109 protein-coding genes, 1 tRNA gene and 1 pseudogene (2 of these 111 only partly in view) are annotated in these 115,343 nt (G+C 43.2%); 72 read left to right on the top strand and 39 right to left on the bottom strand.

Going from position 1 to position 115,343, the window contains the following annotated elements; all coding sequences use genetic code 11:
* From GTK07_RS03585 to GTK07_RS03570, 4 genes are all read left to right on the top strand, one after another.
* Positions 1 to 258, top strand: the final stretch of a protein-coding gene (locus tag GTK07_RS03585; protein WP_163633062.1) for a site-specific integrase. Its footprint begins 963 nt before the window's first position; 258 of the gene's 1,221 nt are visible here — the last part of the coding sequence; the start codon falls outside the window, past its left edge; it ends in the stop codon at positions 256 to 258.
* 312 nt (positions 259 to 570) lie between these two features.
* Positions 571 to 1,167: a hypothetical protein gene (locus tag GTK07_RS03580; protein ID WP_163633060.1), complete on the top strand. Its 597-nt coding sequence runs from the start codon at positions 571 to 573 to the stop codon at positions 1,165 to 1,167.
* A 246-nt stretch (positions 1,168 to 1,413) separates the two neighbouring features.
* Positions 1,414 to 2,169, top strand: a complete 756-nt coding sequence (locus GTK07_RS03575) for a DUF805 domain-containing protein (protein WP_163633058.1) — start codon at positions 1,414 to 1,416, stop codon at positions 2,167 to 2,169.
* Entirely contained in the window at positions 2,166 to 4,844 is a 2,679-nt protein-coding gene (locus GTK07_RS03570; protein WP_163633056.1) for a hypothetical protein, read from the top strand. Before GTK07_RS03575 ends, GTK07_RS03570 begins: the two co-directional genes overlap by 4 nt.
* Positions 4,845 to 4,951: 107 nt before the next feature.
* Here GTK07_RS03570 and GTK07_RS03565 read toward each other — a convergent pair whose 3' ends face one another.
* Positions 4,952 to 5,167 (bottom strand): helix-turn-helix domain-containing protein, encoded by a 216-nt coding sequence (locus GTK07_RS03565; protein ID WP_163633054.1) that lies wholly within the window; start codon positions 5,165 to 5,167, stop codon positions 4,952 to 4,954.
* 126 nt (positions 5,168 to 5,293) lie between these two features.
* Here GTK07_RS03565 and GTK07_RS03560 point away from each other — a divergent pair, with 126 nt between their 5' ends.
* The 10 genes from GTK07_RS03560 (at position 5,294) to GTK07_RS03515 (ending at position 14,928) form a co-directional block, all read left to right on the top strand.
* A complete protein-coding gene (locus GTK07_RS03560; RefSeq protein ID WP_203583709.1) occupies positions 5,294 to 6,511 on the top strand; it encodes a hypothetical protein in 1,218 nt (405 codons plus the stop codon).
* A gap of 10 nt (positions 6,512 to 6,521) precedes the next feature.
* Positions 6,522 to 6,866 (top strand): hypothetical protein, encoded by a 345-nt coding sequence (locus tag GTK07_RS03555; protein ID WP_163633050.1) that lies wholly within the window; start codon positions 6,522 to 6,524, stop codon positions 6,864 to 6,866.
* Positions 6,867 to 6,895: 29 nt separating this feature from the next.
* Positions 6,896 to 7,243 (top strand): hypothetical protein, encoded by a 348-nt coding sequence (locus GTK07_RS03550; protein WP_163633048.1) that lies wholly within the window; start codon positions 6,896 to 6,898, stop codon positions 7,241 to 7,243.
* Between the two features lie 31 nt (positions 7,244 to 7,274).
* On the top strand, positions 7,275 to 7,622 hold the full coding sequence (locus GTK07_RS03545; RefSeq protein WP_163633046.1) for a hypothetical protein: 348 nt from the start codon (positions 7,275 to 7,277) through the stop codon (positions 7,620 to 7,622).
* Between the two features lie 758 nt (positions 7,623 to 8,380).
* Positions 8,381 to 9,286: a TIR domain-containing protein gene (locus GTK07_RS03540; protein WP_163633044.1), complete on the top strand. Its 906-nt coding sequence runs from the start codon at positions 8,381 to 8,383 to the stop codon at positions 9,284 to 9,286.
* A gap of 3 nt (positions 9,287 to 9,289) precedes the next feature.
* Complete coding sequence (locus GTK07_RS03535) at positions 9,290 to 9,823, top strand: restriction endonuclease (RefSeq protein ID WP_163633042.1); 534 nt, start codon at positions 9,290 to 9,292, stop codon at positions 9,821 to 9,823.
* 165 nt (positions 9,824 to 9,988) lie between these two features.
* Positions 9,989 to 10,582, top strand: a complete 594-nt coding sequence (locus tag GTK07_RS03530) for a hypothetical protein (RefSeq protein WP_163633040.1) — start codon at positions 9,989 to 9,991, stop codon at positions 10,580 to 10,582.
* The gene (locus GTK07_RS03525; protein WP_163633038.1) at positions 10,579 to 11,325 is read left to right on the top strand and encodes a class I SAM-dependent DNA methyltransferase; all 747 of its coding nucleotides are present in this window, start codon (positions 10,579 to 10,581) and stop codon (positions 11,323 to 11,325) included. Before GTK07_RS03530 ends, GTK07_RS03525 begins: the two co-directional genes overlap by 4 nt.
* Positions 11,326 to 12,044: 719 nt before the next feature.
* Positions 12,045 to 13,430, top strand: coding sequence for a toll/interleukin-1 receptor domain-containing protein (locus tag GTK07_RS03520; protein WP_163633036.1), 1,386 nt, complete (start codon positions 12,045 to 12,047; stop codon positions 13,428 to 13,430).
* Positions 13,423 to 14,928 carry an argonaute/piwi family protein gene (locus GTK07_RS03515; RefSeq protein WP_163633034.1) on the top strand — a complete coding sequence of 502 codons (1,506 nt, stop codon included), beginning with the start codon at positions 13,423 to 13,425 and terminating at the stop codon, positions 14,926 to 14,928. The genes GTK07_RS03520 and GTK07_RS03515 overlap by 8 nt, the downstream gene beginning before the upstream one ends.
* Here the strand turns inward: GTK07_RS03515 and GTK07_RS03510 are convergent.
* Complete coding sequence (locus GTK07_RS03510; RefSeq protein WP_163633032.1) at positions 14,925 to 15,473, bottom strand: hypothetical protein; 549 nt, start codon at positions 15,471 to 15,473, stop codon at positions 14,925 to 14,927. The genes GTK07_RS03515 and GTK07_RS03510 overlap by 4 nt on opposite strands.
* Positions 15,474 to 16,010: 537 nt before the next feature.
* Between GTK07_RS03510 and tmk the strand changes: the two genes are divergently transcribed.
* The 3 genes from tmk (at position 16,011) to GTK07_RS03495 (ending at position 19,812) form a co-directional block, all read left to right on the top strand.
* Positions 16,011 to 17,285 carry a dTMP kinase gene (gene tmk, locus GTK07_RS03505; protein WP_163633030.1) on the top strand — a complete coding sequence of 425 codons (1,275 nt, stop codon included), beginning with the start codon at positions 16,011 to 16,013 and terminating at the stop codon, positions 17,283 to 17,285.
* A gap of 110 nt (positions 17,286 to 17,395) precedes the next feature.
* Positions 17,396 to 17,710, top strand: a complete 315-nt coding sequence (locus tag GTK07_RS03500) for a hypothetical protein (protein WP_163633028.1) — start codon at positions 17,396 to 17,398, stop codon at positions 17,708 to 17,710.
* Positions 17,711 to 18,486: 776 nt separating this feature from the next.
* Positions 18,487 to 19,812: a tyrosine-type recombinase/integrase gene (locus GTK07_RS03495; protein ID WP_163633026.1), complete on the top strand. Its 1,326-nt coding sequence runs from the start codon at positions 18,487 to 18,489 to the stop codon at positions 19,810 to 19,812.
* 24 nt (positions 19,813 to 19,836) lie between these two features.
* Here GTK07_RS03495 and GTK07_RS03490 read toward each other — a convergent pair whose 3' ends face one another.
* The 3 genes from GTK07_RS03490 to GTK07_RS03480 form a co-directional block, all read right to left on the bottom strand.
* Positions 19,837 to 20,505, bottom strand: a complete 669-nt coding sequence (locus GTK07_RS03490) for a nucleotidyl transferase AbiEii/AbiGii toxin family protein (protein ID WP_235932415.1) — start codon at positions 20,503 to 20,505, stop codon at positions 19,837 to 19,839.
* A complete protein-coding gene (locus tag GTK07_RS03485) occupies positions 20,502 to 20,747 on the bottom strand; it encodes a DUF6922 domain-containing protein (protein WP_072880741.1) in 246 nt (81 codons plus the stop codon). Before GTK07_RS03485 ends, GTK07_RS03490 begins: the two co-directional genes overlap by 4 nt.
* A gap of 268 nt (positions 20,748 to 21,015) precedes the next feature.
* Complete coding sequence (locus tag GTK07_RS03480) at positions 21,016 to 21,177, bottom strand: hypothetical protein (protein ID WP_163633024.1); 162 nt, start codon at positions 21,175 to 21,177, stop codon at positions 21,016 to 21,018.
* A gap of 226 nt (positions 21,178 to 21,403) precedes the next feature.
* Between GTK07_RS03480 and GTK07_RS03475 the strand changes: the two genes are divergently transcribed.
* On the top strand, positions 21,404 to 21,634 hold the full coding sequence (locus GTK07_RS03475; RefSeq protein WP_072880737.1) for a helix-turn-helix domain-containing protein: 231 nt from the start codon (positions 21,404 to 21,406) through the stop codon (positions 21,632 to 21,634).
* Positions 21,635 to 21,770: 136 nt separating this feature from the next.
* Here the strand turns inward: GTK07_RS03475 and GTK07_RS03470 are convergent, their stop codons facing one another.
* The 5 genes from GTK07_RS03470 to GTK07_RS03450 form a co-directional block, all read right to left on the bottom strand.
* Positions 21,771 to 21,977 carry a GDCCVxC domain-containing (seleno)protein gene (locus tag GTK07_RS03470; protein ID WP_072880735.1) on the bottom strand — a complete coding sequence of 69 codons (207 nt, stop codon included), beginning with the start codon at positions 21,975 to 21,977 and terminating at the stop codon, positions 21,771 to 21,773.
* Position 21,978: 1 nt separating this feature from the next.
* Positions 21,979 to 22,566 carry a mercuric transport protein MerTP gene (merTP, locus tag GTK07_RS03465; RefSeq protein WP_163633022.1) on the bottom strand — a complete coding sequence of 196 codons (588 nt, stop codon included), beginning with the start codon at positions 22,564 to 22,566 and terminating at the stop codon, positions 21,979 to 21,981.
* Positions 22,567 to 22,667: 101 nt separating this feature from the next.
* Entirely contained in the window at positions 22,668 to 22,877 is a 210-nt protein-coding gene (locus tag GTK07_RS03460; RefSeq protein ID WP_072880731.1) for a hypothetical protein, read from the bottom strand.
* Between the two features lie 42 nt (positions 22,878 to 22,919).
* Positions 22,920 to 23,306, bottom strand: a complete 387-nt coding sequence (locus tag GTK07_RS03455) for a metal-sensing transcriptional repressor (protein WP_072880729.1) — start codon at positions 23,304 to 23,306, stop codon at positions 22,920 to 22,922.
* A complete protein-coding gene (locus GTK07_RS03450) occupies positions 23,303 to 23,677 on the bottom strand; it encodes an ArsR/SmtB family transcription factor (RefSeq protein WP_163633020.1) in 375 nt (124 codons plus the stop codon). Before GTK07_RS03450 ends, GTK07_RS03455 begins: the two co-directional genes overlap by 4 nt.
* Positions 23,678 to 23,796: 119 nt before the next feature.
* Between GTK07_RS03450 and GTK07_RS03445 the strand changes: the two genes are divergently transcribed.
* The 9 genes from GTK07_RS03445 (at position 23,797) to GTK07_RS03405 (ending at position 35,562) form a co-directional block, all read left to right on the top strand.
* Positions 23,797 to 24,477, top strand: a complete 681-nt coding sequence (locus GTK07_RS03445; RefSeq protein ID WP_072880725.1) for a response regulator transcription factor — start codon at positions 23,797 to 23,799, stop codon at positions 24,475 to 24,477.
* The gene (locus GTK07_RS03440) at positions 24,474 to 25,739 is read left to right on the top strand and encodes a sensor histidine kinase (RefSeq protein WP_072880722.1); all 1,266 of its coding nucleotides are present in this window, start codon (positions 24,474 to 24,476) and stop codon (positions 25,737 to 25,739) included. The genes GTK07_RS03445 and GTK07_RS03440 overlap by 4 nt, the downstream gene beginning before the upstream one ends.
* 117 nt (positions 25,740 to 25,856) lie before the next feature.
* A complete protein-coding gene (locus tag GTK07_RS03435) occupies positions 25,857 to 27,233 on the top strand; it encodes a TolC family protein (RefSeq protein WP_163633018.1) in 1,377 nt (458 codons plus the stop codon).
* On the top strand, positions 27,230 to 30,373 hold the full coding sequence (locus GTK07_RS03430; protein WP_163633016.1) for an efflux RND transporter permease subunit: 3,144 nt from the start codon (positions 27,230 to 27,232) through the stop codon (positions 30,371 to 30,373). The genes GTK07_RS03435 and GTK07_RS03430 overlap by 4 nt, the downstream gene beginning before the upstream one ends.
* Before the next feature lie 12 nt (positions 30,374 to 30,385).
* Positions 30,386 to 31,471, top strand: a complete 1,086-nt coding sequence (locus tag GTK07_RS03425) for an efflux RND transporter periplasmic adaptor subunit (protein WP_072880716.1) — start codon at positions 30,386 to 30,388, stop codon at positions 31,469 to 31,471.
* Positions 31,468 to 32,193 (top strand): superoxide dismutase, encoded by a 726-nt coding sequence (locus GTK07_RS03420; RefSeq protein WP_072880714.1) that lies wholly within the window; start codon positions 31,468 to 31,470, stop codon positions 32,191 to 32,193. Before GTK07_RS03425 ends, GTK07_RS03420 begins: the two co-directional genes overlap by 4 nt.
* 25 nt (positions 32,194 to 32,218) lie before the next feature.
* The gene (locus tag GTK07_RS03415) at positions 32,219 to 34,372 is read left to right on the top strand and encodes a DUF5916 domain-containing protein (protein ID WP_072880712.1); all 2,154 of its coding nucleotides are present in this window, start codon (positions 32,219 to 32,221) and stop codon (positions 34,370 to 34,372) included.
* 406 nt (positions 34,373 to 34,778) lie between these two features.
* The gene (locus GTK07_RS03410; protein WP_072880708.1) at positions 34,779 to 35,183 is read left to right on the top strand and encodes a hypothetical protein; all 405 of its coding nucleotides are present in this window, start codon (positions 34,779 to 34,781) and stop codon (positions 35,181 to 35,183) included.
* Positions 35,184 to 35,229: 46 nt separating this feature from the next.
* Positions 35,230 to 35,562, top strand: coding sequence for a YegP family protein (locus GTK07_RS03405; protein ID WP_072880706.1), 333 nt, complete (start codon positions 35,230 to 35,232; stop codon positions 35,560 to 35,562).
* Between the two features lie 269 nt (positions 35,563 to 35,831).
* Here GTK07_RS03405 and GTK07_RS03400 read toward each other — a convergent pair whose 3' ends face one another.
* Both GTK07_RS03400 and GTK07_RS03395 read right to left on the bottom strand, forming a co-directional pair.
* Entirely contained in the window at positions 35,832 to 36,635 is an 804-nt protein-coding gene (locus tag GTK07_RS03400) for a nucleotidyl transferase AbiEii/AbiGii toxin family protein (RefSeq protein WP_072880704.1), read from the bottom strand.
* A complete protein-coding gene (locus GTK07_RS03395) occupies positions 36,635 to 36,955 on the bottom strand; it encodes a DUF6922 domain-containing protein (RefSeq protein WP_072880702.1) in 321 nt (106 codons plus the stop codon). Before GTK07_RS03395 ends, GTK07_RS03400 begins: the two co-directional genes overlap by 1 nt.
* A 768-nt stretch (positions 36,956 to 37,723) precedes the next feature.
* On the opposite strand from GTK07_RS03395, the gene GTK07_RS03390 reads away from it, so the two are divergent.
* Positions 37,724 to 38,065, top strand: a complete 342-nt coding sequence (locus tag GTK07_RS03390) for a plasmid mobilization protein (protein ID WP_163633014.1) — start codon at positions 37,724 to 37,726, stop codon at positions 38,063 to 38,065.
* On the top strand, positions 38,062 to 39,105 hold the full coding sequence (locus GTK07_RS03385; RefSeq protein ID WP_163633012.1) for a relaxase/mobilization nuclease domain-containing protein: 1,044 nt from the start codon (positions 38,062 to 38,064) through the stop codon (positions 39,103 to 39,105). Before GTK07_RS03390 ends, GTK07_RS03385 begins: the two co-directional genes overlap by 4 nt.
* Positions 39,106 to 39,159: 54 nt before the next feature.
* Here the strand turns inward: GTK07_RS03385 and GTK07_RS03380 are convergent, their stop codons facing one another.
* The 5 genes from GTK07_RS03380 to rseP all read right to left on the bottom strand — a co-directional run bounded on the left by GTK07_RS03380 (position 39,160) and on the right by rseP (position 41,739).
* Complete coding sequence (locus GTK07_RS03380) at positions 39,160 to 39,507, bottom strand: hypothetical protein (protein WP_072880696.1); 348 nt, start codon at positions 39,505 to 39,507, stop codon at positions 39,160 to 39,162.
* Between the two features lie 30 nt (positions 39,508 to 39,537).
* Positions 39,538 to 39,789, bottom strand: a complete 252-nt coding sequence (locus tag GTK07_RS03375; RefSeq protein ID WP_072880694.1) for a hypothetical protein — start codon at positions 39,787 to 39,789, stop codon at positions 39,538 to 39,540.
* 2 nt (positions 39,790 to 39,791) lie between these two features.
* The gene (locus tag GTK07_RS03370; RefSeq protein WP_072880692.1) at positions 39,792 to 40,061 is read right to left on the bottom strand and encodes a helix-turn-helix domain-containing protein; all 270 of its coding nucleotides are present in this window, start codon (positions 40,059 to 40,061) and stop codon (positions 39,792 to 39,794) included.
* A 181-nt stretch (positions 40,062 to 40,242) separates the two neighbouring features.
* Positions 40,243 to 40,316 (bottom strand) — tRNA-Asn (locus tag GTK07_RS03365).
* A gap of 67 nt (positions 40,317 to 40,383) precedes the next feature.
* Entirely contained in the window at positions 40,384 to 41,739 is a 1,356-nt protein-coding gene (gene rseP, locus GTK07_RS03360) for an RIP metalloprotease RseP (RefSeq protein ID WP_163633010.1), read from the bottom strand.
* A gap of 150 nt (positions 41,740 to 41,889) precedes the next feature.
* On the opposite strand from rseP, the gene GTK07_RS03355 reads away from it, so the two are divergent.
* The 10 genes from GTK07_RS03355 to GTK07_RS03315 all read left to right on the top strand — a co-directional run bounded on the left by GTK07_RS03355 (position 41,890) and on the right by GTK07_RS03315 (position 49,345).
* A complete protein-coding gene (locus GTK07_RS03355) occupies positions 41,890 to 42,564 on the top strand; it encodes an SCO family protein (protein ID WP_163633008.1) in 675 nt (224 codons plus the stop codon).
* 82 nt (positions 42,565 to 42,646) lie between these two features.
* The gene (locus tag GTK07_RS03350) at positions 42,647 to 42,892 is read left to right on the top strand and encodes a FeoA family protein (RefSeq protein WP_163633486.1); all 246 of its coding nucleotides are present in this window, start codon (positions 42,647 to 42,649) and stop codon (positions 42,890 to 42,892) included.
* Positions 42,889 to 45,105: a ferrous iron transport protein B gene (gene feoB, locus GTK07_RS03345; protein WP_163633006.1), complete on the top strand. Its 2,217-nt coding sequence runs from the start codon at positions 42,889 to 42,891 to the stop codon at positions 45,103 to 45,105. Before GTK07_RS03350 ends, feoB (GTK07_RS03345) begins: the two co-directional genes overlap by 4 nt.
* On the top strand, positions 45,106 to 45,255 hold the full coding sequence (locus GTK07_RS19160; RefSeq protein WP_203583708.1) for a FeoB-associated Cys-rich membrane protein: 150 nt from the start codon (positions 45,106 to 45,108) through the stop codon (positions 45,253 to 45,255).
* Between the two features lie 67 nt (positions 45,256 to 45,322).
* Positions 45,323 to 45,718: a Plug domain-containing protein gene (locus GTK07_RS03340; protein ID WP_163633004.1), complete on the top strand. Its 396-nt coding sequence runs from the start codon at positions 45,323 to 45,325 to the stop codon at positions 45,716 to 45,718.
* A 139-nt stretch (positions 45,719 to 45,857) separates the two neighbouring features.
* A complete protein-coding gene (locus GTK07_RS03335; protein WP_163633002.1) occupies positions 45,858 to 46,382 on the top strand; it encodes an RNA polymerase sigma factor in 525 nt (174 codons plus the stop codon).
* A gap of 2 nt (positions 46,383 to 46,384) precedes the next feature.
* Positions 46,385 to 47,176 carry a HEAT repeat domain-containing protein gene (locus tag GTK07_RS03330; RefSeq protein WP_163633484.1) on the top strand — a complete coding sequence of 264 codons (792 nt, stop codon included), beginning with the start codon at positions 46,385 to 46,387 and terminating at the stop codon, positions 47,174 to 47,176.
* A 19-nt stretch (positions 47,177 to 47,195) separates the two neighbouring features.
* Entirely contained in the window at positions 47,196 to 47,948 is a 753-nt protein-coding gene (locus GTK07_RS03325; protein ID WP_163633000.1) for a DUF4097 family beta strand repeat-containing protein, read from the top strand.
* A 31-nt stretch (positions 47,949 to 47,979) separates the two neighbouring features.
* On the top strand, positions 47,980 to 48,690 hold the full coding sequence (locus GTK07_RS03320; protein ID WP_163632998.1) for a DUF4097 family beta strand repeat-containing protein: 711 nt from the start codon (positions 47,980 to 47,982) through the stop codon (positions 48,688 to 48,690).
* Positions 48,691 to 48,769: 79 nt separating this feature from the next.
* The gene (locus GTK07_RS03315; protein ID WP_163632996.1) at positions 48,770 to 49,345 is read left to right on the top strand and encodes a hypothetical protein; all 576 of its coding nucleotides are present in this window, start codon (positions 48,770 to 48,772) and stop codon (positions 49,343 to 49,345) included.
* A 139-nt stretch (positions 49,346 to 49,484) separates the two neighbouring features.
* Here GTK07_RS03315 and GTK07_RS03310 read toward each other — a convergent pair whose 3' ends face one another.
* Genes GTK07_RS03310 through GTK07_RS03300 form a run of 3 tightly spaced genes read right to left on the bottom strand, consistent with a single transcriptional unit; the run spans position 49,485 to position 50,739 of the window.
* Positions 49,485 to 49,877, bottom strand: coding sequence for a DUF423 domain-containing protein (locus GTK07_RS03310; protein WP_163632994.1), 393 nt, complete (start codon positions 49,875 to 49,877; stop codon positions 49,485 to 49,487).
* A 10-nt stretch (positions 49,878 to 49,887) separates the two neighbouring features.
* The gene (locus tag GTK07_RS03305; RefSeq protein ID WP_163632992.1) at positions 49,888 to 50,298 is read right to left on the bottom strand and encodes a DUF2141 domain-containing protein; all 411 of its coding nucleotides are present in this window, start codon (positions 50,296 to 50,298) and stop codon (positions 49,888 to 49,890) included.
* Positions 50,299 to 50,739 carry a hypothetical protein gene (locus tag GTK07_RS03300; RefSeq protein WP_163632990.1) on the bottom strand — a complete coding sequence of 147 codons (441 nt, stop codon included), beginning with the start codon at positions 50,737 to 50,739 and terminating at the stop codon, positions 50,299 to 50,301.
* A 57-nt stretch (positions 50,740 to 50,796) separates the two neighbouring features.
* Here GTK07_RS03300 and GTK07_RS03295 point away from each other — a divergent pair, with 57 nt between their 5' ends.
* The 7 genes from GTK07_RS03295 (at position 50,797) to GTK07_RS03265 (ending at position 63,198) form a co-directional block, all read left to right on the top strand.
* Complete coding sequence (locus GTK07_RS03295; RefSeq protein WP_235932414.1) at positions 50,797 to 51,594, top strand: SDR family NAD(P)-dependent oxidoreductase; 798 nt, start codon at positions 50,797 to 50,799, stop codon at positions 51,592 to 51,594.
* Positions 51,595 to 51,601: 7 nt separating this feature from the next.
* Positions 51,602 to 52,078, top strand: coding sequence for a hypothetical protein (locus GTK07_RS03290; RefSeq protein ID WP_163632989.1), 477 nt, complete (start codon positions 51,602 to 51,604; stop codon positions 52,076 to 52,078).
* Between the two features lie 133 nt (positions 52,079 to 52,211).
* Positions 52,212 to 55,328, top strand: a complete 3,117-nt coding sequence (locus tag GTK07_RS03285; RefSeq protein WP_203583707.1) for a WD40/YVTN/BNR-like repeat-containing protein — start codon at positions 52,212 to 52,214, stop codon at positions 55,326 to 55,328.
* A 72-nt stretch (positions 55,329 to 55,400) separates the two neighbouring features.
* A complete protein-coding gene (locus tag GTK07_RS03280) occupies positions 55,401 to 57,149 on the top strand; it encodes a glycoside hydrolase family 13 protein (protein WP_163632985.1) in 1,749 nt (582 codons plus the stop codon).
* A gap of 86 nt (positions 57,150 to 57,235) precedes the next feature.
* On the top strand, positions 57,236 to 57,634 hold the full coding sequence (locus tag GTK07_RS03275; protein ID WP_163632983.1) for a hypothetical protein: 399 nt from the start codon (positions 57,236 to 57,238) through the stop codon (positions 57,632 to 57,634).
* A 78-nt stretch (positions 57,635 to 57,712) separates the two neighbouring features.
* Complete coding sequence (locus GTK07_RS03270) at positions 57,713 to 62,062, top strand: CusA/CzcA family heavy metal efflux RND transporter (RefSeq protein WP_163632981.1); 4,350 nt, start codon at positions 57,713 to 57,715, stop codon at positions 62,060 to 62,062.
* 2 nt (positions 62,063 to 62,064) lie between these two features.
* Complete coding sequence (locus GTK07_RS03265; protein ID WP_163632978.1) at positions 62,065 to 63,198, top strand: efflux RND transporter periplasmic adaptor subunit; 1,134 nt, start codon at positions 62,065 to 62,067, stop codon at positions 63,196 to 63,198.
* A 4-nt stretch (positions 63,199 to 63,202) separates the two neighbouring features.
* On the opposite strand, the pseudogene feoB (GTK07_RS19460) reads toward GTK07_RS03265, so the two are convergent.
* The 3 genes and pseudogenes from feoB (GTK07_RS19460) to GTK07_RS03250 form a co-directional block, all read right to left on the bottom strand.
* Positions 63,203 to 65,421: pseudogene (gene feoB, locus GTK07_RS19460) on the bottom strand (ferrous iron transport protein B).
* The gene (locus tag GTK07_RS03255; protein ID WP_163632976.1) at positions 65,405 to 66,448 is read right to left on the bottom strand and encodes a metal-dependent transcriptional regulator; all 1,044 of its coding nucleotides are present in this window, start codon (positions 66,446 to 66,448) and stop codon (positions 65,405 to 65,407) included. The pseudogene feoB (GTK07_RS19460) and the gene GTK07_RS03255 overlap by 17 nt, the downstream one beginning before the upstream one ends.
* Positions 66,449 to 66,473: 25 nt before the next feature.
* A complete protein-coding gene (locus GTK07_RS03250) occupies positions 66,474 to 67,121 on the bottom strand; it encodes a metal-dependent transcriptional regulator (protein WP_163632974.1) in 648 nt (215 codons plus the stop codon).
* Between the two features lie 141 nt (positions 67,122 to 67,262).
* Between GTK07_RS03250 and GTK07_RS03245 the strand changes: the two genes are divergently transcribed.
* From GTK07_RS03245 to GTK07_RS03225, 5 genes are all read left to right on the top strand, one after another.
* Positions 67,263 to 69,473, top strand: coding sequence for a TonB-dependent receptor (locus GTK07_RS03245; protein WP_163633480.1), 2,211 nt, complete (start codon positions 67,263 to 67,265; stop codon positions 69,471 to 69,473).
* Between the two features lie 50 nt (positions 69,474 to 69,523).
* On the top strand, positions 69,524 to 70,018 hold the full coding sequence (locus GTK07_RS03240; RefSeq protein ID WP_163632972.1) for a DinB family protein: 495 nt from the start codon (positions 69,524 to 69,526) through the stop codon (positions 70,016 to 70,018).
* A gap of 222 nt (positions 70,019 to 70,240) precedes the next feature.
* Positions 70,241 to 71,107, top strand: coding sequence for an inositol oxygenase family protein (locus GTK07_RS03235; RefSeq protein ID WP_203583706.1), 867 nt, complete (start codon positions 70,241 to 70,243; stop codon positions 71,105 to 71,107).
* Positions 71,108 to 71,110: 3 nt separating this feature from the next.
* Positions 71,111 to 72,715, top strand: a complete 1,605-nt coding sequence (locus GTK07_RS03230; protein ID WP_163632970.1) for a solute:sodium symporter family transporter — start codon at positions 71,111 to 71,113, stop codon at positions 72,713 to 72,715.
* 49 nt (positions 72,716 to 72,764) lie between these two features.
* Entirely contained in the window at positions 72,765 to 73,907 is a 1,143-nt protein-coding gene (locus GTK07_RS03225) for a lycopene cyclase family protein (protein ID WP_163632968.1), read from the top strand.
* On the opposite strand, the gene GTK07_RS03220 is transcribed toward GTK07_RS03225, so the two are convergent.
* A complete protein-coding gene (locus GTK07_RS03220) occupies positions 73,904 to 74,887 on the bottom strand; it encodes a polyprenyl synthetase family protein (protein WP_163632966.1) in 984 nt (327 codons plus the stop codon). The two genes, GTK07_RS03225 and GTK07_RS03220, sit on opposite strands and share 4 nt — an antisense overlap.
* A 177-nt stretch (positions 74,888 to 75,064) precedes the next feature.
* Here GTK07_RS03220 and GTK07_RS03215 point away from each other — a divergent pair, with 177 nt between their 5' ends.
* The 7 genes from GTK07_RS03215 (at position 75,065) to GTK07_RS03185 (ending at position 82,933) form a co-directional block, all read left to right on the top strand.
* Complete coding sequence (locus GTK07_RS03215) at positions 75,065 to 75,613, top strand: RNA polymerase sigma factor (protein WP_163632964.1); 549 nt, start codon at positions 75,065 to 75,067, stop codon at positions 75,611 to 75,613.
* Positions 75,603 to 76,025 (top strand): hypothetical protein, encoded by a 423-nt coding sequence (locus GTK07_RS03210; protein WP_163632962.1) that lies wholly within the window; start codon positions 75,603 to 75,605, stop codon positions 76,023 to 76,025. The genes GTK07_RS03215 and GTK07_RS03210 overlap by 11 nt, the downstream gene beginning before the upstream one ends.
* Positions 76,012 to 76,155, top strand: coding sequence for a hypothetical protein (locus GTK07_RS03205; RefSeq protein ID WP_163632960.1), 144 nt, complete (start codon positions 76,012 to 76,014; stop codon positions 76,153 to 76,155). Before GTK07_RS03210 ends, GTK07_RS03205 begins: the two co-directional genes overlap by 14 nt.
* Positions 76,156 to 76,245: 90 nt before the next feature.
* Positions 76,246 to 76,851, top strand: coding sequence for a TetR/AcrR family transcriptional regulator (locus GTK07_RS03200; protein WP_163632958.1), 606 nt, complete (start codon positions 76,246 to 76,248; stop codon positions 76,849 to 76,851).
* On the top strand, positions 76,851 to 78,182 hold the full coding sequence (locus GTK07_RS03195) for a TolC family protein (protein WP_163632956.1): 1,332 nt from the start codon (positions 76,851 to 76,853) through the stop codon (positions 78,180 to 78,182). The genes GTK07_RS03200 and GTK07_RS03195 overlap by 1 nt, the downstream gene beginning before the upstream one ends.
* 23 nt (positions 78,183 to 78,205) lie before the next feature.
* On the top strand, positions 78,206 to 79,381 hold the full coding sequence (locus GTK07_RS03190) for an efflux RND transporter periplasmic adaptor subunit (protein WP_163632954.1): 1,176 nt from the start codon (positions 78,206 to 78,208) through the stop codon (positions 79,379 to 79,381).
* A gap of 45 nt (positions 79,382 to 79,426) precedes the next feature.
* A complete protein-coding gene (locus tag GTK07_RS03185; protein ID WP_163632952.1) occupies positions 79,427 to 82,933 on the top strand; it encodes an efflux RND transporter permease subunit in 3,507 nt (1,168 codons plus the stop codon).
* Between the two features lie 73 nt (positions 82,934 to 83,006).
* Here the strand turns inward: GTK07_RS03185 and GTK07_RS03180 are convergent, their stop codons facing one another.
* Positions 83,007 to 83,357, bottom strand: coding sequence for a toxin-antitoxin system YwqK family antitoxin (locus GTK07_RS03180; protein ID WP_163632950.1), 351 nt, complete (start codon positions 83,355 to 83,357; stop codon positions 83,007 to 83,009).
* A 376-nt stretch (positions 83,358 to 83,733) separates the two neighbouring features.
* Here GTK07_RS03180 and aspS point away from each other — a divergent pair, with 376 nt between their 5' ends.
* The 4 genes from aspS (at position 83,734) to GTK07_RS03160 (ending at position 87,861) form a co-directional block, all read left to right on the top strand.
* The gene (aspS, locus tag GTK07_RS03175) at positions 83,734 to 85,488 is read left to right on the top strand and encodes an aspartate--tRNA ligase (protein ID WP_163632948.1); all 1,755 of its coding nucleotides are present in this window, start codon (positions 83,734 to 83,736) and stop codon (positions 85,486 to 85,488) included.
* A 45-nt stretch (positions 85,489 to 85,533) separates the two neighbouring features.
* A complete protein-coding gene (locus tag GTK07_RS03170; protein WP_163632946.1) occupies positions 85,534 to 87,324 on the top strand; it encodes a chloride channel protein in 1,791 nt (596 codons plus the stop codon).
* Positions 87,321 to 87,584: a hypothetical protein gene (locus tag GTK07_RS03165; protein ID WP_163632944.1), complete on the top strand. Its 264-nt coding sequence runs from the start codon at positions 87,321 to 87,323 to the stop codon at positions 87,582 to 87,584. The genes GTK07_RS03170 and GTK07_RS03165 overlap by 4 nt, the downstream gene beginning before the upstream one ends.
* 82 nt (positions 87,585 to 87,666) lie before the next feature.
* On the top strand, positions 87,667 to 87,861 hold the full coding sequence (locus GTK07_RS03160; RefSeq protein WP_163632942.1) for a cold-shock protein: 195 nt from the start codon (positions 87,667 to 87,669) through the stop codon (positions 87,859 to 87,861).
* Between the two features lie 54 nt (positions 87,862 to 87,915).
* Here GTK07_RS03160 and GTK07_RS03155 read toward each other — a convergent pair whose 3' ends face one another.
* Positions 87,916 to 88,365, bottom strand: coding sequence for a nucleoside deaminase (locus GTK07_RS03155; protein WP_163632941.1), 450 nt, complete (start codon positions 88,363 to 88,365; stop codon positions 87,916 to 87,918).
* Between the two features lie 53 nt (positions 88,366 to 88,418).
* On the opposite strand from GTK07_RS03155, the gene dxs reads away from it, so the two are divergent.
* Both dxs and GTK07_RS03145 read left to right on the top strand, forming a co-directional pair.
* Entirely contained in the window at positions 88,419 to 90,221 is a 1,803-nt protein-coding gene (dxs, locus tag GTK07_RS03150; protein WP_163632938.1) for a 1-deoxy-D-xylulose-5-phosphate synthase, read from the top strand.
* Entirely contained in the window at positions 90,218 to 91,276 is a 1,059-nt protein-coding gene (locus tag GTK07_RS03145; RefSeq protein WP_163632936.1) for a DUF3078 domain-containing protein, read from the top strand. The genes dxs and GTK07_RS03145 overlap by 4 nt, the downstream gene beginning before the upstream one ends.
* Here the strand turns inward: GTK07_RS03145 and dgt are convergent.
* Complete coding sequence (gene dgt / locus GTK07_RS03140; RefSeq protein WP_163632934.1) at positions 91,273 to 92,631, bottom strand: dGTP triphosphohydrolase; 1,359 nt, start codon at positions 92,629 to 92,631, stop codon at positions 91,273 to 91,275. The two genes, GTK07_RS03145 and dgt, sit on opposite strands and share 4 nt — an antisense overlap.
* Before the next feature lie 148 nt (positions 92,632 to 92,779).
* Here dgt and GTK07_RS03135 point away from each other — a divergent pair, with 148 nt between their 5' ends.
* From GTK07_RS03135 to GTK07_RS03125, 3 genes are read left to right on the top strand one after another with little or no spacing between them, the layout of a single operon-like run.
* Positions 92,780 to 95,053 (top strand): inorganic phosphate transporter, encoded by a 2,274-nt coding sequence (locus tag GTK07_RS03135; protein WP_163632932.1) that lies wholly within the window; start codon positions 92,780 to 92,782, stop codon positions 95,051 to 95,053.
* A gap of 32 nt (positions 95,054 to 95,085) precedes the next feature.
* Positions 95,086 to 95,805, top strand: a complete 720-nt coding sequence (locus GTK07_RS03130) for a DUF6503 family protein (RefSeq protein WP_163632930.1) — start codon at positions 95,086 to 95,088, stop codon at positions 95,803 to 95,805.
* Positions 95,802 to 96,911: a glycoside hydrolase family 130 protein gene (locus GTK07_RS03125; RefSeq protein WP_163632928.1), complete on the top strand. Its 1,110-nt coding sequence runs from the start codon at positions 95,802 to 95,804 to the stop codon at positions 96,909 to 96,911. Before GTK07_RS03130 ends, GTK07_RS03125 begins: the two co-directional genes overlap by 4 nt.
* A gap of 3 nt (positions 96,912 to 96,914) precedes the next feature.
* On the opposite strand, the gene nadD is transcribed toward GTK07_RS03125, so the two are convergent.
* The 6 genes from nadD to GTK07_RS03095 all read right to left on the bottom strand — a co-directional run bounded on the left by nadD (position 96,915) and on the right by GTK07_RS03095 (position 101,586).
* On the bottom strand, positions 96,915 to 97,499 hold the full coding sequence (gene nadD / locus GTK07_RS03120) for a nicotinate (nicotinamide) nucleotide adenylyltransferase (RefSeq protein ID WP_163632926.1): 585 nt from the start codon (positions 97,497 to 97,499) through the stop codon (positions 96,915 to 96,917).
* Between the two features lie 3 nt (positions 97,500 to 97,502).
* Positions 97,503 to 98,102 carry a guanylate kinase gene (gmk, locus tag GTK07_RS03115; RefSeq protein WP_163632924.1) on the bottom strand — a complete coding sequence of 200 codons (600 nt, stop codon included), beginning with the start codon at positions 98,100 to 98,102 and terminating at the stop codon, positions 97,503 to 97,505.
* The gene (locus GTK07_RS03110; RefSeq protein ID WP_163632921.1) at positions 98,099 to 98,956 is read right to left on the bottom strand and encodes a YicC/YloC family endoribonuclease; all 858 of its coding nucleotides are present in this window, start codon (positions 98,954 to 98,956) and stop codon (positions 98,099 to 98,101) included. The genes gmk and GTK07_RS03110 overlap by 4 nt, the downstream gene beginning before the upstream one ends.
* Before the next feature lie 86 nt (positions 98,957 to 99,042).
* Positions 99,043 to 99,753, bottom strand: a complete 711-nt coding sequence (locus tag GTK07_RS03105; RefSeq protein ID WP_235932432.1) for a 3-keto-disaccharide hydrolase — start codon at positions 99,751 to 99,753, stop codon at positions 99,043 to 99,045.
* A gap of 43 nt (positions 99,754 to 99,796) precedes the next feature.
* Positions 99,797 to 100,537: a 3-keto-disaccharide hydrolase gene (locus GTK07_RS03100; RefSeq protein WP_163632918.1), complete on the bottom strand. Its 741-nt coding sequence runs from the start codon at positions 100,535 to 100,537 to the stop codon at positions 99,797 to 99,799.
* Positions 100,534 to 101,586, bottom strand: coding sequence for a sugar phosphate isomerase/epimerase family protein (locus tag GTK07_RS03095; protein ID WP_163632915.1), 1,053 nt, complete (start codon positions 101,584 to 101,586; stop codon positions 100,534 to 100,536). Before GTK07_RS03095 ends, GTK07_RS03100 begins: the two co-directional genes overlap by 4 nt.
* A gap of 158 nt (positions 101,587 to 101,744) precedes the next feature.
* Between GTK07_RS03095 and GTK07_RS03090 the strand changes: the two genes are divergently transcribed.
* Entirely contained in the window at positions 101,745 to 102,209 is a 465-nt protein-coding gene (locus GTK07_RS03090; RefSeq protein WP_163632913.1) for an ASCH domain-containing protein, read from the top strand.
* Between the two features lie 42 nt (positions 102,210 to 102,251).
* On the opposite strand, the gene GTK07_RS03085 is transcribed toward GTK07_RS03090, so the two are convergent.
* The 4 genes from GTK07_RS03085 to GTK07_RS03070 form a co-directional block, all read right to left on the bottom strand.
* Positions 102,252 to 103,388: a Gfo/Idh/MocA family protein gene (locus GTK07_RS03085; RefSeq protein WP_163632912.1), complete on the bottom strand. Its 1,137-nt coding sequence runs from the start codon at positions 103,386 to 103,388 to the stop codon at positions 102,252 to 102,254.
* Between the two features lie 13 nt (positions 103,389 to 103,401).
* Positions 103,402 to 104,631 (bottom strand): nucleoside permease, encoded by a 1,230-nt coding sequence (locus GTK07_RS03080; protein ID WP_163632909.1) that lies wholly within the window; start codon positions 104,629 to 104,631, stop codon positions 103,402 to 103,404.
* Between the two features lie 19 nt (positions 104,632 to 104,650).
* Positions 104,651 to 105,040, bottom strand: a complete 390-nt coding sequence (locus GTK07_RS03075; RefSeq protein ID WP_235932411.1) for a DinB family protein — start codon at positions 105,038 to 105,040, stop codon at positions 104,651 to 104,653.
* A gap of 74 nt (positions 105,041 to 105,114) precedes the next feature.
* Positions 105,115 to 106,113: a sugar phosphate isomerase/epimerase family protein gene (locus tag GTK07_RS03070; protein WP_163632905.1), complete on the bottom strand. Its 999-nt coding sequence runs from the start codon at positions 106,111 to 106,113 to the stop codon at positions 105,115 to 105,117.
* A gap of 136 nt (positions 106,114 to 106,249) precedes the next feature.
* On the opposite strand from GTK07_RS03070, the gene GTK07_RS03065 reads away from it, so the two are divergent.
* Together GTK07_RS03065 and GTK07_RS03060 are read left to right on the top strand one after the other, a co-directional pair.
* Positions 106,250 to 107,968, top strand: a complete 1,719-nt coding sequence (locus tag GTK07_RS03065; protein ID WP_163632903.1) for a GMC oxidoreductase — start codon at positions 106,250 to 106,252, stop codon at positions 107,966 to 107,968.
* Positions 107,968 to 108,621, top strand: coding sequence for a gluconate 2-dehydrogenase subunit 3 family protein (locus GTK07_RS03060; RefSeq protein WP_163632439.1), 654 nt, complete (start codon positions 107,968 to 107,970; stop codon positions 108,619 to 108,621). Before GTK07_RS03065 ends, GTK07_RS03060 begins: the two co-directional genes overlap by 1 nt.
* A 160-nt stretch (positions 108,622 to 108,781) precedes the next feature.
* Here the strand turns inward: GTK07_RS03060 and GTK07_RS03055 are convergent, their stop codons facing one another.
* Together GTK07_RS03055 and GTK07_RS03050 are read right to left on the bottom strand one after the other, a co-directional pair.
* Complete coding sequence (locus GTK07_RS03055; RefSeq protein ID WP_163632902.1) at positions 108,782 to 111,250, bottom strand: ribonucleoside-diphosphate reductase subunit alpha; 2,469 nt, start codon at positions 111,248 to 111,250, stop codon at positions 108,782 to 108,784.
* 121 nt (positions 111,251 to 111,371) lie between these two features.
* Positions 111,372 to 112,358 carry a ribonucleotide-diphosphate reductase subunit beta gene (locus tag GTK07_RS03050; protein WP_163632900.1) on the bottom strand — a complete coding sequence of 329 codons (987 nt, stop codon included), beginning with the start codon at positions 112,356 to 112,358 and terminating at the stop codon, positions 111,372 to 111,374.
* An 894-nt stretch (positions 112,359 to 113,252) separates the two neighbouring features.
* Here GTK07_RS03050 and GTK07_RS03045 point away from each other — a divergent pair.
* Together GTK07_RS03045 and GTK07_RS03040 are read left to right on the top strand one after the other, a co-directional pair.
* A complete protein-coding gene (locus tag GTK07_RS03045) occupies positions 113,253 to 113,987 on the top strand; it encodes a LytR/AlgR family response regulator transcription factor (protein WP_163632898.1) in 735 nt (244 codons plus the stop codon).
* Between the two features lie 15 nt (positions 113,988 to 114,002).
* A protein-coding gene (locus GTK07_RS03040) for a tetratricopeptide repeat-containing sensor histidine kinase (RefSeq protein ID WP_313790665.1) crosses the window boundary here: on the top strand, positions 114,003 to 115,343 show its 5' portion. It continues 627 nt past the right edge of the window; 1,341 of the gene's 1,968 nt are visible here — the first part of the coding sequence; its start codon is at positions 114,003 to 114,005; its stop codon lies beyond the right edge, outside the window.

Here is a 115,343-nt window from a genome sequence, read left to right as displayed (position 1 = left end):
TACAAAGATGCCCAATGGGAGCTGAGACGTTACAACATTGGTTTAAAAGAAATTGCAAAAGAATGTAAGATTGAAGAGCGTTTGACCTCCTATGTTTCAAGGCACAGTTTCGCTACCCATGCCATGTTCAAAAAAGTGCCCTTGGAAGCCATTTCCGCAATGATGGGACATAATAAACTCAGTACCACCCAAATTTATCTTAAGTCCTTACCTAGCAATGTACTTGACACCTATCAATTAGAACTTAATTCTATTTAGGGCATGACTTTTATCGCCTTTGGAATAAACCTTTCAATACTTTGAAATCCCAACACTTGGGATTGAATTCAAGATGTGTCATTGTCATGACATATCTTGCTTTTGCTCCCGTAGGTCGCAAAAGATAAAGTAAAAAAGGAACAAATCAGGCCAGCCAATATTGCAATATCTCTTTTTTAGATTGATGAACTTACTATTGTTGGTTTTTCCATTTTTGATTTTCTCAATGCCGCACAGCTCCAAAAGTGCGTTAGAATTATCTTTGAAAAGAGCAGATTATTATTTTGATTGACACTATAAAGGTTTTTTATAATGAAAGAAAGCATTTACGTAATGGCAATGGAAATTGGAAGTGAATTCCCAGATGGAATTACTTTTGATGAGTTGATAGCGAAAATTGAGGAAAAATCGGGAAAGAAAATCTCGATTAATGCAAAGTATGGTCTTGTGGAATGGTTCGTGGATGCATTTACAACAGATGACCGGATAAGGGCAAGTTCACATAAGCCGTTTGAAACTTACCATACAATGATTCCTTCATATTTTAGAGATAAACGAGACTTTTACGTACCGGCATTTCAAGATTTTCAACGAGCAAAGTTTGTTCTGTCAGGAAAAACCTTTAAACAATACATAGATTATTTGGAGTTAAAAGAATCAAGAGAGCAGGCTTTGAAAGCGAATAAGACGGCTAAAGTTTCCATATTGATTGCTATGATTACTCTATTTGCATCTACAATTATTCCATTGTTTTCAAAGCCAATCCCGCAGCCACCCTTTGAAGTCGAGGTAATTGATGATAAGGTACAAAACCAAGCGTTGGAGCTAGAAATCAGAACATTGAAAAAGGAATTACAAAGAATCGAGACGCTCCTTCAAACTTATAAATCTGATACATTAAATGATTAAATCCAAGATTAAGCGAACGAAGCAAAGCGAAGTGCTGCAAGCCCAAATCTTACCGAAACTAATTTACTGAGCGAGGCAAAACCTATGTGAGTTTTACACCGCTTATTCGGTCATTTTGTTCTTCTTCATCTTTGGAAAATGAAATTCAACGAAAAACAGTGTTTAAAAAAGAGAGAAATTTCCTCATTAAAAATATTACACTATTTTTAAAACGTAACTTAAGAATAGCCTACTAGACCCACCTCGATGTTCCAAAACCCATTTTCTTTTGATGGCCGTATACGACGGTTAGAGTATGGTCTAAGCTACTTGATCTACATAATCCTTTACCTCAGCGCGTCATTTTTATGGCAAGAGTTTCCGACAGCAGCTCTCTTTTTTTACCCCTTCATCTCGGTATTGATATGGTTTTTGTTGGCACAAGGCGCCAAACGTTGTCACGACTTGGGGAACAGTGGTTTTTTTCAGTTCATCCCTTTTTATGGTCTTTTAATGTTGTTCCAAGACGCTCAAAGTGGCATTAACAAGTACGGGCGAAATCCCAAGGAAGTGGCCGTTTCTATGAAGGATTCAGAAGAAAATGCCCTAAAGTTTCCATTAGGGAAGCTTTCCATTGGCCACTCTTTGCTACGATTAAGTAGTCCAATCCTTATCAATGTGCTACTGGCAGCAATGCTAATGGAATATCTCAATGTCTCCGACATGGAACTGTTTTTGTATATATCAATTTCAGTTATTCCGTGCCATTTTCTGGCTTTGATAATGAACCATAATTCCCATGCATTGGAGATTGACGGAAAAGGGCAGTTCAAGGAAAGGGTCATTTACTCCAGTACATTTTATGTTTTGGTTCGGCTGTACACCCTTTATTTCCGGGATACCGAAATTTATGTCCAAGCCATCTTTTTTGAATTGATTATTATTGGCCTGTTCCTGTGTCTCACCTATTTTTCCTTTCAGCTTTATAAAGTCATTTTTAGAAAATCTTCCCTCACCTTATGAAAATTAAGCACCATATCATTTTATCCATCATTTTGATAGTGGTCATAATCACGTTTGGCTTTACCTATAAATCTGGAAGCGGTAACAAAGCCATTGTAGCTTGGTCGGAAAGACCACTGGTTTGGGATGATTTTGAGTTGGTCAGGTTTATGGAGGAAGATTATGTGGCAACTATATACTCCTATATTGCCTGTCCTAAATTGATAACCGATAAAAACTCCAAGGTATATGCCTATATGAACCCAAACCTTTCTGAGCGTCTGAGGAACGAATACGATGGGTATAATGTATTGATCCATGAACAATACCATTTCAATATTACGGAATACTGCGCCAGATTATTAAGAAAAGAGATTGTGGCAAAAGGGCTTGGGGGCTTATCGTATAAAACCATGGAATCATTGCGTAAAAAATATGCAAAAAAATTGGATAGCCTGCAAGATGTATACGATAGTATTACCGATCATAATGCCAATACCGACCTACAAAGATACTGGGAGCTTCAAATAGATGATTGGCTAAGGGAAACAGCATACTATGAAAATGAAGATATTCTCAGCTATTATGATTTCACCAAGAATCGAACACAATTCTATCGGCATATCTATTTCACCCATACAAATAAAGTTTTGACCTCATATCCAGTGGGTGAAAAGGATATCAAATTTGGTGAAACCTATGAGGTGGCCTATCGCAATCTCGATGAGAAGGTCATCAAATTTTATAAAAATGGCAAACTGGTCAATGGAGGGTATTTTAAGACCGCGATAACGCGGATCTTGAAAAACAAGGATGATGTTTTTGAAGTTCATTATCTGAATCCTGATGAAAGCTACAATCAAGATTTGATGACCAGCTTGAATAGGACCTATTTAAATGAAGCTGAAGATAGAACCGTTCATTATTTTAACCACAACGGTGAAAGGATCAGCCGGAATCTGGTATATGAAACCAAGTGGAAATATAATCGTGACGAACAGTCCTACACAGCAACATACTTTGATAAGCAAGGAAAAATCACCCTTAATAATGAGGGGGTTTATCACGAAAAAAGAATACTGGACGAAGATGAAAGAACTGTTGTCTTTATAAATTTTGATGGGAAAAAGAAATTAAAAAATGACAAAGATTTTATTGCCAAACGTGAGCTTGAATTCGATGAAAACCATAAAAAAACCAAATACAGGCTTTATGACGAAAATGGAGATTTCGCCTATCATTTAAATGATTACTATTTGGCCTATGACTATGATGAAAGGGGAAATATTGTAAGAGTAACATCACTGGACGAAGATGGGAATAAAACTTATGACAAAAATGGAGCATCAATATATGAATATACCTATGACCTTTATGACCGAGAAACTCAAATCAAAAGATTCAACAAAGAAAGTAGGCCCATTATAGCCAATGACGATTATTTCGAAAAGGTGTATGAATATGATTCATTTGGAAAAATCACATTTGAAGCTTCTTATTACCCAGACAAAGTACTCAAATACAGTGATACCCAATGGGGGGCAACAAAATTTATCCACGAGGGGGATAGCATTGTCAGGGAATACAACATTAATGCCTACGGGGATACCATCCAAAATAAAAACAATATTGCTATAGTCAAGAAAAAACTTGACAAGAAAGGTTTAGTGGTATCCGAAAGCTACCTCGATAGTGAGGGTAATTTTGCAAAAGCGGATGATGGTGTGGTGGAGTACAGATACCGATATGATGACCAAGGCAAACAAACAGAAACTGCATGCTACGACTCAATTGGCAAACTAAAAGCCTTCGAGACGGATGTTGCAATTATCCGGTGGGAATATGACCAGAACGGGAACAAGGCAAAAACAACCTACTTCAATCCCCAAGATCAATTGGCGTATGCTGTTGACAGCATTACCTATAACATCTACAAATACAATAGCAAAGGAGGCCTATTAGAGCGTAGCAATTACGATATCAATATGAAACCTGGCTTGATCGATGGCGTATTCAAAACACGCTTCCTCTTAAATCGTGCAGGTCTCGATTCGGTTAAATATGAGTACAATGCAAATGGAAAGTTGAAATCGGGGGTTGCCATAACAAGATTTTATTATAATAAGTATAACAACCTGACAAGAACTGAATATTTCAATTCCTTGAATCAGAGAACCAAGGACCCTGAAGGTATCAGTACCATTAATACTCTTTCTAACAAAAGGCAACATATCACAGGTTATGAATATTTGGATGAACAAGACAGGTATACCAATAATTCCAGTGGTATATCGATTCAAACTTGGATTTTGGATGAACTGGGACATACCTTGTCCCATAGCTATTTGGATAAAAACCGTGAGCCTGCAATAGGACCATCCGGCTACCATAAAATTGAATATGAATGGGCCGACATGGGCGAATCCTCGAAAGTAAAGCAATTCGATAAGGATTTATCCCTAATAGAGGATGAATATGGCACCGCCATATATGAATATACCATGAGGCCTTCCGGTCTATATGCCGAGGTAAGACGTTTTGACAAGCAAGGAAAGCTTGCCGAAAATAGTCTTGGGGTGGCAATAACTCAGTATACGCCTTATCTCGATGGATTATATTATTTAGATCGAGAGTTGGATGCCAATAGGGAAATTGTAAACGATTCAATCAATGAAACGGTAGAGGAAATTCAGTAAAATTTTAATATTTTCCAATACGCATTAAGTTTATAATCGAACGAAGCAAAGCGAAGTGCTGCAAGCCCAAATCTTACCGAAACTAACTTACTGAGCGAGGCAAAATGTCAATTTGGAAGCTTCACATCCCCGTATAATTCCTTCATCACTTCACAGGGGTCTATATCAATGGCCAATGAAATAAGGTAAAGTTCCTCCGCCCTTAGTTTTGTGGTAGGGTTGGAACTCAATTGACTTATCCTTGATTTACTTATACCCGTCCTTCTCGCCACTTCCGCTTTATTGATGGACTTTTTGGCCAAATATAATCCTAGGTCTGTCATTTTAGTAATGTAAAATTTTGATACATAAAGATAGATTTTACATACACCTATATAAAATTTTATCCTATTGGTATAGAAAAAGAGTATTTATTTTATACTTTCGTATAGAAAATCTACACAATTGGATTGAAATCCACCTTAAAGTATCGATATATGGACTCCTTAACGCAAAGAAAGAAACTGCTCGCCCCCCAGATACAATGGCTTTTGTCGGATATCATCAAAGTAATTCCGAATGTTATACAGGTCTATCTAAACGAAGGCCATGAAAAAAAGAACACCTTTAAATTCAGGTGGAACATCATTATTGATGCACCCAAAAATGACATCAACAACAAGTTTCTTCCCATTATCCAAGGGTTGTTTTCTGACCATCAAGATCATTTCCACAATCTCTTTTCCCATGATTACGCCAAAACAGAACTGGCTAATGGAAACCTGTTTTTCATCAACCATTGTCGAACCGAACATCTCATATTTGGAAATCGGGAAATTGGCTTTCCTTGGGACCAACATGAAGACCTAACCAATGAGAAAGTCCAGAAAAACATTGAGGAGGACTTTCGGACATCCTTGGAAGGCAGTTTCGCCTTTCAAAAGGGGTTCAAATACTTCATGTCGGATGATAACCTATCCCAAGCTGCCTTTATGGCCCACCAAGGGTTTGAACTGGGATACCGGGTACTGGAGGGCTTTCTCTGTGGAAAAGTAAAAATCTGCCATAAGATAGAGGTCCATCAAAAGTTCTTGGAAAGGAACATATACAGAACAAAGGGAATGTTCAATCTTGATGACCATACAGAAATGGAGTTGTTGGAACTATTGGACAGGGCCTATTCCAGTTCAAGGTATGATAACTCCTTCCATATTGAAAGGGCGCAGTTGGACTTTTTGGAACAAAAGCTTGAATACTTTTTGGATGAGATCAAGCAATTGTTCGAAAAGGAACTTGATCTTTTAAAGACCCTTATTACAAGTGGAAAAAAGGCTTTGTTCGAAACCCAAGATATAAAAGAGCCCAACCTATTGGACACGATCAGACAATTGAGCAGGGAAAACTTTGAAATGATGAGACCTGCAAATCGAAGGACAAAAAAAGGGTATTATCTCAACCATGTTTATGTCCACAGTCACTTTTCCCTTTTCTATACCTTAAAATCGACCCTTAATGTATGCATCCTGGCCTTGGACGAGCAGTGTGATATGACCTTGGACATTAAAAACATCAAGGAGGATGTAAAGACCGTACTGGAGTTTGCAAAGAACCTTATACCCTTGGAAGAGGGCAACTATCTGGATGAAATGCGAGAACTCATGCTTTCCGATAAAGAAACCACAACTTAACAAAGTAGCCATGGAAAAGAACGAGGAAAGCCATAACAACGAAAAGGAACTATTGGACAAAGTGATTGGTTTGTTGAACCCAAGAAAACGAAGGTATCATGGGAAGGATGAACCGCAAGTCCAAGAAGTAGTGTTCAAGGTGGAAAACAATTCTGAACTGCGCTATGTCATCTCATGCCTTCTGAGACTATGCATGTCCACCATTGACAATGAAAACGAACTGGACTCCCCAAGACTTCCCTTTCTATCCAAGGATGATGCGGTGATCACCATACTGGAGTTGGTCATTGATATTCTTCCAGATGACCAGTTGGATAGCTACGACCGAATAGAAAAACTCCTTTTGAAGGAATAAGCATGATTGTCAACCAAATAACATGAAAAATGAAACACAAGAAGAAAAAACTCAAAACCTTGAAGGATATACAAAAGCTTAGAAAAAATCTTACCGGACTCCTTGGTAACAAAAAGTCTATTGATCCCAAAGGAAACCATGTGTACTTCGAGGTCAGGGGCAACGACCACCTTTTGATGCAAATCAGAAGCCTATTGCAGCTCTGTGTATTCGCCATGGATGGTGATGGGATGATGTTGGCCCCTAAAAACCATAATGCATCAAAGGAGGATAGTATTACCCAAGTATTGGAACTGGTACTTTGTATCCTTCCAGATAGTCAAATGTATTACATGGACAAACTGGATGAAATGCTATCGAACCTTGAAGATAGGTAACCCTATAAAATCAATTCAAATACATCACGTCATGAATTCAAACGAAGAAAAGCTCCTAAAGGATTTGAGACACCACTCAAACGACCACTCCCCGACATTGGTTCCACATCCTTGGTTCAAGGAAAAGTTCCAACCCACGTTCTTTTATCTTGACGGTCATGCAGACCTGTTGTTGACCGTTCGCGCATTGATATACCTTTCCGTGAGGGCAATAAATCCCGATCTTGGTTCAGATGATGTAATGGACAGGAACGAAGAGGAATTCATCCATCAGGCGATGACTATAGCCAACCGATTGATGCCGGTCGGTGAAGAAGCATTAATGGACCATTTGAACCTGTTTTATAGGGAGGAAAAGAAGGCTAAAGTAGAGGAATGATTAAGGAATAGAAAAGCATTTATTGATCAAATAAGTAGGGGTTTAATATGATTTTTACGCTAAAAATTCCTTGATTTTACTGGGCTGAGCGTGCTTTTCCGTTAAAAATGGGTTGATTCCAAAAATATCAAAAGGCCGAAGGAAAAATTAGAAATCCACACCCATTCCTCACATCAATCTTCCATTTTTTCACCAAAAATTTGTTGATTTTATTGGGCTGAGAGCATTTTTTCACCAAAAACGGGAGATTAGGTGCAAAAATAAATTACACCTAAAAATAGGTCTATTACACACTTACACTAGACTCCAAAAAACCATTTTTTAGTCAAAAATCCATTGATTTTACTGGGCTGAAGGCCTTTTTTAGTAAAAAATGCAATAAATGAAATTGTTCAGTATTTTCAAAAATCTCACTAAAATTGGGCTTTTCCGAAGGAAAATGAATCAATAGCGCCGCGCTTGCGCGCTATCCTCTTGCTTTACATTTTTCTTTTGCGCAGCAAAACAAAAACGAAAGCAGCCCGACTTTGGTATCTAAATCATCCATTCGATGAAAGTATTAAGCCTTTTTTTTACGGGATTCCACATTTTCCTATTTATTGAAAATTCTTACATTTAACAAATCCCCCCAAATTTACGGTGAACCTCGTAAAACTATACTTTTGAAAATGTCGGTATAGTAAGCCAAACTGGCGGTATATGCCCAACAAAGTTTAGCATAAAATCAAATTACCTGCCATTTGAAATAAACGACATAAATGAAAATATACATTTCTTCAAATTATAGACACATAGACCCTATTTCAAGGGCACTTGAAGTCGTTCAAAGCAGAATTTCAATACAAATTCTAAGGACTGACTATTTCAATATTGAAGAACAAGTTGTTCCACAGATAATCGAAACTATCCAACGAGCAGACGTTGTTATCGCGGACATATCTAATGAAAATCCAAATACTTACTACGAAGTTGGTGTATCTCACGCATTAGGGAAACCTGTAATCTTTGTAAGCCAAACAGACAATTTCAATAGGTTTTCTCTACTCTCTTACAGATTCTATAAATATGACATTGATGATTCAGGAATTGAGAACTTGGCTTTTAGACTTGAAAAAATACTTGATGATTCTCGGGAACTTGAATACCTCAAACCTAAACGAAAATCAAGACACGTTCTCGATTATCAAGAATTTACTCGTGATAATAATCTAAATCGAATATTAAACTTAAAGGGAGCAAGTAAATATTATGAATTTGAAAAATGGATTTACGAATTACTAGTCGAAATCCCTGATTTTGAGCCACAGTACAATGAACAACGAAGTGGAAAAGAGTACGACTTCATCGTATGGAATTCAAATGAATTACAAGAACTCAAAGGCTTGGGAAATCCAATTCCAATTGAAGTTAAAGCAACGAAAAGAATAGAAAACAACTTCATTCACTCGTTAATAAGTAAAGCAATTTCGCAAGGGTTTAGGTCATTTATTCTCATCACGACCGCGACATTGTCCGAAGGGAATTTCAATCTTATTAAAAATTTGAAAGAGCAATCAGGCATAACAATTCTTGTTATTGACTTTGAAAAACTTCGAAGCATTTCAACTTCAAAGGACTTGGTAAAAGCTCTTATTCAGTCTTATCGTGAATTTTTTATCTACTAGGCTATGTTCAATTTAGCAACATATCAAGGACACCTTGCCAACGTAGATGCAGCCGCGACAACTAACGACAAAGGTGACAGATTTGAAGAACTATGTGAATACCTACTAACTGAATTGACAGGAGTTGAAATTCAAGCAAGAGATGCTTTGATGGCGGCTGAAGAAATAGATTTAGTTCTATGGAATGCTCAAACTGAAGAAGTCTTAAGACCATTCGAGAATACTATTTTAGTTGAATGTAAAAATTGGTCAGCACCTGTTGGAGCACCAGCTCTAGACAATTTTATTTCAAAAATGAGAAGACGGAGTCTTAAGACAGGAATATTTATAGCTGCAAATGGCGTAACAGGAGACTTTTTGAATGGAAACAATAATAATGGTGCGATTGACATTATAAAAACATCCTTAGGGGAAGGAATTCGAGTTATTATTATTAATCGAAATGACTTGGACAATATAACATCCTTGGACGACCTTAGAAATCTAATCAAGAAGAGATATTGTGGTCTGTTCATTCATAAACTTTTCAATAATTAAAACATAAAAAACGGCAGGTAACAATGGGTATAAAACATAGGGCGAGTAGTGGCTTCCATAAGTTCCAGGCTCTTACAAGCTTAGTCTCGGTGGACAAGTTCGTGGCTCCGAAATGCCCTACGTTTCATACCCGAGACCGTTAGCCTTAATTAAGAATACTACCATATGATAAAAAACATACTTTCTCAAATTGGTTCAATAGCATCACTCTGTGGTTTAATTTTTTCTTTGAAAACTGACCAACAATCATTTGGTGGATGGCAATGGTTCCTTGTATTTATTTCAATTCTATTCTTTATAGTTTCAATTTATTTGATTGTATCCGAGTATTTATCAAATAAACCAAAGATGTATACAAAAAAATCTGATATACGAGACTATATGTATAACTGGATAAAAAACGGTGGAAGGGTTGTTATTTTCACAAGGGATATGAGTTGGGTTAATGATGAAGAAATGAAGAACTTATTACGGAATAAATCAAGGGGAAAAGAATGTATCATTTGCATGCCCAATAAGATCGATAAAGTAGTTGAATTTGAAAGTGAAGGTGCTACTGTTATTGAATATTCATCACTTGACTATACACCTCTATCTAGATTTACAATTACCAACTATGGAAGATATGATGCAAAAATTGCAGTTGGTAAATCTCTTGGGAATGGAAAACATTTAATCGAAGAATTTGGAAATGGAGAACATCCATATTTTCAAGTAGCCAATGATTTAGTTAGAATATTAGAAAAAAGTGCCAGATGATTCAAGGAGGAAAAAAACATAAAAATAATAGTGAAATATCTAAAGAGTGGGACGCAATTGCAAAAGCCAGGTCACAGCAGCTACTCAGGCATGAAGATATAAGTATGGACAAAGTACTTATTCCAATGTTATTAAATATGACTTCGGATAGTAACTTCTCAAATGTCATAGATTTAGGTTGTGGAACTGGCTACTCTACCAAACATTTTCATGAAAAGTCGAAGAAATTAACAGGCATTGACATTAGCACTTTATCAATTAAAGAAGCAAAGTCAATTTCCCCAGAAATAAATTTTGTCGCAAATTCAATAGAAGATTATTCAAAAATGACTACCGAAAAATACACTTTGGCTATTTCGAATATGACCTTTATGGATGTTACTAATCTGGAGAAAGTAATAAAAAGTACAAGTGACATACTGAAATTGAACGCGCATTTGGTCTTAACTATTACCCATCCATACTTTTGGCCCTTATACTGGGGTTATGAAAAATATGACTGGTTTAATTATTCTAAAGAAATTGAAATTGAAGCGAACTTCAATATTTCTTTTAATAGTTCTCCATTCATAACAACTCATTATCACAGACCATTGGAGACATATATAAACCTATTAAAAAAATATAATCTTCAAATTATAGAAATGAGAGAACCTATGCCAGAGACAGAGATTATGAATGAATATCCTTCAAAATGGAAATACCCTAGGTTCGTTGGAATGAAATGCATAAAAACTGGATGAGCCAGATGGTTGAGACCATCAAAAAGGGAAAATGAGAGCCACCTAATTTTTGGATTTAGTGATTTTAAAATCAGGCTTTGCGTTAGTCTTAACGGTGCTCAATTCTATATGGCGAAGGCAGTATATTATGTCCAGTGTTTCCACTTTAGGGCTGTTTCTCTAAAAAACTAATATAATTTCAAGCCGCTCTCTTAAATAGATCGATAGGTCTTAATTTATCTGGGCCGTCCATTTTTCCGTGAAAAATTTGTCGATTTTATTGGGCTGTCGGTGCTTTTCCGTGAAAAATTTCAAATATCTCCCTATAAATAATTCTCAAAAGCAATATAATTTATTGAAAATTAATGTTTTGTAAAAAACTAAACACCTATAACATGGCGTTAGCCTGTTACCCTCTTGCTTTACGTTTTTCTTTTACGAAGCAAAACAAATACGAAAGCAATAAAATTAGGAAACTAAACTCTTCTAATTTTGGAATGGATAATTTCGTTTTAGCTCATTAAAGAATTTCACATTTCCCAATTTATTGAAAATTCTTACATTTATCTTCATCCCCAAATTCACAGTTGGCCAAGGTAAGACTCGAAATGAGGAAAGTTTAAATATTCTGATGGACTCTTTCCTCGAATCTTTGATTGTCTGTTAATAAGGTTTTTCTCTCGCCACGAAAAATATCCTACTTTTAGAGTCTATGCCCTTCAAGGTCATATATTTTATTAATGGAAATAACTAGGACCAAAATATTTATCGGACATGCCAATCCCCAAGACAATGAGTTTACCGCGTGGCTTCAAAGTAGACTTATCAACGAAGGTTACGAGGTCGAAAGTGATTTGAGTATGCTCATAGGTGGAGAAAGGGATTTTTGGAAGAATATCCAAAACACCATCGGTGAAGAATCGATAAAATACCTTCTTGTCTTATCCAATGAAACTTTTGAAAAGGACGGTGTAGTTGACGAATGGGAATTTGCCAAAAGCATTGAAAAGGAAAATGGTTTATCGGATTTCATCATCCCATTGCGAATTGACGATGTGGCTTATAACACTCGTATAGGGCTCAACAAACGCAACATAATTAAATTTAAGATTTGGAGTGTCGGTCTAAAAACCTTGCTTCGCAAACTAAAAAAGGATAGTGTTCCAAAAGCTAAAACGAGTGGTTTGAGTCTTTCCATGAACCATTGGTATAGAAACCGTTTCACCACCTCCCATGGCATTGAAAGAAAACATGAAAAATTCTTTTCGAACTGGTTGAGAATAGAGGAGCTTCCCAATACACTGTATTTTTTTGAGTACAAAAATGACACCCAGGCCAAGAAGATTCAAGAACTGGAGCCCAATGTTCCCATAATAAGACATGACGATTATCTTATTACGTTTCAGGACAAATTGGAAGAGTTTCATGACCATTTTGGGCTGAATGTCAAGCCGGTCAACTGTATTGAAATTTCCACCAAGTCCATTTTTGAAAAGTATGAATGCCAAAAATTCCCCCAATATCAGGATGCGAGAAGGTTTCTTGTCCGATTGCTAAAAGAAGCGTTCCACAAAGCGCTTTACAAAAAAGGCTTATTGTCATATGAACTCTCAGGGAGGACCAAAGGGTTTTATTATGCGGACGGATTCAGTGAAAACAACAAGGTGATTTTCCCATATGGATTGAAAACAAAGCGGCGCCAATTGATTGGAAAGCAACGGGAGTCCATTTGGCACTATGCCTTGAGTGTTCAGCCGATATTGTTTCCATATAACTGTTACAGTCTAAAGGCTCATATTTTCTTTTCGGATGATGGGGAAACAATTTGGGACAGCAAAAGCAAATTGCACACAGCTAGAAGAAACAAGGGTAAGCGTATGTTCAACAAAGAATGGAGGGACCTTATGCTGGCCTTCCTTTTCAGTTTAACATCAAAGGACGGGAAAATCCATCTGCCCCTTACTTTGGAAAAGGAACTTTTATTATCCCCGACCACTATGGAATTTGACTGTAACTTTGGATATACCGATCCTATAGACAATGCTCGTATGATCCCTATTGATGATTACGAGGATGCAGAGTACGACCTTTTGGATGAATACTATAACATGGAGGAAGATGAATAACAACATTTTAAAACTGAAAGAACCTCTCCTGAAATTTGCATATGACCAAATGGTTGAAGATCCCCGTGACGGCTTGTCACTTTTCGGCCCGTTTGACAAAGGTAAGGTGACTGATTTCACTATAGGCATTATTGGTACGGTGGCAGGAAGAAAGAGAATGAAGTCCTGGTTGAAAAAAGCACATGGTCCGGTTTACCATCCCACTGCGGATATCGCCAAACCATTTTTCCCTGGTTTCTCAGCAACTTTTGATGTGAGTTTTAACATAGACAACATAGTTGAATTGGATGTAAATCCTGAAACATTAAGTCTTTTTTATAGGTATGTCGACAACCACCAACGGGTTTCGAACATTGTGGATCTGTATGTTGATGGGTTGGTTGCATACAGAAAGGAAGAAGAGATTAAAGTGGACTTATGGTTCATTGTAATTCCAGACTATGTCTATACCGTATGCAGGCCCAAGTCAAGAGTCCCCAAAAAAGATGGGATCAAAATCGGTATTTCCGACGACTATTCAAGAAGGAACGTAGGTCTCTTTGAAGATCCTGAAACCGAAAAATTGCGGAGTGCGTATTACTATGAAAACCACTTTCACAATCAATTAAAAATAAAACTGCTAAAGCATTCCATACTTACTCAAATTGTTAGGGAAAGCACAATAGCTTATAATGACTTTTTAAAGCCGACCGGAAAACCAAAGAAGGATTTAAGTCAATTTGAAACTGCCATTGCATGGAACATATCCACGGCACTTTATTATAAGATTGGAGGCCTCCCATGGAAATTGGGAAATGTCCGTGAAGGGGTTTGCTATGTCGGTTTGGTATTTAAAAACGATGAGACAAACAAGGACAACAGGATAGCGTGTTGCGCCGCACAAATGTTCTTGGATTCGGGGGATGGCCTTGTTTTCAAAGGGGCTGTTGGACCTTGGTACAACCCTGAAAATTATCAATACCATCTATCAAAAGAAAGTGCCAAGGAATTACTGTCCATGTCCATAAAGGGGTTTGAGAAACGGAACAATCGACGACCCAAGGAAATTTTCATTCACGGGAAGACATTTTTCAGTGAAGAGGAATGGGAGGGCTTTCTGGAGGCCGCTGGAAATGACACTAAAATATTTGGCATACGAATAACCAGTGAGAAATACTTTAAGTTATTCCGTGAAGGGGATTTTCCCGTATTGCGGAATTCCGCATTGGTAACGGGGAAAAATTCCGCCTTTTTATGGACGAAGGGCTTTATTCCCAGGCTACAGTCCGTACTGGGTCTGGAGACCCCAAACCCGCTCAACATTCAAATTGTCCGGGGAGATGCCAATATTGTAACTGTTTGCCAAGATGTTTTGGCTCTGACAAAACTTAATTACAACACCTGTATTTTTGGTGATGGTATGCCCGTCACTTTAAAGTTCGCTGATAGGATAGGAGAAATCCTAACCGCAGGGCCTAATGAAAACTTAGAGGTTCTACCCTTTAAGTACTATATTTAATCATGAATGTACTGGGCAATAATTCTTTCGGCAAAACCTTCCATGAAGTCCCTTAATTTTAAATAGTTGGGTGAATCTACCCTTTGGAGAGTTCTCGCTTCTGTTTCCAAGAATCCGGTCAACTCTACTATGTCTATTGAACCTTCAGGATTTGTAGTATAATGTAAATAAGCTGGTATTCGGATACTACTCCCACTACCCTGTATCAGGTAATTCATATCCCTAACAATACCCGCAAACAGTTCATTCTTCAGATTCATTCCTTGATTTCTTGACAATGCCAAGCCTGGTTGAGCCTTATTTATTTCCTCTACGTAATACCGAAGCTGTTTGAGCATATTGCTTTTGGCATTCGCACTATATGATTTATCCCCAATTTCAACAAGTTGCGTCTTTATATTTTCAATTTCAAGAACTCCTTTGTCGTGTTCAACAATGAACTCTGCCTTCTCTGCTTCATTGCTCCATATCTGGATTTTCAAATGCAAGATATGTGTGTGCTCTTCTACTTCTATTAGTTTTTGAAGCAATTCCAATTCATTCATTATCAATTGTTTGAATTATTATCAAAGTTAAGCAAAGTTAGATTATCAAAGAACAATAAAAAAACCTCAAATCTTACCTAAAACTTTGTGCGTGGATCCTGTGGAATTTCTTCCGTGTTCGGTAAGATAAACGAGAAGAAGAAATTCCATAGGGCGCAAACTACTTTTTCCCATAAAGTTTATTGGTCAAAATGTTGTGTTATTTTTATTGGTGATTTCATGAAACAAATATCACTTTCCTGCAAAAAAGATGGTATTTGAAGGATTACTGGGGACAAATAGAGTCCTTTAACTAAGATTTGACTATTTTTCGTTCTAGTTTGGCAATTATGTTACAGAGTATTTTCTAAGATGTATTGTGTATTTTGTGAAAAATGACTGATTGTAAAAAGATATAGACCCGTCTAAAATAATTACGTTTGCATATTTTTAAAATTCAATGGAATAAATTATATTCCATATAAAACCAAAGTTTAATATTAATCGGTAAAATTCGTCAAAGCACTGTTTTTCAGATTTTTGCAATAACATTAAAAAATGAACAAGAACTCCTTGTTTATAGTAATCGAAGGATTGGATGGGTCAGGAAAAACCTCAGTGACCAGATATATCTCAAATATTCTTGATAAAGAAAACCATGGAAAGGTCAAATTGACCTTTGAGCCTCATGACCCTTCTTGTGCAGGCCTTTTCATAAGACAGGTCCTCATGAAGAAAATCCGAAACTTTTCACCTAAAATACTAGCTTTGGCATTCGCTGCTAATAGATTGGACCATTGCGACCGGGAAATAAACCCGTGGTTAGACTCCCAGGATGGAGCAATCATTATTTGCGATCGATATTATTTATCCTCATTGGTCTATCAAAGTACCGGGGGATTAGATTTTGAAAAGGTATATGATTTGAATGACGCTGCCACAAAGCCTGATATCATATTCTTTTTGAACGTATCCAATAAGGTTTGTTATGAAAGGATGAAACATAGAAATGAGAGCAAAGAATTATTTGAAACAAACCTTTCACAAACTAGAAAAAGGTTTCATGAGGCCATAACCTTCCTTAAAGAGAAAAAGAACGAAAATATTGTTGAAATTGATGCCAGTGGCAAATTAGAGGAAGTAGCAAATAATATCTTGTCACAACTCTATAAAATCAACCCAAGTCTCAAGCCAAAACAGCCCCTGTTATCACACAGTCTTGTTTCGGAACAAAGAGTGACCACATTAAACGGACATATTCCATATAGGGTAAAGGACGCTATAAATGATCTTGGCATTTTGGACTATTTGAAAGAAGATAAGACAAAAGAAGAGCATCTGACCAAAATAGAATCAATTGTGGATCAATTGAATTTTAATCAATTGGGGAGCCTGTTCTTAGATCATATCAGCAACAATAAATATGAGGTCAAAGAAAAACTTCCATGGACAGAATTGGATGCTTATGAACTGACCTATGAGCTACCAGGAGGCATTGAATTGACCGGTGTTGCGCTAATCATTCAAGAAAAACAACGTTATGATATCATCTTGAAAAAGGCTCCGGATATTCCAAAAATGTCAGATTTTATGTTTGTTTTTTCACCGGGTCCAGCAGAGCTGGTTACGAATTATTATGAGAGGGGGATTATCAAGTACAATGCGGAAACTATTAAAGAGGGGCTCTTTCCATCTATAAAGTTGGTCACACAAAAAGAATTGGCATATGATATCTGGTCAATGGCCAAAAAAATTGACTGGGAAAACAACAGCTCCAAAAATAATCAGCATCCCAAAAATTCGATTGATTGCAAGGAAATAACAGTAAACTAATCAAACAGGCTACAAAGGTATTTCTAGCTGAATTACAAAGTGATCATTATTGGAGGATTCACAGGTTGGGCACCTTTAGAGACCTGATTTCATCCACGTCCGCAAAATTTATGAATACCGGACTTTTATCCGATAAGATTGCATTGATTAACCTATGTGCGAAAAGTCTAATTGTAAATGAGTTGGGAGAATTGGAGGCTTCGAAGTTGAATTTAAATGAAATCCAACAGCTTCTTTTGAAGGAATCATTAACAATCAAGGAATTATATTCAAATATGCTCCTAAAGGCAAAAAATAAAGACTTAGCAGACAGACTTTCACTGCCCGATGAGAGAAATTATTTTAAAGTTCTCAATGAGATTGGTTCTCCATCCTTTCCCGAAGATAATATAATGGGTATTTTGTCTTATTTATTAAACGACTAAGTATCTGGACAAAGAAAACAATGGGATTTCGGCTTAAAAATACCAATACCTCCCCATAGATGCGCCTGTGGTTTTCTTCTATCTTCCCTGCGTCATTTAAACTTTGTTATTGAAGTTCACATAGAATCTAAGACGTTTGGATGTTCTTACTATCTATATAAGGGGAATCCCAATATTTAAAAATAGGGTTTTGCACATGCTTTGAAGAAGTACTTTGATTATTACAATCATCGAAGAAGACACCAGTCCATTGAATAGCAAAGACCAAAAGATGTTTATAGAAAAGCGGCTTGATAATTATGTTAGTATTGTAGAAAATCTGTCAAAAGCTCGGGGTATCTACAGTAAGTTGCACCCTATTCCAATTTTACTTCACGCTTATTTGCCCGAACACTATAAAATTGGAACAGGATCCGCGCGCAAAAGTTAAAGGGTAAGAATTTGGGACAAGTCGCAAATTATTCTGGAAAATTTTAGCCTGAAATGTTAAAGTTTAGAGCCAAACTATATTTTTTTCGATCTGCGTGCAAATTGCGTGCAAATGAAAAAGGCTCCAGAGTTTGAATTTCTCTGAAGCCTTACTGTGTCTGCTCCCCCTCTTGGGCTCGAACCAAGGACCCTCTGATTAACAGTCAGTAAATTTATGGTTTTTTATATGTCAATATATTTATAAGTATCTGTTTTTCAATATTTTTATTTATTTTTAAAACCATAATAAACCATTTGATATCAAAAAAAGCACGCCGAAAGCACGCCACTAAAATCATTATATAAGCATGGCCACAATCAAGATATCCTTTGATAAACGGGCAGACCATACAACTAAAGATAAAAAATTCCCATTGGTTCTGCGCATTGGGCACGCCAGAAAAACAAGGGATATCCCCTTCAATTTGCACCTTAAGGAAAACCAATATGATTTTACAACAGGTAAGGTTACAGGTATTTTGAACGCTGTAAGGCACACCAAACGTATCCGTAAAATCTATTCGGACGTTGATTTATGGATGGACGAACATGCAAGTGAAATAAAATATTGGGAAATAAAAAAACTGAAATCAGAAATTGAAGAGATATTCTTCAAAAAATCCCCCGCCCGTTCAATACTCAGCCATGGTGCAGTGTACCTAAATAGACTCCGGCTTGAGGAACGTTTCTCCACTGCCAGTTCATATGAAGATGCATTGAAAGCTTTGATAAAATTTCGAAAAAACCTCAAAGGCCAGGACGACACCGCTCCAATCAAGACTCTTTATAGAACGGAAGACAAAAAATTGAAGGTATTGGAGGATCTCAAAGAGTTGGATATGGAAATCAAAGCTATGGACTATGCTTTCCTAAAGGATTTTAAAGCGTACATGAGCAATCGATATAAATCACGGAATACTCCAGCAATCCATCTCAGAAGCCTTCAGGCCATTATGAATGATGCAGGAAAGACCTATTCCGATTTAAGAGACCATAAACCACTATCGAGCATAAAGAAACAAAGTCATGAAAATGCTCCTGAACCTTTAAGTTTGGAAGATATCATGGCCATTCGCAATCTGGAATTAAAACCACAAACTCCTATTTGGCACACACGCAACTATTTACTGTTCATGTTCAATAATATGGGAATGAACCATTATGATATGGCAACAATAAAGCGATATCAGTTTGAGGACAATCGCATAAAGTATTATAGAAAAAAGACACACTATGAGGGGGATTACTTTAGCGTTCTACAAAATGAAGAAGCTCTAAGAATCATTGGATTTTATTTGAATGGACAAGAGCCTAAGGAGTATCTTTTCCCCATTATTCCAGCAGATACAACTCCAGATCGATTGCATAAAGTCAACAACGGAAAGGTGAAAATTTTCAATAAGTATGCAAAGCGTATTGCAGACCTGGCAGACATCGAAAAAAAAATCACAACATATACGCTGAGGGATACATGGACAAACATTGGCTTGGACATGGGCATCGACATCCGCAAAATCTCATCGGGACTCGGACATTCCAGTGTCCAGGTGACAGAAAAACACTATGGCAAAAGTGTTTCCGAGAAAATATTGGACGAAATCAATGCCAAGATCACAAAAGTTCAAAGCCCTTGAAAACTATCTGGGAAGTACAAAACCCTACAACGAAAGACCCTGTCCCTTGTTCTTGCCCCTTTCATTTCGCATTTGTTGATAGGCGTTCGCAATGTCCCGCTTCACCTCTTCCCAGATCGTCCCATTGAGGATGACAACTTTATTGTCCCTATTGTGCATATCATGGGCATCTTCAAAGTACATAAGGGACCGCTCCGCCATCGCCGTGTTGTCCATCCTGTACTTTTCCTTGTAGGCCGAAAACATTTCCTTCAGCGTAAAATGCTTGAGAAGTTCATGCAGGTCGAAAAAATCCTTTTGGGTACCCCGGCCAACGACTGCATTTATCTTCATTGCGGTAACGTCAAGGATGCTGGCCAGCCTAGCACCTTCAAAATTCTCCAAAGGTCGGAGCAAGGGATGGGGGTAGTTGACAAAATCGGTCTTTATGCCATCTATGGAGCCGAACACCCCGACCTCTGTAACAGAGACACTGGTGAATCGGGAGCCGAACCAATCCTTCAACTTTGAGTTGATCCTGTTGGAATGGGAAATGTCAAAATCCCTCTCGCTGAACAGGTCAAGATCGATGGAGTGACGGTGGCCGAAGCGAAGGGCAAGGTTGGTCCCCCCAGCAAGATAATGATCGGACAGGAAATCCAGTCCCATCAATTCCGAGAGCAGCTTTCTTTGTCCCTCCTCTACCGCTTTCAAATGGATACCGTTTTATAAAAATTAAGGGTCTTTTTCGATACTCCCTTGGTCTTTTCCAATGTCGAAACGATCTCGCTTTGCGAATATGTCGATTCAATAAGCCCGATTTCCATGTCAGTACCGCGTTCGAGTATCCTTACTATGATAAAATCCTTATCTTTTTCAGTATCCAAAAGGTTCGGATCCACATCCCAAAAGGTAGCAGGGTTCAAATGATTCTTATTGAGTTTCTGTTTTTCCAAATCCTTTGATTTCTATATGGCAATTTACGGATTTTTCTAGTGTTTGGCAATCCTTTTGCCTTGATTGAGCCTTGATTTTCTTTTCTCTCCCTTTCCACAAAAGAGCACCCGCAGGGTGCTGCAACCCATATCATAGACCAGTGAAATAAAAAGGGTATCACACAACATCATATTTGGATTATGAATATATCAAAAATGGCCTAAATAGGGTGCCTTCTCATAAATGATAAAGTTCAAACAAACTGAACAACCATTAAGATTAAAAAGCTTAGGGATTATCCACAAAATTCTTCCGTACGATCCTTCCCATTTTTTGGCAAAGGTTTAAATGTAGTTTCTTAAAGGTTGTCTCGTCTATTTCTATGATCTCGGACCATTCATCGTAACCGGATAGGTTTTTAACTTTACCGTCCACTACTTTGAAGACCATGAAATCTAAGTTTTCGGACTCAATCAAAGTTTCCATCGAAACTTGAAAAAGGTCTTTGGCTTCCATATTGGAACAAAACAAATATTTTATAAAATCATCTGATGGCTGAAATGGCATTACTTTTTTATATGTCTTTATAAGGCTATAAACCAGCAACAAAGATAATGAAAATTTCACGCTATATATGACGTAATATGTGTCCGCCGTTTTCTGCAACTTTCCGCCCATGCAGAAAGCCAATTATATAGAGGAGAGAAAAGCCATTGCTGACCGTATCAAAGAGCTTAGAATCAAAAGCGGATACACCAGTTATGAAGCATTTGCTGTAGAGAATGGCCTTCCACGGAAGAACTATTGGCGTATGGAGACAGGTGAGAACTTTACCATCAATACCCTGATCATGATTCTCAAAATTCATGATGTTAGCCTTGAAGATTTTTTCAAGGGTATCAAATAAGGGTTCTTCTTCAAAAGCTTTTCAGTTTTTTCTATGCCAAAAGAATTTGACCAAGTGGGAAGTGGCCGGCCTTAAACAATAATAAGCATCGGTTTTTTGCCACAAAAAAGAAATCAGCCCAACAAAAAGGCTAAAATCAGTAAGAACAGCTATCCTCCTGAACCGGCGGACATTTTACCGATCCGTAGCTACAGTACACGCAGCAGTCTCCTTGTTTTGGTTTCAATACGGCCTTGCAGTTTTCACATTCATAGAAGAACTGACAGGCCTCGGTCGGCATTTCCGCTTCTTTCCGGTGTCCACAGTGGGGACAGGTGATGGTCGATTCCAGTTTAACACCCATTTTACTCTTCTTTTTTATCGGTCACGGTATATCCGGTCGCATTGATGGCCTTTTCTATTTCATCAATATCGGTCTTTGAAGCGTCAAATTCGATCTTAGCGTTCCCTTTTTCGTAGGATGCGGTCGATGAGATAATCCCGGGAAGCTTGTTAACCTCGTGGTCCACATGTGCCTCACAGCCCGCACAAATCATACCATCTATGGAAAACTCAACAGTTCGGATGTTCGATCTGTCCACCACGATTATCTGTTTTCCGACCTTCGGATAAAAAATATGGGCATATAGGGGAAAGGCAAGCATCAGACCTGCAAAAACCGTTATCAATCCCAAAAATGCTTTGCCTTGAACAAAATTGGGTTTGTCTTCCGTTTCGCAGTTGCAATCAACTCCCTTTTTGGGCCTTAGTTTTCGGTACCAAGCAAACCCAAGGACCAAAACGGTCAGTCCAACAAAATAGGGCCTCATCGGGTCCAGCCAAGAAAAGTTCGAGGCCAGCCCGCTCGTACCTGCAACAAGTGCCAATATGGGGGTGATACAGCACAATGAGCTTAACAGGGCCGTTCCCATGGCCATAAAAACATGCTTCATTTGTTCTCTATTATTTGGTAAATGTTCAATATGTTTTCATTTTCCATCCCTTTAAGGTCCAGAAATTGAAAAGGGAGTGGATGTCCCACTCCCCTAACTCCTTACTTTTTCCTGCAGCAGGCCGGGAGTTCCACTGTTGCAGCACTTTCATAGGGACATTCCGGTGTCCCCACCAATGGGCAACCGATTTTTGGACAGTCCGGGGTTCCTTCGAGCGGACAACTGTTATTGCCGGATGCGGTAAGCCCTTGGGCAAGTCCGGTCAAGGTCAACATTCCTGCTGCCACAAGCACTATCATCTTGTTTTTCATGGTCTCTGTTTTTTATATTGGACAATGCCTCCAAGTTAGGGCTCAGGGATGGGGGGTGTCCAAGTTTTTTTCCGATAAATATTTTTTCAGGCGGATCTCGACCCCTTCCGCTTCTTTGAGCTTTTGTGGAACATCTTCGAGGGAAAACTCCGGGAACAGCCTGCGCAACCGTTCTATGTTGTCCTCATCCCCACAGTTTCCAGGGCAGTTTTGGTGCGCGGAAGATATCTTTTCCGCCATGGCCTTTCGGTACACATCGTCCAAAAGTTCAAATATGGCTTTGTCCAAAATGGCCCGGACGGCCTTCAGTTGGAGCAGGATATTCCCTGCCTGCTGTTCGTCATCTACCTGTTCCAACACGTAGTTCAACTGGCCCATGGCCGTTTTGATGGATACTTTGATGTCCCTGGTCAAATCTGAAGAGATCATAATGCTTTTGTTGTTTTCCTTTCGTCCAATATTTCAAAAAAGGGCATGAACAGTTGCCCGTATTCCCCCGCAAGGGAGTAAAAAATGGTCTGTGCACGTCTTTCGCTTTCAAGAAGCCCTCGGTCCTTGAGTTTTCTCAGGTGCTGCGAAACCGCCGGAACTGTCATCCCAAGGATGTCACTGAGATCGCATACACAGAGCCTACCCTCCTCATGGAGCAGGTACAGGATTTTCAACCGAACTTGGTTGCCCGCCAGTGCAAGTCCGTTGGACAGATGTGCGAACGTGCTGCCGAGTTCTTCAACGCTCTCCCTGCAGCGGCCGATCTGCTCCGCATCTGCTTGTTGTCGTATACAGGATATGTTGTTCATGACATGAAGATAGCTAAATATATTATTTAAGCAAATGCTTAAATAAAATTCACTTGCATAATGGTTTATCTTGCTTTGGCAGAATTTCTACAAAATTAATCCCGTACTTTGTTTCCATCATGAAACTGTTGATCGTAGAGGACGAACCGGAATTGCTCCACAACTTGGAAGAATTTGCAGCCCATGAAGGGTTTCAGTACGATCTGGCCTCTGGTTACCGATCCGCCCTGGAACGTATTTCCCTTTATGAATATGACTGTATCATTTTGGACATCAACCTGCCGGGTGGCAATGGGTTCGACCTGCTGAAAATCCTCCACAAAGAAGACAAGACCGATGGGGTCATCATCCTATCCGCCCGGGATTCGTTGGACGATAAGTTAAAGGGATTGGAACTGGGAGCTGATGATTATTTGACCAAACCTTTCTATTTCTCCGAACTCAATGCCCGGATCAAGGCCATTGTCCGAAGAAAACAATTTAAGACCAATAAGCTGGTCCGGTTCGCCAACCTGATCATAGACCCAGATCAATATCTGGTAAGTGTAAATGATACAAATCCAATCTCCCTGACCAAAAAGGAATATGCCATTCTCGCCCACTTGGTCAGCAACCATAAACGGGTCATCACCAAAGTTGCCCTGGCCGAATATATCTGGGGCGATTATGTGGACGAGGCCCAGAGCTTCGATTTTTTGTTCTCCCAGATCCGGAACCTTAAACGGAAACTGAAAAAGGCCAAAGCCCAAGTGGAAATCCACAATATCTATGGGGTGGGATACCAAATCAAGTGCACATGAAGCTGCTTACCTATACCTCCCGTATCCAATTGTTCTTTTTCCTGCTGCTCTTTGGGGTTTTTTCGGTACTGTTCTTTCTGATACTCAGTTGGAATGTTCTGCAAAATGTGGACGAGGTACTGTTTAACCGGAAAATGAATCTTTTGGCATACTTGGAAGAAAATCCCCGAGTACCCTTTGCGGAAGACAACCCACTGGACGATTTCACCTTTTACCCCATAGACCAAAGGACCTTTCAAAAAGGAAAGGAAATCTATTCAGATACCCTGGTCTACGAACCGGTGGACGATGAACTGGACGAATACCGGAAACTCACCGCCCATGTGGAATTGCACGGAAACCTTTACCGGCTGGACATCTTAAAGCCCCACCTGGAAGTGACAGAAATTGTTGGTACCATTGCCATTACCCTGGGAGGGCTGTTTCTGGGGATGACCCTGTGTTATTACCTGTCCCAACGTTTTATATCCATAAAAATATGGAACCCATTCTATGACATGCTGGAGAAGTTGCGGCATTATCGCCTGGATAAACGAATGCCGGCATTACCCAATTCCCAAATCGATGAATTCCGGACACTCTGGGATGCCATTACAGAACTCATGCTAAAAAATAAGGAAGTATTTGACAGTCAAAAGCAGTTCATTGAAAATGCTTCCCATGAAATGCAAACACCTTTGTCCGTTATCCAGTCGCGTTTGGAAGCCCTTATCAGCCAGGAAGAACTTACATTGGAGCAAGCGTCCATCATAGAAAGTATCATCGGATCAACACAACGGTTAAAAAAGTTAAATAAGACTCTGTTGCTTTTGTCCAAGATCGAAAACCGACAATTTCTCCTTACCGAAGAAATTCATATAAATAAGATCGTAAACCGGTCCCTGGCCTATTATGAAGAACAGAAAGTTGCACAGGACATTGATATCATCATAAAAAAAGAAGACGAACTGATGGTTCAGGGAAACGTAATGCTTACCGAAATACTGGTCCAAAACCTGCTTAAAAATGCCTTCCTGCACAACATCCGGGAAGGGAAGGTCATTATTTCAATAATGAAAAACAAGCTTTCCATTGCCAACACAGGAAAGCAAAGAGCCCTGGAAAAAGAAAAACTGTTTCACCGTTTTTATAAACAATCCAGCAACCCGGACACCTGGGGACTGGGACTGGCCATTGCCCACAAAATAGCACAGACCAGTGACTGGGACGTAAGCTATACCCAGCGAGAGGGATTTCATGTATTTACGGTGCTTTTTGAATAATGCCACTTAGGAGCCAAAAACCTAAAATTTTCAAATCCGAATACCCGACGATCTTTTCTTCCAAGATTTCTACAGAATTGGCTTATACATTTGTTTCTCCAAAAAACAAAATATAGAATGTCGACCAATTTCAACGGATTGTTTTGGGCCCTCCTGTTATTCGGGACCGGGAGTTTTGCCCAGGAAAGCATTCCGCTAAAAAAACTGTTGGAAATAGCCCAAGATAATTATCCTTCCATCCAGGCAGCTAAGCTTCGGACACAAGCAGCCATAAGTAATGCAAGAGCCTCCGAGCAAACACTCATTCCCGATATTACAGCATCATACCAGGCCAATTATTCTACGTACAACAATCTGACAGGAATGTTCTATCCCGAATTTGTATTGCCCGTAAGTGGACCTCCTTCGATGGATAACAGTAGTGAAATGGTATTTGGCAGCGCGGCCAGTTTATTGCTTAAATGGGAAGCCTTCACTTTCGGGCGCAGGGCCAATGCCATAAAAGCCGCGAAAAGCCATGTAGGGGAAAAGACAGGCGAACTTGATCTTACCACCTTTAAACATCAAGTCAACCTTACCGATACGTATTTGAACTTTCTCCTGGCAAATGAGGTATTAAAGAGCCTGCAAAGCAACCTTGAGCGCTCGAAAATAAATTATGAACAGTCTGTACGCCTGGCCCAAAACGGTTTAATTGCGGGCGTGGATACGGCCCGCTTTCAATCGGCTTTCTCCAATGCAAAGATCCAGACGTTAAATCAAAAAAGACGATTGCATGAATTGAAGAATCAGCTGCAATTATATATAGCATCCGAATTACCGGAAGACCTCTCAGATGAAAATTTCTTCAGAAGTCTCCCCGGTTTTGATATGGATACACCGGTATTCGACCATCCGAAGGCGCAATTAGCACAATCTGAATGGCAGACGGCACAGTATCAATATAAAACTTCACAAAAAAGGGGAATGCCTTCTTTAAGTTTATGGGGCACGGTAAATGGCAGGGGATCCGGGGTAGAAATCGATGCAAATGGCAACCTGTTTGTTGAAGACGTCGTCAGGGGTTTTGACATAAATCAGTTTAATTACGGCATCGGCCTTCAACTATCCATCCCTATTACACAGCAGTTTCGCTACCATTCAAAAAGTAAAGTATTAAAGTATCAGGCGGATGCCCTGGAGGAAGAATTCAAAGAGATCCGTTTGGAGTTAAAGCAACAACAAAATACCGCAGATTCGACATTACAAACGGCCATCCTCGTGGCTCGGGAATTACCTACTCAATATAAGAATGCACAGTTTTCATACGCCGCTTTAAAAACACAATACGCATCAGGATTGGTAAATTTTACGGAGTTGGCCGAAGCACAGCACGAATTAGTTGCTACAGAGATCAATCATCGAAAGGCCTTTTTGGAAGTATGGAAGGCCTTGCTTTACAAAGCTGCGGTATACGGTAATTTGGAAATATTTTTAAATGAATTGAACAAATGATACGGCTCATCATAAGTGCTTTACGCAAACCCATTACTGTTATAGTGGCCCTTTTGGCTATCGTTTTCTTTTCGGTCTTGGCCATTCGCAACATGGCAGTGGACATTTTCCCCAGGCTGGGGACTCCTGCCATTTATGTGGCACAGACCTATGGCGGACTCGCACCCGACCAGATCGAGGGGTTTATGACCTCATATTATGAATACCATTTCCTTTATATCAACGGTATTAATGAAGTGGAAAGTAAAACCATTCAGGGAGTTTCACTGATGAAACTTACCTTTCACGAAGGTACGGATATGTCACAGGCATTGGCAGAAACGGTAGCCCAGGTAAACAGGTCCCGTGCCTTTATGCCGCCAGGCACAGTACCTCCCTTCATCACCCGTTTTGATGGAGGGGGCGCCCCTGTGGGGCAGTTGGTTTTCAGTAGTGAAACCCGATCCAATGCTGAAATTCAGGATTTGGCGCTTTTTAAAGTACGCCCCAAGTTTGCTTCCATCCCCGGTGTATCGGCACCCCCTCCATTTGGTGGGAATCAACGTACGGTGCTCATCAAGGCCAACCCGGAAAAACTCCGCAGTTACCATATCAGTCCGGACGAACTGGTTACAGCCCTGGCCAAAGGAAATACCATTGCACCTTCGGGTAATATCCGTACTCAGAACCAACTTCTTATCTCCAATCAGAATACAGTGGTAAGCGACATTAAAGAATTAGAGAACATCCCGCTTACCTCCGGTTCCGGAGCTGCTGTATATGTGCGCGACGTGGCTGAAGTGCAAAATGGTGCAGACGTCGCTACCGGCTATGCTTTGGTAAACGGCAAACGTTCCGTATATATTCCGGTAACCAAACGCTCCAGCGCTTCCACGTGGGATGTGGTGAAGCGCATCAAAGCCGCACTACCTGAAATGCAGGCGGCGGTTCCTGACGATATTAAAGTAAGCTATGAGTTTGATCAATCGGGTTATGTTATCAATTCCCTAAAAAACCTCTCGTTCGAGGGTTTTTTAGGAGCTTTGCTGACAGGGATCATGGTATTGCTTTTTCTTTCGGACAAGAGAAGCGCCCTAATCGTAGTCCTTACCATCCCATTAGCCATTTTATCGGCAGTTGTATGCCTGTATCTCTCCGGCCAAACCCTGAATATTATGACTTTGGGCGGTTTGGCCCTTGCTATAGGTATTCTGGTGGACGAATCAACAGTAACGATAGAAAACATACACCGGCATTTGGAAAAGGGAAAACCCAAATCCCGGGCCATACTGGAGGCTTGTAAAGAAATTGCACTTCCAAAACTGCTCATCCTTGTCAGTATTTTGGCTGTTTTTGTCCCGTCTTTCTTTATGTCTGGTACCCCAAGGGCCATGTTCTTGCCCCTTACCCTCGCTGTAGGCTTTTCCATGATCGCTTCCTTTATTTTGTCGCAAACCCTAGTACCCGTATTGTCCAATTGGTGGTTGAAAGACAAGCCTATAAATCATCAGGATGCCCATGGAAGGTTCGATCGGTTCAAAGACAAATTGCTGGGTTATACAAAACGGATCTTTCAATTGCGCAACATTGTTATTCCCGCTTATGTTGTTGGCCTGGCCGGTATATTGTTGCTGTTGTTCTCCATAATAGGGACCGAAATATTCCCCAAGGTCAATTCAGGGCAATTGCAGGTACGTGTACGGATGCCCGATGGAACACGGGTCGAGACTACGGAAGAAAAAACCAAGGAATTTTTAAGTATCGTCGAAGAGGTTGTAGGAAAGAAAAATATCGAGATTACCTCTGCTTTTGTAGGCATCCAGCCCCCAAGCTACCCGGTCAACACCATTTTTCTCTGGACGAGCGGGCCGCATGAAGGGGTGGTCAAGATCAAATTGAAAGATACCAAAACGGACCTGGATGAGCTCAAGGAGGCCCTCAGGGAGAAAGTTGGCGAACGCATTCCCAAAATGGACCTTTCGTTTGAACCTGCCGACCTGGTAGACCAGGTAATGAGCCAGGGGGCCAACACATCCGTTGAGATCGCCATACAAGGGAAAAACCTGGAAGCATCAAAACAGTTTGCACAACAAGTTAAACATAAAATGGATGAACTGCCTTTCATGCGGGATGTGCAGTTTGGAATCCCATTAAATTATCCATCCATTAACATAGAGTACGATCGCGTAAGAGCAGGACAATTGGGGCTGACCATTGAAGATATCAGCCGTTCGGTAACGGCCGCCACATCGTCCAGCCGTTTCACACAACCGAATTACTGGTTGGATGCAAGTTCCGGAAATGCCTATCAGGTACAGGTAGAGTTCCCCCAATTTCTGGTGAATGAACCTGAGGACATAAACCGCGTACCGTTAAAATCCGACAATGGCAACACGGTATATGTCAGGGATGTAAGCAAATGGGAATCTTCCACCATGATCGGGGAGTACGATCGTCTTAACCAACAGCGTTTTATTACCGTTACAGGGAATATTCATGCTATGGACTTGGGCACGGCTATCAAGCAGGTAAAACAACAAGTAGCTACATTGGGGGATCCACCTGTTGGGATGAGCATAAAATACCGCGGGTTGGCAGAAACACTCTCAAAAACATTTGACGAATTAAGTACGGGACTGCTTTTAGCCGTAATAGTGATCTTCCTGTTGCTCGCTGCCAGTTTTCAGTCCTTCAGGCTGTCTTTGGCAGTGCTTTCAACTATTCCCGCCGTAGTTGCCGGTTCATTTCTTTTGCTTTGGTTAAGTGGAAACACCTTAAATATTCAATCATTTATGGGGAGTATTATGGCCATCGGGGTGGCCGTTGCCAATGCCATTCTGTTTGTTACCATTGCAGAACAGTACCGCAAAGAAAACAACCCTGAAATACAGGTCCATTTCCTTGGGATCAAGGATCGTATTCGTCCAATTATCATGACCAGTTTGGCCATGATAGCAGGAATGACTCCCATGGCACTGGGTATGGGAGAAGGCGGGGAACAAACAGCCCCTTTGGGGATTGCAGTCATTGGAGGACTGTTGTTTTCCGTATTCGCCACCATCCTGGTACTGCCCTCCATCTATTGGCTATTGATAGGCAAAAGACCATATAAAAGCATATCACTTGATCCGGATGATGAAAATAATGTTAAGAGCAATTAAAATAACCGAAAAATGAAATCTAACCTTTTTTATATCGCTATCCTGGCTTTCACTACGGTGTCATGCATTAATAAAAGTACCGGGACTGTATCAAATACCGCAGCAGAAGCGCTCCGGGCCATGGAAGTCATAGAAGTGCAAAGTCAACCGATTCAACAAACGCTGAAACTGCCCGGTGAACTACACCCTTTTGAAAGAGCAAATATTTTTGCCAAAGTGAAAGGTTATGTAAAAGAAGTACGGGTTGATATTGGGGATAAAGTTGAAAAGGGACAGGTATTGATGCGTATAGAAGCCCCAGAAATGCAATCTGAGTATACTGAAGCAGTAAGCGAAGCTGCTTCCGCCAGAGCGGATTACACTACGGGCAAAGACCAATATGAAAGGTTAAAGCATGCCGCAGAAACACCAGGTACCGTTGCCGCCTCAGACCTGGTACGTGCCAAAAATAAAATGGATGCCGACAGCGGCCGTATGCAGGCCCAAAACGCTAGGGTCTCGGCAAAAAGAGATTTATTGGGTTATCTCACCATTACCGCCCCGTTTTCCGGAATAATCTCCGTCCGCAATGTGGATGCAGGGGATTTTGTGGGGGATAACACGGACAAGGCTGCATTTGTAATAGAAAACAATACCAGACTACGGCTGAAAGTCCCCTTACCGGAAGCCTCGACAGGGAATGCGGCCCGGGATAGTATTACATTCACCGTTGAATCCCATCCCGGGAAAACCTTTCACGGTACATTCTACAAAAGAGCGCATAGCATCACCCCTGAGACAAGGACGGAGTTATGGGAGTTTTTGGTAGACAATGGGAACAGGGAACTACAGGCCGGGCTTTTTGCGCAGACCCATGTTCAACTGCGAAGAAAAGAAAACGGTATCTTTATTCCCAATAGCGCGGTCCTGACCACCTTAAAACGAAAAGCCGTTGCAAAGGTGCTCGAAGGCAAAATACAATGGGTCGATGTGACCACCGGAATTAAGGACGCGTCACATACCGAAGTTTTCGGAGAGGTCAAACCCGGCGACCTTTTACTTATCAATCCCAACGAAGAACTCAAAGAAGGTTTAACCATAAAAACAGTAATGAAATGAATCGAAAAGAATTCTTGAGAAACAGTGCCATCATAGGCGGAGCGACCATCCTGCCCGTCAATAGTGTTTTTTCACAGAACGTTACCGAAAACGGTATAGACAAACTGGTGGATAGCGAAGGTAATTTTATTCAACAGTCCCTTCCGTACAATAAAAATTTCCTGGAACCCCACATGGACGAGGAGACCCTACACCTTCACTATGAGTTCCACCACGGCGGAGCAGTAAAAGGGGCCAATAAGGATTTGAAGCAGATCAAACAACTTCTCCAAGAGGGTAATATGGACATGACAGACCTTTGGACCAGAAAACTGGCGTATCACTTTTCCAGTCATGTGCTGCACACCATTTTCTGGACGAACCTGACCAATAAAAAAACAGAACCCAAAACAGAACTGCTTCGGCAGATTGAAAAGGATTTCGGGTCGTTTGACCGTCTCCAAGCTTATATGGCCAAAGTATCCAAATCCGTGGAAGGTAGCGGTTGGGGGATTTTAGGATACCAGCCCTATTCCCGGTCGTTGACTTTGTTGCAATGTGAAAACCATCAGAAATTGACCCAATGGGGCGTGGTCCCGCTTTTGGTGATCGATGTATGGGAACATGCCTATTACCTGAAATACAAAAACAAAAGAGGTGATTTTGTGGATACTTTACTGGAGATCATTGACTGGGACAATGTAGCGGAACGGTTTTTAACAGCCAAAAGGCTGCATGGGTGATTTTCTGTAATAAAATAAACACGCAATGAAAAGGCTGTTGTCCAGCTTAACCGTTTCGGTCATTTTATCCCATGCAACAGCACAGACCGGTCAACCAAATAATATCTATGCGCATTATACACAACATGCCATACAACTGGATGGAAAGTTGGACGAACAGGCCTGGCAGCAGGCCATACGCATTGGCAATTTCACGCAACGGGAACTGAATGTCGGAGAGCCGGCCAGCGAAAGAACGGAAGTGGCCATCATTTATACCGCCAAAACCCTTTATGTCGGATTTTGGGGCTATGACAGCGAACCGGAAAAATTGGTGGCACGTGAAATGAAAAGGGATTTTAGTTGGGGAAATGAAGATAACTTTGAAGTGATCATCGACACCTACAATGACGACCGCAACGGTTTTCTTTTTGTCATCAACCCCAATGCCGCACGGGCAGATGCCCAAGTGCTCAATAACGGGGATGCGTTCAACAAATCCTGGGACGGGGTTTGGAACGCCAAGACCACCATTACCCCTGAGGGCTGGTTTGCCGAAATGGAAATCCCCTTTTCCACCTTAAAGTTCCGGACCGATATGGCCAAACAGGTCTGGGGCATCAATTTTGAGCGCAACATCCGCCGAAAACGGGAACAACTGCTCTGGCAGGGGTGGTCCCGCGATTCGGAACTGGAACTGCTCAACCGCGCCGGAACGCTTACAGGACTGGACAGCATTGTCAATAAAGATTTTATCGAGGTAAAACCCTATGCCATTGGCGGTGGGGAACTGACCCCTGACCAAAACAACGGACAATGGGATATTGGCGGTGATATCAACTACCTCATCACGCCCACCCTGCGCATGAACCTGACCTTCAACACGGACTTTGCCCAGGTGGAGGCCGACCAGCAACAGATCAACCTGACCCGGTTCCCTTTATTTTTTCCCGAGCGCAGGGAGTTTTTCCTGGAAGGACAGGACTTTTTTGATATGGGAATGGGAAATCAGATCATTCCCTTTTACAGCCGGAGGATAGGGTTGGCAGAAGACCGTTCCACCGTGCCCATTATTGCCGGGGCAAGGCTCTTGGGCAAGGTAAAGAATTCAACCTTGGGGGTAATGTCCATCCAAACAGCAAACCGGGACAGCATTCCCACTACCAACTATTCCGTAATGAGCTGGAGACAGGATGTATTGGAGCAATCTTCCGTGGGCATCCTTTCGGCCAACAAATATGAGAATGGTCGGTTGCACAGTACTACGGGGGCTTACGGGCTGTACAGTACCTCCAAGCTCTTTGGCGACAAAAACCTGAATATAGGAGCTGCTTTTACCCAGAATTACAACTCGGACGGTTTTAATGGAAAAGCCAATGCCAACCGTATTTATCTGAGTTATCCCAATGATAAGGTAGAGTTTGATATGGCCTGGCAGCGGAGTGCCGCCGCTTTCAATCCGGAAATGGGTTTCCTCCGCAGGGACAACTTTCAGGAATTTTATACGGAACTGGAGTGGAAACCCCGGCCCAAGAACTTCCTGAAATGGATTCGCCAGTTCAGTTTTAAGGGCTTGGACATGAATTATTTTATCTTTGATGATACCGGGAACTTGCAGAGCTTTTTTTATGAGGTGAGGCCCTTGGGGTTTGAGACCCGCAGCGGGGAGTTTTTTGAATTCAACCTGCAAAGAAGGGCAGAAAACTTTCGGGAACCCTTTGAGATCTCAGAAGGCATTACCATTCCCGAAGGCGAATACTGGTACAACCGTATGGAGATCCAGGCAGCGACTTTTGAAGGACGTCCCCTGTCGGGTTATACCAAGATCAGCTGGGGAGATTTTCTGGACGGTAAAAGCACGGAAAGCCAATTCGAACTTGAATGGAGGGCCAACCGCTATTTTAAAATAGGGGCCAACTATGAGAAAAATTGGATAGACCTGCCCCGAGGGAGTTTTGATACGGACCTGATCGGTACCCGAATATCGTATGCCGTAAACCCCAACCTGTTCGGGTCATTGTTTTCACAGTGGAACAGTGAGGATGAAGAGGTACTTCTTAATTTTCGCCTGCAGTGGATCCCCATTATCGGGGCTGATTTCTTTTTTATCATTAACCAGGCGTATGACACTACAGGTGGTACATGGACATTGGAACGTACCACTATTTTAGGGAAACTGATATGGAGGTTTGTAATCTAAAAGGAAAGGATATGGCACACCTGTTCAATGCAATCGAATAAAAGGATTTCAATTTAATAAAAAGTAGCGGTATAGGCCCATGCCGATCTCGGGAACCACTACTGGTGACTTGGCTTCTTTGGGCCTTTTAGTTCCATTGGCGTTTCCAATAGCTTCTTTGGTCAATTGATCCTTGACATCCTTGTTGGATGTCTTTTGTCTTGTTACCGTTTTTTTGGTTAAACAAATTTGAACATGGAACAAATAGTAGACAAAATTTTGGCGCGGCAAGGAAATAGAAAAAAGGAGGGAGGAACAGCTTTAAAGGCCGTCCGTGTTGCCAAGGATTGGTAACGTCAAAGACATGAGGTTCCATGGTTTGGCACAGCTTTTGATTCCAAATATGTGGACTTAAAAACCACATATCATGAAAACCAAAATATTGTTTATGGCATTCGTCATTCTTATTGTTGGACAGGCCATGGCCCAACATGGAGACAAGGACTGGAAACATCGAAAGGAACTCCACAAAAAAGAAATTGAACGGCAGCGGGAGTATGATAAAAAAACGGCCGAGCACCGCAGGGAAATGTGGAAACGGGAACGGGAGCACTATCGCGAACTGGCCAAGGAGGAAAGGGAATACCACAAAGAACTGAGAAAACGGGAATTGGAGCATTTGAGGGAATGCCACGCCTGTGACCACGGTTTTTACCATAATGATGGCTATTACTATGAAGAGGAGGTATATTACTCCAGAAGGACCGGGGCACCTGTTTCAGTGGATGCCGAATTCATGTTCCGAAATGGGTTGGTGCGGGTACGGCTATAATCTTTTTTTCTTATCTTGTAGGGACTGAACACAAAACCATTTACTTATGCAAAAATTCGAGATCTACAGGGACAAGGGCGGTGAATTCAGGTTCCGCCTGAAAGCGGCCAACGGACAGAACATCCTTGCCAGCGAGGGCTACAGGGCCAAATCGGGATGCACCAACGGTATCGACTCCGTGCGGAGGAACTCACAGGACGACGACATGTACGAGCGTCTGGAATCATCCAGTGGAAAACCGTACTTTAACCTTAAGGCCGCCAACGGACAGGTCATCGGAACCAGTGAGATGTATTCCTCCCACAGTGCCATGGAGAATGGCATCGCATCGGTCAAGAACAATGCACCTGGGGCTACCGTCGAGGATTTGACCCAATGAGAATCCTACCAAGTCTGTAAATATTGAAAAGCTGTCCTTTATAGGGCAGTTTTTTTGGGCTAAATTAAATCCTTCTTTATTTTAAGAAATTAGAAATAAATATTTTGTCCATATTTACAGTTTGGATTTTATATATATTACAAACATTTATAAATCCCTGGTTTTCTCATATATACCTTTGGACACCTTCCAGAAAGCCCCAGAAGCATAAGAGTGGCCTTTCCTTAATTTTAACCATTGGAAGTTTAGATGATCGGGATTAGGGTCGATCATAATCCCATCCCTCTATCTTTTCTTCTGGCAGGCATGTTCTTCTGCGGGGTAATCTTTAACCCTGTCTGTTCGGCGAGCCCCCTGACCTTGGTTTCCCATTGTCTGGCCACATTGACAAAGGTTCTATATATTTCGGGGGAGTTCTTGGTCAGGATGATCTGGTTTCCTCCCATGGACAGATCCTTGGCGTTGTTGAAGTTTATCAAGCGCCCCAGATCATCGACCAGGTCATTCGCGCCTTCGAACCCCTCCTTGTTGAATATGTTCCTGTGCTCCGTTCCTTGAAAGGCTTTCTTTCTTGTCAAATATTGCTGGTAAATCCCGTCCAGGCCATAACGGTCGCTCAAAAGGACCAGATCGTACAGGTCCTTTCGTGTCCCCCGATTGGCCATGGACTCCAACTTGAGCGGGGCTATATCCATATCACCTATCAAGCGGATACCGTCAACGATCTCTACTTTTTGTAGCAGCCCTAGGTTCTGGATGACATCCAGCTTGACTTGGTGTCCTTCCTTTTGGAGTATTCCGGTGATCCAAGAGAACTGTTCGCTCTCCCTGTTGTTGATGACCAATTTCGATTCCGGGTACAATTTGGAAAGTTCTGAATGGATCTCAAAAATCTTTCCAATGCCGATCACATCGCTGCTGAACAGATCAATGTCAACGGACAGCCTGTGATCGTACTTGATCGCCAAGTTGGTCCCCCCTCCCAAATGGAAGCCTTCCAAAAAGGGAAGTTCCATTAGTTCCTTTATAAGATTATAAAGTTGTTCGGGCACACCTTGTCGTTTCCCTTCCATCAAAACGACCTATAGTATAAAAAATCCTTTTTGGGAATGTTGTACCTGGAGGACAGGATGTCGAACACCTCGTTCGATCGGATATCCCTGTGGGCCTTTGCACGCCTTTTGATCATTCCTACGGGGTATATCTCCTCCAACCTGTCCAGGGCACCGGGAACATTGGACCATCTCAGAATCCTGTCGATGATGAACCCGGCGTTCTTTTTCAAAAAGACACGGCTGGGGTCCACGTCCCAAAAGAATCCCTTTTCAAATATCCCTTCAATGGACCTGTCCCCTTTAATTCCTGAATCGATATGTACATTTCGTTTTTCCACTTCGACTCAAAGTTAAGACATTATTATATAACACAATACATGTGCCATTTTGCCATGGGAGGGTGCACCCTGTCGGGTGCCCTTTTGTGGAAAGGGAAAAGAAGAAAAGTTGGATATTCCCTTGTATTCCATAACAAGACACAAATAAATATTTAATGATTTGTATGATCGTACATTTGATCATTTAGATAAATATGTGCGTCATGAAAAATGGAACGGAACCAGGGACAATGTTTGCAATGATAATTTAAAATCAATGATATGTTGAAGGAGCGGTATTTTTCTCCCTTCCTATTTCGGTCCATACAGGCATTAAAATCGGATTGGACAAAACGTACTAGGGCAAATCCCAAAATACGAGGCTCATCCGTCAGATTTCATTAATTTGGACAATTGTGCTTTTCAGCCCTTCCGAGACAGCTCGGTCCACGCCCATTATCCAAAGGATGGATTGAATTTTTCGTAAGGTCTGGTCAGATAGATAAGCGCCCAACATAGTTGATTTTAAAAAAAACGGTCATTCTTTCCCCTTTCCATGGAAATCCCTGGTTCAGGTTCTATGCGATTTTTGATTTTCCCTTCTAAAAAGATGCTCCAATGATTTACCGTACATAAGGCTGTGTACGGCAAATTCCTTGCAAACAATCCATAGACTTTAGGTTTGCCATATAGTTAACGGAAGGTCACGAAGCAAGCTATGTTTTTGCTAGCAAAAACTGCTCACTGTGTTCGCAAGCTTGTTGGGGATTCTCCCCAAACCCCTAAGATATGGCAAGACCAAAAAAGGACATAAGATCTATCAGGCCCATCCAGGTAAATGTCAGGATGTCAGTGGACGAATATCTAGTGTTATCAAACAATGCAGGCACCTTGGGAATCGGAATTCCGGATTACATAAGAAGGAGGGCCACCGGCAAGGCACTGCCAAGAGTAAAGGTATTGCCGGAGAACAGAGAGCTTTTTGTCGGACTGAGCCGAATAGGGAACAACATCAACCAGCTTGCCAAGAGATCTCATTTGGGAATGCACGATTCCCAAGGACTCCAGAGGGAGTTGAAGGAACTAAAAGGCATACTGGATACCATAAAATCAGAAATTCTGGGCAAATGATAGCAAAGATCATAAAGGGAAAGGATTTCTATGGGGTGTTGGCCTATAATGAAAAGAAGGTGGAACAGGGGCAGGGCCGTGTGATCGATGCCAACATTGCCCATGGAAATACAGTTGATATGACCAAGGAGTTCAACCTTGTCAGACAGCTGCGTCCAAGATTGGCCAAAGCGGTCTGCCATGTCTCTTTGAACCTTCCCCATACCGATAATTTGAATGACAGGGAGTTTGCCTCCCTTGGGCATGATTATCTGAAGGGAATGGGCTTCGATGACAACCAGTATATCATTTATAGGCATACCGATGAGGAACACCACCATATCCATATCGTGGCCAATAGGGTAAAATTGTCCGGGGAAGTGGTGGATGACAGTAGGGACCTTTACCGGAGCAAGCAATTGGTCAGGGAACTGGAGAAGAAATACAATCTTGTCCAATTGCCGGACAAGAACATGACAAAAGGAGCGGCACTGACCCAAAAAGAGGTGGAAAAAGCGATAAGGACATCGAAACCACCAATAAAACTTATACTCCAGCAACATCTTGAGAGTGTATTAAGGGAATCCAAGGATGTGGCCGGGTTCATTGATGGATTGAAACAAAGGAACATCTTTCCAAAGTTCAATGTCAGCAAGAGCACGGGCAGGGTTACGGGAATCTCGTTCAGATATGGGGAGGTAATCTATAAGGGAAGCACCCTGGGAAGGAAATATTCATGGAACAACATTGTAAAACACATTGATTATGAACAAGACAGAGACCGTCCGATTATTCTCGAAAATAATGTTGCAGAACGAAGAGCTGAAAGAGCTTTTGGTGAGGGTCTTGGAAGGGCAACAGGTACTCCAGGAAAAACAACAGATGCTCCGGGAGGGCCAGTCCAAACTTTTGGGCAACCAAAAAATCATATGGGAGCGGCTCAAGCAGTAGCTTCTGGCCAAGATATGGAAGAGGAAATTCTATGGACACCTTTTAAACTGGAACTGGATGATAGAAATCGACGAAAACGGAAAAAGAAAGGAAAAGGGAGGAGACTATAGGCATATACAAGTGTTGATTTTCCAATATGTCAAGGAGAAACCTTCCTGTTTAAATCAAGAAGCATCATCGACCCACCGCAGTTTGTGCATGATGCGGTGCAATGTAGGGGCCAGGAGAATACCGAAGGAGGCTATGAACACCAGACCGGAGTACAGTCCATAGACGCCCACAAACCAATGTCCAACGTGTGTAACGGGCCTTTCGACCAGACCGAGGCCGGCCAAGAGCATGGAGGAGTTCAAGAAGGCTTGGTGAAAAGACATTTTCTCAAAAAACATGAACCCGGAAATGCCCACTACCAGTGAGACCATGATTATTGCCAAGATTATGGCAAGATGGGAAAACATCCGCTTCAAGAATCGCTTTCTGGAAATAGGTCTCTCATTTGGCTTTTCATACATAAATTGGCCATTTGGTAATAGCTCCAAAAATTAAAGGCCAAGACTTTCGTCCTGTGATTTTCCCTTACCCTTTTTTGGATTTTCCGATTTATCCTGTTGATTGCTTTTGGATAGTTCTGCCTCGTCGATGAATTGTTGCATCCCCAAATGCATGGGGTTTGAGGTCATGGTCTTTTCTTGGTTCTGGAATATGTGGGATTTCAAGTTCAGTTCCTTTGCCAAGCGGTACCCCAGATTAAAGGCCTGTTTGAATTTTGCGTCAATTTTGATGTCTTCTTCCATGGCTAAAATGTTTCGCGGACATGTTTTTCGATGTATTCAGTAATGGAGTCCCTGTCATAAAGAATGATTTTCTTTTGGGGCTGGGAAAACCTGATCTTCCCTTCGTCCCTTAATTTTTGAAGGGTGGTCGTGGATTTTATCTTTAAGATCGACATGGCTTCCTCTCCGTCGATCCATTTCTCCGTCCTGTCCTGTCTTTTGGACTCAAGGTGTTCGATCACCTTTTCGAACAGGGCATAAAAGGCTTCTTCTTGGACACAGATGACTTGCATGACAATAAATCGGCTGGATTGATTTACTCCAATATTAAGGCTTTTTGGTTTTCCTGACAATTTAAAGTTTGGAAACCGGAATACTTTTTCTCAAAATTAAATCGATCAAAAAAGCACGCCGAAAGCACGCCGTTAAAAGAAAAAAGCAGTTATAAAATTTTATAACTGCTTGATTTTTAGGCTCCCCCTCTTGGGCTCGAACCAAGGACCCTCTGATTAACAGTCAGATGCTCTAACCAACTGAGCTAAGGAGGAATTTTACCTTAAGCGGGTGCAAATATAGCAGATTCTTTATTATACCACAAACAAAAAAATTGCTTTTCTATTTAAATAGCCATTTGTACAGATCGTTTCCGTTGGCAAACAGCAACAATGCAATCAATAAAAAGAACCCAACCATCTGTGCGTACTCCAAAAATTTGTCACTCGGCTTACGCCCAGTGATCATTTCATATAACAAGAACATCACATGACCCCCATCCAAGGCTGGAATCGGCAGAATGTTCATGAATGCCAAAATAATGGATATAAAGGCTGTTGTGGCCCAAAAGGCAGGCCAGTTCCAAGTATCGGGGAACATGCCACCAATGGCAGCAAACCCTCCTACCCCTTTATAGGCTCCAGTTTCTGGATTGAAAATCTTTTTTAATTGCTTCATGTAGCTGGACAGGGTCGACACTCCTTTGTTGATTCCTGCTGGAATCGCCTCCAAGAGGGAATATTTTTGGGTTTCGATCCTAAATACTCCTTTATTCTGAAAATCTTCCATCGTCATGGCAGCGGTTTCCAAGCCCAATTTGGCATCTTTGCTCACTTGTGCCATAACATGATGCTCCGTACCATCTTCCCTTTTAACAAGGACATCCACCTCTTTTCCCTTGTTGCTATCCAACAAGGTCATCACCTGATCACGGTATTTAGCAGGTGACCCGTTGATGTTGACAAACTCGTCTTTAGGCCTAAAGCCTGCATTTTTATTGTGGGAAGTATCCGGAACTTGGTTCACGATAAAGGGCACCCTGAAACTCAAGAATTGGATCTTATCCTCATCTTCCAAAAGAGTGGAAATAAAATCAACCGGGATTTCCTTTTCAATCCTTTGCCCGTTCCTTTCCAAGGTAATGCTGTTCCCGTTGATCAGTTCCGCAAAAACGCTTCTAAAGGTTTTTAGTTCATTACCATCCACTGCAATGATCTTGTCCCCTGTCTGGATCCCAATTTCATCGCCGATGGACTTTTCAGTGACCCACACACCATCCTTCAAACTGTCCATGGGAATGTATTCATCTCCGTAGGAATACGCCATACCAATGTAGATGAACACCGCCAAAATAAAGTTTACGGTTACCCCACCCACCATAATGATCAAGCGTTGCCAGGCCGGTTTGCTTCGGAACTCCCATGGCTTGGGCTCTTCCTTCATTTGTTCAGTGTCCATGCTCTCATCGATCATCCCGGAAATCTTCACATAACCTCCCAAGGGCAACCAACCGATACCATAAACCGTTTCCCCTATCTTCTTTTTAAAAAGGGCAAACTTTACATCAAAAAAGAGAAAGAACTTTTCGACCCTTGTCTTAAAAATCTTGGCGGGTATAAAATGCCCCAGCTCGTGCAGCACGATAAGCAGGGAGAGGCTTAGAAAGAATTGTATGGTCTTTATCAATATAGGGGTCATCAGTCACAATTTGTTAAAACGCACAAAAGTAACCTTTTAGGAAATGATAAAAAAACCAAGGTTTTGCCCGCTCACCGATTTAAGAAAGATTTAGCAACAAAAGTTGTATTTTATCATGGTGGATCATCCCTTGGGCCGTAATTTTGCACCATGGGTTCCTTTTTTGCCAAATACAAGTTGTTCGGGTTGGTGTTCCTTGGCCTATCGGCTATCATCATCTATCTGTTCTACAATGCCCTACAGCCGGAAAATGTGCTCCCTGTGTACCAACCTAACATGGTGGACCAATCGCTCGTGGACAGCACACTCTACTACAAAAAGAAGTACCACACCATTGCGGATTTTGCCTTGTTGAACCAAAATGGGGACACCATTACCCAAGAAAATTATAAGGATAAAATTTACGTGGCAGATTTCTTTTTTACCACCTGCCCCACTATTTGCCCCATCATGACCAAGAACATGGGAGAGATACAGGCCGCCATTTTGGATGACCCCAACATCATGTTGTTGTCCCATTCGGTTACCCCAGTAATCGATTCCGTACCGCAATTGAAAAAGTATGCCTTGGAAAAAGGAGTGGTGGACAGCAAATGGAACCTGGTGACAGGGGACAAAAAACAGATCTACGAACTGGCACGCAAATCGTACTTGGCGGTAAAGACCGATGGAGATGGCGGACCATACGATATGATCCACACCGAAAACTTCATCTTGGTGGACAAGGAGAAAAGGATCAGGGGTTTTTATGATGGCACCAACCGGGAAGAAATCAACAAATTACTGGAAGACATCAAAATTCTTGAAGCCAGTTATAAAGACTGATGCAAAACGTTTGTAGGATGATGGGCAAATATTTAGCTTTTTTACTTATTTTTGCCGTTAATTATATTCAATCTAAATAAGCATAGTGGCTACTGTTGCAGACCTCACCCAAGGCCAAAAGGGAATCATCAAAGATTTTGCGGAACATGTTCTTCCCATCAAACTATTGGAACTCGGTTGTTTGCCCGGAAACAGAATTGAGCTGATCCAGGTGGCCCCGTTGAACGACCCCATTTACATCAACCTTAGCGGAAGCCACATAGCCATAAGACGATCACTGGCCGAACTCATTGAGCTGGACATCATAGAAGAAAACCAAGCCCTATGAGCAAGAACATCAACGTTGCCCTGATCGGTAATCCCAACACCGGTAAAACCTCCGTATTCAACCAGCTTACCGGGCTCAAACAAAAAGTGGGCAACTACCCAGGTATCACGGTAGAGAAAAAAGAGGGCATCTGTAAGCTTCCCAGGGGGGTAAAGGCCCATATTTTGGACCTTCCAGGCACCTACAGCCTCAACACTACGTCTTTGGACGAAAGCTTGGTGGTTGAGTTGCTCCTGAACAAGAACGACAAAGATTATCCAGATGTGGCAGTCGTGATCAGCGATGTGGAAAACCTCAAAAGGAACCTCTTCCTTTTTACCCAGATCAAAGATTTAAAGATCCCCACAATCTTGGTCATCAACATGGCGGATCGGATGTCCAGAAAAGGAATTTCCTTGGACATCGAGGCCATGGAAAAAAAGCTGGACACCAAGATTGCCCTAGTCAGTACACGCAAAAGACAGGGTATAGATCGGGTCAAGGAACTTATTGCGGACCACAAAAACCTGTCTTCCGCACCCAATGTCGATGCCAAAAGAATTTCTCCCGAGTACTTTGAAAGGCTTCAAAAAACATTTCCAAACGAGGATCTGTACAAACTATGGCTGGTGATCACCCAGGATGTGAACTTCATGCCCATTGAAAAGAAACGGATTGAGGACGCCACATCATTCGCCACCAAGTCCAAGGAAGAACTCAAAAAATTGCAGCACAAGGAGACCGTGCTCCGCTACCAGTTCATCAACAACACCCTAAAAGAGACCTATAAAGTGGATTTCCAGGCGGCCAAAGGCCTAAGGGGCTCTTTGGATAGGATCCTCACCCATAAGATTTTTGGCTATCTCATCTTCTTTGTGATTTTATTGACCATTTTCCAGGCTATTTTCGACTGGAGCAGCTACCCCATGGATTTTATCGATGAGCAATTTGCCATGGCCAGCGAATGGATCAAAAATACCTTGCCCCCCGGTGTGTTCACCGATCTTTTATCAGAGGGAATCATTGCGGGAATCGGAGGGATCGTGATCTTTATTCCCCAGATTGCCTTTTTGTTCCTGTTCATTTCCCTGTTGGAAGAGTCGGGATACATGAGCCGTGTGGTATTTTTAATGGATCGGTTGATGCGTCCCTTCGGACTTAGCGGAAAGAGTATCGTGCCTCTCATTTCAGGAACGGCCTGTGCCATACCCGCCGTAATGGCTACCCGAACCATTGAAAATTGGAAGGAAAGGCTCATCACCATTTTGGTGACACCGTTCACCACTTGCTCTGCCAGGCTACCAGTTTATTTGATCTTGATTGCACTGGTGATTCCCAAAGGGACCATTTTAGGGTTGAGTTTCCAAGCGCTTACCTTGATGCTTTTATACCTCATCGGATTTGGCATGGCCATTTTCTCCGCCATGGTCCTGAACAAAATCCTGAAGATCAAGAGTCGATCGCTTTTCATGGTTGAGATGCCCACCTACCGATTGCCTTTATTAAAAAATGTGGCCTATACCGTTTTGGAAAAAACCAAGAGCTTTGTGTTCGGGGCAGGGAAAATCATCTTGGCCATCTCCATTGTACTTTGGTTTTTGGGTTCCAACGGGTATTCGGAGGATTTCAAGAACGCCGAGCAGATCGTGAACGATCGCATTGAACAGGAAGGTCTGAGCACATATAGCAAGAACTACATCCAGAACAATATTGATGCCTATCGTGAAAATGCATTGGCGGAAGGCATTGCCCCGGAAGTCATTCAAGATTCCATACAGTCCATGACCCATTATCTAAGGGAAAGGGCCGAAGCCCAGGAAATTGCCAGCTACAAGTTGGAACATTCCTACATAGGCCGGGCCGGAAAAGCATTTGAACCCGTGGTAAAACCTTTGGGCTACGATTGGAAAATTGGGATAGCCGTGCTCACTTCCTTTGCGGCCCGAGAGGTGTTTGTAGGCACCCTGGCCACCATCTATAGCGTGGGGAGCGACGAGGAAGAAACCATCAAAACCAGAATGGCCGCCGAATTGGACTCATCCGGAAGGCCTTTGTTCAACTTGGCTTCCGGTATTTCCTTGATGCTGTTCTATGCCTTCGCCATGCAATGTATGAGCACTCTTGCCATTGTAAAACGGGAGACCAACTCTTGGAAATGGCCCTTGTTCCAATTGGGCTTTATGAGTGTTTTTGCCTACCTTGTAGCATTGATTGCCTATCAAATCCTCATCTAAATGGAAACGCTTCAACACATATTGGTCTATCTTATCTTGGCCTTGGCCGTAGCCTTTTTGGTCTATAAGTTCCTTCTTCCCAAGTCCTTGATCCATGGGAGCAAGAAAAATTCCAAGGACTGCGGGCAGGACAATTGCGGCTGCGGTTAACATCCCCGATAGGATTCATGTCTTGAACTGATTAATTTTTAGTATTTTAGATTACAATCCTACTCCCATGAAAAGCCATCTTCTCTGTATCTTAGTACTGCTTTTGTTGTTGACGAGCTGTTCATCCAACAAGAATGCAACTTATGATAAAAGCCATTCCGAGGAACTGGCAGAAAAAAATGCCAGGAATATTCCACTGATCGATCGTATCCGAAAAATGCCTGGGATCACTTTACGAAATGGAGTACCCCATTTTCTTCGGAATTCAACCCAATTTTTCGATAGTGGAACCGAACCTCTATATGTATTGAATGGTACCGTGATGGGTAATTCCTTTCAATCCATCAATCAATTGGTGGACAGTTTCAACGTAAAAAGAATACAGACCATTGCCGGTTCTGATGCCGCCGAGTATGGGGCCAGAGGTGGTAACGGAGTCATAAAGATCACAACATACAACTAACCGTTCTCCTTATTGTTTTCAAGAGGAAAGATTCTATTTCCAAATCTACCTGACATCAACCTTTAAATTTTTTTATTGGTGATGTAACCTTTTACATTTTCCTGACTATATAAAGTAAACACCAACTAAAAAATATCTTTTGGAAGCGCTTTCAGATGAAATGATCATGCAAAAAGTGGCAGAGGGCAATTTAGACCTGCTCAAGGTACTTTTTGACAGGCATCACAAACACGTGTACAATTTTCTGTTCAAAATGACAGGGGACCGCATGTTGAGTGAAGACTTGACGCAGGATGTTTTTTACAAGTTGATCAAGTACAGAAGTTCATACAATATGGGGTCTTTCAAGTCTTGGTTGTTCACCATAGCACGGAACAGTTTAAAGACGCATTTTACAAGGCACCATAAAACGTTTGAAGACATTGAGGTTTTGGCCTACCAATCGGTGGAAGATGCACATGATATGACCGAGAACAATGCCCATTTGCAAAATGCATTGAACCGATTGCCCCCAGAAGACCGTGAACTGATTTTGTTGAACCGATATCAGGAAATACGGTACGACGACTTGGCGGAAATGATGGGCAGTAGCCCAGGTGCGATAAAGACCAAGGTCTGCCGAATATTAAAAAAATTAAAAGAAATCTATTTAGAAACGATATAACCATGGAAAACGAACACGTTTTGGATCTTATCCCCGAATATTTGGATGGTTCCCTGGACAAGGAGACCATGAAAGACATCCAACGGCACTTGGAAAAATGTCCCCAATGCCAGCAAGAGACAAAGGAAATGGAGGCACTCCTCAAGGCATTCAAGAGTGATGTGGTCCCCGTTCCTTCGGAACGATTACGTTCAAGATTTGAAGAAGCTTTGGAAGCCGAGAAAGCATCCATGGGCAAAGTGGTTCCCTTGCCCCTCGAAAAGAAAAACCGCAACTGGGCCAGTTCAGTGCTCAAAATTGCCGCAAGTATTGCCTTGTTGGTCGCTTCCTTTCAGATGGGAAGTGTGTTCCAACAGAAAAAAATAAATCAGGAATTGGCTCAACTGAAAGATGAGAACCTGGACATGAAGCAGACCGCCATGCTATCCCTTATGGAAAATCAATCGGCCAGCAAACGCATACAAGGGGTCGCCTATATTGATGAATTTGAAAATCCGGATGAATCCATCATTCAAGCCCTGGCCAACCGATTGCTCAACGATGAGAACGACAATGTTCGGTTGACCGCCTTCGAGGCCCTATCCAAGTACACCTCCTCGGAAACGGTAAAGAATGTATTCATTGAAGCTTTGGAAAAAGAAAAAAATCCGAGCATCCAAGTGGCGATCATACAGACTTTGGTGCAGATCCAAGAGAAAAAAGCGGCAGAGCCCATGAAAAAACTGTTGGAGAAAGAAGACACCCAACCTTTCATCAAGGAACAGATAAAAGCAGTATTACCAAGTTTAACATAAATATCAAAAAACGAAAATCATGAGAAAATTCACCATTATCCTAGCCGCGTTATTTGCCAGTGCGGTTGCCCAGGCCCAAGCGGATTATACCAAATCCCTGAGTGGCATCCAATGGGTAAAAATTGAATCCAAAGCGAACGTAATTGTAAAAACCCACAACTCCAACGAGCTGTTGATCAAATCTGGTCCATCAGTTGAAACCCCAGAAAGGGCCAAAGGCCTCAAATTAGTGGGAGAGGGCGGTACCGATAACACCGATGTGGGCTTTTCCGTCATCCAGGATGGCAGCACCCTCATTGTTTACAACTTAAGAAAAACCGGTGATGCCGAAATCTACCTGCCAAAAAACCAAAATGTTTCCGTGAAGAGCACTTGGAACGGGGACATTGAAATTGACGGTTTTGCCGGTGAAATTGAAGCAGATGCCCAATTGAACGGCAGCGTTAAGGTCACCAATGTAAACGGTCCGGTTACGGCCAATACGCTGAACGGAGAGCTTGCCGTAACCTTCGGTACGGTAAAACAAGATTCGCCGATTTCCCTGTATTCCACCAATGGTGCCGTGGATGTGTCCTTACCTAGCAACACGCCTGCCAATCTATCCCTAAGCACCTTGAATGGCAATGTGTACACCGATTTCGATATTAAAGCTGCAGAAAAGAACGGTATGCGAACCCTGTTGGGTAGAAACATCAAATCCACCATCAATGGTGGAGGGGTCAGCTTTTCCATGAAGTCGACCAATGGGAACATGTACCTGAGAAAAAAATAATCACAATCAAAAAATCAAAAAACGAACAGTCATGAAAAATTTTATCCTAGCCTTGATAGGTTTTTGTACCCTATCCCTAAGTGCCCAAAAAATCATTGAAAAAAACATCAACCATTCTGGGCAATACATTGAACTTGATGTAAAATTCGCATCCAACATTGAAGTGAAGACATGGGACAAATCCACCGTTTATTTCAAAGCGGACATTACCACAAAAGATGGAAAATTCATCGATCTATATGATCTGGACATAGACGAAAGTAACTCATCCATCACCATCTCGGAAGATGCCATTCCGGTATTCAAGGCATTTCAGAATGAATGGGACAAAAATCATCCAGGAATGAAGGACAGGGGTTTTATGGAAGATAATACCTATACGTTCAACTACGTGCTCTATGTGCCCAAAAATGCTTCTTTTAAGGTGAGTAGCATCAATGGTGAGCTAAAATCTGAAATTATTGAAGGGAACTTCACTGCAGATCTGATCAATGGGGATATCGATATCAAAAAGTACAATGGCGATATGGACCTACAGACCATTAATGGAGCGATCGACTTGGTCATGAAGGATACCCAAATGGTGGCCGAGACCTTGAACGGTAACATTTATGCGGATGAAAAAATGGACCTTACAGTATCCAAACGTCATGTAGGGCAAAAAGTAGAGGGAAGTTTTGGCAATGCCTCGCACCACCTGAAACTGAACACCATCAATGGCAATGTTTACTTAAGGCTCTAAATCACAACAACACGGTATATCTGAAACATGACCCAATCTCAAGATTGGGTAAGAGCTGTGTTATTCAAAAAAATAAATTATGAAAAAATCTGTGATTGTCTTTTCAGCAATTCTTTTGTTTTCATGCTCACAGTCAAAATCTAACAAACCAAAAACTGTATCTAAAATGGAAAATCTGGGTAATGACAGCATTACCCAGGTTGAAAATAATCGTATAGCAGTTTTAAATGAACTTAGAAATGAACTTCTTCTAACCTATGGCACAATTGATGGATGGTCGAGGGTAGACATGGGACCATGCGGTGAGTTTGCCTATGCCTTCTATGAAGAGTGGAATTCCAGGTTCAAAGACTCGGTCAATATTGTTTTTATGATGAAACCGGATGGTTCAGATTGCAATCATGTTCTTGTAAGGTTGCCAGATAAAAATTTGTTTGATGCCGGACTTGGAGTTATGGATGAAAGTGCCTTAAAGCTTGTTTTCATAGAAAGCCATATTGAGGACATGGTTCATTTTGATTATGACTTATTAGAAAAATGGTCATATGGATTGCATCGAAAATATTACAATTGCCCAAACTATTCAGACAGTTTATCAAGAAGTATATTAAAACGTCATTTTGACAAACTAGCAATGCAAAATAATGGAAGGTAATTTAGGGTTGCCGGTAAAAGTTGCATTCATAAAACCCGCACTCAACACTTTGTATAAATAATAGTTGCAAAGTCGTAAATATCAAAGTTTGTAACCCGTTCAAAATGAACGCCATCAACGGCAACATGCACCTTAGGCTCTAGATCAAATTGGAAACAAAGGAATAGAGCAACAAGGCCCAACCGACTACCAATAGTAATCCCCCAATTGGGGTAACCGGGCCCAAAAATCGAAGTTTTTCCCCTTTTGCTGCGCTCAAACAAAGTGCATAAATGCTGAAGGAAAACAAGAGGGTACCAAAAATGAAACAATTGACCATGGCCGAATCCAAAGACCTGTCAAAACTCAGGTTAAACCCAAGTACCAAAAGCACTAGGGCATGGTACATCTGATACTTGACCCCTGTCTCAAAACTATGTAAGAGTTCGGGGGTCAATTTCTTTTTGAGGGCATGGGCACCGAAGGCACCAAAAACCACAGCCAGTAGCCCGTACAATGCTCCCATAAGTTGCGCCATAAACAGTGTTCCCATCTACCAAAATTTAAAGATTAATACTGATTTCGTAATCCGAGGTAATGTGAAAGGCGCACTCCTTGTATTTTGGGGGGCCAAAGGTCTTCATCTCGGCATTCGAAAAGGCCACCTTTTCCCTGGGAATGCCCAACCAGTTCGTGTCCAGTTTCCCATTGTTGTTTTCATCATGAAAAACGGCCAAGGCATATTCCCCTGCGGGAAGGTTTGCAATCTTTAACATCACACTGCCTTCATTGGCCTGCACGCTTTTGGTCGTCAAGACCCGCTCAAAGGAAAGAAAGGCTTCATCCGAATTGTAAACGGCCACATTTACCTTACCTTTTTTAGAGGGCACATTGTTCACGTGTACCGAAATGGTGTTCTGGGCCAAGACCATCACGGGAAAACACAGCACGGCGAAAAAAAATAAGTTTCTCATCTATTCATTCCCTTTGGAAGTGGTACGTTCGCGAAGATCCGTTTGCAAAATGGAGTATAATTCTTGGGTCTGAAGACTATCCTGCAGGTTGAGGTACATTTTGAGTGAGTCATGGTGCACCACTTTGATTTTCTGCTGCCGAAGGTCATCCACAAAAACATAGACCTTGGTTTGGGTGATGGAGTCCTTGAAAACTCCTTTTTCCCTCATGCCCCATGAAAAGCCAGTGGAACGTTCCATTTCGGGCAGCTTATCCACCAAAAGAACACTATCGATCTCGGTCAAGGGAATTTTTTGATAGTATATACCCGAGAAAATCCTGAGATTTCCCTCCTCTATCTTGTGCCAATTTTTGTAATGCTCCACAAAGGCCAGCGCACAGAACACCATGGTGACCACGATCAGTACGTTCCAAAGCCAATGTCTTTTTTTATTGCCCATATGGTATGATACGGTTGAAGGATTTAAAGGTAGTGCAATTCAAATTAGCAGTCAAAAATGTCCATTCCTGTTATCTTTGAAGCAATAAGTACCACCATTATGGATTTTACAGGAAAAAATGTTCTGATCACAGGAGCCTCACGCGGCATTGGAAAGGCAACCGCCATGGCTTTCGCCCAAAAAGGTGCCAAAGTCGGGATCAACTATAGGAGCAATGATGAAGCCGCCCAAAAAGCGTTAGCGGATTTACCGGGAAATGGACATCATCTTTTTAAGCGGGACATTTCCCAAAAAGAAGAGACCGAAGCCTTGATTGCCGATTTCACAAAAGTTTACGGTCAGTTGGATGTTTTGGTAAATAATGCAGGTATTTCCATTTTCCATGAAATGGATAAAGTGGATTTTGACCACTGGACCCACGCTTGGGAAAAAACATTTGAAACCAATCTTTTTGCCGCGGCCAACCTTTGTTATTGGGGAGCCAAGGCCATGATGGATTCAGGAGGCGGACATATCGTAAATGTCTCCTCCAGGGGGTCATTTCGCGGAGAGCCTACCAAACCGGCCTATGGTGCAAGCAAGGCTGCCCTGAATGCCATGAGTCAATCATTGGCCAAAAAACTGGCTCCTTACCACATTTATGTGGGAGTAGTGGCCCCAGGGTTCACCGAAACCGAAATGGCCAAAGAAACGCTCACTCCTGAAGAACGTGAAAATCTTCTGCGGGAATCCCCATTTAAACGCATGGCCCAACCAGAAGAAGTTGCCCATGCCATTTTGTTTTTGGCTTCGGATGGTTCCGCTTATTCATCGGGAACCATAATAGACGTGAACGGAGCCTCCTATTTGAGATAAACCATCTATGAAGACATCCACCATAGCACAGCTCAAAAAAGAACTTCAATTTAAATCTTCAGATGAGGTAGTTCAACTCTGCCTGCGATTGGCTCGGTTCAAAAAAGAAAACAAGGAACTCCTCACCTATCTGCTCTTTGAATCGGACAGCGAGGCGGGATATATAGAATCCGTAAAGCAAGAAGTGGACGAGTTGTTTTGCGAGATCAATGTCAACAGTTATTTCTACATCAAAAAAAGTGTGCGGAAGATCCTTCGGACCATCAAAAAATACATCCGTTATTCGGGAAATAAAGAAACGGAGGTAGAGCTACTTTTATATTTCTGCGAAAAACTAAAATCCCTTCGTCCCTCCATCAACAGAAATACCACCTTAAAAAATCTGTATGACAGGCAATTGGTCTATATCCAGAAGAAATTGCCCATGCTCCATGAAGATCTTCAATATGATTTTGGCGAACATTTGGACCAATTGAAAGGATAAACTTATATTTTTTCAACCATTTCTTTAGAAACTTTAAAAATATGAGGCTCAGCATCCTGATTGATGAAACATTTTCAATCATATTGAGTAAATTGTAGCTTTATTTTAACCACTCATAACCAACACCAACATCATGGGAATGCTAAAAACCTCAACCAGAACATGGCTGCTGCTGTCCATGTTCCTCTCTTCATTGTTCAATTATGCCCAAACTGCCGCTACCATGCAAGTGGATACCAGTTTTTACAGCGGTTTCAAATGGCGAAACATAGGCCCCGAAAGAGGTGGCCGATCATTGGGGTGCGCTGGAAGTCCGTCCAGACCCAATGAATATTATTTTGGGGCCACAGGTGGCGGTCTTTGGAAAACAGTAGATGGCGGTAATACCTGGAATTGTGTTACGGATGGACAGGTAACCAGTTCTTCCGTTGGTGCCGTGGCGGTGGCCGAGACCAATCCGGATGTGGTCTATATTGGAATGGGCGAAACCCAACTCCGGGGAAGCATTACCCAAGGGGATGGTGTGTATAAAACCACCGATGGGGGCAAAACCTGGACGCATATAGGCTTGGAAGAAACCCAGGCCATTGCCAGGGTACGTGTTGACCCAACCAACGAAAATATAGTGTACGTTGCGGCCCTTGGTCACCCCTATGGAGACAATGAAGAGCGTGGCGTTTTTAAAAGTATAGATGGTGGAGCTACCTGGAAAAAGGTACTTTATGTAAGCAATAAAGCTGGCGCGGCCGATTTAATCATTGACAGAAATAACCCCAATACCCTTTATGCCAGTACATGGCAAGTGTACCGAAAAGCTTGGAAAATGTGGGGAGGAGGCCCTGATTGTAAGCTTTGGAAATCAACGGATGGTGGTGAAACGTGGACCGATCTGACCCAAAATGTTGGTATGCCTAAGGGTCCTATCGGGAAAATCGGGGTGACGGTTTCTCCTGTGGATTCCAACAGGGTATGGGCCATTGTGGAAGCCAATGAAGGTGGTGTTTTTAGATCGGATGACGGGGGTAAAACTTGGGAGCTTACCAATAATGAACGTAAATTGAGACAACGTGCTTTCTACTATTCCAGAATTTATGCAGACCCCAAGGATAAAGATGTAATCTATGGGTTGAACGTTGGCTTTTTCAAGTCCACAGACGGAGGAAAAACCTTTGATGTAACCATTAATACACCCCATAGCGACAACCACGATCTGTGGATCGATCCCAACAATCCGGAAAGGATGATCAGTAGCAACGATGGTGGTGGTGTGGTGAGTCTCAACGGAGGAAAAAGCTGGACAGAACAGGATTATATCACAACACAGCTTTACCATGTTATGGCCACCAGTGATGTTCCCTATCATGTTGCTGGTGCACAACAAGACAATAGTACTTTGGCCATTCCTAGCGATGGTTGGGATTTTATGCAGGCCCGAGGACCCAACCATGGATGGTATTATGCCGTGGGTGGTGGTGAAAGTGGATGGATCACGCAGAGTCCTACCAACCCCGATATATTTTATGCGGGCAGCCAAGGTGCTTTGTTGACCCGTTATGATAGAAGCAATGGCCAAACAAGAGACATACAGGTATATCCTCGTTTTTTCTCCGGAGAGCCCGCAAGTGCCCTTCCCGAAAGGTGGCAATGGACTTTCCCAATCATGTTCGCTCCCAAAGACCCCAATGTGATGTATACCTGCTCCCAACACGTTTGGAAAACAACTAATGATGGACAAACTTGGGAAAAAATAAGTCCAGATCTTACATATGCCGACCCAGAGACTTTGGGCAAAACCGGTGGTATCATAACCATGGATATGAACGGTCCGGAGATTTATGCCACGGTATTTGCATTGGCGCCATCCAATCACGACATCAATACCATTTGGGCAGGATCTGACGATGGTAAGATCCACATTACCCGTGATGGTGGTAAAACTTGGACGGATATTACACCTAAAGACCTTCCGAAATTCTCTAGGGTCAGTATTATTGATGAATCTATCCATAATCCGGGCACTTTGTATGTAGCCGCCAACCGTTATCAGGTTGATGATCGTGAACCCTATGTTTTCAAGACGCACGATTATGGTAAAACCTGGACCAAGATCATTACCGGAATTGAAAAAGGGCATTTTGCAAGGGCCATCCGCGAAGACCATCAAAGAGAAGGCCTTCTTTTCTTAGCCACGGAACACGGGGTCTATTTTTCCATCAATGATGGGGATAACTGGCAGTCCCTTCAATTGAACCTTCCTGATACCCCGATCAGGGATTTGGTCATCAAAGACAACGACGTGGTCTTGGGATCACATGGTAGGGGATTCTGGATCTTGGACGACATTCAACCCCTTCGTGAATATTCCCCCGAACTGAAAAGCAAAAAAAATGTCCTCTTTAAACCAACCGATGCCATCCGGGGTATTTACAATGCCAACTTCCAATATTTTCTGGAGGAACAGGTAGATACCATCACTTTTGAAATACTGGATGCCAAAGGAGAATTGATTGATTCCTTTGGAGGGAATCAGCCTAAATACAAAAAAGATGATGACGATTCTTGGTACAGCAGGGGAAGCAGTACCAAACCCACCACGGCCAAGGGCATCAATACCTTTACTTGGAACTTAAGATATCCCGGCCCCACTACTTTTGATGGCATCATCATTTGGGGCGGATCGGTCAAAAATGGACCTAAGGCACCACTGGGCGCTTACAAGGTCAGAATGAAAGTAGGAGATGAAGTGGTACAGGAATTGCCCTTTAATGTGGTCATGGATCCCAACTTAAAAGGCATCACGGAAGAAGATCTTGATAAACAATTTGAATTGGCTTCCAAGATTACCAAAAAGGCAAGTATTGCCAACGAGGCAGTGATCCAGATCAGAAGTATCCGCAAGCAATTGGACAGTATCGGCAAAGGAATCTCAAGCAAGCAGTTCAAAAAACTTTCAGGTGACCTTATGGAGCCCCTGACCGTTGTGGAGGAAGACCTTTACCAAGTGAGGAACCAGTCCGGACAGGATCCCTTGAACTTCCCGATAAAACTGAACAACAGGTTCATTTCCCTTCAACGTAGTATTGAAAATGGCGATGCCAAACCCACCGATGCATCCTACGTTGTTTTTGATGAGCTGTCAAAGGAACTGGATATCCATATCGGAAAATTGAACAGTACTTTGGAAAAACAACTTCCAAAAGTGAATGCCTTTTTGGAAAAAAATGGTAGCGCCACCATCAATTTGGACTAACAGGATTTCCTAACGGTATGATTTCAGGCAAATCACCTATCTTTAAGGAACATAGCGCATAATTTAATTGTGATGAACCGTTCCTCAATACGATTGGTGATTTGCCTTTTTATAATATTGGTGGTGTCCAATTCCTGTAAGCAAAACAACAACCCGCAGACCACTACCTCTGTTCAAAATGCCGAATGGTGGAAAGAGGCCATCGTTTACCAGATTTATCCCCGTAGTTTCAAGGATTCGGATGGTGATGGTGTCGGCGACCTAAAAGGTATCATAGAAAAGCTCGATTACATTAAAAGTTTGGGAGTAACGGCCGTTTGGCTCAATCCCATCTATAGCTCGCCCAATGCCGATAACGGTTATGATGTAAGCGACTATCGTGGCATCATGGAAGAATTCGGAACCATGGATGACTTTGATGCCCTATTGGCCGGACTGCATGAGCGTGACATCAAATTGGTCCTGGACATTGTGGTAAACCACAGTAGTGATGAACATGAATGGTTCAAACAATCCAGAAGCTCTCGGGACAATCCCTATCGTGATTATTACCATTGGTGGCCGGCCGAAAAAGGGGAACCTCCTTATCGCTATAGTTTATTCGACCCCAAGGGAGATGCTTGGCAGTATGACTCACTGACCAATGCCTACTACCTTCATTATTTTGCCAAACAACAACCCGACCTCAATTGGTCCAATCCAAAAGTGCGTCAAGAGGTTTATGATATTTTGCGATTTTGGGCCGATAAGGGCGTGGACGGTTTTCGGTTGGATGCCTTTCAGTTTGCGGCCAAGGATACCACCTATCCTGAATTTCCCGATGGTTTTGAGAAGGACTTCATTCAATACTATGCCATGCAGGATGGGCTCCACGATTATCTGAAGGAAATGAACCAAGAAGTTTTTAGTAAATATGATGTCATGAGCGTTGCCGAAGGCGCCGGCCGTAATTTTGATGATGCCCATAAATTGGTAGATCGGGACAGAAAAGAGCTTAATATGGCCTATGCCTTTGAAGGGGTGGATATTCCCAAATATGAGGGATATGAATTGGCAACCATGAAGGAAGTGTTCAGCAAATGGGACAAGGAATTTAACAAAGACGGATGGCTTTCCATTTTTTTGGCCAACCATGACCAAGCCAGAATGGTAAGTCGATGGGGCAATGACAGCGAAGCATACCGAAGTGCCTCGGCCAAATTGTTGAATACCTTTATTTTGAGCATGCGAGGCACTCCCTATTGCTATTATGGGGATGAACTTGGAATGACCAATATTGATTTTGATACCATTACACAATATCAGGACATTGCAGCCATCAATGGCTATCAAAAAGCATTGTCCGAAGGTGAGGATATGGACTTGTTCATGAAGAAACTCAATTTTGGTTCCAGGGACAATGGGCGCACCCCAATGCAGTGGGACAATTCCGAAAATGCAGGATTCACCTTGGGAACCCCTTGGCTTCCGGTCAATCCTAATTATATCGACATCAACGTACAAAAGGAGAACTCCAATCCCGGTTCCGTACTGAATCATTTTCGGGAATTGACAACACTTCGAAAGCAAAATCCCGTTCTGGTCTATGGAAGCTATGAGCTTTTTGCACCTGAACATCCTAGCATTTACGCCTATACCAGAACTTTGGGGGACAAAACGCTTTTGACCCTGTTAAACTTTTCTAAAGAAAGTTCCGATATTAGCCTTGAGGTAGGTTGGGCCAAATCCCCAATTATTATAAATAATTATAATGACCTTCAAATTATTGACGATTCCATAAAAATGAAACCGTTCCAAGCGGTGATTTTGAACATCAACTAATTCATTACCAATATAATCAGACTCATTCTAAATTACTGATTAAGTATTCATCCTACTTCCGATTATCGTAATTTTACGTTGTCAGGATGAACAGACTTATTACCATATTAACAGCAATGCTCATTTTGCTCCAGAGCATCAATATCCATTTTACGGATTTGGTGGAATTGGGGCAATTGGTGGAACATTACAAATTCCACAGTGAGGAATATGGTGACAATTTTACGGTTTTCCTCTCAAAACATTACGGCGAATTAAAAGCCTCCCATAGCCAAAAGCACCAAGAAGAACAAAAAGATCATGAAAAGTTGCCTTTTCAGCATCAGTCCCAATGTTTCCAACAGTTGGTCTTTGTTATGGATTCCAATCCTTTTATGGGGTCCCGTTCAGAAATTCCGGTTGCCCAAAAGGGAAATTTCCATTATCAGATGTCGGACTCCCAAGTATGGGGCGACGGGTTGTTCCAGCCTCCCAAACAAGCATAATTCATAGTCTCCCAGCCATAACTGGGCACTTTTTACGAAGCCTTATTGAATCTATAATGCTATCATTCCCTATGAATCATGTTTTCAAAAATTATCACATTTAGCATAAAGAACAAATTCATTGTTCTGCTCTTTACTTTATTTATTGCGTTACTGGGACTATACTCCCTATCACAGATTCCCATTGGTGCCGTTCCGGACGTGACCAATAACCAAGTGCAGGTACTTACCACCTCCAGTAGTTTGTCCACCCAGGATATGGAACAGTTCATCACCTACCCGGTAGAGTTGGAAATGGCAAATCTACCTGGGGTAAAGGAAATTCGATCGGTCTCCAAATTTGGCCTTTCAGTGGTCACCATTGTCTTTGAAGACAACTTGGGAACCTATCTGCCCCGGCAGCTTATCGCTGAAAAAATCAAATCGGCCTCCAAACGTATCCCGGAAGGATTCGGAACCCCTGAAATGGGCCCCATAACCACTGGGTTGGGTGAAATTTACCAATACATCTTGGATGTGGAACCCAAATACAGGGACCAGTACACCTCTACCGACCTCAGGACCATACAGGATTGGGTCGTAAAACGGCAGCTTTCCGGCATTCCCGGTGTAGTCGAGGTCAATACCTGGGGAGGTCACCTCAAACAGTACGAAGTGGCCATCCAGACCCAAAAACTGAACGCACTGGACATTGCTGCCACCGAGGTGTTCACCGCATTGGAAAAAAACAACAGTATTGCAGGGGGCGGGTATATTGAAAAGGTGAACCAAGCCTATTTTATCCGTGGGGAAGGTTTGGTGGCCAACCTAAAGGACATTGAAAACATTGTGGTGACAACGCGAAACGGAATACCCATTTATATTAAGGACATTGCCAAGGTCGGATTTGGAAGTGCTCCCCGCTTTGGTGCCATAACTGGAAACGGTGAGGGGGAAAAAGTACTGGGCCAGATCATGATGTTGAAAGATGCCGATTCCAAGAGGGTGATCGAAGCGGTTAAGGAAAGAGTGGCCAATATCTCCAAAGCACTGCCCGAAGGGGTATACATCAATCCCTTTTTGGATCGGAGCGAACTGATCGGAAGAACCACTTTTACCGTAACGGAGAACCTTATTCTAGGGTGCCTCATTGTAATATTTGTGGTGGTCCTGCTTTTGGGAAATTGGCGTTCAGGCCTTGTAGTGGCCTCCGTGATTCCCCTCTGTCTGTTGTTCGCCCTCACCCTGATGAATACTTTTGGGGTCGATGCCAACTTGCTGAGTCTCGGGGCCATAGACTTTGGTATCATCATCGATGGAGCGGTGATCATCGTGGAGTTTATCGCTTTCCAAATCACTCAAAAACAAGGTGAGTTGGCCAATCTGGGCAAGCATGAAATCCAAACCCTAAAGGATGAGATTACGGTGAAAGGAGCCACCAAAATGATGAATTCCGCAGTGTTTGGGCAGTTGATCATTCTTATCGTGTTCATCCCCATCCTCTCCCTTAGTGGAGTTGAAGGCAAGATGTTCAAACCGATGGCATTGACCTTCAGTTTTGCCCTACTTGGAGCGGTTTTGTTGTGTTTTACCTATGTTCCGGTTGCTTCTGCTTTATTCCTGAAGCCGAGCAAGAATGAATCCAAAGGGATATCCGCGCGTTTGGTAAACTGGATCAATAGACAATACGAACCCGTCATCCACTGGGCCATGGAAAGCAAGAAATTGGTACTTTCCGTTGCGGCGGCATTATTGGTGGGGGCCATGCTCCTCTTTACAACGATGGGGGGTGAATTTGTGCCGACTTTGGACGAAGGGGATTTTGTAATCCAACCCATTTTGAAAACGGGCACATCCTTGGCCAAAACGGTGGAGACCACAACCAAAATCGAAAAAATACTAATGGACCAATTCCCCGAGGTGGATCAGGTAGTGAGCCGAATTGGAGCTGCCGAAGTACCCACGGATCCCATGTCCATGGAAGAAAGTGACGTAATCATTTCCCTTAAACCAAAATCGGAATGGGTGTCCGCAGAGACCAAAGATGAGCTTGCAGACAAGTTTAAGGAAGCCCTTTCCGTGATTCCCGGAATGGAAGTGGAGTTTACCCAACCCATCGAGATGCGCTTCAACGAGTTGATCACTGGGGTTCGGGCAGATATCGCCATCAAGATATTTGGGGAAAACCTCGAGACCTTGAACAAAAAGGCGAACGAAATCAAGCAACTCATCGAACATGTGGAGGGAGCTTCCGACATTACCGTTGAAAAAGTGGAAGGACTACCGCAGATGAACGTTTCCTTCAATCGAGCAAAAATAGCACGCCACGGACTCAATATTGCCGACCTGAACGAAATGGTGTCCATGGGGTTTGCCGGTAAGATAGTGGGCAGTGTCTTTGAGGGAGAGCGTCAATTTGATATGGCCGTTCGTCTGGACTCAATCAGTCGACAAGATATTTCCGACCTTAAGAATCTATATGTGGACATCCCCTCCGGAGGTAAAATTCCGCTGAGCGAATTGGCAGAGATCACCTATCAAAAAGGTGCTGCCAAAATATCCAGGGACAATACCCGCAGAAGGATCGTGGTCGGTATCAACGTGAGAAACCGCGATTTGCAATCCGTAGTGGACGATGTTCAACTATTAATCAATAACAACATCAAACTGCCTACCGGGTACACCATTTCCTATGGCGGACAATTTGAAAACTTGCAGAACGCAAAGGCAAGGTTGATGATCGCCGTGCCCATCGCATTGCTGCTCATTTTCATCATGTTGTACTTTGCTTTCCATTCTGTTAAAGAGGCTTTATTGATCTTCTCGGCTATTCCGCTATCTGCAGTTGGAGGGGTACTTCTGCTATGGCTTAGAGGAATGCCCTTCAGTATTTCAGCGGGAGTCGGTTTCATTGCACTCTTTGGTATTGCGGTACTAAATGGTATCGTACTTATTGAGCATTTCAAGGAATTGAAGGGGAAGGATTTCGATTCCATGGAAGACCTGATCAAACAAGGAACCAAAGATCGGTTGCGTGCCGTATTGTTGACCGCTTCGGCCGCAGCCTTGGGCTTTTTGCCCATGGCGGTATCCACCAATGCAGGGGCAGAGGTGCAACGTCCTTTGGCCACAGTGGTCATCGGCGGTTTGGTTACGGCTACCATGCTCACCTTGGTGGTGTTGCCTGTGTTATATGCCTATTCCCATAATATTAAGTTCAAAGGCATGAGAGAAAGAAGAAAAAGGAAAAAGATGTTGAAAAACCAAGGACTGACGCTTATCCTCTTATTGATCTCGTTTTCTGGATTTTCCCAGTCCAAATTGCATTTGGAAGACCTGAAGGCCCTATCCTTGAAAAACAACAAGGGCTTACAAGCAGGGTCTTTGATGGTAGACCAGGCCGATGCACTGAAGGGAGCCGCCTTTCAATTGGAAAAGACCGATTTCTACTATCAATACGATGAGAACAACCTTGCTTTGAACGGGGAACCCTTAAAGGTCTTCGGGGCCAAACAGATGTTGGAATTTCCAACGGTGTACGGAGCCAAGAGCAAGGTGCAAAAATCGAACTATGAGCTGCAAAAATCAGCTTTGGAACTCAGGAAAAAAACCTTGTTCCAATCGCTGAGCACTGCCTATTACGAATACCAGACATTGAATCAAAAAGCCAAAATGTACCATACACTGGATAGCATTTACTCCCAGTTTGCCCATGCGGCGGACCGGCGTTTTGAGCTCGGCGAGACCAATTATCTGGAAAAGGTGACCGCACAGGCCAAACAACGGCAAATTGCCAATACCTACGCCAAGGTCCAGCAGGAAATACTGACCGCGAAGGCCTTGCTTATCAGTTTGGTGCAAAGTGGCGATACCTTGGATATTGCCATAGAAAAACCTGAAAAATTATCGGTCTTGAATACCTCTGGTCTGTTGGAAGCGGAAACTACTTTCCTAGAGCAGCGCCAAGAACTGAGCAATGCCCAAAAACGGTTGGAAGAAAACCGATTGTTGCCGGACATCGATCTGGAGTATTTCCGTGGGACCAACAAAGGCCTTGGCACTTCCCTGTACGGTGTGCAATTGGGATTGAGGGTTCCCCTGTTTTTCTTCGGACATAGCAACAAGGTGAAATCCTCAAAGATCCAGACCAAGATCACGGCTATGGAAAACCAGGAAATCAGTATTACCACCTCCCAACGACACAAGACCCTCTTGCAGCAATTGGAGCAACAAGCCAAGGAACTCTCCTATTATGAAGAAGAGGGAGGGCAACTGTCCGAACAGATCTTAAAAGCGGCCTCGGGCAATTTCAGTAATGGGGAAATCGACTTTTTCCAATACATCCAAAGTTTGGAGAATGCCTACGAAATCCAGTTGAATTACCTGGATGTGCTCAACCAATATAATCAGACCGTGATCGCCATTAATTACTTGACCATAACATTATAACAATGAAAAATATCATCTATAGCTACGCCACCGTTTTCCTTTTAGTAATGACAGCCTGTGGCAACAAGAACAACGAAACCACCACTTCGGATGCCGAAACGGAATCCGATGCCATAGTGGTGACCCAAGACCAATTTTCCGCCAACAATTTTGTTTTGGGCGGTTTGGAAGAAAGAAGTTTTCCCGATGTGGTGGAAACCTCGGGCATGATCGATGTGCCACCGGAAAACAGGGCCAGTGTGATGGCCTTTATGGGGGGATTCGTAAAAAAGACGCCACTTTTAATAGGCGACAAGGTAAAAAAAGGCCAATCGTTGGTGACCCTGGAAAATCAGGAGTTCGTGCAAATGCAACAGGAATATCTTCAGGTGTATAACCAACTGGATTTTCTAAAAGCCGAGTTCGAGCGAAACCAGACCTTGTTCGATGAAAAGATTGCTTCGCAAAAGAACTTCCTTCAGGCGAAGAGCAACTATGAGACTGCAAAGGCCCAATACCAAGGGTTGAGGGAGCAATTGCAGATGCTCAACATTTCTCCCAGCCAAGTGGAGAAAGGCTCCATCAGCTCACTGGCTAACATCTATGCTCCGATTTCAGGTAGTGTGACCAAGATGAACGTTTCCATGGGAAGCTATGTATCCCCAGCCAGCGAAATCTTGGAAATCATCAACAACGAGCATGTCCATTTGGAGCTCACGGTTTTCGAAAGAGACATTTTAAAAGTGAAAAAGGGGCAAAAAATTGAGTTTACCATTCCAGAAGCCTCTAACGAAACCTTTAAGGCTGAAGTGTATTTGGTGGGTGCCTCCATTGATGATGCCAAAAGGACCATCAAAGTCCACGGCCATCTAGAAAACGAGGATCACACTGGATTCCTTCCAGGGATGTTCGTAAACGCAATGATCATGACCGATACAAAAAATGCTTTGTCCCTTCCTGACGAAGCGGTAATCGAATCCGAAGGGTCATCCTACGTATTAAAATTGGTCTCCCAAGATGCGGAAGGCTATACTTTTGAAAAATTCCATGTCAATAAAGGCCACAGTTTTGGTGGTTTCACTGAAATCAAATCAGCTGACCTCAAGCAAGGAGATCAATTTTTGCTCAAAGGTGTTTTTGACCTGATTGGAGGATAGCACATTAAGCAAATAAATACCATAACTGGGCCGTGAAAAAACAGACCATAAATCCCAATACAATGGGCAACAAAGTCGCTATCAGTGTCCACTTGGCACTTTTGGTTTCCTTATAAATGGTATAGATAGTAGTGGAACAGGGGTTGTGCAGCAAGCTGAACAGCATCAGGTTGATCCCGGTGAGCAATGTCCAACCCCCTGCCCTCAATATGTTTTCGGTACTGGCCAGGGAATCCAGCTCGAACATGACCCCTGAGCCTTCACCTACGCCCGACATGCCCGTGACCAAAACCGTAAGCATCAAAATAGTGGGGATTACAATCTCATTGGCTGGAATGGCAATGATGTAGGCCAACAAAATAACCCCGTTCAATCCAAAAACCAACCCAAATGGATTGGACCAATCTATGAAGTGCTCTGCCAAGCTCAATCCACCAATATGGATATTGGAAACCAACCAAATCACCATCCCCGCGGGAACGGCAAAGACCACGGCCCTCCACAAGACAAACAAAGTCCTATCGATCAATGAGGTATATAGGGTCTGGAGCACCCTTGGTGGACGGTAAGGCGGCAATTCCAAACTGAATGTGGAAGCTTCGCCCTTCAAAACGGAGCGGCTCAACCCCCACGACACGATCAAACTAAAGGCAATGCCCAATACGGCCACTCCTACAACGGCCGCTGTGGATACCAAACCGGCCCAAAATGGGGATACCATGCCTCCGATGAATATAGTGGCAATCAAAATCTGTGTGGGCCAACGGCCATTACAAAGCGAAAAGTTATTGGTAATGATGGCGATCAATCGTTCCCTGGGACTATCAATGACCCGAGCAGCAATGACCCCTGCAGCATTGCAACCAAATCCCATGCTCATGGTCAATGCCTGCTTTCCGTGTGCCCCTGTCTTTCGGAACAAGCTGTCCATATTGAAGGCCACCCTGGGCAAATATCCCAAGTCTTCCAACAGCGTGAACAAAGGAAAAAATATGGCCATTGGTGGCAACATTACGGAAATCACCCACGCCATGGCCAAATAGGCCCCGTCAATCAAAATCCCTGACAACCACCATGGCATAAAACTATCCGCCCCACTTTTTAAGATAGGATGCAACGTATCTACCAAAAGGGACGCCAAAAGTCCCGATGGGTAATTGGCGCCTGAAATGGTGACCCAGAACACCACGGCCAATAGCACGAACATGATCGGGAACCCTGTCCAACGGCTGGTCACGATCCTATCAATCTTTCTATCCAAACTGAAGGCTGGTTGATCCCCATCCATGGAAACCGTTTTGCGTGCAATCTGTGCCGCATCGGCGTATAGGGAGGAAACAATCTTGTCGTGGATGCCCATGCCCAATTCCCATTTCAGGTTGTTGGCCATCCCCAAGATTTCTTCCGTATTTTTTGCTTTGTGCTGTTCCATCATATGGCCATTGGGGTTTCATTCTCTACCAATCCATCCAAAATACCATTTTGCAAGGCCTCGATGATACTCTGGTCTCCTTCCAACAAACGTAAGGCCACCCATTCTGCATTGGGCAGACCTGGATAGGTTTCCCTTAATTTTTTGGATAAGGTATCTATGGCATATTTTAATTGTGGTGTATGGTTCCTTACCCGATGTGGCTTACAGATGTATTTGCCCGAGGCCACTTCCGCGATCATGGCCACCAGTTCATCCATACCATCGCGTCTTCGTGCCGAAGTAGGTATCACTGGAATCCCCAATTCCCTGGTAAGCTCACGCACATCGATTTCTACATGGTTACGCTTGGCTTCATCCATCAAATTGAGACATAAAATGGCCCTATCCGTAATTTCCAATATTTGGAGCACCAAATTTAAATTCCTTTCCAAACGGGTGGCATCGGCAACAATTACCGTTACATCCGGACGGCCAAAAAGGATAAAATTACGGGCCACTTCCTCATCCGTACTCGTAGACAACAATGAATAGGTTCCCGGAAGGTCCACAATCTTATAGTTATCGTCTTCATAGGAAAAAGCACCCTCTGCCCTACCGACCGTTTTACCCGGCCAGTTTCCCGTATGTTGTCTTAATCCGGTCAAATTATTAAAAACCGTACTTTTTCCTGTATTAGGGTTTCCGGCCAATGCCACAATATAGTCCACCTTATCCATATCGATTCCCAATCGGACGAGGTTTCCCTTATGGTGTACCGGACAATTTTCGCAATTAGGCTGACTGCTCATGGTGTTCTTTTTTAATGTTATTGATGAAAATCAGGTTGGCCTGATCTTTTCTGATGGCGATAGTGGTTCCCAAAATACGGTACCCCACAGGGTCTCCCGAGGCACTCCGAAGCTCAGCGGTTATCGAGTTACCCGGAACGATCCCAAAATCCATCAATCTTCTTCTTTGCAAACCGCGGCAGTACGAAGAAATACCCACAATATTGGCGGTTTCATCCGGCTGAAGTTCGGACAACCGCTGGTATCCCTCCTGAATCGGCTCTGCCTTCGGAAGTGGTTGAACCGTTATAGCAGAAGCAAAAAGCGGAGTAAGCACGCATTCGTTCCCATCGGCGGCAAACGTGATCTTTCCTTGTTGTACATCCAATTGGTACACCTGCATGCCAGGATATAGCCCGAGGGCAGAAAGTTGTTCAAAAATATAATGGGGCTCGTCCTCAATATGAACGATTTGGGCCACTTCCCCTTCCTTTAAACTGCTCAACGGTCTTCCTGAAAATGGGGGGATTTCCCCTTCCGTGGAAGGTATGGGATCCCCGTGGGGATCAAAGGCGGGATTGCCCATTCGGGCCGCGATCCTATTGGCTTCATCCAAGGACAACTGATGCTCTTGGATATCGGCCTCACCATGCCAATCCATATGTTGCACGCCGGTCTCATCGGCCAAAAAACGCTCCCAGATCCGGTGTACGCGCACAATCCGAAGGGCGTACGATTTTCCAGTATCCGTAAGTTGTATGTTGTGCCCTTCAAAAGCCACTAGGCCCATATCCTTTAGATGGGCCATGAGTTTCGCCATTTGGTCCGCACTGATGTTTAGGTTACCTGCGGCACTGTTCAGGTTGCAGGCGATGCCCTTGTACTCGCAATCGAACAAGTATTTAAGGGTATCCTCCAAAAGAACGCGTTGGGAGCTCATCCGTACTTTTCCCAAACGGGCCAACAATCCTTTTTTGGGCCAGAACACCCAAATGAGGATCCCTACGGCTACCAATCCCAAAACCAAGGCCATTACGGGTTGTTCCATAGCTGTTTTGGATTATATGATTGCTTCATTTTAAATAGATATTACAGGCAATCTGATGCGACACGGTATGCTCCCTTTCCCCTATTCTTAATTGAAGGGAACCATCGAATGCCTCCTTCCCTAAAATTTGGATCGGTTTTCCGATCGAAATTTCATGCTTGTCCAAATACTGTAAAAATGCCGAGGAACTGTCCTTTACCCCTACGCAAACACCGTGGGCACCTACGGGCAACTCGCTCAACAAATCCTTATTGTGTTCCTGAAATTCCCCATTCTTACCAGGAATGGGATCACCATGGGGATCGTATTTGGGAAAATCGAGCAGTTGGTCCAACTTATCGATTAACTTTTCGCTTTTGATGTGTTCCAACTGTTCCGCCACTTCATGTACCTCATCCCAGGCAAAATCCAGTTTTTCCACCAGAAATGTTTCCCAAAGCCTATGTTTGCGAACAATGGAAAGGGCCATTTTAATCCCTGCTTCCGTCATGGAAACGCCTTGGTACTTTTTATAATGTACCAAACCCTTATCTGCCAATTTCTTGGCCATATCCGTAACGGATGATGGTTTGGTCTCCATCTGCTCTGCAATGGCATTGGTGTTGATGGATCCAACATCCCCATTTCCCAAATGGAAAATCGTTTTTAGGTAGTTCTCCTCTGATCGGGTCATTCATATTTCTTTTTATCAAAAATACATTTTTTATTTATAAAAAACTATTTTTAGATTTGCCTAAATTTAATTTTATATATATTGAAATCAACGTATGGCGATATTGCCCTTCTTTGGATTGCTTTGGTGAGCAGTTGTTGTATGGCCCAATCGGCATCCATAACGGGAAAAGTTACTGAAAATGGACAGCCCTTGCCTTTTGTAAACATCCTAATCAAGAACACCGAAATTGGCACATCATCTGATGAAAATGGGTATTTTACCTTGACAGATCTTCCATCCGGAAAGCATTTGGTAATGGCCTCATCGTTAGGGTATATTTCCTTTTCCAAATCCATAACTGTTTCCGAAGGGCAATCATTAACACTCAACATTGAAATGGTTCCTTCGGCCCAAAGTTTGGACGAAATGGTGGTCACGGGAACCCTAAAACCCGTGAGCCGTTTGGAAAGCCCTGTTCCTGTTGAGGTTTATTCCCCCGCTTTTTTAAAAAAGAACCCAACAGCCAGCATTTTTGATGCCCTGCAAAATGTAAACGGGGTTCGCCCACAGATCAATTGCAATGTGTGCAATACGGGCGACATCCATATCAACGGATTGGAAGGTCCCTACACTTTGGTGCTCATTGATGGTATGCCTATCGTAAGTGGTTTGGGTACCGTATACGGGTTAACAGGCATTCCCAATTCCTTGATTGAACAGGTTGAAATCGTGAAAGGCCCAGCCTCTTCCCTATATGGCAGCGAAGCTGTGGGTGGGTTGATCAACATTATCACCAAAACCACTTTGAACGCCCCGGAGTTTTTTGCCGATGGCTTTGTGACCGGATGGGGGGAATACAATTTGGATGTAGGCAGTAAATTCAGATTAGGGAAAAATGCGGATGTACTTTTAGGGGTCAATTACTTCACCTACAACCAACCTATGGACAACAATGGTGACAATTTTACCGATCTCACCTTACAAGACCGCATTTCCATCTTTCAGAAATGGGATTTTGAGCGAAAGGACTCTCGAATATTCTCTTTGGCGGGCAGGTTTTTCTACGAAGATCGATGGGGAGGCGAAATGCAGTGGACTCCAGAATATCGAGGTGGTGATGAAATTTATGGCGAAAGCATTTATACCAGCCGCTGGGAGATTTTGGGGAAATACCAATTGCCCTTGGATGAAAAAGTGTTGCTTTCTTTCTCTTACAACGACCACAACCAGAACTCGGTTTATGGTGACACCCAATATTTGGCCAATCAACGGATCGGTTTTGCTCAACTTACCTGGGATAAATCTGTTGGACAACATGATCTTCTTTTTGGAAGTGCCGTTCGGTATAATTATTACAACGATAACACCCCGGCCACACCGTCAGCGGATAACATTTGGATTCCGAGTTTCTTTGCCCAAGATGAAATTGCCTTTGCACCAAAACACTCTCTTTTGGCAGGAATCCGGTACGATTATGACAAAAGGCACGGCAACATTCTTACGCCAAGGGCGGCTTACAAATGGAAGGTTTCCACTAACGATATTTTGCGGTTGAACATAGGAACCGGTTTTCGGGTAGTGAACCTTTTTACAGAAGACCATGCCGCTCTTACCGGTGCACGCGAGGTGGTTATTTCGGAGGAACTGAAACCGGAACGCTCCGTCAATGTCACCCTCAACTATCTTAAAAAAATCTATAGCGACAATGGGACTTTCATTGGCGTGGATGCCTCTGCATTTTATACCCATTTTTCCAATATCATCTTACCCGATTACGATACCAATCCCAATCTTATCATTTATGATAATCTTGATGGTAGGTCGGTTTCTCAGGGTATCAGTGCCAATGTGGATATTGCCTTTGCAAACGGACTCAAATTTTTGGTCGGCGCCACCTGGCAAGATGTAAGCAATACTGAAAATGACATTCGCCAAAAGCAAATCCTTACCGAAAGCATTACGGCCACCTGGAATTTGTCCTATACGTTTCGTGATTTGAATTTAACCGTCGATTACACCGGAAACCTATATGGTCCTATGCGATTGCCCCTTTTGGGCGATTTGGATCCGAGACGGGAATATTCCCCAACTTGGAGCATTCAAAACATTCAATTCACATATAAAGGGATTCCCAACTTTGAAGCGTATGCAGGCATCAAAAACCTGTTAGATTGGACTCCAAACCGGGGTAACCCTTTCATCATTGCCCGAGCTGATGACCCTTTCGACAAAAACGTCACTTTTGGTGCAAATGGGAATGCAGTCGCTACTCCGGACAACCCGTATGCCCTTACTTTTGACCCTGGTTATGTATACGGGCCCAATCAAGGCATCAGGGGGTTTTTAGGATTGCGGTATACGGTGTTTTAGAATAAGGATGGATTGGTTATCTTGGATTCCACTTTATTCAAATCATCCACATGGAAATCAAACAGCTAAAATCAATTTTATGGAGCCAATTTGGGGCAAGCATTGATATGTTGTGCAATGCCATTGAGCTTTGTCCGGAAGCCGTTTGGGACAACGATAAAAAGTTTTGGTACAACGCCTACCATTGTATCTTCTTTTTGGATTACTATTTGACTTTGGATACTGCAAATTATACCCCTCCCCCTCCATTTGACGAATCTGAATTTGAGGACAGAATGCCGGAAAGGACTTATACCAAGGCCGAGGTGTTGGATTATCTGAATTTTTGCAGGGATAAATGCAAGACCTTTATCCTGGGATTACCGGAAGATTTAAGACAAGTACATTGGATTAATCAATCGAAGACCATGGATTACAATGTGATTGAAATCTTATTGTACAACATGCGCCATGTACAGCACCATGCTGCTCAACTTAATCTTATACTTCGCCAGGAGATTGATGACGCCGCAGATTGGGAATTTCAAGCAACAGATCACTTATAAATTCAGGTTTTTTTCATCTGTCCTATTAAAATCTGAAAGCTTCCCTTCATCTGGACATCAGCAAAGGACAAATCAGCAATACGCAATCAAGGTTGAAAAAGCAATTTTTCGAACATCATCGTAAGCCAACTTTGACTATAAAATGCTGCTTTATAGGCAATAGATCAAAAAAAATCCTAATTTTAATATCACGGGGCGCACATCCCCTCAACCTGTACATACATGAAACTAAGCCAACAACAAAAGAAAGAAGCCCATGATATGATGGAGCTTTGGGAGGATAACGTGCTGGAACGTTACCCCGAAAATCCCACAAAATCCAAGGAAGAATTCCGGAATTACGATGATCCTGCTAGGGATACGGTTAGGGAATTCTACAAGATGAACCATACTTATCAGACCTATGATTTTGTGATGGAAAAAGAAAAAGAGTTCCTTACCCTTAACCGCAGGGAAATGAGCCTTTGGGATGCCGTGGAATACCTGAACACCTTGGTGGACGATTCCGATCCCGATATTGATTTGGACCAGACCCAACACCTTTTACAGACTTCCGAAGCCATCCGCGCCGACGGACATCCCGATTGGTTTGTGCTGACCGGATTTTTGCATGATTTGGGTAAAGTGCTTTGCTTGTTCGGTGAGCCGCAATGGGCCGTAGTGGGCGATACTTTCCCAGTGGGTTGCAAGTTCTCGGATAAAATTGTGTATCCCGAATTCTTCAAAGCCAACCCGGACAACACCGATGAACGTTTCAACACCAAACTTGGCGTGTACCAGGAAAATTGTGGTTTAAAAAATGTTCATATGTCCTGGGGTCATGACGAATACCTGTACCACATCATGAAAGACTATCTGCCCGAAGAAGGCTTGTATATGATTCGCTATCACAGTTTTTATGCACAGCATCGGGAACATGCCTATGATCATTTGCTGGACGATCACGATCGTGCCATGTTCAAATGGGTGGACAAATTCAATCCCTACGATCTATATTCCAAGGCACCGGTAAAACCCAATGTAAAGGAACTACGCCCTTATTACGAGGATCTGGCTTCCAAGTACCTGCCCGATACGATTCGGTTTTAAGGTATGGTAGCATTTATCAGTTTTTTTGTGTTCACGGCCTTTGTTGCCGCGTACTCCAGTTGGAAACTACGTAAGGACAACTTCTCCACAAAGGATGGCTATTTTTTGGGCGGACGAAGTTTGACAGGTATTGTCATTGCCGGTTCCCTGTTGTTGACCAATATTTCTACGGAACATTTGGTGGGCATGAACGGGGATGCCTACAAACATGGGGCCATCATCGTTGCATGGGAAGTGACCTCGGCTTTGGCTTTGGTAGCAGCGGCCCTGTATTTTGCACCTCGTTATCTACAAATGGGACTTACCACCATCCCTGAATTTCTGGAAAAACGTTTTGATGGATTGACTAGGACCATTATTGCCTTTTTGCTCATCATTTCCTTTGTCTCCACTCTCTTGCCCATTGTGTTGTATTCAGGGGCCATTAGTATTGAGCAGATTTTTGATATTTCTGGATTGATGGGCATCACCCAGACCGAAGGCCTTTGGTTAACGGTCATTGTTGTGGGATTTATAGGTGCTGTTTATGCCATTTTTGGCGGGTTGAAAATGGTGGCCTATACAGATACCATCAACGGTTTCGGGCTTTTGGTGGCCGGGATTTCCATTCCATTATTGGCGTTGTGGAACATTGGGGATGGCAATATTCTAGAAGGGCTCCGATTGGTTTTTGAAAAAGCTCCCGAAAAATTCAATGTGGTCAGTGATGAAGTTTCGGTGGGACCGGGATCACGCGATGCCATCATGCCATTCGGTGTCCTGTTTACGGGGCTGATCATCAACCAGCTGTATTTTTGGACCATGCACCAGTCCATCATCCAACGGGTACTGGGTGCCATAAGTTTAAAGGAGGCCCAAAAAGGGCTGTTATACGCGGGACTCCTGAAGATTTTGATCCCATTGATCATCGTTTTACCGGGTATCATTGCCTTTTATTACTTCAATGATACCTTTTATGACAAAAAAGAATTGGTCTACCCTAGCTTGGTGAAAAAAGTACTGCCCTTTTGGATGACAGGTTTTTTTGTGGCCGTGTTGATGGGAGCCATCCTGAGCACCTTCAACAGTGCATTGAATAGTGCGGCCACCATTTTCAGCTTGGGCATTTATAAGCGTTACATCAACAAAAATGCGAACGATAGTCGTTTGGTGAAAATAGGTAAATCTACCTCCGCATTGTTGGCCTTGTTTGCCATTGGGATTGCACCCTTTATTGCCCACGCCCCTCGTGGACTTTATCAATTGCTGCAACAGTTGAACGGCATATTCTTCATCCCCATGGCCACCGTTATCTTGGCGGGATTCTTTTTGCCCAAAGTATCTGCCAAAGGAGCTAAAGCAGGTCTGTTCTTTGGTCTGTTCTTTTATATATTCACAAATTTTATCTGGCAGGTGGATATGCACTATGTGCATCTTTGGGGGATTGAATTTGTACTCAACATTATTGTCATGCTTTTGGTCTCAAAATTCTATCCAAGGACCAACTCATTCAGCATTACCAACATTGGCGTGGTGGATGTTACCCAATGGAAATATGCGAAGGGTTTTAGCATATTTTTGATAGTGGCCACCTTGGCGGTTTACATTTTACTGGGTCATGTGGGTTAGACCAAAAACTTGATTCCCAACTACAGCTTTCAATGCGTATTTTTACGCCATGACCCAATTCGACTACATTATTGTAGGTGCCGGTGCCGCCGGACTTTTATTGGCCGAGGCCATCGGAAGTGATCCATTCTTTTCCAATAAATCCATTTTGATCTTGGAGAAAGAACCTAAAAACCGGAACGACCGTACCTGGTGTTTTTGGGAAAAAGGGGAGGGTCGGTTTGATTTTTTAATACACAAATCATGGGGCCAAATTTTTGTGGCGGGGAAAAATCTTCACCTGAATACATCCATCGACCCGTATACCTACAAAATGCTACGAGGGATTGATTTTTATCATCAATTTGTTCCGAAGGTAAAAGCCTATTCCAACATATCTTGGAATCAGGAAGGTGTAGTGGATGTTCGGGAGGAAAAGGATCAAGTTATCGTCACCACGGAACACTCCACATATGTTAGCGAATATGTTTTTTCAAGCCTTTACGACAAGGAAGAGGTGACCCAACAAAAAAAGTATCCCGTACTGCAGCAGCACTTCTTGGGATGGACCATAAAAACCGACCGGTCAGTTTTTAATCCGGGTATAGCGACATTCATGGACTTTTCCATTCCACAGAAAGGCAATACCCGATTTATGTATGTGCTACCTATTTCCGCAAACGAGGCACTGGTGGAGTATACCTTGTTCTCCGAACAACTTCTGGGGAAAGATGAATATGAAGAAACCATCAAAAATTATATAGAAGATAAGTTTCCAAATATCAACTATACCATTGAAGAGAAGGAATTCGGAACCATTCCTATGACCTGCTATCCCTTTCATCATAAAAATACCAATCGGATTTTTCACATTGGCATTGCAGGCGGATGGGCCAAACCCAGTACCGGATTTACCTTTTACAATACGAGCCAGCAAATTGAAAAATTGGTAGCGTATTTAAAGAAGGACAAACTACTTTCAAAATTCCACCAAAAAAGCAGGTTTGGGTTTTACGATATACTTTTGTTGGATATTCTGCACAAAAACAACCATTTGGGCGCTTCCATTTTCACCTCCCTTTTTAAAAAGCGAAAAGCCTCATTGATCCTAAAATTTTTAGGTAATGAAACCAACCTTTGGGAAGAGTTACAGATTGTGACGGCCCCAAAACCAATGCCCTTCATCAAGGCTTTGATCAACCGGATTTTTTAAACGGTACGTTGCATCAAACTTTCCCCGAACTGTCTTAAAATTTCTTTGCTTGCTTCTGGCAAATTCAGTTCATTCAACGTTTTGTAGGCTTTTTGCGTGTAAGATTCAATTTCAGATTTGGCATCCTCCACGGCACCACTTTTCTCAAATATGGATTTTACGGCCTTGACTTTGGTGGTCGGCTCTTCGGGTTTAATGGAATACAGATGCAACAGGCTTTCCCGATCTTGTTTGTTTGCCTTTTCCAAAGAACGCAAATACAAAAAGGTCTTTTTGTTCTCCATGATGTCCCCCCCAACCTGTTTTCCAAAAGTCTCGGGATCCCCAAAGGCATCCAAATAATCATCCTGCAACTGAAAGGCTATCCCAAGATTGCGGCCGAATTCGTAAATGGCCAATGCTTCCTTTTCCGGAGTTTTGGCAATGATCGCCCCCATTGTCATGGCAGCGGCAACCAGTACCGAAGTTTTGTATTCAATCATTTTAAGATATTCTGGGATGGTGACATCGTCCCTCGTCTCAAAATCCACATCGTATTGTTGGCCCTCACAAACCTCGATGGCAGTTTTGCTAAAAAGCTTTGTCAACTCCATGAAAATTTCAGGCGGATAGCTCTCAAAAAATTGATAGGAAAGGATCAACATGGCATCCCCGGACAAAATACCTGTGTTGATGTCCCACTTTTCATGCACAGTGACCTTACCGCGGCGCAAGGGCGCATCGTCCATAATATCGTCATGCACCAACGAAAAATTGTGGAACATTTCAATGGCCAAGGCAGCATCAAAGGCTTCTTCCACCTTTCCCCCAAAAAGTTCCGTGGTCATCAACGTTAAAATGGGCCTAAGCCGTTTACCTCCCAATCCGAGTATATACCGTATGGGCTCGTAAAGGCTTTTGGGTTCGGTAAACTGCGACCGTTTTTCTAAATGGGCCAAAAATGGTCCCTTGTACCTGTCGATGAATTGGGTTTTTGCCATAGCGTCAAAAATACATGCAAAAAATCAAAAAATTGTGGCCCCTTTGATGAATACTTCCTGCAACGAAGCATCCAAACACCTAAAACAGCATCCCTTAAAAAATTTTGGTCAAAAAATGCAATAGATTTGAAATCCTTCGTCTCTATTGTTAAAGACAGCAACCAGTCTACCTTGTTAATGGCAGCCAAAACAGAAAACCGCAATAACCTCACAACTTTTTTCAACGACGAGTATGGATCGTTGAGATCGTATGTGCAGTCCAAGATTCGGGATACCTCGGAACGGGATGCGGAAGATATTGTACAGGATGTTGCCCTTCGGATTTTTTCGCGGCCAGATGATGCCATTCCTATTACCAACGTTGGGGGATTTGTGTACAACGCCATACGAAATAGGATCATTGATATTATGCGGGGAAAAAAGGAAAGAAAACTCCCCAGCGACGAAATCGACAAACAGTGGCAAGAATTTGCGGAACTGTTCTATGGCGATGCGGACAACAGTTATTCCTTGGAAATGGAAACGGCACTAAAAAATGCGGTGGCCGATCTAAAGCCTCCTTACAGGGACATCATTATAGCTGTGGATTTTGAAGGATATACCTATAAAGAAATAGCCGAACAGACCGGAATATCCCCTGGAACACTGATGTCCAGAAGGCATAGAGCCATGTCGGAATTATCAAAAATATTAGAGAACTTAAAAGAGTTTAGTTATGGAACGTAAAATCGAATTTGAAAGAAAGATGGAAAGAAATGTAGGCCATTATGTGAAAAAAGTGGTCAAGGTCATTGTTATGGTCATACTGGCAATAGCCTTCTTTCTGCTTGCCAACTACGTGTTGATGCGCTTGTGGAACTGGTTGATGCCCGAAATTTTCGGTCTGGGCACCATAACCTATTGGCAAGCACTTGGAATATTTATTATTGCCAAACTCCTCTTCGGATTTGGTGGCGGAGGAAAAAAAGGTGGTGGACCACGTCACAAAAGAAGCTTTAATGCGTCAAACCGATGCGGGACCATGCGAAAGGATTTTAAAGAATGGCAGCATTACGACCAATTTTGGAAAGAAGAAGGTCAACAAGCCTTCAAGTCATATGTGGAAAGAATCAAAAACGAAAATCATGATACAGAGTAAAAAGAACATTTTAAAGGATAAATACCTCCATAGGTACAGGCCCTTTTACTGGAGTTTGGGCAATTTAGGGGTGAACTTGACCCGATCCGAAGACCTGATTGCCCATTTGGTGCTGAACGATCCCAATTAAAGCAAAGATTTAAGCCCTCGTTAAAAAAATGTAAAACCACGGAAACTTTTTTTGTTTTTAAAGTTTCCGTACTTACATTTGCCGCTCATTATGAGGGAGAAAATTATACAAAAGGCAGCTGAACTGTTCTTGAACCTTGGTTTCAAGAGCGTTACCATGGACGATTTGGCCAACGAGATGGGGATTTCAAAAAAAACCATTTATTCCCATTTCCGAAACAAAACTGAATTGGTCCAGGAAACCACCATGTCCATGTCGGAATTGATTACCTGTGGCATCGATAACATTATTGCCCTTCAAAAAAATCCGATTGAAGAACTATATGAGATCAAAAGGTTTGTCATGGTACATCTGAAGGACGAAAAATCATCCCCATTGTACCAATTGCAGAAATATTATCCGAAGATCCATGGCGCGTTGAAGGAAATACAATTTGAGTGTACTCATCGCTGTGTGGCCGAAAATGTGAAACGGGGAATAGAAATGGGCATTTACAGGGAAAATCTGGATGTTGAATTTGTCTCGCGCATCTATTTTTCCGGTGTCATGAGCATTAAGGACAACGGTCTGTTTCCAACGGAAATTTTCAGCAAGGCCCAATTGCTCGATTACTATCTCGAATATCACCTGAGGGGCATTGTAACCCCGAAAGGAAGAAAAATACTGAACTCAATCATCAATTCAAACCAAGAATAATGCGAACAACCCTAATCAGTCTAATGTTACTATTGCCCTGGCTGGCATCGGCACAGGACACCATACCAAGTTTTAGTTTGGATGGTGCCATAGCCTACGCCCTAGAGCACAACTATAGCGCCATTAATGCGTCACGTGACCTTGTGGATGCCCAAAAACAGAAATGGGAAACCATTGCCACGGGCCTACCCCAGATCACGGGAGCGGTAAGCTATCAGAATCAATTGAAACAACCCGTTTCACAAATTCCTGCGGAATTTTTCGGGGGTGAACCTGGCACCTATCAAGAAGTGGTCTTTGGTCAAAAGCAATCTATGACCGCATCGGCTACCTTAAGGCAACAAATTTTTGATGGGTCTTACATTGTGGGGGTCCAGGCCACAAAAACCTTTATGGAGTACAGCCAGAACAACAAAGAGAAAACCGAGTTGGAGGTGCGAAAATCCGTGGTACAGGCCTATGGTAATGTGCTATTGGCCCAAGAAAGTGTCCAAATCTCCGAAAAGAACAAGGCTACTTTGGAGAAGAACCTTTACGAGACCAAACGCATCTACGAAAATGGCTTGGGGGATGAGGAAAGTGTGGACCAACTGCAGATCACCCTTTCTTCTGTGGACAACCAGTTGAAAAATGCCAAGCGTTTGGAACTCATTACGCTTCAAATGTTGAATTTGGTTTTAGGATTGCCTATTGAAACATCCACTGTTTTGACCGAAAACCTGGATGATCTCACCCAACGTCAAATAGATCTGGGTCTTTTGGACAGTGAGTTTGCCATTGAAAACAATGTGGACTATAAGATGGCATTGAACCTGAACCAACAAAGGGCCCTAGAGCTAAAATTGGCAAAAAGCTATGCCCTACCCACTTTGAACGCGTTCGTGAATTACGGTGGAAACTCTTTCAGTAATGATTTCTCATTCTTGAACAGCGGGCAAAAATGGTTCGGTTCCTCCATTTTGGGAGTGGACCTGAACATCCCTATTTTTAGCTCCTTTAAAAGAAGTGCCAGCACCCAAAGGGCCAAAATTGCCCTGGACAAGGCAAAAACACAGTTCACTGAGGCCCAGGCCCAGATCAGACTTCAATTGGAAAGTGCCAAGAGCGATTACATCCTTGCCATTGAGCAATACGGCACCTTCAAGGAAAATTTGGAGCTGGCAGAACGTATTGAGAAGAAAAACCAAATCAAATATGCCGAAGGTCTTGCCACCAGCTTTGACCTAAGACAGGCCCAAACGCAGTTATACACCAGTCAACAGGAATATCTACAATCCATGGTAGATGTCATCAACAAGAAAACCGAACTGGAAACCATATTAAACAAATGATCACTAAAGAAAACTATTCCATCATGAAAAAGACTATATATATAACACTAACAGCGGCGGTCCTGGCCTCATGCGGCGGTACAAGTACCAAATCCTTGGAGAAGGTCATCGCAAGCAACGACATTGAAGCCATTCGCGCCAAGCATGTGGAAATCTCCAAACAGCACAAGGCCTTGGAAATGCAGCTCAATTCCTTGGATTCCGTCATTGCGTTGTTGGACGATTCCGCCAAATTACCTTTGGTGACCACCATACAGGTACATCCACAAAAGTTCAATCACTATTTGGAACTTCAAGGAGATGTAATGACCAAACAGAACGTGCTCATCTATCCTGAAATGGCCGGTACCCTAAACCAAGTATACGTAAAAGAAGGCCAAAAAGTGGCCAAAGGCCAAATCTTGGCCAGCATTGACGATGGCGGTCTATCCAACCAATTGGCCCAGCTCAAAACCCAAGCGGAACTGAGCAGGACCACGTTTGAACGCCAAAAAAGACTCTGGGAACAGAACATCGGTTCCGAGATCCAATACCTGCAGGCCAAAACTACTTACGAGGCCCAACAAAGTGCCGTGAAACAAATGGAAAGCCAGGTGGCCAAATCGACGATCAGGGCTCCTTTTGCCGGAATCATTGACGATGTGATCAAAGATCAAGGAACCGTGATTGCTCCAGGTGCAGGTTCTGAAGTGTTCCGTATTGTGAACCTTTCCAATATGTATGTTGAGGTGGAAGTGCCAGAAAGCCACTTGCCCAACGTAACCCCTGGAAAAGATGTAAAGATCTTTTTCCCTGTGTTGGGAGACAGTGTCGCCGCCAAAATCAGGGAGACCGGAAACTTCATCAATCCAAGCAACCGATCGTTCACAGCTGAAATTCCCGTACCCAGCCACGATGGTAAAATCAAACCAAATTTAACAGCTAGGGTAATGATCAATGACTATACCAGCGAAGATGCCATTCTTATCCCCCAAAGCATCCTTTCAGAAAATGCCGAGGGTGAGCAGTATGTGTATTTGGTGGCTGCCGATTCCATTGAAAACGAACCAGTGGCCAAAAAGGTGGTAATCACTACCGGCAAGACACAAGGCGATTTTGTGGAAGTGCTGTCCGGAATTAACAGTGGCGACGCCATTATCGATGAAGGTGCCCGTAGCGTGAAGGAGGGACAAAAAGTGAAGATTAAAAATATCCAATAACTAGGATCCAACGTCTATCTACTATAGACTAAATGACCAAAAAATATGAGCAAACAAAAAAAGCAAGTAGATAAGGAGTTTGGTTTGTCCTCTTGGGCCATTGATAACCAAACCACCATGTATGTGTTGATCGTGGTAATCCTTATCCTTGGCGCCATGGCATATTTCAGTATGCCAAGGGAAAGCTTCCCTGAAGTCAAGGAAACCAAAATATATATCAGTTCCATTTATCCTGGTAATACCGCCGAGGACATTGAAAAACTGATAACGGATCCGTTGGAGGATGAACTGAAAACCGTGAGCAACGTGGTGGAAATTACCTCTACCTCACAGGAAGACTATTCCATGATCATTGTGGAGTTCGATGAGAACATTTCGGTGGAAGGGGCCCTTCAAAAAGTGAAGGACGAAGTAGATTCGAAAACCGCTGGTGAAGACTGGCCTACCTTTAACGATGCCAAGGTAGAACCCAATGTTTTCGACCTCAGCCTATCCGAAGAAATGCCCATTCTCAACATCAATATCTCTGGGGATTATCCCGTGGACAAACTCAAAGAGTTTGGGGAATATCTAGAGGATGAAATCGAAGGGCTTCAAGAAATTAAACAGGTCGATATTCGAGGTGCCCAAGAGAAAGAAGTGGAAGTAGCCGTTGATATTTATAAAATGATGGCCGCCAAGGTCAGTTTTAATGATGTAATCGGTGCCATAAGCAATGAAAACATGACCATGTCCGCCGGCAACCTAATTGCCAGTGGTCAGCGGAGAACCATCCGTATTGTAGGCGAAATAGACCAGCCCAAGGACCTTGAAAATTTTGTGGTGAAGTCCGAAAATGGAAATCCCATCTACCTGAAAGATATTGCAAAGGTGACCTTCAAGGAAGAGGACAAAACTACATATGCCAGGGAATTTGGCGAGCCTGTGGTGATGCTCGATGTAAAAAAACGTTCCGGAAAGAACATGGTAGACGCCGTGGACCAGATAAAGGTGATTGTAGAAGATGCGAAGAAAAATGTATTCCCGCAGGACTTAAAAATAACCATCGCCAACGATCAATCTACCAAAACCATTGGCCAAGTAGATGATTTGGTGAACAACATCATCTTCGGTATCATTTTGGTGGTCGGGGTTTTGATGTTCTTTTTAGGGTTTAAAAACGCACTGTTCGTCGGATTTGCCATCCCAATGTCCATGTTCATGTCATTGATGATCTTGAACGCTTTGGGCTATACCATGAACACCATGATCCTATTCGGATTGATCATGGGATTGGGGATGTTGGTAGACAACGGTATTGTGGTAGTGGAGAACGTGTACCGATTGATGGACGAGGAAGGTATGTCCCGAATAGAGGCCGCCAAAAAAGGTATCGGGGAAATTGCGTTCCCGATCATCATCTCCACCTTGACCACCGTGGCCGCTTTCGTACCGCTTGGCCTTTGGCCGGGTATCATGGGGCAGTTTATGAAATACTTCCCGATTACCCTTTCGGTGGTGTTGGGATCATCACTCTTTGTGGCCATTTTTTTCAACTCGGTATTGGTGTCAAGATACATGACCACTGAGGACAAAGAAATGCCGTTGAAACAGATTATCCGCACAACCTCCATTGTTGCCGCTATTGGATTGCTGATTATCTTTTTCGGAGGAAGTTATCGTGGTTTGGGTAGTGTGATGGTGTTGACCGCCATCATGTTGTGGGTATATCGTTTCTTCTTGAGGGGATGGGCCAATGGGTTCCAGGAAAAAATCCTGCCGAAATGGGAAAACCTATATGAAAGGACCTTGCGCTACACCTTGGCAGGCAAAAAACCTATATTGATTTCGATCACTACCCTCGTTTTGCTATTGATCTCCTTCGTAGGATTTGGAATTTCCGTGGGAAGCCAAAGGACCAAAGTGGAGTTCTTCCCGGATAACAAGCCCAACCAGATCATCGTGTATATCGAATATCCGGAAGGGACCGACATTGCGAAGACCAATAAGATCACCAAGGAAATCGAGGACAAAGTGTATGGCATCATCAATTCAGAAGCCTACATGCATGGGGATTACAACTTCTTGACCGAAAGTGCGGTTTCACAAGTGGGTGAAGGAGCTGGCAATCCACAGACCGATGGTGGTTCCGCTGCCGAAATGCCTCACCGAGGTAAGATTACCGCTACCATGCGGGAATTTAAATACCGTGAAGGTGCTGACAGTAATGAGCTGCTCAGAGAGGTACAGGAAGCCTTGAAGGACGTTTACCCTGGTGTCGCCATTTCTGTGGAAAAAGATGCGGTGGGTCCTCCGGTAGGTTACCCGATCAACATTGAGTTGGAAGGGGATGATTATACCGAGTTGATTACTACCGCCGAGGAGATGCGCAACTTTATCAATACCAAAAATATTCCTGGTATTGATGAAATCAAAATCGATGTGAACAAATCCAAGCCATCCATGTTGGTTGCTGTGGACCGTAAAAAAGCAGGGGAATTGGGTGTTGCCACGGGTCAGGTTGGTCAGCAATTAAGAAGCTCCGTTTTTGGATCCAAGGCTGGTATTTACAAGGAAAATGGGGAAGATTACGATATCTATGTCCGTTTTAACGAGCAAGATCGCTACAATACCAGTGCCCTTTTCAACCAAAGGATAACGTTTAGGGATCCTTCTTCCGGACAGATCAAGGAAGTTCCGGTTTCCGCGGTGACCAAACAGGTGAACAGCACAGGGTTCAACGCCATCAAACACCGTGATGTGCGCAGGGTGGTGACCGTCTATTCTGCTTTGGCCCCAGGCTTTACTGATGCTGGAGCCATCGTAGGCAAGATCCAGGAAGAAATGAACGATTTTGAAAATCTTCCTCCTGGCATCAAAATCGACTATACTGGTCAGATCGAGGAACAGAACAAGCAGATGGCCTTTTTGATGGGTGCCTTCTTTACCGGATTGGGCTTGATTTTCTTCATTTTGATCTTCCAGTTCAACTCGGTATCCAAACCAGGTATCATTATGCTCGCTATTTTCTTGAGCTTGATCGGGGTGTTTGGCGGATTGGTTGCCACAGGAAGTGCGTTCGTGATCATGATGACCATGATGGGAATTATTTCCCTCGCAGGTATTGTGGTGAACAACGGGGTGGTGCTGTTAGACTACACCCAGCTCTTGATCGACAGGAGAAAAGACAAACTCGATATGGACGAGGACGAATTATTGGACATGGAAGATTTCACCGAAATTGTGGTAAGAGGTGGTAAGGCCAGGTTACGTCCGGTATTGTTGACGGCCATCACCACCATTTTGGGATTGATTCCGTTGGCCACTGGTTTCAACATCAACTTCTTCACCTTAATGAGCGAGTTTAACCCGAATATCTATTTTGGAGGGGACAACGTAATATTCTGGGGACCCTTGGCTTGGACCGTGATCTACGGATTGTTCGTGGCCACATTCTTGACCTTGGTAGTGGTGCCCATCCTATTCAGTTTGGTGTACAAGCTTAAGATTAGAATCAGAAAAAGAAAATTAGCAAGGGAGGAACAAAAAGCAGTTGATGTAACAACTGCTTAACCTCCCAAAAAGTACCCAACAAGAAAAAGCCCCGGCCTAATAGGCCGGGGCTTTTTCTTAAACACTGATTTAATTACTGGTTCACAGAGACGACTTCGCCTTGGCTCCAGTTTTTAACGTTTGCAATTCGGTTGTCGGTAAAATCTACTTCTTTCAATACATCATCTTTCCAGAAGAACCATTTCCCAGTTTTGGTTCCGTTTACGTATTGACCTGTAGCTATCTTTTTTCCTTCAGTATCGAACATCACCCAATCGCCATGAAGTTTTCCATTCAACATAAAGCCTGTTTGGGCAATTTCTCCATTGTCGTGAAAAAACGTAGCCTTTACCATTTTACCATCCTTCTCAAAAGTGGGTTTAATATCTTGTGCAGACAAACCTACTGTTAACATCACCGCCAAAAGAAATACTGCTTTTTTCATCACGCTATGGGATTTTAATTGGTTAATACTATTAGACAACGTAACAAATATACATATATTTTACGTTAAATGTACTTTTAGATAACATTTAGTTTACATTAAATTAACCTAAAATATTTATATAATTGTTTTTCAATTAGTTAAATCAAAAAAATGAAGAAAAACTGCGCTATCATTATCGCCATTTTAGCCCTTTAATCGAATCATTTTTATGTTCAATGTAAATTTAATGTTAAGCAAAGGTTAGAAAATCAACGAAAAATGGTGTTAAAACTAGTCCATTTAAAACGCACGTCCTAGCCATCATCAGAAAATGGATTTATCTAGCAATTAATAGTCAGGTAACTATTAAATTTGCCCTTTCATAAAACACATCATGTACAGAAGCAATACCTGTGGAGCCCTGAGGGCGTCACATATCGGTTCGGAGGTTATTTTAAGTGGTTGGGTGCACAAGGTCAGGGACAAAGGCTTTGTGGTTTGGGTAGACATACGAGATCGTTATGGCATTACCCAATTGGTTTTCGACCAAGACCGCACTCCCGTTGCCCTTCTGGACATGGCCCGTGAACTGGGACGTGAAACGGTTATTCAGGCTAAAGGACAGGTGATAGAAAGAGCTTCCAAGAACCCGAACATCCCTACGGGCGAAATTGAGGTTTTGGTAAGCGAGCTCAACATTCTCAACAAATCCCTTTTGCCTCCTTTTACTATTGAAGATGATACCGATGGTGGGGAAGATATCCGAATGAAGTTCCGTTATCTGGACATCCGAAGAAATCCTGTAAAAAACAACCTCATCTTTAGGCACAAAGTGAGCATGGAAGTCAGAAAATACCTGACTGATCAAGGCTTTGTGGATGTGGAAACCCCTTATTTGATCAAATCCACCCCCGAAGGTGCCAGGGACTTTTTGGTGCCCAGCCGAATGAACGAGGGTCAATTCTATGCCCTGCCCCAATCCCCCCAAACCTTTAAGCAGTTGTTGATGGTGGGTGGCATGGACAAATACTACCAAATCGTGAAATGTTTTAGGGACGAGGATCTTCGTGCAGACAGACAACCCGAGTTCACCCAGATAGATTGCGAAATGGCCTTTGTGGAACAAGAGGATATCCTGAACACTTTTGAAGGATTGACCAAGCACTTGTTGAAGGAAATCAAAGGGGTTGAAATCGATAAATTCCCAAGGATGACCTTTGATGACGCCATGAGACTTTATGGTAACGATAAACCCGATATCCGCTTCGGAATGGTATTCGGCGAGCTGAATGAAGTAGCCCAACATAAAGATTTTGGAGTGTTCAACTCCGCAGAATTGGTTGTAGGCATTGCCGTACCGGGAGCCGGTGATTATACCCGAAAGGAAATTGATGCCTTAATCGATTGGGTCAAGCGTCCCCAAGTCGGTGCTAAGGGCATGGTTTACGTGAAATGTAATGAGGACGGCACCTACAAATCTTCCGTGGATAAATTCTATGATGAACAGGATTTGGCCAAATGGGCCGAAGTGACCGGTGCCAAACCAGGCGACCTTATCTTTGTACTTTCCGGAGATGCCAATCCTACCCGTGCACAATTAAGTGCCTTGAGAATGGAATTGGCCAACAGAATGGGCTTGAGAAAACCGGATGAATTCGCCCCGCTTTGGGTGGTGGATTTCCCTTTGTTGGAATTGGACGAGGAAACAGGTACTTACCATGCCATGCACCATCCATTCACATCGCCTAAACCCGGCCAGTTAGAGTTATTGGAAACCAACCCCGGTGACGTGAAGGCCAATGCCTATGATTTGGTCTTGAACGGAAATGAAATTGGTGGAGGTTCCATCAGGATACACGATAAGGAAACCCAAGCGACCATGTTCAAACATTTGGGCTTTTCACCGGAGGAGGCCAAGGCCCAGTTCGGATTTTTGATGGATGCCTTCCAGTATGGTGCACCCCCACACGGTGGAATAGCCTTTGGTCTGGACCGATTGGTTTCCATTTTAGGCGGACAGGAAACCATCCGTGACTTTATTGCCTTCCCTAAAAATAACAGCGGAAGGGATGTGATGATCGATGCACCTGCCCACATCGACCCTAAACAGTTGGATGAATTGCATATAAAATTGACACAAACCTCATAAATTAAAGTCCCGATCCAAATCGGGATTTTTTTGATTTTAAAATCAATGGGACATAAAAAATCTTGGTTGACAAAATTTTTGGTATGGCGTGCCAAACATATCTCCCATAGGCAATTTGTGTCCATTTTGAGCATTCTTGTGGGCTTTACCTCCGGAATGGGCGCCGTTATGCTCAAAAACCTGACTCACTTTTTTCAGCATTTAATGGAAGGTAAATTGGTGCAATACTACCACCATGCCTTTTATTTTGTTTTTCCCATTATAGGGTTGGCATTGGTTCGGATCATCATCAAATATGTAATCCGTAACAAGGTTAGCCACGGAATTCCCTCAACACTTTATGCCATTTCCAAAAGAAAGGGTATCATGGCCAGGTACCAAATGTTCGGTTCACTTCTTACAGCACCCATAACGGTAGGGTTTGGAGGGTCGGTAGGTTTGGAGGGGCCGACCGTTGCCACGGGTGCGGCCATAAGCTCCAACATTGCGCGTGCCTTGCATTTGAACCATGCCACCAGAATTTTGCTGATCAGCTGCGCTTGTGCGGGGGCTTTGTCCTCCATCTTCAAGGCACCCATTGCCGCCATTGTTTTTGCCATAGAGGTTTTTAGTCTGGATTTAACGCTAGCCTCACTACTACCCTTACTGTTAGCCTCTTTATCTGCGATTATCACCTCCTATTTCTTTTTCGGGGACGATGCCTTGTTACCCTTCAAGATCGTGGATGGATTTACCATTGCGGATATACCCTTTTATATGATTTTGGGCCTTTTCGGAGGAATTACCTCTATCTACTTTACAGAAGTGTATACACGGGTTCAGAAGTTTTTCGACAAACTTGGGTCCCCCATCCAAAAATTAATGTTGGGAGGTGTGGTCATCGGGGTTTTGGTATTTCTGGTGCCCCCACTGTATGGCGAAGGTTTTGATACGATGAACAACTTGGTACAAGGGAATACCGATGCCGTTCTTGAGAACAATATCCTGAATCTTGACCTAAACAACGGTTGGGCGGTCATCATTTTGTTGGCTGGTTTGGTAGCATTCAAAATCGTGGCCAGTGCCCTCACCTTTGGTGCCGGTGGTGTCGGTGGTATTTTTGCCCCAACCCTATTCATGGGCAGTTTAATGGGAAACTGTGTGGCCAAGCTCATCAACCATTTGGGTATTTTCAAGAACATGGTCTCGGAAAGTAATTTTACCCTAGTAGGGATGACGGGATTAATGGCTGGGGTTCTTCACGCGCCATTAACGGCCATCTTCCTCATTGCAGAGGTCACGGGGGGCTATGAACTTTTTATTCCATTGATGTTGACCGCAGCCATTTCATATGCCTTGGCTCGGTATGTGCACCCCCACTCCGTTTATGCCATGGAATTGGCCAGAAAAGGGGAACTCATCACCCATAACAAGGACCATGCAGTCTTGATGTTCATGGAAATGGACAAGGTGATAGAAAAGAATTTTTTGCCTGTTTACCCCAAAATGAATCTGGGTGATATTGTACACAAAGTGGTCACCCAATCCACCCGTAATATTTTTCCCGTAATCCATGAAAAGAAAGGTACTTTGCTAGGCATCATTTTGATGGACGACATACGACCCATCATGTTCGATCAGTCCATGTACGATAAGGTACTGGCAACCGACGTTATGCAGACGCCGCCTAGTATCATAGACCTGGATGTGGATAAAATGGCAGATGTGATGAAGAAATTTCAGGACAGTGGCGCTTGGAACCTTCCCGTGGTGAAGGATGGTAAATACGAAGGATTTATTTCCAAATCAAAATTGCTTACTGCCTACCGCAGGGAACTCATCAATTATACCCAATGAAAATCAACTTCAGATATATCATCTTACTCGTGGTCATAGCGGCATTGGCGAGCATCATCTATGGGTTTATCATTGAGGAAAAAGATCCGGTAACCGCCCAAAAATTCATAGGTGGGGGTACGGCCGGATTGTTTTTGGTGGCCATGCCTCTTTTCTTGTTTACCGAGAGTAAAGGTAAAAACATGAAAGATTACATGCTCACCAAGGAAAATATTAAGAAAATGCAAAATATTGATCGCAAAAACACTGATACTCAATAATTTTCAAAAGATTTAATCTTCAACATATCCAACGGGCCATAAAAAATCCTACATTCGTACTTTAACATTTTATTTTTTTTTAATGACTGGTACAGTAAAATTTTTTAATGATTCCAAAGGGTACGGTTTCATTACCAACGACGAAACAGGAAAAGACATTTTCGTTCATGTTACTGCATTGAACGGAGTGGAATTGAACGAAGGTGACAAAGTAGAATACATAGAAGAAGACGGAAGAAAAGGCGTGGTTGCTTCCAAAGTGAAGGTGATCAGATAACAATATTTTATTTTGATTTATTTTTAGGACCCTGGTGATGCCAGGGTTTTTTATTTAGTTGAGGTTTCTTCTTTGGATAAAAAAACGCTTCAACAATTCCGAGGCCTCGTTCTCCAATATTCCACTGACCACTTCGGTCTTAGGGTGCAAGTGGCCTCCAACCACATTAAACCCCCGTTCCAAATCCGCGGCCCCATATACCACTTTCGATATCTGACTCCAATACAATGCCCCGGCACACATTTGGCAAGGTTCCAAGGTTACGTAAAGGGTACACCCATGAAGGTATTTCCCCCCCAAAAAATTAGCCGCTGCGGTAATGGCTTGCATTTCGGCATGTGCGGTAACATCCTTCAACCGTTCGGTGAGGTTATGCGCCCTACCAATGATCCTGTTGTTCACCACCACCACGGCCCCAACAGGAACTTCGCCGTATTCAAAAGCCGTTTGGGCCTCTTGTAGGGCTTTTTTCATAAAATAGGTGTCGTCGAAAGGATTTTCCACAATCTTTTTTACTTTTTTGAAGACATGGCTAAGCTACGCATAAAAAAATTTTGATGAGAATCGGTACTTTTGTTTTTTATCCATTGGAAACTCTGCTATCAAATATCAATTCCCCCGCCGACCTCAAAAAATTAACTTTGGATGAGTTGCCTAAACTTGCCCAAGAACTCCGTGATTTTATCATCGAAATCGTTTCAACAAAAGAAGGTCATTTAGGGGCCAGTTTAGGCGTAGTGGAATTGACCATAGCACTACACTATGTGTTCGATACCCCCAACGACAAGCTCATCTGGGATGTGGGCCACCAAGCCTATGGTCACAAGATCTTAACAGGTAGAAAGGAAATTTTTGAAACCAATCGTCAGTTGGGCGGTATAAGTGGCTTCCCAAAACGAGGTGAAAGTATTTATGATGATTTTGGAACGGGACATAGCTCCACGGCCATTTCGGCGATTTTGGGCATGGCCATGGCCTCCAAATTGAAGGGCGATTCCAAAAAGCAACATGTGGCTGTGGTCGGCGACGCTTCCATTGCCAGCGGCATGGCGTTTGAAGGATTGAACCATTTGGGTGTCACAGATGTGAACACACTCATCATTTTGAACGACAATGCCATTGGAATAGATCCAAGTGTTGGTGCCCTAAAAAAATATCTTACCAACGTTAAAGCAGGCACCGCGAAGGACGAGAACATTTTTGAATGTCTCAACATCAATTATTCAGGACCCATGGACGGCCATGATGTAAAGGCATTGGTCAACCAATTGGAGCGTCTAAAAAAAATGCAGGGACCCAAGTTGTTGCATATCATCACCACTAAAGGCAAGGGACTAAAAAAAGCTGAGGAAGATCAAGTGGTATACCATGCCCCAGGTAAATTTGATAAGCTTACCGGGGAAAGGGTTAAAAAACCGAACGGGGCCGAACCACCAAAATACCAAGACGTCTTTGGCCACACCTTGGTTGAATTGGCCGAAAAGAACAAGAACATTGTAGGGATAACACCAGCCATGCCTACCGGAAGTTCCCTTAAATTCATGATGGAACAAATACCGGATCGCGCCTTTGATGTGGGCATTGCCGAGCAACATGCGGTTACCTTGGCGGCGGGTATGGCTACCCAAGGTTTGGTTCCATTTTGCAACATTTACTCCACTTTTTTACAACGGGCCTATGATCAGGTTATCCATGATGTGGCACTTCAAAAATTGCCGGTCATCTTTTGTTTGGACCGGGCCGGATTGGTTGGCCAAGATGGCCCTACACACCATGGCGTTTTTGATATCGCCTATCTCAGATGCATCCCCAACATGGTAATATTTGCCCCCATGGACGAAATGCAACTGCGGAACATCATGTTCACCGCACAACTGGGACTAAACGGTCCCATTGCGATACGTTATCCCAGGGGTAATGGGGTGAATCTGGATTGGAAAAATAAATTCGAACGTATTGAAATGGGAACCGCCAGATGTTTAAAGGAAGGGGGCAAGATGGCCATTTTAACCCTAGGGCATGTGGGAAACGAGATGAGATCCCTGATTCAATCGTTGAATCGACCCGAATTGGTGGCACATTTTGATATGAGGTTCGCAAAACCATTGGACAAACAAACGCTACGCACTATTTTTGAAAAATATGAGCAGATCATTACTGTGGAAGACGGATGCATCACGGGGGGGTTTGGATCTGCAGTACTTGAATTTGCAAATGAAGAAGGATATTCAAAACCTGTTAAGATTTTTGGTGTTCCGGACCAGTTTGTTGAACATGGTACAATACCGGAAACCCAAAAGCTGGCTGGTATGGATTTTGATACCCTGTTTTCCTTTATACAATCAACCCTAGACCAATGAGGATATTTTGCTTTCTGATCCTTTTACTCGCCGTTACCTTTTCCGCCAGTGCCCAAATCAGTAGATTAAAAGTTTTTGAACCCGATAGTGTGAACAATGGTTTCAAGATCGTACGCATTAAGGACGTAAAGTTGAAATACCTTCCCCGGAGTGCTAAACTAACCGATCCAAGGGCTGTTTTGAACAGGGTAAAACCCTTGAGCAAATGGTACAAACGATTTGTGCCCACCTCTTTCTGGAAAAAAGTGAATCAATTTGGCCTCAACATCAATGAGGTTTCTTTTGTAAATTGGAACGCAGGGGGCGACAACTCGGTATCGGCCTTGGCCAGTTTCAACTTTGCCAGGAACTATAAATTTCGATATCTAAACTGGAACAACGAAGCACAATTGAGGTATGGCCTCAATGCCCAAGAAGGCAGAAAACTTCGAAAAACCGACGATCAGATAAGGCTTTCCTCTACCATCAGTTTCAGGAAAGATACCATTACCAGTTGGTACTATTCGGTCAAGGCCAATTTCAACACCCAGTTTTCCAATGGTTTCAAATATCCGGATCGGGATAATCCTATCTCTAGGTTTATGTCCCCAGGGTATCTTTATGTGGGGGTCGGTACTTCGTATATCCCTGCCAATGACAAGTTCAACCTGTACATTTCTCCCGCTACCATGAAATCAACATTCGTAATGGACGAGGTTTTGTCCAGCCAAGGTGCCTTCGGAGTGGATAAGGGGGAAAATGTTTTTTTGGAACTTGGTTTCTTGATAACCAATACGTGGGAAAAGGAAGTCATGAAAAATGTCTTGATGAACCATCGCATCAATTTATATACGGATTATGTGCGAAGTTTTGGGAACATTGATGTAGATTGGGAAATGAATTTCAACCTAAAGGTCAATGACCACATCAACGCCAATATTGGCACCCATCTTATTTTTGATGACGACATTAAGTTTGATGAAGTGGTGGATGGCGATGGAAATGTTCTTGATCCAGGTATTTCCCGAATCCAGTTCAAACAACTATTGGGACTGGGGCTTATCTACAATTTTTAAACCTTTCTTCCAGTGAGTTTGTCGTGGATATGCACCGCGGCACTGTCCGAAAGACTGGCCACAAAACAACTGGTATCCAACAAGATCTTGTAAACCGATGTTTCAGAGTTTCGGTACATTTCAGGTAGGCTTTTGATCAATAAACGGTCGTAATTGTTGGCATTGCCCTGTTTGGCGTTGATAAGGGCCGAAGTATACATTTCCAATAAATCGGAGATAATACGATACCCGGCCAGTTCTTTGTCCACTACCTCATTGGATTGGTATATCCTCTCCACACTTAAGGCGATGATATCTTCAACTTGGGCCTGGTACTTTCCTTTGTCCAATAAAGATGTATCAAACTCCCCTTTTAAAATCTTTTCCTCGTTTTGCACGAACACATCAACGGCATCTTGAATCAACGTGTTGATGGCCAAAGCCCTCAAATAACTCAAACGGTCACTGGAATTGGTCATGGCATTGTACTTTTTGGTGTTGATGTTTGCCTTTACCAAATTGATCAAATATTCCAATGCATATTCTTCGGGAACCAGTCCTAGATTGATCCCGTCCTCAAAGTCGATGATGGTATAACAAATATCGTCCGCGGCTTCCACCAGATACGTAAGTGGATGTCTAAAAAATCCTGTTTTGGGATTATGGGGATTGGGCAACAACCCTATCTCATTGGCCACTTCCATGAAAAACCCCTTTTCAGATTGAAAGTACCCAAACTTCTTATCGGCAATATGTTTGGACGGCTTTTTGGGCAAGGATGCTTTGGGATATTTCATAAACGCACCCAAAGTGGCATAGCTCAACCGCAGACCACCGGGAACCCCACTTCTGGATTCTGTAAGCAATTTAAAACCGTTGGCATTCCCTTCAAAATCAATTAGGTCTTGGTATTCTTCCGTTGAAAGTTCCGCTTCATATTTGGCCCCTGTGCCGTTTTTAAAATAATTGCCGATGGCCTTTTCCCCACTGTGCCCAAAGGGTGGATTGCCAATATCGTGCGCTAGGGCGGCAGCGGCCACAATGGCCCCAAAATCATTAAAATGATACCCATCCATGGCTGCCAATGATGGGTATTTGGTCAATATTTGTTGCCCTGCGATCCTTCCCAAACTTCTACCCACTACCGAAACCTCCAAACTGTGAGTAAGGCGGGTATGTACAAAATCTTTGTTGGAACCAATACTGATTGGCATAGGAACCACTTGGGTCTTATCCTGTAGACTGCGGAATGCTGATGAGAAGATGATTCGGTCATAATCCACCTCAAAGCCCAATCGGGTCTCGTTCTGTTCTTTTCGCAATCGCTTTGCTGTATCTCCGTGACGTCTTAAAGAAAGTAACTGTTCCCAGTTCATGTTGCATGCATTTATGGCGAAGATATATCAAATCGATAACCTGTGCTTTCCGCATGGAAAATATTGATACTTTTAAGGCAGTATTTGGTAACCTTTTGTTAACCTTATTGCGGATTTATAGTGGCATTTTTGTCATATTTCTGAAAGAATGGGGGAGAATATCTACATTTTCATGGTTGTTGCACTTGGCATTTTGGCAATAACCGATTTAGTGGTCGGCGTAAGCAACGATGCCGTTAACTTCTTAAATTCCGCCATTGGCTCTAAAGCATTGTCCTTCAAGACGGTAATGATTGTAGCCAGTGTTGGAATCGCTTTCGGTGCCGTTTCATCCAGTGGAATGATGGAGGTTGCCAGAAAGGGAATCTTTAATCCCGGGGAATTTGTTTTTGAAGAGATCATGTTCATCTTTATGGCGGTCATGATCACCGACATCCTGCTATTGGATTTCTTCAACACCTTGGGAATGCCTACTTCCACAACCGTTTCCATCGTTTTTGAATTGTTGGGCGCATCGGTTGCCATTTCTCTTTTTAAGATTGCCAAAGCGGACGGAGGATTCTCCGATTTGATTACCTACATCAATACGGACAAGGCCGCAGAAATCATTTTTGGAATCCTGCTCTCGGTCTTCATTGCCTTTACGGTCGGGGCCTTGGTGCAGTTTGTCTCCAGGGTTTGGGTTTCTTTTGATTTTAAATCAAAATCCAAATGGATCGAATCCATTTTTGGTGGTTTGGCCATCACGGCCATTATCTATTTTATCTTGGTGAAAGGTCTTAAGAGCGCAGCCTTGTTGGAAGGTTCCTTTTCAGATTTTGTGGCCAATCAACCGGAATTATTTCTCTTTATCAACTTTGCTTTTTGGACTGTGGTATCGTACCTGTTGGCCACTATGGCAAGGTTGAACATTTACAAATTGGTCATCGGTTTCGGAACTTTTGCCTTGGCCATGGCCTTTGCAGGTAACGATCTTGTAAACTTCATCGGTGTGCCTATTGCAGCATTGCAATCTTACCAAGATTGGCAAGCTTCGGGCATTGCTCCGGCCGATTTTAATATGGGTGGACTTTCCGCAGCTGTACGCACCCCAACCCTATTGTTATTGGTTTCAGGTGCCGTAATGATCTTGACCCTTTGGTTTTCATCCAAGGCAAAAGGTGTGGTAAAGACCAGTGTGGACCTGGCCAGACAAGATGAAGGCGATGAAAGGTTCCAGCCGAATTACCTTTCCCGTCAAATCGTAAAATTAAGCATCGCCGCCTTTGAGACGCTGTCAAAAGTTGTCCCTCCGGCGCTACAAACCAGGATCGACAAACAATTTGTGATTCCGTATACCTACGTACCCAAAAGTAAAGTTCAGGACATGCCGGCATTCGACTTGGTGCGTGCTTCCGTAAACTTGATGGTAGCCAGTATCCTTATTTCCTTGGCCACTTCCATGAAATTGCCTTTGTCCACAACCTACGTGACCTTTATGGTGGCCATGGGTTCCTCTTTGGCCGATAGGGCTTGGGGTGCAGAAAGTGCCGTGTATCGTGTTGCCGGAGTATTGAACGTGATCGGTGGATGGTTCTTTACAGCATTGAGTGCCTTCATTGCATCCGCAATCATTGCCTACATTCTGTTCATCGGTAAATTCATTGCCCTGGCCATTATGTTGGTTGCCGCCGCAGCCATTTTGCTTCGCAACTATTTGTCACACAATAAAAAATCGAAGGAAATAAAGGCCGAGGATAGTTTGAGACGGGCAGAAAGTAGCTCTATTCAAGGGGTGATAGAAGAAAGTGCCGCCAACATTGCCAACGTAGTAAAACGAAGCAATAGGATCTATACCAATTCCATAACTGGTTTGGCCAAACATGATCTCGACTTTTTGAAGAAAAACAAAAAGCAGAGCAACAAACTTTCCGAAGAAATTGATGATTTGAGAAACCACACGTTTTATTTCATCAAAAATTTGGATGAGGCCCATGTAGGAGCCAGTAACTTCTACATCAATGCCATGGGACATTTAAATGACATGTCCCAATCCCTGGAGTACATTGGGAAAGTGAGCTTTAACCACGTGCATAACAACCACAAAAAGCTCAAATACAACCAGATCAAGGAGCTTAAGGAAATCGATCAAAAACTTGAAGAGGTTTTCGATAAGACCCAAAAGGCTTTTGAAGAGCGTTCTTTCCAACAGATCGGGGCCATTCTGAGTACCAAACAAGAGCTTTACGATATGGTATCCCAAAAAATCGATCGTCAAGTTTCCAGGACCAGGACGGAAGAATCCAGCCCCAAGAACACCACCCTTTATTTTTCCATTTTAATGGAGAGCAAAGACTTAATCACTGCCATGATGGACCTCTTGGAGCTGTACTATGCCGAGCATGATAGTACTGTAACACCAGCAAAGATCGAGAAGAAATAAAGTGGTATCTTTCCTATCAGATTAATTTTGATATGAAAAGATTTTACATTGCCCTTTTGGCGACCTCCCTGTTCCACATCAACGGAATGAAGGCTCAGCAAACTGCGGATCAAGTACTCAATAAGGCCATCGCCTTTCACGATCCGAACGGTAACTGGCGTAGCTTGAATACTACTTTTAAGGTGGTAATGACCACTCCCGAAAGACCTACCCGCACCAGTACCATCAAAGTGGATTTTCCACACAATACCTTTAATTTGAATGTGGAGCAAGGTGGTGACACCTATACCTATAACATAAAAGGAAACGCCTGCACCATCACCTTGAACGGGAGCGAGAATATTTCCAAAGCTGATGCTGAAAAGTTCAGGCTAGATTGCAAGCGAGGCATTTTCATGAAAAATTACTACACCTATCTATACGGGCTTCCCATGAAGTTGAAAGATCCCGGCACCCATTTGGATCCAAAGGTTCAGAAAAAAGCATTCAAGGGGAAGGAATATTTGGTCCTAAAAGTTACCTATGATGCCGAAGTGGGCACAGACGACTGGTATTTTTATTTCGATCCAAAAAATTATGCTTTGGAAGTTTATCAGTTTTATCACGATGAATCCAAAAATGATGGGGAATATATCCTTCTAGAAGGATTGGAAGAAATCAACGGCATAAAAATGCCAAAGACACGGGCTTGGTACGTGAACAAGGACAATAAATATTTGGGCACCGACACCCTCCAAAACATTTCCAAATGAAAATAAAGTTCCCCTTACTGTTTGCCTTACTTCTTGCTTCTGCTACCCTATTGGCGCAGACCAAGGAAAAAAGTTGGGTGTTGGGCCCGTTTGAGCGCCCTGCGGATGCGCAGCCCGTACTCCAGAAAGATGAAGCTTCCATCTTCACTGATCCCATTACCCATACTGTTGCCCATTGGGAATCCATGGCCACCTTCAACCCGGCTGCCATTGTAAAAGATGATTCCATTGTGGTGTTATACCGGGCAGAGGAAAAATTGGGCGAAAAAGAAATTGGGGGTCACCGATCTCGAATCGGCATGGCCACTTCCAATGACGGGTTCCGATTTTCCAAAAGACCCGCTCCTGTTTATTATCCCGACGAGGATGGCCAAAAACACAATGAATGGCCTGGGGGCACCGAAGACCCGCGAATCGTTCAGACCGAAGATGGCCTTTATGTATTAACGTATACCCAATGGAACCGTGAAGTACCCAAATTAGCGGTAGCCACTTCCAAGGACCTCATCCACTGGAAAAAGCATGGCCCTGCATTTAAAAACCATAGGGATGGCATATACTTGGATCGAGAAACCAAATCCGGGGCGATTGTCACGGAACTCAAGAATGGAAAATTGGTAGCCGCCAAAATCCAGGGTAAATACTGGATGTATTATGGCGTACCCCATATTTGGCTCGCCAGTTCCACAGATTTGGTCCATTGGGAGCCCCTGGAGACTCATGAGGACAAACTTGCACCCGTTTTAAGCCCTAGGCCTGGTTATTTTGACTCATGGCTGGTTGAGGCCGGCCCACCACCAATTGTAACGGAAAAAGGCATTGTTGTGCTTTACAATGCAGGAAACTCCCAAAACGTTGGTGTCAAGGATTTGGGAAATAGGGTCTACACAGGGGGACAGGCCCTTTTTGATGCCAATGAGCCTTGGAAACTGCTCGGTCGCACCGATGAACCCTTCATTAAACCTGAGCTACCTTTTGAAAAATCGGGCCAGTATGTAGACGGGACTACCTTTTTAGAGGGATTGGTGTTTTATAAGGGAACGTGGTTTTTGTATTATGGCACCGCGGACAGTATGGTTGGGGTGGTTTCGGCAAAAATGGAATAATTCCTATCGATAAAAATTCATTTCGTCCATATATTTCCAAACAGCATAGGGAAGTAACGGACGTATGTTTTTACCATCATGGTGGGCGTTACGGATAAAGGTGGAAGAAATTTCCATAATGGGGGCATCCACTTTGATAATCTTGGGATTATCCTTGAACCGATGTTCCACTTCACCATGGGAAACCCTTGGGTACACATAAATATCGTGAAGTTCCAAAATGGCCTCATAATTTTTCCATTTATGGAAACTCTTCAGGTTATCCTCGCCCATGATCAACGAAAAATGATGGTCTTTCCCATATTTTTCTTCCAGATGCACCAAGGTATCCACCGTATAATTGGGTTGGGGAAGATCAAACTCAATGGTGCTAGGTTTTAATTTGGGATAGTCCTGTATCGCTTCATTGACCATTTGGTACCGATGGTGGTCATCCAAAAGCGATTGCTTGGTCTTAAAGGGACTTTGTGGCGTGATGACGAACCAAACCTCATCCAAATCGGAAAACTCCACCAGATGGTTCGCAATGACCAAATGACCAATATGTATGGGGTTAAAGGTCCCGAAAAAGAGCCCTACCTTTTTCATGGCTTATTCGTCTTTTGAATCCGGTATTTGGGCACCCACGTATTCGGCGACCAATCGGTGCGCCTCGTTCAGGGCCACATCCAAATCGTAATTTTTGATAATCTTGTCGAACTGTGGTGCCGTAGCCAATTCCACAGAGGCCTTGGCAATCCTCATGTTGATCTTATCATCACTTTCGGTGCTACGCTTCTTCAAACGGATCTTGAGTTCGTCCACACTGGGAGGTTTTACAAAAACGGCCAATGTCTTATCCGGAAATTTTTTCTTGATCCGAAGTCCACCAACCACATCTATATCAAAGATCACATTCTTTCCTTCGGCCCAAAGGCGTTCCACTTCGCTCTTCAAGGTTCCGTAAAAATTATCGCGATACACTTCTTCCCACTCCAAAAAATCCTCGTCCTTGATGTGTCGCTTAAACTCGGAAACCGACATAAAGTAATAGTTGACCCCATGCTTTTCCTTACCCCTTCGTGGTCTTGAGGTGGCCGATACGGAAAAGGCCAAATTCAACTCAGGTTGGTTCAACAAATGCTGCACAATGGTGGTCTTTCCGCTTCCGGACGGGGCCGAGAATATGATGAGCTTTCCTCCTTCCGTCATAGTACATTGAGCATTTGTTCCTTTATCTTTTCCAATTCATCCTTCATCTGGACCACCAATTGTTGCATAGGGGCATAATTGGCCTTGGAACCGATGGTGTTGATTTCCCTACCCATTTCTTGTGCGATGAAACCCAGTTTTTTTCCATTGGAATCACTTGATTTCAAAGTGGTCTCAAAATAGTTCAGGTGGTTGGCCAAGCGCACTTTCTCCTCGGTGATATCGTATTTCTCCAGATAATAGATCAACTCTTGTTCAAAGCGGTTGTCATCCAATTCAATCTGGAGGTCGGCCACTGCACGCTCCAAACGTTCGCGAACCGTTCCCAAACGTTCTGGATCCATGGCATTTACTTTTTCCAGTAAGGCATTCAAGGTTCCTAACCTGTCCACAAAATCCTGTTCCAGTACCTTCCCCTCCTCGCTCCTAAAATTCATGATTTCAGAAAGGGCCTCCTTCATCGCTTTTAGGATGGCTTCGTATTCGGTTTCGTTGATGTCGTCCTTGTCGGTTTTTAGGGTATCGGGCATCCGAAGGGCCAGTTCAAGGAGTTTGATGTCATCGCCATTGGCAATGTTCCTCAACTGCTCCATATATTTTTTGACCACGCCCTGGTTGACCTCAGCTGTTGTTTCTTCCCCTGTGATTTCCACATACAACCCAAGATCTATCTTGCCGCGTTCCAGGGTATCGGCAATCATCTTGCGCAACTCCAATTCCTTTTCACGGTACGATTGGGGAATTCTGGCATTGATGTCCAAACTTTTACTGTTGAGCGATTTGAGCTCAATGGTTATTTTTTTGGAAGGAAGCTGTATTACGTGCTTCCCAAAGCCGGTCATGGATTGAATCATAGATCAAAATAAATTTCGCCAAAGGTAACCAAAATTGCTTTTGGCCCTTTGGCGGTATAGTATTGCTAAAAAGGGTCAAGAAACTATTATAGTTCCCTTACCCAAATATTTCGATAGCTTACACGGCTGTTATCGCCATGGTCCTGAAGCTTCAAAGGTCCTTTGCCATGAACAGGATTCTTGGGCCAACCAATATATGGGGTGGTTCCCTTGATCTCCACATGATCTTGGATCAACACTCCGTTCTGGATAACCGTAAGGGTCCCGGACTTTACCTTTTGCCCTTTTTCAAATATGGGCGCATGGTAAATAATGTCAAAGGTATTCCATTGGCCCGTTGGAACCGAAGCCATTGCCAAAGGCGTATGCTGCTTGTAAATGGAACCCACTTGCCCGTTCACATAAGTATAGTTGTCATTGTTGTCCAATACCTGAACCTCATATAAACCTGAGATAAAGATTCCACTATTGGCCCTACTCTGTCCCTTCCCTTGTACTTCGGCCGGTGATTTCCATTCGATGTGCAGCTGCATGCTACCAAAATTTTGCTTGGTCTGGATATCACCTGTTCTATTGTTCACGGTCATGCTGCCATCTTTGTTCAAGGTCCAATTGGCAGCGGTACTATCCCTGGAACTGATCCAATTGTCCAAATTCGATCCATCAAATAGAACAATGGCATCACTGGGCGCAGAGCCATTGTTACCCGGTCTTACTTTGGGCGGTACGGGTTCATAAAACTCCGTTTGCTCAGGTTTAGTAGGCTCCACTTCTTGGGCCGATACGTAAAGTCCCATGGACAAACAAATGGCCAAAGGGGCAAATCTCAATACTGACATCCTAAAGCTCTTTAATTTTAATATTCTTGAATGACACCACATTCCCATGGTCCTGAAGTCCTATCTTACCTGTTTTGAAGGCTCCGAAAGCTTCCCAATCCGCAAATTTGGAGTTGGCCACCAACGTATCCCAACCTTCTCCTTCTACCGGGAATTCAACAATTATGGTTCCATTAAGTTTTACATGACCTTCATTGGTTTTATGGTTGACCATGATTTCCACGGCATTCCATTCTCCTGCAGGTTTTACCGATTTTTCCGATGGCGGCACCATGTCATATAAAGATCCCGCCAAACGATCGGTGCCATTCTTTGCATCAGGATGTCTCTCATCGTCCAAGACTTGGACCTCTGGTCCTGTCAAATAGGGTTCACCAAACTTTTCATCTTCTTTAACACCCCAAAAAATTCCACTGTTTCCACCTTCAGCAATCTTCCATTCCATGGTCAATACAAAATCGGTGAACTCCTTATCGGTTACCAAATTGTAATTGGCACCTTCTGGTCTGGATTCAGGCGGGTAAAGCACCATTGCACCATCCTCAATTTTCCATGGCTCAGTAACTGTGCCATCATTGTAAAAATGCCATCCATCAAAAGAGGAGCCATCGAACAGAACGGTCCACTCAGGCGTTTCAACCACCTCTACCACTTCTTCTTCTGTAACTTCGGTATTTTCTTTTGGTTTTTCCTTGCAAGCAAAGGTCAGGGCCAAAACGGCCAATACAATTGGTTTTTTCATAATCCTAGTATTTGTTTTAGTTGATTTTTATCTATTTCTGCTCCAGCAAAATCATCGAAGGTCTTGGTAGTGGCCTCAATGATATGGTCCTGTATAAATTTGGCTCCCTCACGGGCCCCTTGTTCCGGGCTCTTGATACAACATTCCCATTCCATCACCGCCCATACATCGCATCCGTATTGGGTGAGTTTGGAGAAGATGGTCTTAAAATCGATTTGACCATCTCCCAGGGAACGGTACCTTCCGGCCCTATCCCCCCAATCGTTGTACCCACCAAAAGCACCTTTCTTACCTGTTGGATTAAACTCGGAATCCTTTACATGGAAGGCCTTGATAAACTCATGGTAAAAGTCGATGTATTCGATATAATCCAATTGCTGCAATACAAAATGGCTTGGATCATAAAGGATGTTCACCCGCTTGTGGTTACCCGTTGCGGCCAGAAAGCGTTCAAAGGTGTCCCCATCATGCAAGTCTTCCCCTGGGTGGATCTCGTAACAGACATCCACGCCTTCTTCGTCAAAATGGTTCAGGATGGGCATCCACCTGTTTGCGAGTTCCTCAAACCCCATTTCTACCAATCCGGCGGGACGTTGCGGCCATGGATGTGCGGTGTGCCAAAGCAGTGCCCCTGAAAATGTGGCATGGGCATTGAGCCCTAATCTTTTACTGGCAGTGGCGGCCTTTTTTACCGTTTCAATGGCCCATTGGGTGCGTTCCTTGGGTTTACCCTTAAGGGCATCGGGCGCAAAATTGTCGAACATGATATCGTAGGCCGGATGCACCGCCACCAGTTGTCCTTGCAAGTGGGTGGAAAGTTCAGTGATCTCCAACCCGTAGGAATTAATCTTTCCCTTGAGTTCATCACAATAATCCTGGCTTTCCGCAGCCTTGTCCAAATCGATGAGGAATGACTCCCACGTGGGTATCTGAATGCCCTTGTACCCCAAACCTGAGGCCCATTTGCAAAGTCCGTCCAAAGAATTGAACGGCGGTTGACTGTCTATGAATTGTGCTAAAAAAACAGCCGGTCCTTTGATTGTCTTCATTGAAATTGATTTTTAGGAATTTGCAAATCCTGACTTATTTAGGATTTATCTTCTATATTTAAGAAAAAAACTATGCTAATTTTACATCTCATGTAGTAAGACATAAATATAGGGATTCATTAACAATTAATACAGCATATCTTTTTTAAAAACTACTTATGGAAAATGCCTCTGCCCGAAATCTTTGGGGCGACTTTTTGGATGCCCATCTGGAATTTGCCTCCCAGGAAGCTCCGAAGGTCATCCACTTCTGCGATAATGAAAAAGATGCCGACGAATGTGCTGCCCTTGTCTGCAAGGAAATAAAAAGGGCTACTACCCACTCTTTAAAGGGCCTACAACTGCGAAATGAAAGATTACCGAAAATCGGAGACTTTTATGTAGTCACCGATTGGAATGGAAATGCCAAATGCGTGATCCGAACTACCAGCGTAAAATTGACACCCTACTTCAGTATTCGGGAAGAACATGCCCGAAAAGAAGGCGAAGGGGACAAAAGCCTGGACTATTGGAAAAAGACCCATTGGGACTATTATACCCGTGAGCTTACGCAATTGGGAGCAGGACCCACAGATAGTATGATCGTGGTCTTTGAAGAATTTGAAATGCTCTACAAAAAATAATGGCGGCCAATGGCCGCCATTATTTTTATGGTTTGATGGAACTTAATCCATGTCGATCCAAATATTCCCTTGTTTGTGGGAAGCTACGGTACTCTCTATAAAGTTCAATCCACGAACCCCATCCAACATGGTGGGGAACTCGCCACTGTTGTATTCTTCACCGCGAATGGCCTTGGCCACACCCAAATAAATATTGGCCATGGCATCAAAAATACCTTCCGGGTGACCTGGGGGCAATTTGGTGCCATCCAAAGACAGTTTGGAATTGTATTGGTGCCCTGGTTTGTACACCTGCAAGGGCTCTGGATCATTCAGTTTGTATAGGTAATTGGGATTTTCCTGTTCCCATTTCAATCCTCCTTTTTGACCGTAAATGGCTATGGTAAGGTTGTTTTCCTCCCCCGTTGCCACTTGGCTAGCCCTGATGACCCCTTTTACGTTTTTATCCATTCGAATAAGGGCAGTACCGTCCATATCCATCACATTGTCGTCATAGATATAATTAAAATCACACAACACGGACTGCACCTGCAAACCGGTAGTAAACTCGATCATGTTGAATGCGTGTACCCCTATATCCCCCATACAGGAGCTGATACCGGCTTTCTTGGGATCCAGTCTCCAAACAGTTCCACGCTTTTCCTTATCGTGGATAATGGGGTTCATCCAACCTTGATAATATTGGGCATCCACTTTGTGGATTTTACCAATGACCCCTTCTTTGATCATTTCCCTCATTTGGCGTACCATCGGGTATCCGGTATAGGTATGGGTAACCGCAAACACGGTCCCCGCCTTTTGCAAGGTTTCCTGCAAAATGATGGCCTCTTCATATGTGGTGGTCATGGGTTTTTCACAAATGACATGGAACCCATTTTCCAACAGCTTTTTGGCCATGGGAAAATGCAAGAAGTTGGGCGTAAGAATGGAGCATACCTGAATACGTTCATCCTCTGGGAGTTTCATCTCCTCTTCCACCAAGGTGTCAAAATCTTTGTAGATCCGGTTGGTGGGCACATCTATCTGTTTTGCAAAATCCAAATTGTCCTCAAAATTCGGGTTGAAGACGGCCCCTACTATTTCATAATTGTCATTGATGAAAGAGGCTACTCGATGCAATACCCCGATAAGGGAATCGCCACCTCCTCCAAGAATTCCAAGTCTGATCTTTTTTGGCATGTTCTTGTTTTAGTTATGATTTATATTCTATTTTTTCGTTTTTAAAGATCACGGCAAATAGGATGAATACCAATGCCGCAAATCCAGCTGGGTAAACCCATATTTTCTCCCAAGTGTGCGTTCCATCTTCCAAAAGGAAAGAATCCGTGATCTGCCCTGCAATCCAGAAACCGATCAACATACCGACACCATAAGTGGCCAGCGTAATCAATCCTTGGGCGGCACTTTTATATTTTTCCCCTGCTTTGGTATCGGTATAGATCTGACCGGATACAAAGAAGAAGTCATAGCAGATTCCATGAAGGGCGATACCCAAAATCAACATAAAGGCCAAGTCCCCCGAATTGCCATATGCGAACATCAGATACCGTACCGTCCAAGCAAGCATCCCTACCAAAATGGTCTTTTTGAAACCAAACTTGGTGAAGAACATGGGTAACAACAACATAAAGAGTACTTCTGAAGCTTGACCTATGGTCATTTTACCGGTTGGGTTGTTCAAGCCAATTTCAGTTAAGAATGGGTTGGCATTTTGATAGTAAAAAGCCAAAGGGATACAGATCAATACTGAAGAAATGAAAAACACCAAGAAGTTCTTATCCTTCAACAGTTTCAGTGCATCCAGTCCCAACACATCAGAGATGGTAACCTTTTCGCTTTTATTGACCCTTGGTGGGGTTTTGGGCAAAGTAAAACTGAAAAGACCCAATATTGCCGAAGCAATGGCCACCATTAAAAAGGTGTTCTTCAACATACCGGCTTCAAGACTTTCTGGTGAATCCCAAAGGAACACATAACTGATCACAAGACCCGCAATGATCCAACCGATGGTACCGAATACCCTGATGGGTGAAAACTCCTTGGCGGGATCCTTCATCTGGTTGAAGGAAATGGAATTCACCAAGGCCAACGTAGGCATATAAAGGATCATGTATCCCAATACATAAGGGTAGAATACTGAAAAGTCCGTGGTTTGGTACATTTGGTACATTAAAAATGCCCCTATCAAATGGAGCACACCCAAAATACGTTCGGCATTAAAGTACCTATCTGCGATCAAGCCAATAATAAACGGTGCAATGATCGCACCCCAAGATTGAGTTGAAAAGGCTTGTGCAATCTCGCCTCCATTCGCCTTAAGGTTGGTCCCTAAAAAGGTTCCCAGGGTCACGAACCAACCGCCCCAAATAAAAAATTCAAGGAACATCATGAAGGACAGTTGAAATTTGGTTTTACTATTCATGTTAAGTATTAGTTAGTAGTTATCTTTTATAATGCACATAATCCAAAGGTTCGGGCACTACCCCTGTATTGCGGAGTTCCATCATGATCTGTGCCCTGTGATGGGTAGAATGGTTAATGATATGAAAAAGGATGTCCTTTGTTTCATTGGCAAAGGTTCTTCCCTCACTGTTCTCATACCCCACCCGTTTTTCAAAATTATCGGTATTGGAGATAATTTCAAAGGAAGTGCGCTGGTTCTCGTAATGAATATCTTCCCATTTATCGATCCCGTGCATTTCCCAAACTGCATATGTATTGGGAATGCCCATCAATCTGTGGTTCCAGATATGGTGGGCATTCAATACGTGACTAAAAAGCCGTTCACAAGGCTCTGGAACCGAGTCCAAGGCCTTGCATTGTTGAATCATTTTTTTGTTACAATTAAAATTGTAATCGAAGAGTTGCTGCAAAAATCCCTTCATATACCCTCAAATCAATTGGGTTACTCCAATAATCTTTCTATCAGTTTTTTAGTGGCCAAGATACCCTCTTCCTCGCTCAACACATTGCCTTCATATTCAACATCAATATATCCAGAATACCCGGCATCTTCCATAATCCTGATCATTCTGGCAAAATCGATTGTGGTCTCGTTGCCCTCGGCATCAAAATCGAAGGATTTTCCACTAACCCCTTTGGCATAGGGCATCAATTCCTCCACACCTTTATATCTGTCATACTCTTCCACACACTTGGATTCGTAGTAATCCCCAGCTGCTCTTTTGATACAGAAATTACCAAAATCAGGAAGGGTACCCACGTTTTCCATGTTCACTTTCTTCATTACTTCCACCAACAACTCAGCGTTGGAAGAAGGCCCTCCGTGGTTTTCAATAATTACGTTGATTCCCTTATCCTTGGCATATGTAGCCAACTGGGTAAGTCCGGACACAGAAGCTGGTACCCACTCTGCGGGATCTTGGGTTCCGTTTAGGTTTACACGAATGGAATGGCACCCCAAAGCTGCCGCCGCATCCACCCATTTGTAGTGGTTTTCCACAGCGGCTTTTCTCGCTGCTTCATCCACATTGGCTAGATCTCCTTGACCATCAACCATTATAAGAAGGTTTTCCAGACCATACTTTTCACTCTCGGCCTTGCTCTTGGCCACCCAATTGTCCATAGCTTCTTCCGAAAAATTGGCGGCCTGCAATTCCTTATAGTACAGGGCACTTACATATTCCAACCCCTCAAAGCCCCATTTACTGGCTTTTTCGGCAAAGGTGTAGGGGTCTACCCCACCTTCAAAGATCATTTTATGCATTGACCATTGAGCCAAGGAGATTTTAAGTTCCGGCTTGGAATCTTCCATGGCCATTTCTTCCGACTCTGTTTCTTCAGTTTTTTCAGGTTTTGGATTTTGTTTGCAGGACATAATTCCAAAAAGCGCCACCGCAACCAATGCTAAAATACCGTTCTGTGCTAAACTTCTTTTGTTCATATTATTAGGTTGATTAATTTCAAATAGAATTCAAAAACTACAACGTTATAGTACTGAATTCTCAATAAACATAGGGATTAAATGTAGAAAATTAATTTAATAATTAATACATTTAGCAAATAAACAATCCGAATAAATGAGTAAATTTTATTACAACGAGGAACAGGAATCCTACGATGCCATCGTGGTCGGCACGGGCATCAGTGGTGGTTGGGCTGCCAAGGAACTCTGCGAGAACGGTCTCAAGACGCTTGTCTTGGAACGCGGTCCCATGGTAAAACACCGTGAGGACTACCCAACGGCCAATATGGACGCTTGGGATTTCCCCCATGCCGGTAGAGCTACAAGAGAAGATGTAAAACAACAGGAAAAGCAATCCAGGACGGGTTACACCACCAGCGCCGCTTCCAGGCATTGGTTCGTGAACGATTTGGACCATCCTTATAATGAGGTGAAGCGTTTCGACTGGATGCGAGGCTACCATGTGGGTGGACGTTCCATCATGTGGGGACGCCATAGCTACCGCTGGAGCGATATCGACTTCAGTGCCAACAAGAATGAAGGCATTGCCGTGGATTGGCCCGTACGTTACAAGGATATCGCTCCTTGGTACGATAAGGTTGAAAGTTATATCGGTGTTTCAGGAGAATTGTTGGGCCTACCGCAATTGCCTGACGGGCAGTTCGAGCCCATGATGGAACTCAACTGTGTGGAAGATATGGTAAGAGGCAAGGTTGCCGAGCATTTTGGTGGTCGTGTAATCACTGCCGGTAGGGTTGCCCACATCAACAGCGACAAGAAATTCGAAGGTGACGGCCGCGTGCGTTGCCAGTTCAGGAACCGTTGTATCCGTGGATGTCCTTTCGGGGCCTACTTCAGTAGTGTTTCCTCAACTTTGCCCGCTGCAGAGAGAACCGGGAACATGACATTGAGACCAGATTCTATCGTTCACGAAATCATTTATGACCCCAACACCCAAAAAGCAACAGGTGTCAAGGTGATCGACAGGGAGACCAAGGAGGAGTTCGAGTTCAAGGCCAAGGTGATCTTCCTTTGCGCCTCTGCGATCGCTTCCACTTCCATCTTGATGCAGTCCAGATCCGACAGGTTCCCTAACGGATTGGGGAACGATTCAGGAGAATTGGGCCATAACGTAATGGACCACCATTTCTTGGTTGGTGCAAGCGGTAAGTTCGACGGATATGAAGACAAATATTATAAAGGAAGAAAGCCGAACGGCATCTACATCCCTAGGTTCAGGAACCTGGGCGGTGATTCCGATATGAAGACCTTTAAACGTGGTTACGGGTACCAAGGTGGTGCCAGCAGGGGCAATTATGAAGAAATGGTCGCCGAAGCAACCTTCGGGCAAGGGTACAAGGACGCTGTTCTTACCCCTGGTGGATGGACCATGAACATGCTTGCTTTTGGGGAAACCCTTCCCTACCACGAAAATAAAATGACCCTAGATTATGATAAGAAGGACAAGTGGGGTCTCCCCACCGTTACCTTCGATGCAGAAATCAGGGAGAACGAATACAACATGCGCAAGGACATGCAGGATCAGGCGGTTCAAATGTTGGAAAAAGCCGGTGCCAAGGACATTACTCCTTACGATGCACCTTACGCCCTGGGCTTGGGTATCCACGAGATGGGCACGGCCCGTATGGGCCTTGACCCGAAGACCTCGGTGGTCAACGGGAACAACCAGGTGCACACCTGCAAGAACGTGTACGTGACCGACGGTGCCTTCATGGCCTCGGCCAGTTGCGTGAACCCCTCGCTCACCTACATGGCATTCACCGCAAGGGCCGCCAACCATGCCGCCCAGGAACTCAAAAAAGGAAACATATAATGGAAAGAAGATCAGCACTCAAGAACATGGGGATGGCCTTCGGCTACGCCGTGGCGACCCCTACACTGTTAAGCCTGCTCCAGGGCTGCAAGGACAAGCCCGCCTATTCGGAGTGGGTCCCCGCCTATCTGGACAGGGGACAGGGACAGGCCCTGGCCACCACCCTGGACGTGATCCTTCCCAAGACCGATACCCCCTCGGCCACCGAGGTGAACGTGCACGGCTTCATCGACGCCTACCTGGACCAGGTGATGCCCCTTGAACAGCGGGACTTCGTGATGATGAAGATGGGTAAGTTCTACGACAGGGCACTGGAGGGTTCCGGCAAGACGGAGCTGGCGGAGCTGGAGGCGGAGGACATAGAGCCGGTACTGGCCACCTACCTGAGGAAGCGCACCGAGGAGGAGGAGACGGCCCATTCCGAGGCCGTGATGAGCTACATGCAGGCCATCATGCAGGGCGGCGAGGCCACCCTGGACGAGGAAGTGGCGCGCTACACCTTCGCCAACGAGCTCAGGGACCTGGCCACATGGGCCTACAAGTCCTCGGAGAAGGTCGGCGAGGAGGTACTCGCCTACCTGCCCATACCCGGGGAGTACATCGCCTGTGGGGACCTACAGGAACTCACCGGCGGAAAGGCCTGGTCCGAATAGGAAACACGATACACAAAACAAAAGGGCCTCCCAACCGGGAGGCCCTTTTCATTTGAATATTTCCAAAAAAATACCTCGGATGGTTCTTATGTGGGGTGAACCTTTTCCGAGGCATTTAATCAATAAACACTATCACATGTACCGAAAAGCCCGGTACTGACTATGATCCGCACATCAAGCAGTCATCGTCTGCTTGGCCTTGTTTCGCGCGCGCAATCATTTCTTTCATTTCTTCTGGCGTTAAGGGCTGTATGTCAACTTCCTGTTGGCTCACAGGCATAGCGTTTACATTTATTTCTTCTGCAGCAGTGGACGGGGTTTCGATTTCGGCCATGACCGTCACCGGTTCCTCTTTCTTTTTGGTATTGTCCAACGTGAATTTAATGGCGTCCACAGCAGCTTTTGTCCTGAGGTAGTACATACCGGTCTTCAACCCACTTTTCCAAGCGTAAAAGTGCATAGAGGTCAATTTGGCATAATTGGCATTCTCCATAAAGAGGTTCAAGGATTGGCTCTGGTCAATGAAATATCCTCGCTGACGGCTCATATCGATGATATCCTTCATGCTGAGTTCCCAAACGGTTTTATAGAGCTCCTTGATGTCTTGTGGAATGGCATCGATATCCTGCACCGAACCGTTGGCGCGCATCAACTCTTGTTTCAAATTCTCGTTCCAAAGTCCCAATTTCACCAAATCTTCCAACAAATGCTTGTTTACCACAATGAATTCTCCGGAAAGTACCCTTCGGGTATAAATGTTGGACGTATAGGGCTCAAAACATTCATTGTTCCCTAAAATCTGGGATGTGGAAGCGGTTGGCATTGGGGCTACCAACAAAGAGTTCCTTACCCCGTGTTTCAATACATCCTTCCTTAATCTGTCCCAGTCCCATCTTCCGGATAGCTCACTATCCTTTATACCCCAAAGGTTATGCTGAAATTCTCCTTTTGAAATGGGTGAACCTTTATAGCTGGAATAAGTTCCGTCCTCCTTGGCCAATTCCATTGAAGCAGTGACCGCAGCAAAATAAAGGGTCTCAAAAATTTCTTGGTTGAGTTTTTTGGCCTCATCACTGGTGAAGGGCAATCGCAACATAATGAAGGTGTCCGCCAACCCCTGCACTCCCAAACCGACCGGTCTGTGCCTCATGTTGGAGTTTCTGGCCTCTTCCACTGGATAAAAATTCCTATCGATTACCTTGTTGAGGTTACGGGTCACTTGTTTGGTCACACGGAAAAGCTCTTTGTGATCGAACTCGCCATTCTTCACGAACATGGGAAGGGCAATCGATGCCAGGTTACATACGGCCACTTCGTCCGGAGAGGTATATTCCAAAATCTCCGTGCAGAGGTTGGAAGAACGGATGGTTCCCAAATTCTTTTGGTTGCTTTTACGGTTGGCGGCATCCTTGTAAAGCATATACGGGGTACCTGTCTCTATTTGGGATTCCAAAATCTTTTCCCAAAGGTCCCTAGCCTTGATTGTCTTTCTACCCTTGCCCTCGGCTTCATATTTTAAGTAACGGGCCTCGAATTCTTCACTGTGCGAATCAAAAAGTCCCGGGCATTCGTTAGGGCACATCAGCGTCCATTCGGCATCGGCCTCTACCCGTTTCATGAACAAATCGGGAATCCACATGGCATAGAACAGGTCTCGGGCACGCATTTCCTCTTTTCCGTGGTTCTTTTTCAGCTCCAAAAAATCAAAAATATCAGCATGCCAAGGCTCTACATAAATGGCAAAGCTTCCCTTGCGTTTTCCACCACCTTGGTCCACATAACGGGCCGTGTCGTTAAATACCCTGAGCATGGGAACAATACCGTTGGAGGTACCATTGGTTCCGGCAATATACGATCCGGTGGCCCTAATGTTGTGGATGGACAACCCAATTCCACCAGCAGATTGCGAAATCTTGGCGGTCTGTTTCAAAGTGTCATAAATGCCATCGATACTATCATCTTTCATGGCCAAAAGAAAGCAAGAAGACATTTGTGGTTTTGGGGTCCCGGAGTTGAACAGGGTTGGGGTGGCATGTGTGAAGTACTTTTTGGACATCAACTCATAGGTTTCCACCGCGGAATCCAAATCATCCAAATGGATGCCCACGGCAACCCTCATCAACATGTGTTGGGGACGTTCGGCAATCTTCCCGTTTATCTTCAACAAATAGGAACGTTCCAATGTCTTGAAACCAAAGTAATCATACCCGAAATCACGGTTGTAGATGATGGTGGAATCCAGCTTTTCCGCATTCTCGGAAATCACTTGGTATACTTCGTCAGAAAGCAATGGTGCTTTTTTGCCTGTTCTGGGATTTACATATTCGTAAAGGTCCTTCATGGCTTCGGAGAAGGACTTTTTGGTGTTTTTATGCAGGTTGGAAACGGATATCCTTGCGGCCAACTTAGCATAGTCAGGGTGTGTTGTGGTCATGGTAGCGGCAATCTCCGCAGCTAGATTGTCCAGTTCGGATGTAGTAACCCCATCATACAAACCTTCAATAACCCTCATGGCCACCTTTACTGGGTCAACCAAACTGTTGAGTCCATAACAAAGTTTTCTAACCCTGGCCGTGATCTTGTCGAACATAATCGGCTCTTTTCTCCCGTCTCTTTTAACTACATACATGGTGTTGCTCGTGTTTAATTGTTGTTGGTTTCTTCCTTACTGTTAAAAAATTAACATTTTAAAATTAAGGCTATGAAAACCCTCTAAACCTGAGGTTAGGAGGGTTGCAATCTTTTACTGATTAAAAATCCGCGTCGAAACTGATTTTCTGGGAATCGGTGTCCTTTTCCTTGTTCAATACACCAGCCTTTTGATATTCCGAAACGCGTTTTTCAAAGAAATTGGTCTTCCCTTGGAGAGAGATCATATCCATGAAATCGAATGGATTGGTGGCATTGTATACCTTTTCGCATTCAAGTTCCACCAAAAGTCTGTCCGTTACAAACTCCAAGTACTGGGTCATCAATTTGGCGTTCATCCCGATCAAGCTAACTGGAAGTGATTCAGTAATGAACTCCCTTTCTATGTTGAGGGCATCTACAATAATGTCCGTGATTCGCGATTTTGGGACCTTGTTCACCAAATGTTTGTTATGAAGGTGAACAGCAAAGTCGCAGTGCATTCCTTCATCACGAGAAATTAACTCGTTGGAAAAGGTAAGGCCAGGCATCAACCCGCGTTTCTTCAACCAAAAAATAGAACAGAACGCTCCGGAAAAGAAGATTCCCTCAACAGCTGCAAAAGCAATTAGTCGTTCCGCAAAACTTGGTGATTCAATCCATTTAAGGGCCCAATCTGCCTTCTTTTTAATCGCCGGAAAATTTTCGATTGCCTGAAAAAGTATGTTTTTCTCTTTCTCATCTTTTACATACGTATCGATAAGGAGCGAGTAGGTTTCCGAATGTATGTTCTCCATCATGATCTGAAATCCGTAAAAGAACTTGGCCTCTGAAAACTGCACTTCGTTCACAAAGTTTTCGGCAAGGTTTTCGTTCACGATACCATCGGATGCCGCAAAAAATGCCAAAATATGCTTGATGAAGTAACGCTCATCCTCGTTCAGTTTGGTGTTCCAGTCGGTGAGATCCTGATGAAGATCGATCTCTTCGGCTGTCCAAAAGCACGCTTCGCATTTTTTGTACCATTCCCAAAGGTCGTGGTGTTGTATGGGAAAGATCACAAATCTATCCTTGTTTTCCTGTAATATGGGCTCAATAGCTACGGACATCTTATTCTTTATATCGTTATTTGGTTTGGAAGGAGGTTTCCTCTTGAACAGAGTAAACAAATATTTAAAAATGTTGTTGAAAAGTAAAGGGGCAAATCCGAAAACGGGAACAAAGTTTTTAACACTCAATGTTGAAATCTAGGGCAGCCGAGCAATGGCGTAGGACCGATGAAATATAGGATTGTGGAAAGATTCTTGGTCAAAAAAAAAGACCAAAAAGTATATTCACAGATACCTTTTGGTCTAGCTTTTATGATGAACGTGCATATAATATGATATTACCAAACAGTACGGCCTCTCCAAGTTCTGCCATGTCAATCCTTTATCGTCTTAGGTAGTTCCCCCGAAACCTATGATCAATTCCAGATTTGGCCAACCCGAAGATTTTTTCTTGCAAGCGGTTTCTATAATCAAGAGAATGGTTGCTTTGGCCGTACAATTTTTGGTAATACAATATGTTAAGAGCGTTGTTGGTAAAGGTTTACTTTTTGGCTAAAACCTTTTCCCAATCAGATTTAAACTTTACTTGCTTATGTTCTGACACGGCGGCAAAAACCAAAGCCACGATCAAAAGCACAAAAAGCACAATACATTTTCTCATTTCTATTGGTTATTTGGTTGCCCCTAATTTTAGGTAGCGCCAAGATAGATAACAAAAATCGTGGGCAGGGAAGCGTATGTATAATCGGTCGTTTTTTGTGTATAATTGGTTTTGTCCCTTTTTAAACCCAATACCCAAAGCAATTAAAATGGCCCATTGGCAAGGGAAATAGCAAATTTTTACCATGATTTTGCATTTTATACCAGTTATACGTCTTAAATGTCCATTAGCACATAATTTGATTACTGTAAGGAGAATAATCCTAAATTTGGAATAACGTATACCTAAACAGTATGTTGGAAGCCGTAATTGTTGATGACGAGATCAAGGCACTTCAGAGCCTCAGTTGGGAATTGACCAACTTGAGCGACGAGGTGGATATTGTTGCGTCCTTTACCGATGCCTATGAAGCGTTGGCTTATTTGGAACGCAATACGCCCGATTGTCTCTTTCTCGATATTGAAATGCCGGCCATGGATGGTTTCCAGTTCATCAAGAACCTAAAGAACAAGGATTTTCCGGTGGTAATCACCACGGCCTATAACCAATATGCGCTGCAGGCCCTCAAAAACGAGGCTATCGATTACCTACTGAAACCCATTGACACGGACGATCTTGAAGTTACCATCGCCAAAATCAAAAGATTCAATGCAAAGAATCTCACCATTGAGCGTTTGGAAAAAATTCTATTGAACTTCAACGCGGAATCACACAGTAAAAAAATCACCATCAATACCGATGGTAAATTGCTTTTCCTGAACAGTGATGAAATATTGTTCGCCGAATCCGATGGTAACTATAGCACCATCTTTTTAAAAGACGGACAGAAAATCCTCCTGACCAAAAAACTGAAAGAGGTCAATGCACTATTGCCGGATACCAGCTTTTTTAGAATCCACAACTCTTACATCATCAACCTTAATAAGATCAAAGAATTCCTGAAAACCGATGGCTATGTGGTTTTGGAATCCAACCATAAAATTCCAGTCTCCAGGCAAAAAAAATCCGATTTTTTGGATATGCTGTAACTCTCCCTAAAACCTGTGGCCATAGTAAAGTTCACACAAATCGACTACCTACATCGAGGACAAAGAACAGTCCTGCTCTTTTGGTTGACGTTCTTAATGCTGAACGCTTCCTTTTCCCAAGACATTTCCGAGGCAGTCAAGGAAAAAGCTGAAAACCTTACGCTCTTGCAGCCCAAAACCTACGAGAATCTGGACGAGCAGCTAGAAGAAGAAAAAAGGGACACTACCTTTTTGCGGTATTTTGCCAACATTAGCAGACAAAACAATTACCCCGAAGGCGAGGCTTATGCCCTGAACCAATTGGGTATGAGGTATCGGAACTATTCCCAATACGAGAAATCGGTACAACTGCACGAGCAGGCCTTGGAACTTTCTGAAAAAGCCAACAATACCGAGATGCGGGTTTTAAGCCTGAACATGTTGGGAGTTGTATACCGAAGAACCGATGCCATAAAGACAGCCCTGGATTACCACCAAAAAGCACTTGAGTTGGCCGAGCAAGTGGAAAACCCATCGGACCATATCAAAAGGAGCATAAATGTTGCCCTAAATGGCGTTGGAAACCTCTACATAACCTTAGGACAGTTTGATCTTGCCATTATGCAGTTTCGCCGAGCATTAAAACTGGAGGAAGAATTGGACAACAAGCTGGGATTGGCCATCAACCATCAAAATATTGGTCATTGTATGGAGGAAAAAGGGGACTTGGAAGGTGCCCTTGAAAATTATCGCAAATCATTGGCCTATAATGAGGAAATCAACTCCGATATTGGTCGGATAATATGCAAGAACAGTCTGGCCCAAATCTATTTGAAACAGAATATGCCCTACGCGGCCCTTGTTCTTTTGGAGCCCTTACATGATGAATCAAAAAGAATCGGTGATTACTTCATAGCCTCATCTGTCTTCATTAACACTGGTTGGGCACATACCAAGCTTGGCAATTATGAAAAGGCAAATGACTTTATACAGGAAGGTCTTGAAATGGCCCAGACCAGAAACCTTCCCAGTAGCATCCTATATGGCTACCAAAAGATGTCCGATCTTGAAAACGCAAGGGGCGATTTTAAAAAAGCTTATGACTTCTATAAAAAAGCCGATGAATATGACAGGGAAATCTCAAGTGCCACCAATTTACGGTACATGAACGATATTATTGTAAGGTACGAGGCAGATAAAAAGAACAACCAGATTGCCGTATTGGCCAAGGAAAATGAGATCGTGAGGTTACGGTTGAAGAAAAACCAGACAACCTTGTTGGTGAGTGCGCTGATTGTCGGGCTCATTTCTTCCATTCTTTATATCCTTTACCGACAATACCAGAGCAAGAACGAAAAAAGAGTGCTCACCTTGGAG

Source organism: Flagellimonas sediminis, from assembly GCF_010500845.1.
In the GTDB taxonomy this organism is placed as follows: Bacteria; Bacteroidota; Bacteroidia; order Flavobacteriales; family Flavobacteriaceae; genus Flagellimonas; species Flagellimonas sediminis.
Note: the sequence above shows the minus strand (reverse complement) of the source record. Positions and strands in the feature narration are given on the sequence as shown.

What these genes read in the sequence shown, in the direction of transcription:
- GTK07_RS03355 (WP_163633008.1), top strand. Translation starts at nt 41,890, where the DNA reads ATGGGTTCCTTTTTTGCCAAATACAAGTTGTTCGGGTTGGTGTTCCTT.
- GTK07_RS03075 (WP_235932411.1), bottom strand. Translation starts at nt 105,040, where the DNA reads ATGATTCAACAATGCAAGGCCTTGGACTCGGTTCCAGAGCCTTGTGAA.
- GTK07_RS19160 (WP_203583708.1), top strand. Translation starts at nt 45,106, where the DNA reads ATGGAAACGCTTCAACACATATTGGTCTATCTTATCTTGGCCTTGGCC.
- GTK07_RS03080 (WP_163632909.1), bottom strand. Translation starts at nt 104,631, where the DNA reads ATGAATAGTAAAACCAAATTTCAACTGTCCTTCATGATGTTCCTTGAA.
- dxs (WP_163632938.1), top strand. Translation starts at nt 88,419, where the DNA reads ATGAGAATCGGTACTTTTGTTTTTTATCCATTGGAAACTCTGCTATCA.
- GTK07_RS03545 (WP_163633046.1), top strand. Translation starts at nt 7,275, where the DNA reads ATGAATTCAAACGAAGAAAAGCTCCTAAAGGATTTGAGACACCACTCA.
- GTK07_RS03090 (WP_163632913.1), top strand. Translation starts at nt 101,745, where the DNA reads ATGGAAAATGCCTCTGCCCGAAATCTTTGGGGCGACTTTTTGGATGCC.
- GTK07_RS03285 (WP_203583707.1), top strand. Translation starts at nt 52,212, where the DNA reads ATGGGAATGCTAAAAACCTCAACCAGAACATGGCTGCTGCTGTCCATG.
- GTK07_RS03390 (WP_163633014.1), top strand. Translation starts at nt 37,724, where the DNA reads ATGGCAAGACCAAAAAAGGACATAAGATCTATCAGGCCCATCCAGGTA.
- GTK07_RS03065 (WP_163632903.1), top strand. Translation starts at nt 106,250, where the DNA reads ATGAGTAAATTTTATTACAACGAGGAACAGGAATCCTACGATGCCATC.
- GTK07_RS03370 (WP_072880692.1), bottom strand. Translation starts at nt 40,061, where the DNA reads ATGCAAGTCATCTGTGTCCAAGAAGAAGCCTTTTATGCCCTGTTCGAA.
- GTK07_RS03300 (WP_163632990.1), bottom strand. Translation starts at nt 50,739, where the DNA reads ATGGGCAATAAAAAAAGACATTGGCTTTGGAACGTACTGATCGTGGTC.
- GTK07_RS03330 (WP_163633484.1), top strand. Translation starts at nt 46,385, where the DNA reads ATGGAAAACGAACACGTTTTGGATCTTATCCCCGAATATTTGGATGGT.
- GTK07_RS03380 (WP_072880696.1), bottom strand. Translation starts at nt 39,507, where the DNA reads ATGTATGAAAAGCCAAATGAGAGACCTATTTCCAGAAAGCGATTCTTG.
- GTK07_RS03580 (WP_163633060.1), top strand. Translation starts at nt 571, where the DNA reads ATGAAAGAAAGCATTTACGTAATGGCAATGGAAATTGGAAGTGAATTC.
- GTK07_RS03110 (WP_163632921.1), bottom strand. Translation starts at nt 98,956, where the DNA reads ATGATTCAATCCATGACCGGCTTTGGGAAGCACGTAATACAGCTTCCT.
- GTK07_RS03275 (WP_163632983.1), top strand. Translation starts at nt 57,236, where the DNA reads ATGAACAGACTTATTACCATATTAACAGCAATGCTCATTTTGCTCCAG.
- GTK07_RS03385 (WP_163633012.1), top strand. Translation starts at nt 38,062, where the DNA reads ATGATAGCAAAGATCATAAAGGGAAAGGATTTCTATGGGGTGTTGGCC.
- GTK07_RS03055 (WP_163632902.1), bottom strand. Translation starts at nt 111,250, where the DNA reads ATGTATGTAGTTAAAAGAGACGGGAGAAAAGAGCCGATTATGTTCGAC.
- GTK07_RS03435 (WP_163633018.1), top strand. Translation starts at nt 25,857, where the DNA reads ATGTCGACCAATTTCAACGGATTGTTTTGGGCCCTCCTGTTATTCGGG.
- GTK07_RS03405 (WP_072880706.1), top strand. Translation starts at nt 35,230, where the DNA reads ATGCAAAAATTCGAGATCTACAGGGACAAGGGCGGTGAATTCAGGTTC.
- GTK07_RS03165 (WP_163632944.1), top strand. Translation starts at nt 87,321, where the DNA reads ATGAAAATCAACTTCAGATATATCATCTTACTCGTGGTCATAGCGGCA.
- merTP (WP_163633022.1), bottom strand. Translation starts at nt 22,566, where the DNA reads ATGAAGCATGTTTTTATGGCCATGGGAACGGCCCTGTTAAGCTCATTG.
- GTK07_RS03310 (WP_163632994.1), bottom strand. Translation starts at nt 49,877, where the DNA reads ATGGGAACACTGTTTATGGCGCAACTTATGGGAGCATTGTACGGGCTA.
- GTK07_RS03250 (WP_163632974.1), bottom strand. Translation starts at nt 67,121, where the DNA reads ATGACCCGATCAGAGGAGAACTACCTAAAAACGATTTTCCATTTGGGA.
- GTK07_RS03450 (WP_163633020.1), bottom strand. Translation starts at nt 23,677, where the DNA reads ATGAACAACATATCCTGTATACGACAACAAGCAGATGCGGAGCAGATC.
- GTK07_RS03535 (WP_163633042.1), top strand. Translation starts at nt 9,290, where the DNA reads ATGTTCAATTTAGCAACATATCAAGGACACCTTGCCAACGTAGATGCA.
- GTK07_RS03265 (WP_163632978.1), top strand. Translation starts at nt 62,065, where the DNA reads ATGAAAAATATCATCTATAGCTACGCCACCGTTTTCCTTTTAGTAATG.
- GTK07_RS03185 (WP_163632952.1), top strand. Translation starts at nt 79,427, where the DNA reads ATGAGCAAACAAAAAAAGCAAGTAGATAAGGAGTTTGGTTTGTCCTCT.
- GTK07_RS03420 (WP_072880714.1), top strand. Translation starts at nt 31,468, where the DNA reads ATGAATCGAAAAGAATTCTTGAGAAACAGTGCCATCATAGGCGGAGCG.
- GTK07_RS03540 (WP_163633044.1), top strand. Translation starts at nt 8,381, where the DNA reads ATGAAAATATACATTTCTTCAAATTATAGACACATAGACCCTATTTCA.
- GTK07_RS03410 (WP_072880708.1), top strand. Translation starts at nt 34,779, where the DNA reads ATGAAAACCAAAATATTGTTTATGGCATTCGTCATTCTTATTGTTGGA.
- GTK07_RS03400 (WP_072880704.1), bottom strand. Translation starts at nt 36,635, where the DNA reads ATGGAAGGGAAACGACAAGGTGTGCCCGAACAACTTTATAATCTTATA.
- GTK07_RS03270 (WP_163632981.1), top strand. Translation starts at nt 57,713, where the DNA reads ATGTTTTCAAAAATTATCACATTTAGCATAAAGAACAAATTCATTGTT.
- GTK07_RS03415 (WP_072880712.1), top strand. Translation starts at nt 32,219, where the DNA reads ATGAAAAGGCTGTTGTCCAGCTTAACCGTTTCGGTCATTTTATCCCAT.
- GTK07_RS03050 (WP_163632900.1), bottom strand. Translation starts at nt 112,358, where the DNA reads ATGTCCGTAGCTATTGAGCCCATATTACAGGAAAACAAGGATAGATTT.
- GTK07_RS03295 (WP_235932414.1), top strand. Translation starts at nt 50,797, where the DNA reads ATGTCCATTCCTGTTATCTTTGAAGCAATAAGTACCACCATTATGGAT.
- GTK07_RS03430 (WP_163633016.1), top strand. Translation starts at nt 27,230, where the DNA reads ATGATACGGCTCATCATAAGTGCTTTACGCAAACCCATTACTGTTATA.
- GTK07_RS03375 (WP_072880694.1), bottom strand. Translation starts at nt 39,789, where the DNA reads ATGGAAGAAGACATCAAAATTGACGCAAAATTCAAACAGGCCTTTAAT.
- GTK07_RS03190 (WP_163632954.1), top strand. Translation starts at nt 78,206, where the DNA reads ATGAAAAAGACTATATATATAACACTAACAGCGGCGGTCCTGGCCTCA.
- GTK07_RS03500 (WP_163633028.1), top strand. Translation starts at nt 17,396, where the DNA reads ATGAATACCGGACTTTTATCCGATAAGATTGCATTGATTAACCTATGT.
- tmk (WP_163633030.1), top strand. Translation starts at nt 16,011, where the DNA reads ATGAACAAGAACTCCTTGTTTATAGTAATCGAAGGATTGGATGGGTCA.
- GTK07_RS03095 (WP_163632915.1), bottom strand. Translation starts at nt 101,586, where the DNA reads ATGAAGACAATCAAAGGACCGGCTGTTTTTTTAGCACAATTCATAGAC.
- GTK07_RS03455 (WP_072880729.1), bottom strand. Translation starts at nt 23,306, where the DNA reads ATGATCTCTTCAGATTTGACCAGGGACATCAAAGTATCCATCAAAACG.
- GTK07_RS03520 (WP_163633036.1), top strand. Translation starts at nt 12,045, where the DNA reads ATGGAAATAACTAGGACCAAAATATTTATCGGACATGCCAATCCCCAA.
- aspS (WP_163632948.1), top strand. Translation starts at nt 83,734, where the DNA reads ATGTACAGAAGCAATACCTGTGGAGCCCTGAGGGCGTCACATATCGGT.
- GTK07_RS03170 (WP_163632946.1), top strand. Translation starts at nt 85,534, where the DNA reads ATGGGACATAAAAAATCTTGGTTGACAAAATTTTTGGTATGGCGTGCC.
- GTK07_RS03510 (WP_163633032.1), bottom strand. Translation starts at nt 15,473, where the DNA reads ATGAATGAATTGGAATTGCTTCAAAAACTAATAGAAGTAGAAGAGCAC.
- GTK07_RS03565 (WP_163633054.1), bottom strand. Translation starts at nt 5,167, where the DNA reads ATGACAGACCTAGGATTATATTTGGCCAAAAAGTCCATCAATAAAGCG.
- GTK07_RS03445 (WP_072880725.1), top strand. Translation starts at nt 23,797, where the DNA reads ATGAAACTGTTGATCGTAGAGGACGAACCGGAATTGCTCCACAACTTG.
- rseP (WP_163633010.1), bottom strand. Translation starts at nt 41,739, where the DNA reads ATGACCCCTATATTGATAAAGACCATACAATTCTTTCTAAGCCTCTCC.
- GTK07_RS03525 (WP_163633038.1), top strand. Translation starts at nt 10,579, where the DNA reads ATGATTCAAGGAGGAAAAAAACATAAAAATAATAGTGAAATATCTAAA.
- GTK07_RS03570 (WP_163633056.1), top strand. Translation starts at nt 2,166, where the DNA reads ATGAAAATTAAGCACCATATCATTTTATCCATCATTTTGATAGTGGTC.
- GTK07_RS03470 (WP_072880735.1), bottom strand. Translation starts at nt 21,977, where the DNA reads ATGGGTGTTAAACTGGAATCGACCATCACCTGTCCCCACTGTGGACAC.
- GTK07_RS03180 (WP_163632950.1), bottom strand. Translation starts at nt 83,357, where the DNA reads ATGAAAAAAGCAGTATTTCTTTTGGCGGTGATGTTAACAGTAGGTTTG.
- GTK07_RS03305 (WP_163632992.1), bottom strand. Translation starts at nt 50,298, where the DNA reads ATGAGAAACTTATTTTTTTTCGCCGTGCTGTGTTTTCCCGTGATGGTC.
- gmk (WP_163632924.1), bottom strand. Translation starts at nt 98,102, where the DNA reads ATGACGGAAGGAGGAAAGCTCATCATATTCTCGGCCCCGTCCGGAAGC.
- GTK07_RS03575 (WP_163633058.1), top strand. Translation starts at nt 1,414, where the DNA reads ATGTTCCAAAACCCATTTTCTTTTGATGGCCGTATACGACGGTTAGAG.
- GTK07_RS03100 (WP_163632918.1), bottom strand. Translation starts at nt 100,537, where the DNA reads ATGAAAAAACCAATTGTATTGGCCGTTTTGGCCCTGACCTTTGCTTGC.
- GTK07_RS03255 (WP_163632976.1), bottom strand. Translation starts at nt 66,448, where the DNA reads ATGGAACAACCCGTAATGGCCTTGGTTTTGGGATTGGTAGCCGTAGGG.
- GTK07_RS03550 (WP_163633048.1), top strand. Translation starts at nt 6,896, where the DNA reads ATGAAACACAAGAAGAAAAAACTCAAAACCTTGAAGGATATACAAAAG.
- GTK07_RS03340 (WP_163633004.1), top strand. Translation starts at nt 45,323, where the DNA reads ATGAAAAGCCATCTTCTCTGTATCTTAGTACTGCTTTTGTTGTTGACG.
- GTK07_RS03460 (WP_072880731.1), bottom strand. Translation starts at nt 22,877, where the DNA reads ATGAAAAACAAGATGATAGTGCTTGTGGCAGCAGGAATGTTGACCTTG.
- dgt (WP_163632934.1), bottom strand. Translation starts at nt 92,631, where the DNA reads ATGAACTGGGAACAGTTACTTTCTTTAAGACGTCACGGAGATACAGCA.
- GTK07_RS03245 (WP_163633480.1), top strand. Translation starts at nt 67,263, where the DNA reads ATGGCCCAATCGGCATCCATAACGGGAAAAGTTACTGAAAATGGACAG.
- GTK07_RS03320 (WP_163632998.1), top strand. Translation starts at nt 47,980, where the DNA reads ATGAAAAATTTTATCCTAGCCTTGATAGGTTTTTGTACCCTATCCCTA.
- GTK07_RS03325 (WP_163633000.1), top strand. Translation starts at nt 47,196, where the DNA reads ATGAGAAAATTCACCATTATCCTAGCCGCGTTATTTGCCAGTGCGGTT.
- GTK07_RS03315 (WP_163632996.1), top strand. Translation starts at nt 48,770, where the DNA reads ATGAAAAAATCTGTGATTGTCTTTTCAGCAATTCTTTTGTTTTCATGC.
- nadD (WP_163632926.1), bottom strand. Translation starts at nt 97,499, where the DNA reads ATGAAAAAGGTAGGGCTCTTTTTCGGGACCTTTAACCCCATACATATT.
- GTK07_RS03475 (WP_072880737.1), top strand. Translation starts at nt 21,404, where the DNA reads ATGCAGAAAGCCAATTATATAGAGGAGAGAAAAGCCATTGCTGACCGT.
- GTK07_RS03425 (WP_072880716.1), top strand. Translation starts at nt 30,386, where the DNA reads ATGAAATCTAACCTTTTTTATATCGCTATCCTGGCTTTCACTACGGTG.
- GTK07_RS03480 (WP_163633024.1), bottom strand. Translation starts at nt 21,177, where the DNA reads ATGGTCTTCAAAGTAGTGGACGGTAAAGTTAAAAACCTATCCGGTTAC.
- GTK07_RS03205 (WP_163632960.1), top strand. Translation starts at nt 76,012, where the DNA reads ATGATACAGAGTAAAAAGAACATTTTAAAGGATAAATACCTCCATAGG.
- GTK07_RS03220 (WP_163632966.1), bottom strand. Translation starts at nt 74,887, where the DNA reads ATGGCAAAAACCCAATTCATCGACAGGTACAAGGGACCATTTTTGGCC.
- GTK07_RS03530 (WP_163633040.1), top strand. Translation starts at nt 9,989, where the DNA reads ATGATAAAAAACATACTTTCTCAAATTGGTTCAATAGCATCACTCTGT.
- GTK07_RS03070 (WP_163632905.1), bottom strand. Translation starts at nt 106,113, where the DNA reads ATGAACAAAAGAAGTTTAGCACAGAACGGTATTTTAGCATTGGTTGCG.
- GTK07_RS03200 (WP_163632958.1), top strand. Translation starts at nt 76,246, where the DNA reads ATGAGGGAGAAAATTATACAAAAGGCAGCTGAACTGTTCTTGAACCTT.
- GTK07_RS03060 (WP_163632439.1), top strand. Translation starts at nt 107,968, where the DNA reads ATGGAAAGAAGATCAGCACTCAAGAACATGGGGATGGCCTTCGGCTAC.
- GTK07_RS03125 (WP_163632928.1), top strand. Translation starts at nt 95,802, where the DNA reads ATGAAAATAAAGTTCCCCTTACTGTTTGCCTTACTTCTTGCTTCTGCT.
- GTK07_RS03160 (WP_163632942.1), top strand. Translation starts at nt 87,667, where the DNA reads ATGACTGGTACAGTAAAATTTTTTAATGATTCCAAAGGGTACGGTTTC.
- GTK07_RS03045 (WP_163632898.1), top strand. Translation starts at nt 113,253, where the DNA reads ATGTTGGAAGCCGTAATTGTTGATGACGAGATCAAGGCACTTCAGAGC.
- GTK07_RS03195 (WP_163632956.1), top strand. Translation starts at nt 76,851, where the DNA reads ATGCGAACAACCCTAATCAGTCTAATGTTACTATTGCCCTGGCTGGCA.
- GTK07_RS03515 (WP_163633034.1), top strand. Translation starts at nt 13,423, where the DNA reads ATGAATAACAACATTTTAAAACTGAAAGAACCTCTCCTGAAATTTGCA.
- GTK07_RS03215 (WP_163632964.1), top strand. Translation starts at nt 75,065, where the DNA reads ATGGCAGCCAAAACAGAAAACCGCAATAACCTCACAACTTTTTTCAAC.
- GTK07_RS03240 (WP_163632972.1), top strand. Translation starts at nt 69,524, where the DNA reads ATGGAAATCAAACAGCTAAAATCAATTTTATGGAGCCAATTTGGGGCA.
- GTK07_RS03210 (WP_163632962.1), top strand. Translation starts at nt 75,603, where the DNA reads ATGGAACGTAAAATCGAATTTGAAAGAAAGATGGAAAGAAATGTAGGC.
- GTK07_RS03230 (WP_163632970.1), top strand. Translation starts at nt 71,111, where the DNA reads ATGGTAGCATTTATCAGTTTTTTTGTGTTCACGGCCTTTGTTGCCGCG.
- GTK07_RS03440 (WP_072880722.1), top strand. Translation starts at nt 24,474, where the DNA reads ATGAAGCTGCTTACCTATACCTCCCGTATCCAATTGTTCTTTTTCCTG.
- GTK07_RS03290 (WP_163632989.1), top strand. Translation starts at nt 51,602, where the DNA reads ATGAAGACATCCACCATAGCACAGCTCAAAAAAGAACTTCAATTTAAA.
- GTK07_RS03280 (WP_163632985.1), top strand. Translation starts at nt 55,401, where the DNA reads ATGAACCGTTCCTCAATACGATTGGTGATTTGCCTTTTTATAATATTG.
- GTK07_RS03235 (WP_203583706.1), top strand. Translation starts at nt 70,241, where the DNA reads ATGAAACTAAGCCAACAACAAAAGAAAGAAGCCCATGATATGATGGAG.
- GTK07_RS03225 (WP_163632968.1), top strand. Translation starts at nt 72,765, where the DNA reads ATGACCCAATTCGACTACATTATTGTAGGTGCCGGTGCCGCCGGACTT.
- GTK07_RS03555 (WP_163633050.1), top strand. Translation starts at nt 6,522, where the DNA reads ATGGAAAAGAACGAGGAAAGCCATAACAACGAAAAGGAACTATTGGAC.
- GTK07_RS03105 (WP_235932432.1), bottom strand. Translation starts at nt 99,753, where the DNA reads ATGGGACTTTACGTATCGGCCCAAGAAGTGGAGCCTACTAAACCTGAG.
- feoB (WP_163633006.1), top strand. Translation starts at nt 42,889, where the DNA reads ATGAGCAAGAACATCAACGTTGCCCTGATCGGTAATCCCAACACCGGT.
- GTK07_RS03145 (WP_163632936.1), top strand. Translation starts at nt 90,218, where the DNA reads ATGAGGATATTTTGCTTTCTGATCCTTTTACTCGCCGTTACCTTTTCC.
- GTK07_RS03135 (WP_163632932.1), top strand. Translation starts at nt 92,780, where the DNA reads ATGGGGGAGAATATCTACATTTTCATGGTTGTTGCACTTGGCATTTTG.
- GTK07_RS03495 (WP_163633026.1), top strand. Translation starts at nt 18,487, where the DNA reads ATGGCCACAATCAAGATATCCTTTGATAAACGGGCAGACCATACAACT.
- GTK07_RS03085 (WP_163632912.1), bottom strand. Translation starts at nt 103,388, where the DNA reads ATGCCAAAAAAGATCAGACTTGGAATTCTTGGAGGAGGTGGCGATTCC.
- GTK07_RS03130 (WP_163632930.1), top strand. Translation starts at nt 95,086, where the DNA reads ATGAAAAGATTTTACATTGCCCTTTTGGCGACCTCCCTGTTCCACATC.